Annotated in this window: 82 protein-coding genes and 2 pseudogenes (2 of these 84 only partly in view); 48 read left to right on the forward strand and 36 right to left on the reverse strand. The window is 70.4% G+C overall.

Annotated elements, in window-relative coordinates:
- Window positions 1-636 carry the 5' portion of an NAD(P)-dependent oxidoreductase gene (locus tag C8E96_RS28595; protein ID WP_091383226.1) on the reverse strand. It extends 57 nt beyond the left edge of the window, so only the first 636 of its 693 coding nucleotides appear in the window; it begins with the start codon at window positions 634-636; its stop codon lies beyond the left edge, outside the window.
- An 84-nt stretch (window positions 637-720) separates the two neighbouring features.
- Between C8E96_RS28595 and C8E96_RS28600 the strand changes: the two genes are divergently transcribed.
- On the forward strand, window positions 721-1,371 hold the full coding sequence (locus tag C8E96_RS28600) for a TetR/AcrR family transcriptional regulator (RefSeq protein WP_091383225.1): 651 nt from the start codon (window positions 721-723) through the stop codon (window positions 1,369-1,371).
- A gap of 22 nt (window positions 1,372-1,393) precedes the next feature.
- On the opposite strand, the gene C8E96_RS28605 is transcribed toward C8E96_RS28600, so the two are convergent.
- The gene (locus C8E96_RS28605; protein ID WP_091383224.1) at window positions 1,394-2,356 is read right to left on the reverse strand and encodes a GlxA family transcriptional regulator; all 963 of its coding nucleotides are present in this window, start codon (window positions 2,354-2,356) and stop codon (window positions 1,394-1,396) included.
- Window positions 2,357-2,429: 73 nt separating this feature from the next.
- On the opposite strand from C8E96_RS28605, the gene C8E96_RS28610 reads away from it, so the two are divergent.
- The 4 genes from C8E96_RS28610 to C8E96_RS28625 all read left to right on the forward strand — a co-directional run bounded on the left by C8E96_RS28610 (window position 2,430) and on the right by C8E96_RS28625 (window position 5,953).
- Window positions 2,430-3,230, forward strand: a complete 801-nt coding sequence (locus C8E96_RS28610; protein ID WP_091383317.1) for a dienelactone hydrolase family protein — start codon at window positions 2,430-2,432, stop codon at window positions 3,228-3,230.
- 157 nt (window positions 3,231-3,387) lie between these two features.
- Window positions 3,388-4,989 (forward strand): ABC-F family ATP-binding cassette domain-containing protein, encoded by a 1,602-nt coding sequence (locus C8E96_RS28615; protein WP_091383223.1) that lies wholly within the window; start codon window positions 3,388-3,390, stop codon window positions 4,987-4,989.
- Window positions 4,980-5,498, forward strand: a complete 519-nt coding sequence (locus C8E96_RS28620) for a putative immunity protein (RefSeq protein WP_091383222.1) — start codon at window positions 4,980-4,982, stop codon at window positions 5,496-5,498. The genes C8E96_RS28615 and C8E96_RS28620 overlap by 10 nt, the downstream gene beginning before the upstream one ends.
- Before the next feature lie 20 nt (window positions 5,499-5,518).
- Window positions 5,519-5,953, forward strand: coding sequence for a VOC family protein (locus C8E96_RS28625; RefSeq protein WP_091383221.1), 435 nt, complete (start codon window positions 5,519-5,521; stop codon window positions 5,951-5,953).
- A 32-nt stretch (window positions 5,954-5,985) separates the two neighbouring features.
- Here C8E96_RS28625 and C8E96_RS28630 read toward each other — a convergent pair whose 3' ends face one another.
- The 5 genes from C8E96_RS28630 to infC all read right to left on the reverse strand — a co-directional run bounded on the left by C8E96_RS28630 (window position 5,986) and on the right by infC (window position 8,816).
- Window positions 5,986-6,609, reverse strand: a complete 624-nt coding sequence (locus tag C8E96_RS28630; protein WP_091383220.1) for a maleylpyruvate isomerase family mycothiol-dependent enzyme — start codon at window positions 6,607-6,609, stop codon at window positions 5,986-5,988.
- Window positions 6,610-6,678: 69 nt separating this feature from the next.
- A complete protein-coding gene (locus tag C8E96_RS28635; RefSeq protein ID WP_091383219.1) occupies window positions 6,679-7,476 on the reverse strand; it encodes a TrmH family RNA methyltransferase in 798 nt (265 codons plus the stop codon).
- Window positions 7,477-7,478: 2 nt separating this feature from the next.
- A complete protein-coding gene (gene rplT, locus C8E96_RS28640) occupies window positions 7,479-7,871 on the reverse strand; it encodes a 50S ribosomal protein L20 (RefSeq protein WP_091383218.1) in 393 nt (130 codons plus the stop codon).
- 60 nt (window positions 7,872-7,931) lie between these two features.
- Entirely contained in the window at window positions 7,932-8,126 is a 195-nt protein-coding gene (gene rpmI, locus C8E96_RS28645) for a 50S ribosomal protein L35 (protein WP_091383217.1), read from the reverse strand.
- Window positions 8,127-8,213: 87 nt separating this feature from the next.
- Window positions 8,214-8,816 (reverse strand): translation initiation factor IF-3, encoded by a 603-nt coding sequence (gene infC, locus C8E96_RS28650; protein WP_166658281.1) that lies wholly within the window; start codon window positions 8,814-8,816, stop codon window positions 8,214-8,216.
- Between the two features lie 260 nt (window positions 8,817-9,076).
- Here infC and C8E96_RS28655 point away from each other — a divergent pair, with 260 nt between their 5' ends.
- The 3 genes from C8E96_RS28655 to C8E96_RS28665 are packed head-to-tail and all read left to right on the forward strand — an operon-like array spanning window position 9,077 to window position 12,163.
- Window positions 9,077-9,454 carry a DUF1844 domain-containing protein gene (locus tag C8E96_RS28655; RefSeq protein ID WP_091383215.1) on the forward strand — a complete coding sequence of 126 codons (378 nt, stop codon included), beginning with the start codon at window positions 9,077-9,079 and terminating at the stop codon, window positions 9,452-9,454.
- A 60-nt stretch (window positions 9,455-9,514) separates the two neighbouring features.
- Window positions 9,515-10,852 (forward strand): hypothetical protein, encoded by a 1,338-nt coding sequence (locus tag C8E96_RS28660; RefSeq protein WP_091383214.1) that lies wholly within the window; start codon window positions 9,515-9,517, stop codon window positions 10,850-10,852.
- Window positions 10,853-10,861: 9 nt separating this feature from the next.
- Window positions 10,862-12,163 (forward strand): hypothetical protein, encoded by a 1,302-nt coding sequence (locus C8E96_RS28665; protein ID WP_091383213.1) that lies wholly within the window; start codon window positions 10,862-10,864, stop codon window positions 12,161-12,163.
- On the opposite strand, the gene C8E96_RS28670 is transcribed toward C8E96_RS28665, so the two are convergent.
- Window positions 12,115-12,786 carry a response regulator gene (locus C8E96_RS28670; RefSeq protein ID WP_091383212.1) on the reverse strand — a complete coding sequence of 224 codons (672 nt, stop codon included), beginning with the start codon at window positions 12,784-12,786 and terminating at the stop codon, window positions 12,115-12,117. The two genes, C8E96_RS28665 and C8E96_RS28670, sit on opposite strands and share 49 nt — an antisense overlap.
- Window positions 12,783-14,354 carry a sensor histidine kinase gene (locus C8E96_RS28675; RefSeq protein WP_091383211.1) on the reverse strand — a complete coding sequence of 524 codons (1,572 nt, stop codon included), beginning with the start codon at window positions 14,352-14,354 and terminating at the stop codon, window positions 12,783-12,785. The genes C8E96_RS28670 and C8E96_RS28675 overlap by 4 nt, the downstream gene beginning before the upstream one ends.
- A gap of 92 nt (window positions 14,355-14,446) precedes the next feature.
- On the opposite strand from C8E96_RS28675, the gene C8E96_RS28680 reads away from it, so the two are divergent.
- The 5 genes from C8E96_RS28680 to C8E96_RS28700 all read left to right on the forward strand — a co-directional run bounded on the left by C8E96_RS28680 (window position 14,447) and on the right by C8E96_RS28700 (window position 22,463).
- A complete protein-coding gene (locus C8E96_RS28680; RefSeq protein WP_091383210.1) occupies window positions 14,447-15,805 on the forward strand; it encodes a cation:dicarboxylate symporter family transporter in 1,359 nt (452 codons plus the stop codon).
- A gap of 110 nt (window positions 15,806-15,915) precedes the next feature.
- Window positions 15,916-18,213, forward strand: coding sequence for an ATP-binding protein (locus C8E96_RS28685; RefSeq protein WP_091383209.1), 2,298 nt, complete (start codon window positions 15,916-15,918; stop codon window positions 18,211-18,213).
- Window positions 18,214-18,274: 61 nt separating this feature from the next.
- The gene (locus tag C8E96_RS28690) at window positions 18,275-19,006 is read left to right on the forward strand and encodes a beta-phosphoglucomutase family hydrolase (RefSeq protein ID WP_091383208.1); all 732 of its coding nucleotides are present in this window, start codon (window positions 18,275-18,277) and stop codon (window positions 19,004-19,006) included.
- Entirely contained in the window at window positions 19,003-21,339 is a 2,337-nt protein-coding gene (locus tag C8E96_RS28695) for a glycoside hydrolase family 65 protein (protein WP_091383207.1), read from the forward strand. The genes C8E96_RS28690 and C8E96_RS28695 overlap by 4 nt, the downstream gene beginning before the upstream one ends.
- Window positions 21,336-22,463, forward strand: coding sequence for a carboxylate-amine ligase (locus C8E96_RS28700; RefSeq protein WP_091383206.1), 1,128 nt, complete (start codon window positions 21,336-21,338; stop codon window positions 22,461-22,463). Before C8E96_RS28695 ends, C8E96_RS28700 begins: the two co-directional genes overlap by 4 nt.
- A gap of 403 nt (window positions 22,464-22,866) precedes the next feature.
- Here the strand turns inward: C8E96_RS28700 and C8E96_RS28705 are convergent, their stop codons facing one another.
- Window positions 22,867-23,172, reverse strand: a complete 306-nt coding sequence (locus C8E96_RS28705) for a DUF3040 domain-containing protein (protein WP_091383205.1) — start codon at window positions 23,170-23,172, stop codon at window positions 22,867-22,869.
- A gap of 230 nt (window positions 23,173-23,402) precedes the next feature.
- Between C8E96_RS28705 and C8E96_RS28710 the strand changes: the two genes are divergently transcribed.
- The 4 genes from C8E96_RS28710 to C8E96_RS28725 all read left to right on the forward strand — a co-directional run bounded on the left by C8E96_RS28710 (window position 23,403) and on the right by C8E96_RS28725 (window position 26,201).
- A complete protein-coding gene (locus C8E96_RS28710; protein WP_091383204.1) occupies window positions 23,403-24,260 on the forward strand; it encodes an SDR family oxidoreductase in 858 nt (285 codons plus the stop codon).
- Between the two features lie 91 nt (window positions 24,261-24,351).
- Window positions 24,352-24,999 (forward strand): UdgX family uracil-DNA binding protein, encoded by a 648-nt coding sequence (locus C8E96_RS28715; RefSeq protein WP_091383203.1) that lies wholly within the window; start codon window positions 24,352-24,354, stop codon window positions 24,997-24,999.
- Between the two features lie 465 nt (window positions 25,000-25,464).
- Window positions 25,465-25,845: a hypothetical protein gene (locus C8E96_RS28720; protein WP_091383202.1), complete on the forward strand. Its 381-nt coding sequence runs from the start codon at window positions 25,465-25,467 to the stop codon at window positions 25,843-25,845.
- Between the two features lie 176 nt (window positions 25,846-26,021).
- The gene (locus tag C8E96_RS28725; protein WP_091383201.1) at window positions 26,022-26,201 is read left to right on the forward strand and encodes a hypothetical protein; all 180 of its coding nucleotides are present in this window, start codon (window positions 26,022-26,024) and stop codon (window positions 26,199-26,201) included.
- On the opposite strand, the gene C8E96_RS28730 is transcribed toward C8E96_RS28725, so the two are convergent.
- The 3 genes from C8E96_RS28730 to C8E96_RS28740 form a co-directional block, all read right to left on the reverse strand.
- Entirely contained in the window at window positions 26,198-26,791 is a 594-nt protein-coding gene (locus tag C8E96_RS28730) for a TetR/AcrR family transcriptional regulator (RefSeq protein ID WP_091383200.1), read from the reverse strand. The two genes, C8E96_RS28725 and C8E96_RS28730, sit on opposite strands and share 4 nt — an antisense overlap.
- Window positions 26,788-27,633 (reverse strand): oxygenase MpaB family protein, encoded by an 846-nt coding sequence (locus C8E96_RS28735; protein WP_228770255.1) that lies wholly within the window; start codon window positions 27,631-27,633, stop codon window positions 26,788-26,790. Before C8E96_RS28735 ends, C8E96_RS28730 begins: the two co-directional genes overlap by 4 nt.
- Before the next feature lie 107 nt (window positions 27,634-27,740).
- A complete protein-coding gene (locus tag C8E96_RS28740) occupies window positions 27,741-28,574 on the reverse strand; it encodes a nitroreductase/quinone reductase family protein (protein WP_091383199.1) in 834 nt (277 codons plus the stop codon).
- Between the two features lie 352 nt (window positions 28,575-28,926).
- Between C8E96_RS28740 and C8E96_RS28745 the strand changes: the two genes are divergently transcribed.
- The 7 genes from C8E96_RS28745 to C8E96_RS28775 all read left to right on the forward strand — a co-directional run bounded on the left by C8E96_RS28745 (window position 28,927) and on the right by C8E96_RS28775 (window position 36,940).
- A complete protein-coding gene (locus C8E96_RS28745; protein WP_091383198.1) occupies window positions 28,927-30,081 on the forward strand; it encodes an ROK family transcriptional regulator in 1,155 nt (384 codons plus the stop codon).
- Window positions 30,082-30,107: 26 nt separating this feature from the next.
- Window positions 30,108-31,424, forward strand: a complete 1,317-nt coding sequence (locus tag C8E96_RS28750) for an ABC transporter substrate-binding protein (protein WP_091383197.1) — start codon at window positions 30,108-30,110, stop codon at window positions 31,422-31,424.
- 101 nt (window positions 31,425-31,525) lie between these two features.
- Entirely contained in the window at window positions 31,526-32,428 is a 903-nt protein-coding gene (locus C8E96_RS28755; RefSeq protein ID WP_228770254.1) for a carbohydrate ABC transporter permease, read from the forward strand.
- Window positions 32,425-33,249: a carbohydrate ABC transporter permease gene (locus C8E96_RS28760; RefSeq protein WP_091383195.1), complete on the forward strand. Its 825-nt coding sequence runs from the start codon at window positions 32,425-32,427 to the stop codon at window positions 33,247-33,249. The genes C8E96_RS28755 and C8E96_RS28760 overlap by 4 nt, the downstream gene beginning before the upstream one ends.
- Window positions 33,246-34,496, forward strand: coding sequence for a 6-phospho-beta-glucosidase (locus C8E96_RS28765; protein WP_091383194.1), 1,251 nt, complete (start codon window positions 33,246-33,248; stop codon window positions 34,494-34,496). Before C8E96_RS28760 ends, C8E96_RS28765 begins: the two co-directional genes overlap by 4 nt.
- A complete protein-coding gene (locus C8E96_RS28770) occupies window positions 34,493-35,479 on the forward strand; it encodes an N-acetylglucosamine kinase (RefSeq protein WP_091383193.1) in 987 nt (328 codons plus the stop codon). Before C8E96_RS28765 ends, C8E96_RS28770 begins: the two co-directional genes overlap by 4 nt.
- Window positions 35,480-35,539: 60 nt before the next feature.
- A complete protein-coding gene (locus C8E96_RS28775; protein WP_228770253.1) occupies window positions 35,540-36,940 on the forward strand; it encodes a cellulase family glycosylhydrolase in 1,401 nt (466 codons plus the stop codon).
- A gap of 765 nt (window positions 36,941-37,705) precedes the next feature.
- On the opposite strand, the gene C8E96_RS28780 is transcribed toward C8E96_RS28775, so the two are convergent.
- Window positions 37,706-40,072: a family 20 glycosylhydrolase gene (locus C8E96_RS28780; RefSeq protein ID WP_091378118.1), complete on the reverse strand. Its 2,367-nt coding sequence runs from the start codon at window positions 40,070-40,072 to the stop codon at window positions 37,706-37,708.
- 279 nt (window positions 40,073-40,351) lie between these two features.
- On the opposite strand from C8E96_RS28780, the gene C8E96_RS28785 reads away from it, so the two are divergent.
- Window positions 40,352-43,549, forward strand: coding sequence for a discoidin domain-containing protein (locus C8E96_RS28785; protein ID WP_091378115.1), 3,198 nt, complete (start codon window positions 40,352-40,354; stop codon window positions 43,547-43,549).
- Between the two features lie 390 nt (window positions 43,550-43,939).
- Window positions 43,940-45,169 carry an acyl-CoA dehydrogenase family protein gene (locus tag C8E96_RS28790; RefSeq protein ID WP_228770020.1) on the forward strand — a complete coding sequence of 410 codons (1,230 nt, stop codon included), beginning with the start codon at window positions 43,940-43,942 and terminating at the stop codon, window positions 45,167-45,169.
- Window positions 45,170-45,774: 605 nt separating this feature from the next.
- Here the strand turns inward: C8E96_RS28790 and C8E96_RS28795 are convergent.
- The 6 genes from C8E96_RS28795 to C8E96_RS28820 all read right to left on the reverse strand — a co-directional run bounded on the left by C8E96_RS28795 (window position 45,775) and on the right by C8E96_RS28820 (window position 53,541).
- Window positions 45,775-46,341: a GAF domain-containing protein gene (locus tag C8E96_RS28795; protein WP_091378112.1), complete on the reverse strand. Its 567-nt coding sequence runs from the start codon at window positions 46,339-46,341 to the stop codon at window positions 45,775-45,777.
- A complete protein-coding gene (locus C8E96_RS28800) occupies window positions 46,338-46,955 on the reverse strand; it encodes a GTP-binding protein (protein ID WP_091378109.1) in 618 nt (205 codons plus the stop codon). Before C8E96_RS28800 ends, C8E96_RS28795 begins: the two co-directional genes overlap by 4 nt.
- Window positions 46,933-47,307, reverse strand: a complete 375-nt coding sequence (locus C8E96_RS28805) for a DUF742 domain-containing protein (RefSeq protein WP_091378106.1) — start codon at window positions 47,305-47,307, stop codon at window positions 46,933-46,935. Before C8E96_RS28805 ends, C8E96_RS28800 begins: the two co-directional genes overlap by 23 nt.
- 2 nt (window positions 47,308-47,309) lie before the next feature.
- On the reverse strand, window positions 47,310-47,729 hold the full coding sequence (locus tag C8E96_RS28810) for a roadblock/LC7 domain-containing protein (protein ID WP_091378103.1): 420 nt from the start codon (window positions 47,727-47,729) through the stop codon (window positions 47,310-47,312).
- Window positions 47,714-49,495: a sensor histidine kinase gene (locus tag C8E96_RS28815; protein WP_091378100.1), complete on the reverse strand. Its 1,782-nt coding sequence runs from the start codon at window positions 49,493-49,495 to the stop codon at window positions 47,714-47,716. The genes C8E96_RS28810 and C8E96_RS28815 overlap by 16 nt, the downstream gene beginning before the upstream one ends.
- Window positions 49,496-49,815: 320 nt before the next feature.
- Window positions 49,816-53,541 (reverse strand): NPCBM/NEW2 domain-containing protein, encoded by a 3,726-nt coding sequence (locus tag C8E96_RS28820; protein WP_228770019.1) that lies wholly within the window; start codon window positions 53,539-53,541, stop codon window positions 49,816-49,818.
- Between the two features lie 316 nt (window positions 53,542-53,857).
- On the opposite strand from C8E96_RS28820, the gene C8E96_RS28825 reads away from it, so the two are divergent.
- The 3 genes from C8E96_RS28825 (at window position 53,858) to C8E96_RS28835 (ending at window position 57,007) form a co-directional block, all read left to right on the forward strand.
- Entirely contained in the window at window positions 53,858-55,093 is a 1,236-nt protein-coding gene (locus tag C8E96_RS28825; protein WP_091378097.1) for an extracellular solute-binding protein, read from the forward strand.
- Window positions 55,094-55,182: 89 nt separating this feature from the next.
- Window positions 55,183-56,112 carry a carbohydrate ABC transporter permease gene (locus C8E96_RS28830; RefSeq protein WP_228770018.1) on the forward strand — a complete coding sequence of 310 codons (930 nt, stop codon included), beginning with the start codon at window positions 55,183-55,185 and terminating at the stop codon, window positions 56,110-56,112.
- A 4-nt stretch (window positions 56,113-56,116) separates the two neighbouring features.
- Window positions 56,117-57,007, forward strand: coding sequence for a carbohydrate ABC transporter permease (locus tag C8E96_RS28835; RefSeq protein ID WP_091378093.1), 891 nt, complete (start codon window positions 56,117-56,119; stop codon window positions 57,005-57,007).
- Window positions 57,008-57,698: 691 nt separating this feature from the next.
- Here the strand turns inward: C8E96_RS28835 and C8E96_RS28840 are convergent.
- From C8E96_RS28840 to C8E96_RS28875, 8 genes and pseudogenes are all read right to left on the reverse strand, one after another.
- The gene (locus C8E96_RS28840; RefSeq protein WP_091378090.1) at window positions 57,699-59,216 is read right to left on the reverse strand and encodes a M28 family peptidase; all 1,518 of its coding nucleotides are present in this window, start codon (window positions 59,214-59,216) and stop codon (window positions 57,699-57,701) included.
- 170 nt (window positions 59,217-59,386) lie between these two features.
- Window positions 59,387-60,868, reverse strand: a complete 1,482-nt coding sequence (locus C8E96_RS28845; RefSeq protein ID WP_091378086.1) for a M28 family peptidase — start codon at window positions 60,866-60,868, stop codon at window positions 59,387-59,389.
- 12 nt (window positions 60,869-60,880) lie between these two features.
- On the reverse strand, window positions 60,881-62,182 hold the full coding sequence (locus C8E96_RS28850; protein ID WP_091378082.1) for a M28 family peptidase: 1,302 nt from the start codon (window positions 62,180-62,182) through the stop codon (window positions 60,881-60,883).
- A 662-nt stretch (window positions 62,183-62,844) separates the two neighbouring features.
- Window positions 62,845-63,882: a MupA/Atu3671 family FMN-dependent luciferase-like monooxygenase gene (locus C8E96_RS28855; protein ID WP_091378081.1), complete on the reverse strand. Its 1,038-nt coding sequence runs from the start codon at window positions 63,880-63,882 to the stop codon at window positions 62,845-62,847.
- A 20-nt stretch (window positions 63,883-63,902) separates the two neighbouring features.
- A complete protein-coding gene (locus C8E96_RS28860; protein WP_091378078.1) occupies window positions 63,903-65,519 on the reverse strand; it encodes an MFS transporter in 1,617 nt (538 codons plus the stop codon).
- A complete protein-coding gene (locus C8E96_RS28865; protein ID WP_091378076.1) occupies window positions 65,516-65,734 on the reverse strand; it encodes an MbtH family protein in 219 nt (72 codons plus the stop codon). The genes C8E96_RS28860 and C8E96_RS28865 overlap by 4 nt, the downstream gene beginning before the upstream one ends.
- Window positions 65,735-65,744: 10 nt before the next feature.
- On the reverse strand, window positions 65,745-75,764 hold the full coding sequence (locus C8E96_RS28870; RefSeq protein ID WP_091378073.1) for a non-ribosomal peptide synthetase: 10,020 nt from the start codon (window positions 75,762-75,764) through the stop codon (window positions 65,745-65,747).
- A pseudogene (locus tag C8E96_RS28875) lies at window positions 75,764-83,683 on the reverse strand (amino acid adenylation domain-containing protein); the annotation flags it as partial. The pseudogene C8E96_RS28875 and the gene C8E96_RS28870, both read right to left, overlap by 1 nt.
- 253 nt (window positions 83,684-83,936) lie before the next feature.
- Here C8E96_RS28875 and C8E96_RS28880 point away from each other — a divergent pair.
- Complete coding sequence (locus C8E96_RS28880; protein ID WP_091378065.1) at window positions 83,937-85,418, forward strand: aminotransferase-like domain-containing protein; 1,482 nt, start codon at window positions 83,937-83,939, stop codon at window positions 85,416-85,418.
- Window positions 85,419-85,697: 279 nt separating this feature from the next.
- Here C8E96_RS28880 and C8E96_RS28885 read toward each other — a convergent pair whose 3' ends face one another.
- From C8E96_RS28885 to C8E96_RS28890, 3 genes are all read right to left on the reverse strand, one after another.
- On the reverse strand, window positions 85,698-88,625 hold the full coding sequence (locus C8E96_RS28885) for an ATP-binding protein (protein WP_228770017.1): 2,928 nt from the start codon (window positions 88,623-88,625) through the stop codon (window positions 85,698-85,700).
- A gap of 103 nt (window positions 88,626-88,728) precedes the next feature.
- The gene (locus C8E96_RS33580) at window positions 88,729-88,881 is read right to left on the reverse strand and encodes a hypothetical protein (protein WP_166658145.1); all 153 of its coding nucleotides are present in this window, start codon (window positions 88,879-88,881) and stop codon (window positions 88,729-88,731) included.
- Window positions 88,882-89,045: 164 nt separating this feature from the next.
- Window positions 89,046-92,129, reverse strand: a complete 3,084-nt coding sequence (locus C8E96_RS28890) for a type 2 lanthipeptide synthetase LanM family protein (protein ID WP_091378058.1) — start codon at window positions 92,127-92,129, stop codon at window positions 89,046-89,048.
- Window positions 92,130-92,482: 353 nt separating this feature from the next.
- On the opposite strand from C8E96_RS28890, the gene C8E96_RS28895 reads away from it, so the two are divergent.
- The 14 genes from C8E96_RS28895 to C8E96_RS28960 all read left to right on the forward strand — a co-directional run bounded on the left by C8E96_RS28895 (window position 92,483) and on the right by C8E96_RS28960 (window position 106,898).
- A complete protein-coding gene (locus C8E96_RS28895; protein ID WP_228770016.1) occupies window positions 92,483-93,973 on the forward strand; it encodes an AMP-binding protein in 1,491 nt (496 codons plus the stop codon).
- Window positions 93,973-94,233, forward strand: coding sequence for an acyl carrier protein (locus tag C8E96_RS28900; RefSeq protein ID WP_091378056.1), 261 nt, complete (start codon window positions 93,973-93,975; stop codon window positions 94,231-94,233). Before C8E96_RS28895 ends, C8E96_RS28900 begins: the two co-directional genes overlap by 1 nt.
- A gap of 1 nt (window position 94,234) precedes the next feature.
- The gene (locus C8E96_RS28905) at window positions 94,235-95,263 is read left to right on the forward strand and encodes an anthranilate phosphoribosyltransferase (RefSeq protein ID WP_091378053.1); all 1,029 of its coding nucleotides are present in this window, start codon (window positions 94,235-94,237) and stop codon (window positions 95,261-95,263) included.
- Window positions 95,256-96,092: a tryptophan synthase subunit alpha gene (gene trpA / locus C8E96_RS28910; RefSeq protein ID WP_091378050.1), complete on the forward strand. Its 837-nt coding sequence runs from the start codon at window positions 95,256-95,258 to the stop codon at window positions 96,090-96,092. Before C8E96_RS28905 ends, trpA begins: the two co-directional genes overlap by 8 nt.
- A complete protein-coding gene (locus tag C8E96_RS28915) occupies window positions 96,089-96,463 on the forward strand; it encodes an ectoine synthase (RefSeq protein WP_091378047.1) in 375 nt (124 codons plus the stop codon). The genes trpA and C8E96_RS28915 overlap by 4 nt, the downstream gene beginning before the upstream one ends.
- Before the next feature lie 22 nt (window positions 96,464-96,485).
- On the forward strand, window positions 96,486-97,631 hold the full coding sequence (locus C8E96_RS28920) for an acyl-CoA dehydrogenase family protein (RefSeq protein ID WP_091378043.1): 1,146 nt from the start codon (window positions 96,486-96,488) through the stop codon (window positions 97,629-97,631).
- Entirely contained in the window at window positions 97,628-98,332 is a 705-nt protein-coding gene (locus C8E96_RS28925; RefSeq protein WP_228770015.1) for a transglutaminase-like domain-containing protein, read from the forward strand. The genes C8E96_RS28920 and C8E96_RS28925 overlap by 4 nt, the downstream gene beginning before the upstream one ends.
- A complete protein-coding gene (locus C8E96_RS28930; protein WP_091378041.1) occupies window positions 98,329-99,693 on the forward strand; it encodes a TrpB-like pyridoxal phosphate-dependent enzyme in 1,365 nt (454 codons plus the stop codon). The genes C8E96_RS28925 and C8E96_RS28930 overlap by 4 nt, the downstream gene beginning before the upstream one ends.
- Window positions 99,694-99,696: 3 nt before the next feature.
- Window positions 99,697-100,365 carry a phosphoribosylanthranilate isomerase gene (locus C8E96_RS28935; RefSeq protein WP_091378038.1) on the forward strand — a complete coding sequence of 223 codons (669 nt, stop codon included), beginning with the start codon at window positions 99,697-99,699 and terminating at the stop codon, window positions 100,363-100,365.
- Window positions 100,362-101,057 carry an indole-3-glycerol-phosphate synthase gene (locus C8E96_RS28940; RefSeq protein WP_091378033.1) on the forward strand — a complete coding sequence of 232 codons (696 nt, stop codon included), beginning with the start codon at window positions 100,362-100,364 and terminating at the stop codon, window positions 101,055-101,057. The genes C8E96_RS28935 and C8E96_RS28940 overlap by 4 nt, the downstream gene beginning before the upstream one ends.
- Complete coding sequence (locus C8E96_RS28945) at window positions 101,057-102,430, forward strand: UbiD family decarboxylase (protein WP_091378030.1); 1,374 nt, start codon at window positions 101,057-101,059, stop codon at window positions 102,428-102,430. Before C8E96_RS28940 ends, C8E96_RS28945 begins: the two co-directional genes overlap by 1 nt.
- Window positions 102,427-103,020, forward strand: a complete 594-nt coding sequence (locus tag C8E96_RS28950; RefSeq protein WP_091378028.1) for a UbiX family flavin prenyltransferase — start codon at window positions 102,427-102,429, stop codon at window positions 103,018-103,020. Before C8E96_RS28945 ends, C8E96_RS28950 begins: the two co-directional genes overlap by 4 nt.
- Window positions 103,017-103,520, forward strand: a complete 504-nt coding sequence (locus C8E96_RS28955; protein WP_091378025.1) for a flavin reductase family protein — start codon at window positions 103,017-103,019, stop codon at window positions 103,518-103,520. The genes C8E96_RS28950 and C8E96_RS28955 overlap by 4 nt, the downstream gene beginning before the upstream one ends.
- 153 nt (window positions 103,521-103,673) lie before the next feature.
- Window positions 103,674-106,898 (forward strand): S8 family serine peptidase, encoded by a 3,225-nt coding sequence (locus C8E96_RS28960; protein ID WP_091378021.1) that lies wholly within the window; start codon window positions 103,674-103,676, stop codon window positions 106,896-106,898.
- Window positions 106,899-106,954: 56 nt separating this feature from the next.
- Here the strand turns inward: C8E96_RS28960 and C8E96_RS28965 are convergent, their stop codons facing one another.
- The 3 genes and pseudogenes from C8E96_RS28965 to C8E96_RS28975 form a co-directional block, all read right to left on the reverse strand.
- On the reverse strand, window positions 106,955-109,126 hold the full coding sequence (locus C8E96_RS28965; RefSeq protein WP_133794848.1) for a CHAP domain-containing protein: 2,172 nt from the start codon (window positions 109,124-109,126) through the stop codon (window positions 106,955-106,957).
- A 204-nt stretch (window positions 109,127-109,330) separates the two neighbouring features.
- A pseudogene (locus C8E96_RS34695) lies at window positions 109,331-109,734 on the reverse strand (DUF1990 family protein).
- The gene (locus C8E96_RS28975) at window positions 109,697-110,185 is read right to left on the reverse strand and encodes a DoxX family protein (RefSeq protein WP_091378011.1); all 489 of its coding nucleotides are present in this window, start codon (window positions 110,183-110,185) and stop codon (window positions 109,697-109,699) included. The pseudogene C8E96_RS34695 and the gene C8E96_RS28975 overlap by 38 nt, the downstream one beginning before the upstream one ends.
- A gap of 86 nt (window positions 110,186-110,271) precedes the next feature.
- Here C8E96_RS28975 and C8E96_RS28980 point away from each other — a divergent pair, with 86 nt between their 5' ends.
- Complete coding sequence (locus tag C8E96_RS28980) at window positions 110,272-110,850, forward strand: TetR/AcrR family transcriptional regulator (protein ID WP_091378007.1); 579 nt, start codon at window positions 110,272-110,274, stop codon at window positions 110,848-110,850.
- A 6-nt stretch (window positions 110,851-110,856) separates the two neighbouring features.
- Here C8E96_RS28980 and C8E96_RS28985 read toward each other — a convergent pair whose 3' ends face one another.
- The gene (locus C8E96_RS28985; RefSeq protein ID WP_091378003.1) at window positions 110,857-111,522 is read right to left on the reverse strand and encodes a TetR/AcrR family transcriptional regulator; all 666 of its coding nucleotides are present in this window, start codon (window positions 111,520-111,522) and stop codon (window positions 110,857-110,859) included.
- Window positions 111,523-111,710: 188 nt separating this feature from the next.
- On the opposite strand from C8E96_RS28985, the gene C8E96_RS28990 reads away from it, so the two are divergent.
- Window positions 111,711-112,043, forward strand: a complete 333-nt coding sequence (locus tag C8E96_RS28990; RefSeq protein ID WP_091378001.1) for a hypothetical protein — start codon at window positions 111,711-111,713, stop codon at window positions 112,041-112,043.
- Between the two features lie 79 nt (window positions 112,044-112,122).
- Entirely contained in the window at window positions 112,123-112,830 is a 708-nt protein-coding gene (locus tag C8E96_RS28995) for a hypothetical protein (RefSeq protein WP_091377998.1), read from the forward strand.
- Between the two features lie 75 nt (window positions 112,831-112,905).
- On the opposite strand, the gene C8E96_RS29000 is transcribed toward C8E96_RS28995, so the two are convergent.
- Window positions 112,906-114,630 (reverse strand): carbohydrate-binding module family 20 domain-containing protein, encoded by a 1,725-nt coding sequence (locus tag C8E96_RS29000; RefSeq protein ID WP_228770014.1) that lies wholly within the window; start codon window positions 114,628-114,630, stop codon window positions 112,906-112,908.
- 219 nt (window positions 114,631-114,849) lie between these two features.
- On the opposite strand from C8E96_RS29000, the gene C8E96_RS29005 reads away from it, so the two are divergent.
- Window positions 114,850-115,343, forward strand: the start of a protein-coding gene (locus C8E96_RS29005) for a glycoside hydrolase family 13 protein (RefSeq protein ID WP_091377996.1). It continues 1,126 nt past the right edge of the window; the window shows 494 of its 1,620 coding nt (coding positions 1-494); its start codon is at window positions 114,850-114,852; the stop codon falls past the right edge of the window.

Here is a 115,343-nt window from a genome sequence, read left to right on the forward strand (position 1 = left end):
CGGGGCCTCGTGGACGAGGGCGTCGTTCTCCACCGCCTCGACCATGAACCGGGCGTAGTCCACGCGGCGAGTCCGGTTGCTTGCCAGGATCGGGTCGCCGACGTGTCTGCTCCACACCGGGAGGCCCTGGCTCTCACCGTCCTCCAGGTCACTGCCCCGCACGACCGTCCACCTGGTGTCACTGGCGAAAACCCGCTCGCACGCCTCCACCTGGTCGTCCACGTCGACGAGCCGGATGAGCTTCGCCAGCCTGGTGAACACGGCCGCGTACAGCTTGAACGTCCAGGGGTACACGTCCTTCCCGTCGCGGGTGATGTGCCAGCCGCAGGAGAACACCAGCCGGGCGCCCGGGGCGTGGTCGAGCACCGCCTGCGCCGTGCCGGTGGCGAGGTGGTTCATCCCCCACGGCACCAGGACCGTGAGCACGGCGTCGCATCCGCTCACCGCTCGGGCTATGACGGCGCGGTCGTTCGTCGCGCCGGGGATCACCATGATGCGCCCCTCGAACTCGGCGAGCTTGGGCACGCTCTTCTCCCGGCACACGCCCACGACCTCGTACCCGCGCTCCAGCGCGTGCCGCACCAGGTGGCGGCCGAGCTTCCCGGACGCACCGACGACGCACATCTTCCGACCCATGGCCGCTCCTCGACTCGCCTCGACTTACAGCGTAAGGCTGTACCTTGCAGTGTAAGGTTGTCAAGCCGTCAGACAGGAGCTTTCGTGGCCACCGACCAGCCTCGCCGGGCGCTCAGCAAGGAGTTGGTGCTGCGCACCGCGGTCGCGCTGGCCGACGAGACCGGCACCGGGGTGCCGAGCATGCGCAAGCTCGCCGACCGGCTCGGCGTCGAGGCGATGTCGCTGTACCACCACTTCCGCAAGAAGGACCTGATCCTCGACGGCATGGTCGACCTGGTCTTCGCCGAGATCGACCTGCCCACCGCCGACGTCGACTGGCGGCCCGCCATGCGCGCCCGCGCGTCCTCGATGCGCGACGCGCTGATCCGCCACCCCTGGGCCATCGGCCTCATGGACTCGCGGACGAGCCCCGGCTACGCGACCCTGCGCCACCACGACGCGGTGATCGGCTGCCTGCGGTCCGGGGGTTTCTCGATCACCGGTGCCGTGCACGCGTTCTCGGTGCTGGACAGCTACATCTACGGGTTCACGCTCCAGCAGCTCAGCCTGCCCGCCAAGTCGTCCGCCGAACTCGACGACATGGCGGGCTCGGTCCTGAAAGAGCTGCCCGACAACGAGTTTCCGCATCTCGCCGAGCTGATCGTCAACCGCCCCAAGGAACCCGCGTACACCGAGGAGTTCCACATCGGACTCGACCTGATCCTCGACGGACTGGGGCGCGCGGCCTGGCGGTGATTCGGCTCGGCGCGTTCGAGGGCTATGGGCCGACTACCCGCCGGAAGGCCGCCCGGTAGTCGCTGGGGCGTCGTCCGGTGTGCTTGGCGAAGAGAGCGGCGAAGGTGCCGGAGTCCTGGTAGCCGACCGCGGCGGAGATGGCGGCGACGGTTCGGTCCGTCGTCTCGAGGAGGTGGCGGGCGCGGCGGACGCGCGAGGAACGCAGGTAGTCGAGCGGGCTCTGGCCCGCCTCCTCCGCGAAGCGCCGCAGCAGGGTCCGGGTGCTGATGTTGAAGGCGTCGGCCAGCGCGGTGAGGTCGTAGCGGTCGGCGAGGTTCTGGTCGAGCAGGCGCATGACCCGGTGGGAGAAATCGTTGCCGGGGCGCGGAAGCAGGCGCGCGTCGACGTACGGGGTCTGGGATGACCGGGCGTCGTCGACCAGGGCCACACGCGCGGTCGTGCGGGCGACTTCGGGGCCGCTGTGTTCGCGGATCAGTTCGAGCGCGAAGTCGTACATGGCGCTGAAGGCGGCGGTCGTGGTGACTCCCGTGTCGGTGACGACCAGCCGGTCCGGCCGGACGTCGGGGCAGCGGCGGGCCAGTTCGTCGGCGAAGAGCCAGGAGGTGGTGGCCTGGCGGTGGTCGAGCAGTCCGGCCTCGGCGAGCAGGAAAGCGCCGACACAGATCGAGACGACGGCGTTGCCCGCGGCGGCGTGGGCGCGGATCGCCGCGACCTCGAGCGCGAGGTCGGCGAGCTTCGCGTCGAGGTCGAGGTCGCGCCTGAGCTCGAATCCAGGCACGACAAGGACATCGACCTCGCGCAGCGGCGACACGGCCAACGCCACACCACCCGACGCGGCGACACGGTGGCGAGGGGAGATCACCGACACCTCGTATCCGGCGCGGTCGGGCCCCGCGACGTGCATGGCCATCGTGAGGAGGTCGGGCACGCCGAACACCTCGGAGGCGAAGCAGCCCGGATAGGCCAGGACGCCGACTCGCAGCATGTGGCGAGATTACCCTGATACCTGGCGATCTGGCCTATCCCCTGCCGTGGCCACCCTGGTCCACGCTGTCGGCATGACCGACGACGCGATCTCCGACTTCGCCCGCCGTCCCCTGGAGGTGGACGGCGTGACGAAGACGGTCCACGTCGCGGGTTCCGGGCCCGCCGTGGTGCTGATGCCCGAGATGCCCGGCATCAGCCCGGACGTCCTGCGACTCGCACGGTGGGTGCGGGACGCGGGGTTCACCGTGTACGTGCCCTCGCTCTTCGGGGTCGACGGCGCCTATCCCACGGCGTCATCCGGCGAGAAGATCGCGCGTCGGGCATGCGTGAGTGCCGAGTTCCGTGCCTTCGCCGGCGGCGGTACCAGCCCGGTGACGGTGTGGCTGCGCGGGCTCGCGCGGCTCGCCCATGCCGAGTGCGGCGGCCCGGGTGTCGGCGCGATCGGTCTGTGCTTCACGGGCAACTTCGCTCTCACCATGGCCCTTGAGCCCGCCGTGATCGCGCCCGTGGTCAACCACCCGTCACTGCCGCTGGACAACCCCGCCGGACTCGAACTCGACGACGCGGACGCACTCGCGATCCGAGACCGCGTCACGCGCGACGGCCTGAAAGTCCTCGCCTACCGCTTCGCCGGCGACCGCTGGTGCACCGCCGCGCGTTTCGCGGCCTACCAAGCACTTCTCGGCGACGCCTTCGACGGCCGCGTCATGCCGGACAGCGCCGCCAACACCGACCCGCCCCCGTTCTTCCGTGACGTGGTCGGGACTCCGCACAGCGTCGTGACCGCCCACCTCGTCGACGAGGCCGGGCATCCCACGCTGCGGGCCAGGGACGAGATCCTCGCCTTCCTGGCCGACCGCCTGCGCCCGTAATTCGGATGCGCGGGTAGCGGGGTCGACCTACCCTCGTGATCGTGATGCAGCACCTGTTCTTCCTCTGAGGGGACGACGCCTCCACCGGTGACCGCGAACGCGCGGCACCGGAGTTCGTCCTTTCCGCTCATCACCTCTCGTTGGAGGCAGTTCCCTTATGTCATCCCCTCTTTCGCCTGCGCTGGTGCGCACGGCGCATGTTCGCGTGTCCGGTGTCCACGTCTCCTTCGGCGGGCGTCCCGTGCTCTCGGGGGTCGATCTTGTCGCCGCCGCCGGGGACCGGGTCGCCGTCGTCGGCGAGAACGGCCGCGGCAAGACCACGCTGCTTCGGGTGCTCGCGGGCGACCTGCCCGTCGACCGCGGCGAGGTACATCGGGCGGGCTCGATCGGCGTCGCCGACCAGCAGCTCCCGCTCGGTGGGACCGTCGGCGCCTTGATCGACCTCGAACTGGCCGCCGTGCGCGGCGCCCTGGCCCGCCTGGACGACGCCACCGAAGCACTCACCGAAGGCCGTCCCGGCGCGGACGACGCCTACGCCGCCGCGCTCGCTGAGGCCGAAGCGCTCGACGCGTGGGACGCCGACCGGCGGGTCGAGGTCTCGCTGGCCGCGCTGAACGCCGTCGACGACCGCACCCGCCCGCTCGACACCCTCTCCGTCGGGCAGCGCCACCGGGTGCGGCTGGCCTGCCTGCTCGGCGCCGGGCACGCCGTGCTGCTGCTCGACGAGCCGACCAACCACCTCGACGCGGGTGGGCTCGACCACCTGACCGAGCGGCTGCGTGCCCACCCGGGCGTGGTCGTGCTGGTCAGCCACGACCGGGCGCTGCTCGCCGACGTGGCGACCTCGGTGATCGACCTCGACCCGTCCAGCGACGACCGACCGCGGAGCTATGGCGGTGGCTACGCCGCTTATGTCGAGGGACGCCGAGCCGAGCGGGCGCGCTGGGAGGCGCTGCACGCCGACCAGGTCGCCGAGCGGCAGCGGCTGGCCGACGACCTGTCCGCGGCGCAGAACCGGCTGCGCGACAACTGGCGGCCCGACAAGGGCCACGGCAGGCACACCCGCGCCACGCGGGCGCCTGGGCTGGTCCGGGCCGTGCACCGACGACAGGAGGACCTGTCCGCGCACGTGGTGGCGATCCCGTCGCCGCCCGCGCGGTTCTCCATGCCCGAGCTGCCCGGGGGCGCGACGCTGGTGCGGGCCACCTCGGTGACCGTGTCCGGGCGGCTGGAGCACCCGGTCGACCTGGCACTGGACGCCGGGGACCGGCTGGTGGTCACCGGGCCCAACGGCGCGGGCAAGTCGACACTGCTGGCCGTGCTGGCGGGCGATCTGGAACCGAGCGCGGGCACCGTCACCCGCGCCCGGTCGGCGCGGATCGGACGGCTGGGCCAGGAGTCCGACCTGCCGGGCAGGCGCACTGCGGCGGAGCTGTACGGCGAACGGGTCGGTGAGTCCGGGCCAGGGTTGGGTGAGCTGGGGTTGCTCGCCGGGTACGACCGGCACCGGCCGGTGGCGGAGCTGTCGGTCGGCGCGCGGCGGCGGCTGGACTTGGCGCTGGTGCTGGCGGACCGCCCGCACGTGTTGCTGCTGGACGAGCCCACCAACCACCTGTCGGCGTCGCTGGTCGACGAGCTGACCGCCGCACTCGGGTCGACCCCGGCCGCGGTCGTGATCGCCACCCATGACCGGCAACTGTTGCGGGACACGGAATCCTGGCCACGGCTGCGCGTGAGTACGGTGGGGAGATGGAGATAGCGCTCAGCGACGAGGACCGCCGTCTAGTCACGCACTGGGCCGCCGAGTGCGCGGCGCGGGTGTTGCCGCTGTTCGAGGCGAAAGCCCCGTCCGACACCCGGCCACGCGAGGCGATCGAGGGCGCTCGGGCGTTCGCGGTGGACGGCAGGCGGACCGCCCGCCTGCGCGCTGTCGGCTGGGCGGCTTTCGCGGCGGCACGCGAGGTCGACGATCCGGCGGCCACCGCCGCCGCCCGCTCCGCGAACCTCGCGGCGGCAACCCCGTACACCCACGCGTTGGCGACGCCACACCAGTCGAAACATGTTCTCGGGCCTGCGGTCTACCAGGCCCAGGCCCGAGAACTGGCCGCGGGCAACGACTTGAGCGTCGGCGACGAGGAAATCCGGTGGGCGATCGAACAAGCGTCGCCAACGGTTCGTTCGGTCGTGCGGCGATTTCCGGGTCGCGAGCCGGGTCGCACGCGGCTGGCCACACTCTTCTACGAGTTGGACGCCGGGCTGCGCCGCTGACGGGCCGCTATGGTGGACCGATGGGGTCGGTCAAACAGTTCCAGGTCACCTTCGACTGCGCGGAACCCGAGCGCGTCGCCCGTTTCTGGTGCGAGGTGTTGGGGTACGTCGTGCCGCCGCCACCGGAGGGGTTCGCCAGCTGGGGCGATTACGACCGCTCGCTGCCGCCCGAGCGTCAGGGGGCGACGTTCGCCTGCGGTGATCCCACCGGTGTGGGCGCGCGACTGTTCTTTCAACGCGTTCCCGAAGGCAAGGTCGTCAAGAACCGGGTACACCTCGACGTGCGAGTCGGCACCGGCCTCGTGGGCGAGGAACGCCTCGCCGCACTGGAGTCCGAATGCGCCCGCCTGGTCACACTGGGCGCGGCCCGCGTGCGACTGCTGGCCGCGGACGGCTTCGACGAGTCGTGCATCGTCATGCAGGACATCGAGGGCAACGAGTTCTGCCTCGACTAGTCCGACGTGCACGGCCCGATCCTGGGTGAACGTCAGACAGCCGTCAGAGTCGTCAAACCCGGGCCGTCAAGCTCATCCAACGCCACCCGTCGCCCGGAAATGGCCAGGAGCAAGGACAGTGCGGGGCCGCTGACCGCCGGACCGTCGCCGATCGACAGGTCGGTGTCCGTCGCCGTGAGGCGGATGCCGGACACGAGTTCCTTGGCTCCGCCAAAGGACGCCGGAGTGCGAGCCTGCAGGCGGAGCGACCGGATCACGGCCTCCCGCGCGTAGGTGTGGGTGATGCCCAAGGGGCGGCGGATGTCCTCACCGTGGAGGACTTCCTCGACGAGTCTGGTGTCCAGCGGGGCCGGAGGGGTCGACGTGCGGGACACCACCTGACGCAGGCGGTCCAACGTCTCCCCCGGTGTGGCGCCGCGTTCGCGGGCCACGCCGGAGGCGTTCTGGCGGTGGAAGTCGAAGCGGGCGCGGATGAAGGTGGTCACGAAGCTGGTGCGCGTCGTCTTGGCTGTGTTGATCAGGTGGGCTACGACGTCGTGGACGGTCCAGCCCGCGCAGAGGGACGGGGTGTTCCACTGTTCGTCGTCGAGGCCGGTGAGGTCCTCGATCAGTGCCGTTCGCTCGGCGTGTACCAGCGGCCAGACTTCGTTCTTCACGGACTGCTCCTTCGCTCGACCAAGTGTCTCCGAAGTAAGACTGTCGGCGCGGCGGAAACTCGTCGGTGGTCAGGCGTGGTGGGCTCGGGCGCTCGCGTACAGGCACACCGCGGCGGCGGTGGCGAGGTTCAGGCTCTCGGCGGCGCCGTACAGGGGGACCTTGATCACCGAGTCCATCTGGGACAGCACGTGGTCGTCCAGGCCGTGGGCTTCGCTGCCGAAGACCCAGGCGGTGGGGCCGGCCAGCTCACCGGTGGCCTCGAAGAGGTCGTGGTCGGCGTGGCCGTCCGCCGCGATCAGGCGCAGACCCGCTGAGCGGCAGGCGTCGAACACGGCGGTGGTGTCTCGGGAGCGGATCAGCGGCAGGTGGAAGACACTGCCGGTCGACGCTCGCACGCACTTGCCGTTATGGGGGTCCACGGTGTCGCCCGCGAACACGACCGCGGACGCACCCGCCGCGTCGGCCACCCGGGTGACCGTCCCGGCGTTGCCGGGGTCGGAGACGCCGACCATGACCGCGACCAGCGGACCCGCGAGCGAACCCAACGGCTGGTCGAGGACGTCGCAGACCGCGACGATGCCTTGCGGCGTAATGGTTTCCGACAGGCCGGACGCGGCCTTGTCGTTGACGTACGAGACCGGCGCGGTCACCGAGTCGAGCAGTTCGGCGTTGCGCGCGGCGGCCTCGGGGGTCACGAAAAGCTCGTGGACCCGCCCGAACGCCAACGCCTCACGCACCGCTTGGGCGCCTTCGACCAGGAACCGACCTGCCTTGTCCCGACCCGCGCGGCGGGTCAGGGCGCGAGCGGCAGCGACCCGGGGGGTCCGTTCAGTGAACGGCTCCACCCCGGGTCGCTGCGAGCGCATGCTCAGGAAGCTGCCTCGGCCTCGGCGGCCTTGCCCTGAGTGCCCGCGTTGGCGCGGGCGATCTCGACCAGCGCGGTGAACGCGGTCGGGTCGCTCACGGCCAGCTCGGCCAGGATCTTGCGGTCGACCTCGACACCGCCGACCCGAAGGCCCTCGATGAAGCGGTTGTAGCTCATGCCGTTCTGGCGCGCGGCGGCGTTGATCCGCTGGATCCAGAGCTTGCGGAAGTCACCCTTGCGGGCCCGACGGTCCCGGTAGGCGTAGTTGAGCGAGTGGAGCACCTGCTCCTTGGCCTTGCGGTACAGCCGCGAGCGCTGGCCGCGGTAACCGCTGGCGAGCTCGAGAGTCGTGCGGCGCTTCTTTTGGGCGTTGACCGCCCGCTTGACGCGTGCCACGGTTCCGTCCTGTCGATCTAGTGGGCGGAGTCATCCGCCCGGTGGGCATTCGGGGGTGTCTTAGCGAGCAAGCATCCGGTTGAGGCGCTTCTCGTCGACCTTCGCGACCTCGGCGGTGCCGGAGAGCCTGCGGGTCACCGAGGTGGGCTTCTTCTCCAACTTGTGGCGAAGGCCTGCCTGCTGACGGCGGAGCTTGCCCTTGCCGGTAACGCGGACTCGCTTGGAGGCCCCGGAATGGGTCTTCATCTTCGGCATGTTGGTTCCTCGTCTCGTGCCGTCCCGAGCCTTGGTGGCACTCGGGGCGGCAGCCAATCGGGGTGTTCGTCGACCGGCGGGACCGGTCTAGGGCTCCTCGGTCGAGCTCTCGCTCAGTTCGTCGGAGTCCGCGCCCTCGGTCGCCTTGGGCTTGGGCTTGAGGTTCTTGTGCGGCGCCAGCACCATGATCATGTTTCGGCCGTCCTGCTTGGCGGACGACTCGACGAAGCCCAGCTCCTCCACGTCCTCGGCGAGCCGCTGCAGCAGTCGGAAGCCCAACTCGGGGCGGGACTGCTCACGGCCGCGGAACATGATGGTGACCTTGACCTTGTTCCCGTGCTCGAGGAAGCGAACGACGTTGCGCTTCTTGGTCTCGTAGTCGTGGGAATCGATCTTCGGCCGGAGCTTCTGCTCCTTGATGACGGTGAGCACCTGGTTGCGCCGGGACTCCCGGGCCTTCTGCGCGCTCTCGTACTTGAACTTTCCGAAGTCCATGAGCTTGCATACCGGCGGGCGCGCCTGAGGTGCGACCTCCACGAGATCAAGATCCGCTTCCTGCGCGAGCCGGAGGGCGTCCTCTATGCGGACGATTCCGACCTGCTCGCCGTTGGGTCCGACAAGTCGGACTTCCGGCACGCGGATGCGGTCGTTGATGCGTGTCTCCGTGCTGATGGGGCCTCCTCGGTCCAGTGATATGACAGCGCGCGAGTGAGGTCCCCTGAACTACATCGAGCCCCGATGCCTGATGGCATGCGGGGCCCGCTTCCGACCGATCCTCGACACTGGCGCCGGTTAGGACACCGTCGAGTACACCAACAACACACCGAATGAACGGCGGGTTTTCAGTGACCGGACCCGGCCGCCTCGCGGTGACTCGGGTGGGAGCGGGGGCTCCACTTTGCCGCCCCCGCGCTAACGGGGGCTGGTCGCACGTGGAATGGTAGCAGACTGTGAACGACGGCCTTGACACCCCTGACAACCCCGGCGCCCAGTCCGCTGACCTGGACAACGACCGGGACCTGGCGAGTATTCCCAGCGTGGAGGTGATCAGCCGGGCCGCGGTGATGCTCATGTCCGCCTCGGCGGAGCGTCTCGGGCTGGCGGACGCCGACCCGGAGAGCAGCCCGCACCGCGACCTGGACGAGGCGCGGCGGCTCATCACGGCGCTGGCGGGGCTGGTGACCGCGTCGGTGGAGTACCTCGGGCCGCACGCCGGGCCGATCCGGGATGGTCTGCAGTCGCTGCAGCGCGCGTTCCGGGAGTCGTCGGCGTTTCCCGACGAGCCCGGACAGGGCCCCGGGGAGAAGTTCACCGGGCCGGTTTACTGATCGTCGTCACGAGTCGACAACGGCGGGCCCGAAAACGCGAAACGGCGTCTAGTTTCGCCGGTGACCACAGTCGAAGACCGGCCCCCGACGACCACCGTCCTGGTCTGGACGGCCCTGCTCCTCCTGCCCGCCATCGCGGTGCCGCTGCGGGTGCTGCCGATGACGTCGTACGGCAGGCCCATTCCATGGTTCACCGTGGTCGCGGGCGCGGTGGCGGCCCTGGCGGCCCTCGCGGTGGTGTGGCGGTGGCCGGACAAGGGCTGGCGCTGGACGGTGCTGATCGGCTGCCTCCTCGGACTGTCCAGTGGCGCGCTGTTGTTCGTCACGGCGGCGGACCTCGACGTGATGGGGACCGTCGCCACCGCCTCAGCGATGACGGTGCTCGTGGGCACGCTCGGCACGGCCGGGTGGCTCGCCCAGGCGGGATGGCGCGCACTCGCCGCGGTGGTCGCGGGGCTCGCAGTCCTGACGTCCCAGATCGGGCACGTCACGCGCGCGATCGAGCTCCTTCCGCAGTGGGGCCTGCCCGCGCTGTTCGCCGTGACCGGGGCCGCCTCCTTGGCCGCGGTGATCCTGCTGGGCCTCGGCGCGGACTACCGGAGCGCGGGCACCCGGATGTCGGGGCGTGTCATCCTCACGGCGGCCGTGGCCGCGCTCATCCCCGTGGCGTTCGCCGTGACGTCGTGGCTGCGACCCCAAGGCAAGTCCGAAGGCGGCGAGGCGTTCCTCGATCGCGTCCGGGAAATCGGCCTGGTCGCCGTGGTGATCGTCGCGGTCATCGCCGCACTCGCGGTGTGGGCCGGACCACGGCCCGCGCTCGGTGTGCTGTCGCTCGGCGCCTTGACCGCGGGCTCGTATCAACTCACGGCCTACGCCGCTTTCATCGCCAGCGGCGAGCGCGTGCCCGAGTTGAGGTTCGTCCGAGAGCCTGGTCTCGGGACAACGACCTGGCTGTTGATCCTCGCCGGTCTCGCTGTGGGCGTCGCGTTCGCGTTACCCGGGATCAGGGGCTACCTCGGGGCCGCCGCCGCGCTGGCGGCGGCGCTCTCGCTGTATCTGGCCGACAGCCACGGCGCGACAAGTCCACTGTGGCCCCAGGTCGCGGTGGCGGCCCTGGTCGCCGCGGTCGTCGCGGGTGTCGCCGCCGTGTGCGACGGACCATCGGCGGCGGCTGTCGGGATCACCGGGTTCCTGCTCGGCGGCGCGTTGGCCAGGGTCGACGGGCTCTGGACGCTCAGCTTCAGCGATCCGGTGTACACGAAGGACTTCGTCAACTGGATGCCCGTCGCGCTGATGGGAGCGGCCGCGGTGGGGTTGGCGGTGTTCACCTACCTGGGCTTGCGGGCGCAGCGTCACGACTCGGCAACTACGGCTACGCCGATGCCGGTCGACGCTTAGCTTTCGTCCGTGACCACAGCCGACACCCGGACCTCGACCACGGTGGTACTGGTCGGGACCGCCCTGCTCGTCCTTCCCGCCATCGCCCTGCCGCTCTACACGTCGCGGATCACGATGGGCGACCGACCGATGCCATGGCTGTTCGGGATCGTGGTTCCGGTGGCCGCGCTCGCCGCCATCGCGGCGATCTGGCGGTGGCCGGACAAGGGATGGCGGTGGGTGCTGCTCGCCGACTCCCTGTGCGCACTGGTCGTCGGGATCCTCGCTTCCAGCACGGCTGACCGTGCGGTGGTCATGACCTTGGCGAGCCCGGTCGGCATGACGGCTCTGATCGGTGTCCTCGGCGCTGCCGGGTGGCTGGCCCACTCGGACGCGCGGCCACTCGCCGCGATGGTGGCGGGTCTGGCGGTCGCGACCTACGGGCTCCGGCACGTCGTCGCCTTGGTCGATCTGGGGTCCCAGGCAGCCGACCTGACCCCGCTGTTCGCCGTGGCGGGTCTGGCGATCCTGTGCGCTGCGGCCTTGCTGGCCCTTGGCACCCGGTTCCCCAGCGAGCACGCGCGGCTGCCCCGTCGCCTGGTGATCGCGGCGATGGCGGCCGCGCTGATCCCCGTCGCCTTCACCGCCGTGTCGTGGCTGCTGCCGGTCGAGAACACGGGTTGGTTCCGGGAGATCGGCGTCGTCGCCGTGGTGGCGGTGCTCATCGTCGTCGCGCTCACCGCGTGGGCCGACCCGCGGCAGGCTCTCGCGGCGCTCTCGCTCGGCGCCCTGGTGGTGGGTGTCGCGACAATCGCCACTTACATCCTGTTCCTCGAGATCGCCGGCTTCCAGGGCGAACCGAGCGGGGGCCTGGATTTCGCGGACTGGCTGTTGATCCTGACCGGGCTCGCCGTGGGCACCGCGCTCGCGCTGCTCCCGATCAGGGGCTACCTCGGGGCGGTCGCCGCACTGGTCGGCGCGGTGGCGCTGTACCTCGCCGACGCCGAACCCCCCGGAGTCGCACTGTGGCACCAGTTCGCGGTGGCGGCCGTGATCGCCGCGGTGGTCGCGGGCGCCGCCGCGGTCTGCGACGGGCCATCGGCGGTGGCCGTCGGCGTCATCGGGGTCACCCTCGGCGCGGCCTTGGACGCGGTCGACTGGATCTGGACCGACGCGCCCACCAATCCGGTGTACAGCGTCGGTCCCGTCGACTGGGTGCCGGTCGTGCTGATGGCCGCCGCCGCGATCGGGTTGGCGGCGCACACCTTCCTGGGCGCGCGGGCTCAGCGGCTCCAGACGTACCAGACCTCGGGTCTGCCGACGGTGCCGTAGCGGGGTTTGCGGGCGACCTGGCCGTTGTCGGCGAGGTATTCGAGGTAGCGGCGGGCGGTGACCCGGGAGACGCCGACCTCGTCGGCCGCCGCCGTCGCGGGCAGGCCCTCCGGGGCGGCGCGCACGGCGGTGATCACCAGGTCCAGGGTCGGGCCGCTCATTCCCTTGGGCAGCACCAGGTTGTCCGACCCGCGCAGGGCGCCGAACGCTTCGTCCACATCGGACTGGCCGGCCGCCTCACCATGGCGGACGTGGGCACGAAACCTCGCGTAACCCTCAAGTTTCTCGCGCAGGCCGGCGAAGGTGAAAGGCTTGAGCAGGTACTGCACGACGCCCGCGGACACCGCCGCGCGCACGACGTTGAGGTCTCGGGCCGACGTCACGGTGATCACGTCGGCGGAGTGCCCGTTGGCGCGCAGGGCGCGGACGACTTCGAGGCCGTGGGCGTCGGGCAGGTAAAGGTCGAGCAGCACGAGGTCGACCGGGGTGGCGTCGAGGAACCGCAGGGCGTCGCGTCCGGAGTGGACGACGCCCGCGACGGTGAACCCGGGCACCCGCCCCACGTAGAGCCGGTGCGCCTCCGCGGCGACGGTGTTGTCCTCGACCACGAGCACGGTGATCACGCCCGCTCTCCTCTCGGCAGGCGCACAGTGAACACCGCGCCCACCTCACGTCCCACCTCGACCGAGCCCCCGGCCCGCCGAACCGCTTGACCGACCAGGGCCAGACCGAGCCCCCGCGAGTCGCCCGGCTTGGTCGACCAGCCGCGCTGGAACACCCGCTCGTGGGCGTCCTCCGGGAGACCGGCACCGCTGTCGGCGACCCGCAGGACCAGTTCGTCCGCGTCGCTGTGGGCGCTGATCCGCACCCAGCGCCCCTCGCTGTCCGCGGCGGCGTCGACGGCGTTGTCGACCAGGTTGCCCAGGATGGTCACCAGGTCTCGCGCGGGCACCCCGCCCTGGTCGGCGATCTCGGTGTCCTCGGCGACGATCAGCTCGACCCCGCGCTCGCTCGCGTCCGCCGCCTTGCCCAGCAGCAGGGCGGCGAGAACCGGTTCGGCGACCGCGCCGACGACCTGGTCGGTGAGCCGCTGGGCGATGGCCAACTCCCCCGTGGCGAACTCGACGGCCTCCGCCGGTCGGCCGAGTTCGACCAGCGAGACGACCGTGTGCAGCCGGTTCGCGGCCTCGTGTGCCTGCGCCCGGAGGGCTTCGGCGAAGCCGCGGACGGTGTCGAGTTCGCCGGTCAGGGCCTGCAGGTCGGTGCGGTCGCGCAGGGTCACGACCGTGCCCAGCGCACGCCCGTCGTGGTGGACGGTGGAGGAGTTGACGACCAGCATGCGGGTGTCGGTCAGGTGCAGTTCGTCGTGCATCTCGGTGTCCGAGAGCAGCCGCTCGACCAGGGCGTCCGGCAGGCCGAGCTCGTCGACCCGCTTGCCGTCGGCGTCGGCGGGCAGGTCGAGCAGGGCGCGGACACCGTCGTTGCAGAGCGTGACCCGGTGGTCGTCGTCGACCAGCACCAGCCCTTCGCGGACGGCGTGCAGGATCGACTCGTGGTAGCCGATCATCCGGCGCAGCTCGGCCGGGGCCAGCCCCCCGGTCTGGCGCCGCAGCCGCCTGCTGACGAGGTAGGTGGCGAGCGCGCCGAGGAGCAGGATCGCCGCGGCGATGACGACCAGCCACAGCACCCGGTCGGCGACTTCCGCGCTGATCGCCGAGACGCTGATCCCCGCGCTGACCAGCGCGATCACCCGGCCGTCGGCCATGCTGGTCACCGGGACGACCGCGCGCACCGACGGGCCGAGGGTGCCGGTGTAGGTCTCGGTGAACGCCCGGCCCGCGAGCGCCTCGGCGGTGTTGCCGAGGAAGCGGCCGCCGATCATCGCCGGGTTCGGGTGGGTGTAGCGGACGCCGTCGGTGCTCATGATCGTGATGAAGTCGACCCCGGTGTCGGCCCGCACGCGCTCGGCGTAGGGCTGCAGCACCGCGGTCGGGTCCGGGCCCGCCACCGCCGTGGCCACGGTCGGCCCGCCTGCGATCGCCTTGGCCAGCGCCGTCACCTCCGCGGCACTGGACTCCTCGGCCCGGTCGGCGACATCCGCCCAGGCCAGGGCCGCGCTCGCGGCCACCAGCAGACCCACGATCACCACCTGGACGACCAAGAGCTGCCGGGCCAAGCTCCACTGCTTCATGTCGACAGTGTGAACGCTATGAACTCAATCGTGACCGGGGCCACAGCAAAGGAGACGGTGTTCGGCAACCAGCCCACAGAGAGGCCCCCACCGTGTCGACACGCACCGAACCCCGTCGCAGGGACCGAACCCATTACCTCTACCTGGCCGTCATCGCGGCCGTCATCCTCGGCATCACCGTGGGTTTCGCGGCCCCGGACCTCGCGAAGTCGCTCAAGCCGTTGGGGACGGCGTTCGTCAACCTGATCAAGATGATGATCAGCCCGATCATCTTCTGCACGATCGTCCTTGGCGTGGGCTCGGTGGCGCGGGCGAGCAAGATCGGCAAGGTCGGCGGTCTGGCGCTGGGGTACTTCATGGTCATGTCGACCGTCGCCCTGGGCATCGGCCTGGTGGTGGGCAACATCCTGCACCCCGGTGACGGTCTGCAGCTGACCGAGGCGGTCGCCGCCAAGGGCGAGGCGCAGGTCAAGTCGGCCGAGGGAACGACCGAGTTCCTGCTCGGGATCATCCCGAAGACGCTGGTGTCGGCGTTCACCGAGGGCTCGGTGCTGCAGACGCTGTTCGTCGCGCTGCTCGTCGGCTTCGGGCTGCTGGCTCTCGGTTCGCGCGGCGAGCCGGTGCTGCGCGGGATCGGGCACATCCAGACGCTGGTGTTCCGGGTGCTGGGCATGATCATGTGGGCGGCGCCGATCGGCGCGTTCGGCGCGATCGCGGCCGTGGTCGGCGAGACCGGGCTGGCCGCGCTGAAGAGCCTCGCGGTGATCATGCTGGGCTTCTACGCCACCTGCCTGCTGTTCGTCGTGGTGGTGCTGGGCGTGCTGTTGTGGCTGGTCGCGCGGGTCAACCTGTTCTCGCTGCTGCGCTACCTGGGCCGCGAGTTCCTGCTGATCCTGTCGACGTCGTCGTCGGAGGTGGCGCTGCCGCGGCTGATCGCGAAGATGGAGCACCTGGGCGTGAGCAAGCCGGTCGTCGGCATCACGGTGCCCACGGGGTACTCGTTCAACCTCGACGGCACCGCGATCTACCTGACGATGGCCACCCTGTTCGTCGCCAACGCCATGGGCAACCCGCTCTCGGCGGGCGAGCAGATCTCGCTGCTGCTGTTCATGATCATCGCGTCCAAGGGCGCGGCCGGCGTGACCGGCGCGGGCCTGGCGACCCTGGCGGGCGGCCTGCAGTCGCACCGGCCGGAACTGGTCGACGGCGTCGGCCTGATCGTCGGGATCGACCGGTTCATGTCCGAGGCGCGGGCGCTGACGAACTTCGCGGGCAACGCCGTCGCGACCGTTCTGGTCGGCACCTGGACCAAGGAATTCGACCGCGGTCAGGCCGCGCGGGTGTTCGCCGGGCAGGCACCGTTCGACGAAGCGTCACTGGTCGATGACCAGGAGGAATCGGTTCCCGAGCCGCGGCACGAACTGCTCGAACAAACCGCCGCACGGCCGTAGCCTTGCCGGTAGTTGTTCGTTGAACGACCGAACCGCCCGCCGACCGATGCCCCCGGCGCGGGCGGTTCGGTATGTAAAGCGCATCTTCAATACATCGTTAAGATCGCTTGATGCACGAGGGTCCAGAGCCACTCCCGGTCGACCGGACGAGCTACGTCGGTCGCGACGAGGAGTCGGCCGTCGCGAGGAAGCTGCTCGCCGCAGGCCCGATCGTCACCCTGGTCGGACCCGGCGGGGTGGGAAAGACCAGGTTGGCGGCGCGGGTCGCGACCGAGGCGCGCTTCAACGACGGTGTCGCGTTCGGCGAGCTCGCCGACGTGGCCGACCCGCAGCTGCTGGCGGGCACGGTCGCCGACCGGCTGGGGCTGCGCGACCAGACCGCGCGGCCCGCTGTGGACGCCGTCGTCGAGCACCTGCGGGACCGGCGAACTCTGCTCGTGCTGGACAACTGCGAACACCTGGTCACCGCGTGCGGGGAGTTCGTCGCCGCGCTGGTCTCCGCGTGCCCGCGGCTGGCGGTGCTGGCCACGAGCAGGCAGTCGCTCGGCATCAACGGCGAACGCCTCCTCTCGGTGCTGCCGCTGGCGGCGCCGAATGCCGACGAGGTGGTCAGCGCGGCGGACGCGGAGCGGTTCGACTCGCTGCGGCTCTTCGCCGACCGGGCGGCCGCGGTCGTGCCCGGGTTCACCGTCACCGACGACAACTGCCAGGACATCGCCCGGGTGTGCCGGGCACTCGAAGGGCTGCCGCTGGCCATCGAGCTGGCCGCGGTGCGGCTGCGGTCGCTGTCGCTGACCCAGATCGCGGAGCGGCTGAGCAGGCCGATGTCGCTGCTGACCGTCGGCAGGCGCACCGGCCCACCGCGGCAGCAGACGCTGCGGGCGATGATCGACTGGAGCCACCAGCTGTGCTCGGAGCCGGAGCGGCTCGTGTGGGCGCGCGCGTCGGTGTTCTCGGGGACCTTCGGACTCGAGGCCGCCGAGCAGGTGTGCGGCGGCGCCGGTGTCGAGCCCGGGCTGGTGCTCGACCTGGTCGACGCCTTGCTGGACAAGTCGATCCTGGTCCGGGAGGAACAGGACGGCCTGGCCCGCTACCGGATGCTGGAGACCCTGCGCGAATACGGGCACGACCGGCTGGCGGCCTCCGGTGACGCGCCCCGGGTCCGCCGCCTGCACCGCGACTGGTACGCCGAGCTGGCCGCGCGGCTGGAGAGTGGGTGGGTCGGCAAGGACCAGATCGCGTGGGTCGCGCAGCTGCGCAATGAGCACGCGAACCTTCGGGCCGCGCTCGACTTCTGCGTGACGGAGCCGGGCGAGGCGACCGTCGGGCTGGCGATGGCGACCAGGATCGGGCCGTACTGGGGCATCCGCAGCCTCTACAGCGAGGCCCGGATGTGGATCGACCGCACGCTCGCGCTGACGCCCGCCGACGCCCCCGAGCGGGTCGGCGCGCTGCGGCTGCACGGGATGTTCGCGCTGCTGCAAGGTGATCGCGACGCAGCGGAACGGCTGCTGGCCGACGCGGAGCGGCTGTGCGCGGACCGCACCGAGGGCGCGTACATCGCCGTCGTACGCGGGATGGCGGCGCTGTTCACCTTCGATGGTGTGCCCGCGCGGGACCTGCTCGACGACGCGCGGGCGGTGTTCCGCGAGTCGGGGGTGCTCAACGGCGAACTGTTCGCCGCCTACCTGGGCGCGTTGGCCACGGCCCTGTGCGGTGACCCGGACAAGGGGCGGATCCGGCTGCGGGAGACCATCGCGACGTGTGAGCGGATGGGCGAGGTCTCGTACCACTCGCTGGCGCTGTGGGCGTTGAGCTCGATCGAGATCCTGTACGGCGATCCGGCCGCCGCCAACCGGGCGGCGCTGCCCGCGTTGCGGCTCACCCGGCTCATCGACAACCGGATCGTCGAGGCGTTCCTGATGGCCAACCTCGTCCTGATCGCCGCCGACAAGGGCGAACACCGGCGCTGTGCCTTGCTTTTGGGGGCCGCCGACTCGATGTGGACGGCGCTGGGGACCGACCCCGAGGAGGTGAGCTGGCTCAGCCGCCGCCGCCGCGACGCCATCGCCGCCACCCGCGAGGCGCTCGGCGAACCCGGCTTCGACACCGCCCGGGCGGCGGGCCGCGCGATGTCGCGGTGCGAGGCGGTCCGGGTCGCGTTGAACGACACTGTCCCCGCGATCGCCACGGTCACCGGTGATTTCGGGCCGCTGACCCGACGGGAGGCCGAGATCGCCGGCCTCATCGCACAGGGGCTGACCAACAAGGACATCGCCGCGCGGCTGTTCATCGCGCCGCGCACGGCGGAGACGCACGTGGCGCACATCTTGGCCAAGCTCGGGTTCAACACACGCGCGCAGATCGCGGGGTGGGTGGTCCGGCTGCCGGAGCAGGCACAGCGGTAGCGGCGGGATTCGGTGATCGCGCGTCATGCCGACTGGGCGGCGCGCCGGTAGCGTCGGACCGGTGATCGGATTGCCCGACGACGTGACAGCCTGCCTCTTCGACCTCGACGGCGTGCTGACCAGCACGGCGGCGCTGCATGAGATCGCCTGGAAGCAGACCTTCGACGAGTTCCTGGCCGCCCACGCCGGGCCGGATGAGCCTGAGTTCAGCGAACGCGACTACACCGCCTATGTGGACGGCAGGCCGCGCGCCGACGGGGTGCGCACCTTCCTCGCCTCGCGCGGCATCACCTTGCCCGAGGGCCTGCCCAACGACGATCCGGAGGATCCGACCGTCAACGGTGTCGGCAACCGCAAGAACGGCCTGGTGCTGAAGATCATCGAAGAGCGGGGAGTCCAGCCATTCCCCGGCTCGGTGGCGTATCTGGAGGCCGCGCACCAGGCCGGGCTCGCCATCGGCGTGGTCACCTCGTCGGCGAACGGGGCGCGGGTGCTCGACGCGGCCGGGCTGACCCGGTTCGTCCAGGCGCGGATCGACGGCCTGACGATCGGCGAGCGCAAGCTGCGCGGCAAACCGGCGCCGGACTCGTTCCTGGCGGGCGCCGCCGACCTCGGCGCGACCCCGGCGACGACGGCGGTGTTCGAGGACGCGCTGGCCGGGGTCAAGGCGGGCCACGACGGCGGATTCCGGTTCGTCGTCGGGGTGAACCGCGCCGACCAGGCCGAGGAACTGCGGGCCAACGGCGCCGACATCGTCGTACTCGACCTCGCCGAACTCCTGGACGAGTCATGAACGGCTATGAGGTCTCGCCATGGGAACTGCGGTGGCGCGGCCTCGCGATCGACCAGCTGCACCGGACCGAGTCCACGTTCGCGCTGGCCAACGGGCACATCGGGATGCGCGGCGCGCTGGAGGAAGGCGAGCCGGTCGGGTTGCCGGGCACCTACCTCAACGGGTTCTACGAGTCGCACGCGCTGCCGTACGCGGAGATCGGCTACGGCTACCCGGAGGACGGCCAGACGATCGTCAACGTCACCGACGGCAAGATCATCCGCCTGCTGGTCGAGGACGAGCCGCTGGACCTGCGCTACGGCCGCACCCTCGCGCACCAGCGGTGGATCGACTTCCGCTCGGGCATCCTGAGCCGGGACACCGTGTGGGAGTCGCCGACCGGCCGCCGGGTTCGCATCCGGTCGCGGCGCATGGTGTCGTTCACCCAGCGCGCGGTCGCCGCGATCCACTACGAGATCGAGCCCGCCGACGACCTGCAGCTCGTCGTGCAGTCCGACCTGCTGGCCAACGAGCCGATCGAGTCGCGCGGCAAGGATCCTCGGGTCGCCGCCGCGCTGCGCTCGCCGCTGGTCGCCGACTTCGCCGCCGCCGAGGGCTACAACGCGGTGCTGGTGCACCACACCCGCGAGTCCGGCCTGCGGGTGGCGGCCGGGATGGACCACGAGATCGACACCTCCGACGGCATGCAGACCGACATCCGGGCCGAGGGCGACCTCGCCCGGCTGACCGCGGCGGTCGACGTCCCCGCGGGCGGGAAGCTCCGACTGGTCAAGTACCTGGGCTACGGCTGGTCGGCGAAGCGGTCGGTCCCGGCGCTGCGCGCGCAGGTCGAGGCGGCGCTGGCGGGCGCGCGGCAGACCGGCTGGGAGGGGCTGCTGCGTGAGCAGCGCGCGTTCCTCGACGACTTCTGGACCGCCGCCGACATCGAGATCGACGGCGACGAGCGGCTGCAGCAGGCGGTCCGGTTCGCCCTGTTCCACATCCTGCAGGCGGGGGCCCGCGGGGAAAGCCGGGCCATCGCGGGCAAGGGGCTCACCGGTCCCGGCTACGACGGGCACGCCTTCTGGGACACCGAGACGTTCGTGCTGCCGGTCCTCACGTACACGATGCCCGACGCGGCCCGCGACGCCCTGCGGTGGCGGCACAGCACCCTGCCGCAGGCGCGTGAGCGGGCGAAAGTCCTCGGCAAGCGCGGCGCGGCGTTCCCCTGGCGGTCCATCACCGGCGCGGAGTGCTCGGCGTACTGGCCCGCCGGGACGGCCGCGTTCCACGTGAGCGCCGCGGTCGCCGACGCCGCGGCCCGCTACACCGCCGCGTGCGCCGACGACACCTTCGACCGGGAGTACGGCACGGAACTGCTGGTGGAGACCGCGCGGCTGTGGGTCTCGCTCGGGCACCACGACCAGCATGGCGGGTTCCGCATCGACGGCGTCACCGGGCCGGACGAGTACACCGCGGTCGTCGACAACAACGTCTACACAAACCTGATGGCGCAACGGAACCTGACCGAGGCGGGCACCGCGTGCGGGCGCAACCCGGAGGTCGCCGACCGGCTGGGCGTCTCCCCCGACGAGGTCGAGGCGTGGCGGCGCGCGGCCGAGGAGATGGTCATCCCGTTCGACGACCTGCTCGGGGTGCACCCGCAGTCGGAGGGCTTCACCCAGCACGAGGAGTGGGATTTCGCGGCCACGCCGAAGGACAAGTATCCGCTGCTGCTGCACTATCCGTACTTCGACCTCTACCGCAAGCAGGTCGTCAAGCAGGCCGACTTGGTCCTCGCGATGCACCTGCGCGGCGACGCGTTCACGCCCGAGCAGAAGGCGGCCAACTTCGCCTATTACGAGGCGCGGACGGTGCGGGACTCGTCACTGTCGGCGGGCACGCAGGCGGTGCTGGCGGCCGAGGTGGGGCATTTGGGCCTCGCCTACGACTACATCGTCGAGGCGGCGATGACCGACCTCGCGGACCTGCACGACAACGTCCGCAACGGCCTGCACATGGCTTCCCTCGCGGGCGCCTGGGCCGGTGTCGTCGCGGGGTTGGGCGGTTTCCGGGACCACGGCGGGGTTCCCACGTTCGCGCCGCGGCTGCCCAAGGAACTCGACCGGGTCTCGTTCCGCATGTGCGTGCACCGCAGCCGCATCCAGGTGGAGATCAACCGCGACGCCGCCCGCTACCGCCACATCTCCGGCGGCGCTCTGTCGACGTCGCACCACGGCGAGCCGATCGTCATCGAAGCAGGCCCCGGACTGAGCCTGCCCATCCCCGACTGTCCCCCACAGCCCCGGCCGAAGCAGCCCGCGGGCCGCGAACCCGGAAGCAGGCGCGCATGAACACCGACGACGGACGCACAATGGGCGTGGAAGAGGAGTTCTTCCTCGTCGACCCCACCGGCCGCCTGGTCACCCGAGCCGAGCAGGCACTCGCCCGGGCCGACGACGAGGTCGACGTCAAACCCGAACTGATGCGCTGCCAGGTCGAGTCGGCCACCGGAATCTGCCGCACCGCCCAAGAACTGCGAGACGAGCTGACCGCCCTGCGCACCACCCTCCACGAGGGCGCCACGGCCACCGGCGCCCGCCTGGTCGCGTCGGGCACGGTCCCCCACCGCCAGCACGGCGCCCCGATGGTCGGCCCCGGCTCGCGGTACCAGCGGATGGCGGAGATGGTGGGCCCCATCGTGTTCGGCGGGATGACCTGCGGCTGCCACGTCCATATCGGCGTCTCCGACCGAGCTGACGCGGTGCGGGTGTGCAACCACCTCAGACCGTGGTCGCCCGTGTTGTTGGCGTTATCGGCGAACTCCCCGTTCCACGACGGCACGGACAGCGGCTACGCCAGCACCCGGCACCTGCAGTGGTCCCGCTGGCCGTGCGCGGGCCCGACGCCGTACCTGGAATCACCGGAGCACTACGAGGAACTGGTCACCGCCCTGCTGTCCTCGGGCGCCGCACTCGACCGCAAGATGGTGTACTGGGATGTCCGCCCCTCGGAACTGCAGCCCACCGTCGAAGTCCGCGTCGCGGATGTGCAGACCACAGTGGACGAAGCCGTGCTGCTGGGAATCCTGGTCCGCGCCTTGGTCGCCAGGGCCCTGGACAACCTGAGCACGCCCGCCCCCAGAATCCCCACGGCCGTCATCCGCGCAGGCATGTGGCGAGCGGCGAAGGATGGTTTGGAGGGCAAGGTCCCCGACCCCACAACGGGTGAAACCCGCCCCACCCGGGACATCCTGGCCGACCTCTTCCACGACCTAGGCCCGGACGCGGCGGAGGTCAAGTCCACAATGGACTACCTACGCGAAACCGGCGGCGGCGCTCACCGGCAGCGCAGGGCATTCGGCCAACGCCAACGATTGGACGATGTGCTGAACGCGGTCACGTGGACCGGCAAGGAAGGCAAGGAAGGCAAGGAAGGCAAGGAAGGCAAGGAAGGCAAGGAAGGCAAGGAACCGTAACTCTCACCCCCACCCCCAACCAACCACCCGCCCCCACACACTCGCCACCCCACCAACGACCCCCCACCCCCCACCTACGCTCGCTACCCCACCACCCGTCCCCACCTAAGAAACTCGACTCCCCACCACTGGCCGCCGCCGCCCAGGCCATCGCCGTTCGCCACCCGCCAACCCACCCGTCCCCACCTAAGCTCGGGCTCGGGGTGGTCTTGGCGATTCGGCTTTATCTGGGGTTGAAATGGGCCTAAGCTGCCCCGCGATCGGGCAGGATTCCTTTCCTGCCCCGGTGACCGATCGGCCCATTTCAAGGGGTCCCCAGATCAAGCCGAATCGCCAAGATCACCCCGAGCCCGCCACAGCTCTCTCCCCCGCGATGCCGCAGGCGAGCCCGCCCCTAACGCCCTCACCACCGAGGCCGCCACCGAGCATCCCGAGACCACAGATGCGACCGCCGAACACACCCCCGATACCTCACCACCGCACAAACCAACCCGATAAACGCCACCAACATCACCACCAAGTTCCCCGCGAGCGTCGCCACCAGCAGCACCAGCGCCGTCCCGATCCCCAACGCCACCACCGGCGCCCGGCGATCGTCACGAGGCGGCACGGGATCCCAGTCACGCAGGCCGTCGGCGAAGTCGGGGTCCGCCGCCCGGGTCAGCGATTCGATCTCGTCGAGTCGCCTGCGGTCGCCCATGCTGAGCATTTCTGCCTCCTCAGCCTGCCCCGTGCCGTGGTCGCGCGCCGACGCCGCCGGCGAGGTCCCTGTCCACGGGGGCGATGACAACTGTTCCCCAGGGCGAAGGGGCCTCCCGCGTGATCAGGACCCGCCTGGTGCCGTTCACCGTGCGACCTCCGTTCCCAGGTGCGTTCCGAGTACCCACCCGCAGGCCGGTTAACCAGTTTGCGCGCGCGAGGCGACGGGTAGCCGCAGCCATGACCAGCACCGGCGAACAACCACCTCAGCGGCAGCGGCCGCCCGGCCACACTGAATCGATGCGACCTCGGCCGCGGGACACGATGGCCGACTACGAGGGCCGGGGGTTGCTGGCGGGGAAGTCCGCGCTCATCACCGGTGGCGACTCCGGCATCGGGCGGGCGGTCGCGATCGCCTTCGCCAAGGAGGGCGCCGACGTCGCCATCGCGTACCTCAGCGAACACGACGACGCCGAGGACACCGCCCAGTTCGTCCGCGACGCGGGCGGCAAGTGCGTGCTGCTGCCGGGCGACCTGGGTTCCCGCGCGCACTGCGTCGAGGTCGTCGACTCGACCGTGCACCACCTGGGCGGTCTCGACATCCTGGTGAACAACATCGCGACGCAGGCGGAGGTCGAGCGCCCGGAGGACATCACCGACGACCAGTGGCTGCGCACCTTCGAGGTCAACATCCACAGCTACTTCCGGGTGACCAACGCGGCCCTGCCGCACCTGGGGGACGGCTCGGCGATCATCAACACCGCGTCGGTCAACGGGTTGCGCGGCAACAAGAAGCTCATCGACTACTCGGCCACGAAGGGCGCGGTCATCGCGTGGACGTACGCGATGGCGCAGACCTTGGTGGATCGCGGAATCCGCGTCAACTGCGTGGCTCCTGGCCCGGTGTGGACGCCCCTGATCCCGTCCACCATGTCCGAGGAGCACGTCGCGAAGTTCGGCGAGCACACCCCGATGGGCCGCGCCGCCCACCCGGACGAACTGGCGCCGTCCTACGTCTTCTTCGCCGCCGAACGCCTGTCCTCGTACTACAGCGGCGAAGTCCTCGCCGCCCTCGGCGGAGAAACCCTGCCCGGCTAAGGAAAGGAATGGGAAATGACCGACCACGCCTGGCGGCACCGCCTGATGTCACTGGGTCACGACCCCCTCAAACCCGTCTGAGCGCCGGGAGATGACCGTGAAAGCCCAAGGCGCGGCCGAGTTCGTCCCCGACGACGCCGACCTTGAGACCCTCCGCTCGGCTGTCCAGGGCTGCCGGGGCTGCGACCTGCACCGCCACGCCACCCAGGCCGTCTTCGGTGAGGGCCCGAAGCGCGCCGCCGTCCTGCTCGTCGGTGAGCAGCCGGGCGACAAGGAGGACCTCCGGGGCGCCCCGTTCGTCGGCCCCGCGGGCAAGCTGCTCGACCGCGCGCTGGCGGAGGCCGGTTTCGACCGGGCGACGGTCTACCTGACCAACGCGGTCAAGCACTTCAAGTTCGAGGAGCGCGGCAAACAGCGGATCCACAAGAAGCCCGGCCGCACCGAGGTCGTGGCCTGCCTGCCGTGGCTGCTCGCGGAGGTCGACCGGGTGCGGCCGCGGCTCATCGTCTGCCTCGGCGCCACGGCGGCACAGGCGGTGTTGGGCACGGCGTTCCGCCTGACCAAGCAGAGGGGAGAGCTGGTCGACCCGGGTCCGGGGGACTTCGCCGGTCAGCGCGTGGTGGCCACGATCCACCCCTCGGCGGTCCTGCGGTCCCGCGACCGGGACGCCGACTACGCAGGCCTGGTCGACGACCTCCGGGCCGCGGCGAGCCTCGCGGGGCAGGTCAGCGCGCACTGACCTGCCCGGCTCGGCCGTCCACCCGCCATCGAGGCTGAGGCGACTCGCGACCACGCCCGCCTCCGGGCCCACGGGCCGTGACGACGCCAGCGCTCCGCTGCGTGCACCCACATCACGCGTTCGGCACGCCCGCATTCCACCCATCGGGTCAATTCATTCACTCATCGGTGCGAGCCGGCAGCGACTGTTCACCGGAGACGGTGGCCCGACTTGAGGCAGTTCTCGGCCTGACCGGGGCCTTTCAGCGTCCGAAATGGACGCACGTAATTTCGTGCGACTCTTTCGGGAAGAACGTCACCGCGTGGGTAATCGTGCCGGTGTTACTTGCCCGATCGAATGATCGGGGCACACAGGTCGGGTGACAAGTGCGTGTGGCGGCGGCGCGGCGCGGCGTGGAGTGGGCAAGGTGGCCGTGGTGGCAGCCCCGCCACCCGTGAATCGTTCCCGACAGAAATCAGGTTTCCCTTGTTCAAGAGGACATTCGCCGCCGCGGTCGTCACCGGCGCGGCGCTGATCACCGGATTCGCAACCGCCGGGACCGCCACGGCGGACCCCCAGCATCTCGCCACCGAGCCGGGCCACGGCCACTCCATGACCATCCTGGGCAACCTCTGTGTCGCCCCGTGGCAGTGGAACGGCCCGATCGAGGCCCTGACCGCAGGCCACACCGCCGGTTACGTCGCCTGCAACGGCAACACCGTGGGCACCGACGGCGGCGGCCACCACCTGAGCATCCTCGACAACGCCTGTGTCGCGCCGTGGCAGTGGAACGGCCCGATCGAGGCCCTGACCGTCGGCCACACCGCCGACTACGTCGCCTGCAACGACAACGTGGTCAACGGCTGAGTTTCGCCATAACCACGAGGGGCGTGATCTCACCGATCACGCCCCTTTGCCGTGAGTGGGCTCAGGGTCGGCCTCAGGGTCGAGTCCTACCGGGGGTGGACGTCGGCCGACGACGCCAGGACGACGCGGGCGCACGGCACGGGGGCACACAGTGGTGGTGGGGAGAGGAGACACTCATGACCACCACCACGATGCGGCTCCAGCCGGTCACCTTCGGCACCGCTGTCAGGTTCGCGGGGAACTTGCTCTACGCACTGGTCGCCGCGGTGTTGTTCGGCCGGTCCGACTTCGGCGAGGCCAAGCCTCGATCGCGACCGGCACCGACGAACGGCCGTTCGACTATGGACAGGGCCTAAGCCAGCCGCACCAGAGCCGTGATGTGGTCGCGGGCGAAAGCGCGGGCCTTCTCGACGTCATCCACCGGAATCACCCCGTCCGGGGTGAGCACTAGGGAGAGCGCGAGCCGGGCGAGAATCTCGGCGACCGGCTCCGGCTCGTAAGCCCCCAGCTTGCCCTCGGCCTGCAGCCGCCGGGTGACGCCCGCCAGGTAGTCGCGGCCCAGGGCCAGGAACGGGCCTGCCTCGGTGGTCAGCAGCGGGAGCGTGAACTCCGGTTCGGTGACCAGCAGCCGGGTCAGCAGCTTGTTGCGCCGCACACCTTGGGTGAAGGCGACGAACCCCTCCACGACCTGCTCCTCCGCCGACGCCCCCGGATCGATCCGCGCGTCGACCTCGTCGATGAACCGGCGGGCCTCGCGGATGGCCACGGCCCGGATGATGTCGCTCTTCTGCGCGAACCTTCGATAGAGCGTCGCCGGGCTCAGCTTCGAGCGCTTGGCCACTTCGCCCATGCTGGTGCGGCGGATGCCAAACTCCAGGAACGCCGATAAGGCGCCGTCGAGGATCTCGGGTTGGTCGAGGTCGAGGTTGCGGTCGCTGAGGATCACAGGAGTCCCGCCGTTCGCTTGGCTTCGTAGGCGATCTTGTAGAGGCGCAGCCGGGCGGGCGCCCGGTTACCGGCCAGGCCGATCAGCTTTCCCAGGCGGCGAAAGCGTTTCTCGTCGCCGGTGGTCCACTTCAGACCGGTGATCTCACGCATCCTCGGTGGCAGCAGACCCGCCGTGGCGAGGCGCAGGACCTCACGGTTGAGGGGCTTGGCCAGTGTCCAGGCGACGCCGGGGACGAACCACACCGGCGGCTTGGGGACATCCCGCAGCCGCAGCGAGGCCAGTACGTCGCGCACCGAGTCGTTGTCTTCCAAGCGGTTCTCGACCACCTCGGCGAAGTAGTCGTGGAAGGCGCAGAGGGTGTCGGGCATGTGGCGGTCACGCAGGCCGAGGATTCGGCCCAGTTGCCGCCACTCCGCGTACATGCGGTCCTGGTCCGCCTCACTGATCTGTTCGCCGAGCATGTCCTTGTACCGCAGCATTGTCTCGAAGAGCGTGGCGTGCACCCACCAGTACGCCTCGGGGTTCAACGCGTGGTACCGCTCGCCGTGCCGGTCGACACCCTTGATCGTCTTGTGCAACTCGCGCAGGCGGGCGGCTTCGTCGAGGGCCCGGTCGCCGGCGAAGATGAGGGAGAACAACGACTGCAGCGTGTCGTCGAGCCGTTTCCACGGCTCCTCGCGGAAGTTCGAGTGCTCCTTCACCCCCGCCCCGACGACCGGGTGGGCGACCTGCAACAGCAACGCCGCCCCGCCGGCGAGAATGGCGCGCCGGTCCCCACCGACGCGCCATGCCACCGAGTCCGGCCCGAGCGGGCGCGGCGGTGTCTCCGGGTCCGTCACCCAGTCATCCTGTGAAGTGTCGCGGGACCGATCCATCGGGTTCATCCGCACCTCCATGAGAGAGTGACACCCAAACTCTCTCACGCTGTCTGCCGGGCGACCACTCGTCAGGCGACGCCGTCGATGACCGGGATCAGCTGCTCCTCCTCGTAGTCGAGGTGGCGTTCGAGCTCCCCGGTGAGCCGCTCGACCTCGGCGAGCACGACCTGGGTGTCCGCCCCCTCCGTGGAGATGACCTGCTGGAGGTCGGCGAGGAGCGCGGCGATCTTCACGTGTTCGGCCCGCAGCCGGTCCAGGGTCTCGACGAGTTCGGGGTGGCCCGCCTCCAGTGCCGAGAACATCCCCTGGTCCTCATGGCTGTGGTGGATGCTCAGCCCGTGGCACATCGTCAGACAGTTGACCCGCAGCTGCGCGCCCAGCCGCGGGCCGGACTTGGCGATCTCGGCGCGGATCAGCGCGAGTTCCCGGCGGAACCCGCCGTGGACGCGCTTGAGGGCCTCGCCGAACGTAGCGCCGTTGGGCGGCCCGCCGGAGACCTGCTCCAACGCCACCACGGGAATGACTCGGTCCGTCTTGGCTTGGTAGTCGGCCCACTCGGGGTCGTCCTCGGCGGCGCGGGCGTAGGCGTCGTCGCGTTCGGCGCCGGTCAGGACGGTCGCACGGGCCTCGTAGGTGAAGACACCGTCCTCGACCTGGACCAGCGGGTCGGCCACCAGGTTGGTGTACCAGTGCGGGTGCTTCGAAGAACCACTGGCGGAGGCGATGACGAGCACGCGGTCACCGCCGTCGGGCAAGTAGCTGACCGGCGTCGTGTGCCGGGCGCCGGTGCGGGCGCCGGTGGTGGTGAGCAGGAGCAGGCGGGAGCCTTCGAACTCGCCGCCGACCTGGCCTGAGTTGGCGCGGAACTCGTCGATGACTCGCTGGTTGAACGGGTTGGGCATAGGTGTGTTGTCTCCATGGCTGTTGGATTTGGGGCGCGCGGAAGCGCGGTCACTCAGCATCAGGTGTCGCGCGGAAACGCGCGGAGACAACAACTGGCGGGCCTCTGGCCCGCCCGGCGGTCAAGCGTTCGCCGGACCGCTTACTCGCTCGTGGCCCATGGCCGACCCGGCAGTCACGGCGACGATCTTACTGACGAATCGGACCCAGGCAAACCAATAACGGGAAATTCTGGTCTAGACCAAGAGGGTCAGACCCCTTGACGACACCCGGCCCGCGGTTCTAGGTTTCGCCATTAGTTAGACAGTCTGCCTAACTAATTGTTCGCTTACCGCCGAAGAACCGGGACCTGACGTGGACCAACTGGCCGGCTCGTCACGCCTGCTCCGCGAGATCAACGAGACCGCGGCGCTCGGGCTCTTGCTGGAGCACGGGCCGCTGACCCGGGGGCATCTGCGGGAGTTGACCGGCCTGGCCAAGCCCACGACGTCGGAGGTGATGCGCAGGCTGCAGGAGGCGGGGCTGGCCAAGGTCGTCGGGCAGACCACCGGCGGCCCTGGCCGCAACGCCGATGTCTACGCGGTCAACCCGGACGCGGCCTACGCCGCCGCGGTCACCCTCAGCACGCCGACGAACACCCTGGTCACGGCGGTCTGCGACCTCACCGGCGAGGTCCGGGTGCGCGAGGAAAGCACGGTCGACTTCGAGCTCACGGACCCGGTCGAGGCCGTGGCGGGCGCGATCCGCGCGGCCTGCAAGCAGGCCCGGATCCCGCTGCGCAAGCTCGACCACGTCCAGCTCGGCGTGCCCGGCTCGTACGACGAGCGCGCGGACGTGATCCGCTACGTCGACGTGCCGGGGTGGTCGCGCCCGGGGCTCATCGGCGAGATCCGGGCACGGCTGCGGACCGAGGTCAGCGTCGACAACGACGTCAACCTCGCCGCGGTCGCCGAACGCAGCCGGGGCATCGCCGCCGGGTCCGACGGGTTCGCCCTGCTGTGGCTCGGCGACGGGCTCGGCCTGGCCATCGACCTGGGCGGCAAGCTGCTGCGCGGCGCCCGGGGCGGGGCGGGCGAGATCGGGTACATCCCGGTCGGGATGCCGGGCCAGCTCCAAGGCGTGCAGGACTTCCAGGACCTGGTCGGGGGTCCGGCGATCCGTGAACTGGCGCTGCGCCACGGAATCACCGCCGACACCGGCCACGACGCCGTGGCCGCCGCGTGCGCCCGCCCCGACGACTCCCCCTTCCTCGACGAACTGGCGATCCGGGTCGCGGTCGGGCTCGCCGCGGTCGTCGCGGTGCTCGACCCGCCGCTGGTCGTGCTCAGCGGCGAGGTCGGGCAGGCGGGCGGTGTCGCTCTGCAGGACGCCGTGAGCACCGCCCTGCGCGCCGTCTCCGTGCTCGACACCACCGTGGCCGCCACCAGCCTCACCGACGACGTCGTCCTGTTGGGCGCGCTCGACGCCACTCTCTCCGCGGTCCGCGCCGCGCTTCTCGGCCGAAGGTAGACCCCCACCCCATCTCGGGAGATCGCATGAAAACCCGCTCCCTGTTAGCCGCCGCCACCGCGTTGCTGATCACGACCGCCTGCACACCGGGAGGGTCCACGGACACCGCTGTGGCCCCGGCGGGGCAGGACGTCTCGGGCACCGTGGAGTTCTGGCACTTCTTCACCGGCCGCGAGGCCAAGTCGATCGAGGACGCCGTCGCCGCGTTCAAGGCCACGCACCCCAAGATCGAGGTGAAGATCACCGCGGGCCAGGACGACACCAAGATGCTGCAGGCGATCTCGGCGGGCAAGGGCCCCGACGTCGGGCTGTCCTACTCCACCGACATCGTCGGCAAGTTCTGCGCCAGCGCGGCCTGGCGCGACCTGAAACCCTACGTCGAGCGGGACAAGGTGGACCTGGGCCAGTTCCCGGACACGGTCCGCAGCTACACCGAATACCGCGGGAAGCGGTGCGCCATGCCGTTCCTCGCCGACGTGTATGGCTTGTACTTCAACAAGAAGCTCCTCGCCGACGCGGGCTACACCACTCCCCCGAAGACGATGGCCGAGCTGGCCGACATGGCGAAGAAGCTGACCAAGCGGGCGCCGGACGGCACCATCGAGGTCGCCGGTTTCGTTCCCCTGCTGAACTTCTACGAGAACGTCCCGTCGCACATGGCGCCGGTGTGGAACGCGCAGTGGCTCACCGCCGAGGAGAAGTCGGCCATCGGCGGCGACGCCCAGTGGCAGGAAATGCTGAAGTGGCACAAGGACTTGGTCGACTGGTTCGGCCACGACAACCTGACGAAGTTCACCTCGGGCCTGGGTGACGAGTGGAGCGCGGACAACGCGTTCCAGCAGGGCAAGGTCGCGATCGCCGTCGACGGCGAGTACCGGGTGGCGTTCCTGCGGGAGCAGGCCCCCAACGTCGAGTTCGGCACCGCTCCGCTGCCGGTTCCCGATGGGCAGCAGGAACGTTATGGCGCGGGCTACGTGACCGGCAACATCGCGGGCATCTCGGCCAACGCCAAGAACCCGGAAGCCGCCTGGGAACTCGTCCGGTACCTCACCACGAACACGGACTCGATCGTCTCGCTGTCGAACGCGATCAAGAACGTGCCCAGCACCCGCGACGCCCTCAAATCGGACAAGCTTGAGGCGGACCCGCACTTCAAGACGTTCCTGGACATCTTCGCCCACCCCAAGACGGCGACCACGCCGCCGAACGCGTCCGGGCCGAAGTACGTGGAACTGACCCAGGAGTTCGTCAACGCCTACCTCGGCGGCAGCCATCCCGACCTCAAGCAGGGTCTCGCCGACCTGGACACGCGGATCAACCAGGCGTTGGAACTCGGGCGCTGATGGCGGCGACCATCACGGGAGTCACGCGGCCCGCGGTTCCCAGCCGGGGGGTGCCCCACCGTCGTCGAGCTGACCGGCGGCGGTGGCGGCACCGGCTGACCGTGCTCAGCTTCCTGGCGCCCGCGCTCATCGGGATCTCGGTCTTCCTCATCTATCCGCTGCTGTCGGCCATCTACTTCTCGTTCACCCGGTTCGACCTGCTCACCGCCCCGGTATGGGTGGGGCTGCGCAACTACGAGCACCTGTTCGGCAGCGACCAGACGGCGTGGAAAGCGGCGGCGAACACGCTGTGGCTGGTGGTCTTCCTGGTGCCGGCGCGGATGCTGGCGGCGCTGGGGACGGCGATGCTGCTGACCACGGTCAAGCGCGGCGGGTCGGTGTTCCGGATCATCTTCTACCTGCCCGCCCTCGCTCCCCCGGTGGCCGCGACGATCGCGTTCGTCTTCCTGTTCAACCCGGCCACCGGGCCGGTGAACGAGCTGCTGGCGGTGTTCGGTGTGGACGGTCCACTGTGGTTCGACTCGCCGGAGTGGGCCAAGCCGTCTTTGGTGCTGCTGGGCACCTGGGCGGTCGGCGACCTGATGGTGATCTTCCTGGCCGGGCTGCTCGACGTGCCGAAACCGCTGTACGAGGCGGCGTCGATCGACGGGGCGAGCAGCTGGCAGAAGTTCCGGTTCATCACCCTGCCGTCGATCTCCCCGGTGCTGATGTTCGCGGGCATCACCGGCGTGATCCAGACCCTGCAGTTCTTCACCCAGGCCGCGGTCGCGGCGAGCGTGGCCAGCGGCCAGGCCACCACGGGCGGCGGCATCTCGTCGACGTTCGGCTACCCCGACCAGGCGCTGCTGACCTACCCGATGCACCTCTACGTCTCGGGCTTTCGCTTCTACGACATGGGTTACGCGAACGCGCTCGCCGTGATGCTGTTCCTGGTCGCCTTCGCGGTGACCCTGGTGCTGCTGCGCCGGTTCCGCGTGTTCGTTACCGGAGGTGAGCGCGGATGAGGCAGTCCTGGCTGGTGGGCGTGGCCCGGCACAGCATCGCGATCGCCGTGGCGGTGATGTTCCTGGCGCCGTTCGGTTTCGTGCTGCTGACCGCGTTCATGACCAGCGAGCAGGCGCTGACCAGCGACTGGTGGCCGTCGTCGTGGCACCCGGAGAACTTCGTCACGATCTTCACCCAGGTCCCGATGCTGCGGTATCTGGGGAACACGCTGATGTACAGCGTGCTGGCGACGCTGTTCATGCTGCTGTCGAGCGTGCCCGCCGCCTACGCACTGGCGAAGCTGCGGTGGCGGGGGAGCAACGCGACGTTCGTCGTGGTGATCTGCATGATGATGCTGCCGCCGCAGGTGGTCACGGTCCCGCTGTACCTGATGTGGGCCGACGTCGGCCTGACCGGCACCCTGTGGCCGCTGATCCTGCCGATGCTGGCAGGCGACGCGTTCAGCATCTTCCTGCTGCGCCAGTTCCTGCTGACCATCCCGGCCGACTACCTCGACGCGGCCCGCATCGACGGCTGCGGCGAGTGGCAGGTGCTGCTGCGGGTCGTGCTGCCGATGGCCCGGCCGGGCATCGCGGCCACCGCGATCTTCCAGTTCTTCTTCACCTGGAACGACTACTACGGGCCGCTGCTCTACACCAGCGAGAGCCAGGAGCACTGGACGCTCTCGCTGGCGCTGTCGCAGTTCAAACATCTGCACCACGTCGAATGGAACCTCGTCATGGCGGCCACGATCCTGGTGATGGCACCGGTGATCATCGTTTTCTTCTTCGCCCAGAAGGCATTCGTGCAGGGCGTCACACTCACGGGGGTGAAGGGATGAAGGTGGCGGTCGTCGGCGGCGGGTCGACGTACACGCCCGAGCTGGTCGACGGGTTCGCCCGCTCCGGCCCGTTCGACGAACTGGTGCTGATCGACCCGGCGGCCGACCGGCTCGCCGTGATCGGCCCGTTCGCCCGGCGCATCCTGGCCCGGCACGGCCATCCCGGTCGTCTCACGTGGACCGACGATCTCGACGCCGGGCTCGCCGACGCGGACATGGTGATCATCCAGCTGCGGGTGGGCGGGCAGGCGGCGCGGATCAGCGACGAGACGTTCCCGCTGGACTGCGGCTGCGTCGGCCAGGAGACCACGGGGGCCGGTGGGCTGGCGAAGGCGCTGCGGACGGTGCCGGTGGTGCTCGACATCGCGCGCCGCGCCCGCGAACTGGCGGCCCCCGGCGCGTGGGTCGTGGCGTTCACCAACCCGGTCGGCATCGTCACCCGGGCGCTGCTCGACGACGGGCACCGCGCTGTCGGGCTGTGCAACGTCGCGATCGGCTTGCAGCGCCATGTCGCGGGGCTCCTGGACGTGCCGCCCGCCGAGGTCGTGCTCGACCATGTCGGCCTCAACCACCTGAGCTGGGAGCGCGCCGTCACCGTCGGCGGGACCGACCGGCTGCCGGACCTGCTCGCCGAGCACGTGGGCGCGCTGGCCGAGCAGGTCCGGCTTCCGTCACGGGTCCTGGAGCTGACGGGCACGATCCCGTCGTACTACCTGCGCTACTTCTACTGCCACGACGAGGTTGTCGTCGAACAACGCGCCACTTCGTCGCGGGGGCAGCGGGTCGCCGATATCGAGCGGGAACTGCTGGCCATGTACGCCGATCCGCTGCTGGACACCAAACCGGCGCTGCTGGGCGAGCGGGGCGGCGCGTACTACTCGGAGGCCGCGGTCGGGCTGATCGCCTCGCTCGCGGGCGACGACCAGGCGGTGCACGCGGTCAACGTGCGCAACAACGGGACGCTGCCGAACCTGGCCGACGACGCGGTCGTCGAGGTGTCCTGTCGGGTGGGGGCGCAGGGCGCGACGCCGCTGCCGACCGCGCCGCTCGGCCCGGACATCTCGGGTCTGGTCAGCCACGTGTCGGGCTATGAGGAACTCGCCGTTCAGGCCGCGGTCCACGGCGGACGGGACCGGGTGTTCCGGGCGCTGCTGGCGCATCCGCTGGTGGGTCAAGTCGACCTCGCGGAGAAGCTGACCGACCGTTTGCTGGCCGAGAACGCCGCGCACCTGGCCTGGGCCAGATGAGCGTGTTCCTGGCCGTCGACGGCGGCAACTCCAAGACCGAGGTGCTGGTGGGTGACACCAGCGGCCACGTCGTGGGCTTCGCCCGGGGCGGTGGGACCAACCACCAGACCTCGGGCGGACTGTCCGCGGTGATGGGCAAGCTCACCCAGTTGGTGCGCGGGGTCGGAGACGGGCGACGCCCCGACCTGGCCGTGGTGTGCCTGGCGGGCGCGGACCTGCCGGTCGAGGTCGCCGCCCTCACCGCCGCCGTCGAGACGGCGGACTGGGCCGACAAGTCCATTGTGGACAACGACATGGCGGCGCTGCTGCGGGCGGGCACCGAGGCCGCCGACGCCGTGGCCGTGGTGTGCGGGGCGGGAATCAACTGCCTCGGCCGCGCGGCGGACGGCCGGATGGTCCGGTTTCCCGCGTTGGGACACGTCTCCGGCGACTGGGGCGGTGGCCAGCACCTGGGCGCGCTCGCGCTGTGGCACGCCGCCCGGGCCGAGGACGGCCGCGGCCCGGCGACCGCCCTGGTCGCCGCCGTGGCCGGGCATTTCGACCGGACCACGGCCGCCGAGGTGTCCGCCGCCGTGCACCTCGGCGAGATCTCCCCCCGGCGGCTGGGTGAACTGAGCCCGGTGCTGTTCCGGGTCTCCGCGGCGGGCGACGAAGTGGCGCGCTCGGTGGTGACCAGGCAGGCCGACGAGATCGTCGCCCTGGCCACGGCCGCGCTGCGCAGGCTCGATCTGCTCGCGGCGCCGACCACCGTCGTACTCGGCGGCGGGGTGCTGCGGGCCCTCGATCCGCTGCTGTTCCAGCTGGTCAGCACCGGTCTGCACACCGAGGCACCACGCGCGCAGATCGCGCTGGTCACCGATCCGCCGGTGGTGGGCGCCGCCCTGCTGGCGATGGACACGCTCGGGGCGGACAAAGCCGCCCAGGAGGCGATGCGCGCGCAAGTGCGGCGCCTGATCGCCGCACCTCAACCGGGAGAGATCTGACTAGAGAGAGGAATCAACGTGCGACCCTGCGCCAAACCACGTTCGCGAACGACCCGTGCCTTGCTCGCCCTGGGGGCCGCCACCGCCACGGTGGCGATCGTCCTGCCGACCCAACCGGTGTCCGCCGCTCCGACGGTGCACCAAGCCGAAGCCTCGACCGTGTCCCAGGGGGTGGTCGAGTCCAACCACGCGGGCTTCACCGGGACCGGATTCGTCAACTACCACAACGTGACCGGCAGCTACGCCGAGTTCACCGTCACCGCCGCGGCGGCGGGCCCGACCACGTTGACCTTCCGCTTCGCCAACGGCACCACGGCCAACCGGCCGATGGACATCCGGGTCAACGGCGCACTCGCCGCCGACGACCTCGCCTTCTCCCCCACGGGCGCCTGGTCGACCTGGAAGACCGCGTCGACCACCGCGACCCTGGCGGCGGGCACCAACCGCATCCGGGCGACAGCGGTCGCCGCCACCGGCGGACCCAACCTCGACAGCCTCACCGTCGGCGGCCCGACCGCGGGCGCGACACCGGCCGCGATCAACGGCCAGCTGAAGGTCTGCGGGACGAAACTGTGCAACCAGTACGGCAAACCGATCCAGCTGCGCGGCGCGAGCACGCACGGCCTGCAGTGGTACAGCAACTGCGTCAGCGGCGCCTCGCTCGACGCGTTGGCCACGGACTGGAACGGCGACGTCCTGCGGATCTCGATGTACATCCAGGAAGGCGGGTATGAGACGAACCCGCGCCACTACACCGATCTGGTCCACTCGATCATCGAGCAGGCCACGGCCCGCGGGATGTACGCGATCGTGGACTGGCACATGCTCAGCCCGGGCGATCCGTACCACAACCTGAGCCGTGCCAAGACTTTCTTCACCGAGATCGCCCAGCGGCACAACAACAAGACCAACCTGCTCTACGAGATCGCCAACGAGCCCAGCGGCGTGAGCTGGTCGCGGATCAAGTCCTACGCCCAGGAGCTGATCCCGGTGATCCGCGCCCACGACCCGGAGACCCCGATCCTGGTGGGCACCCGCGCGTGGTCGTCGCTCGGCGTTTCCGAGGGCGGCAGCGAGACCGAGGTCATCAACAACCCGGTGTCGGCGGCCAACATCATGTACGTCTTCCACTTCTACGCCGCTTCCCACACCGACGAGTACCTCAACACGCTGTCCCGGGCGGCCGACCGGATCCCGATGTTCGTCACCGAGTTCGGCACCCAGGACTACAGCGGCGACGGCGCGAACAACTTCACCATGTCGCAGCGGTACCTGGACCTGATGGCGGCGAAGAAGATCAGCTGGGTCAACTGGAACTTCTCCGACGACCAGCGTTCGGGTGCGGTCTTCCAGCCGGGCACCTGCCCTGGCGGACCGTACGCGGGAACCTCACGGCTCAAGCCCGCGGGCGTGTGGATCCGTGAGCGGATGCGGACGGCGGACAACTTCCCGACGAGCTGACCTGACCGAATTGACTGAACGGCCTGTCCCGGTCAAGTGCCGGGGCAGGCCGTTCAGTCGAAGCATCGAACAAGCCCCCCCCCGACCTCAGCCCCACGGCACCCGCCCAACCGCATCCCCACAGCCTTACCTCGGACGAGGAAACCCAAGGGGTCTTTGGCTTTTAATCCCTGCTCTTCCCCCTGCCCCCTCGTCCTGGCCATCTTTAACTCTCGATCATCGGTGTCAAGGGTCGCGCAGCGATCGCGCAGCGACGGCGCTTGCGCCGCCCTTGACGCCGATGATCGAGAGTTAAACAATTGTGGCCGAGGGAGACGGATTTCCCTTGGGAGCCAACAAGAACTCGGGGATCAACGTGGTGGGCCCCTCTGGCTCGATTGTTTAATTCTCGATCATCGCTGTCAAGGGCGGCCGTAGACGGCCGTCGCTGCGCGATCGCTGCGCGACCCTTGACAGCGATGATCGAGAATTAAAAGCGGCCAGGACGAGGGGCAAGGGGGAAGTGCAGGGGCGAAGAGCCGTCCCTGAAGGTGACCAGAGTCGGAGGTCAAGAGATTAAGGGCAGTCGCTTGAGGTGACCCGAGTCGGAGGCTCAGGGATCAAGGGCAGGCGCTAGGTGCCCCGATCGTCCACATGGGTGGGAGACGACGTACGACGGCGAGACTTGTCGGGTCGGGGCGGAGTTTCTCCTCTGGTCGAAATCGGACCCCGAAGACAGTGGTGCGGTGGCTCCGACGCAGGTCGAAGCCACCGCACCTGTCTCACTCAGACCTTTGTGAAGGTCCAGCGCTGCAAGGTTGCGCCGGTGTTGGGCTGCTGGGTGAGTTTCGCGCCGTCGGTGGCTGTCGCCGCGGTGATCGCCAGGCCGCTCGCCTGGGACACCAGCGCATAGCCGCCCGCCGCCGCCGCGACCAGTGACCAGCGCTGGTTCGCTCCGCCCGTGCAGGTCCACTGGATGATCGCCGCGCCCGCGGTGGCCGAGCCGCCGTTGACATCCACGCACAGGCCGGAGTGGACGTTCTTGAGCGTGTAGGTGCCGTCGCCGTTCGCCGTGGTGACGAACCGCTGGTTGTTGCCGGTGTGCGGCGCCCACACGATCAGCTGGGTGCCGGTCGCGGTGGCCGAGCCGGGCACGTCGATCGCCTTGCCGGAGGTGGTGAGCTGGTAGGTGGCGCCGGAGTCGACCGGGCTAGGCGAGTACACCTCGAACTCGTGGAGCGAGTACCCGTAGGTGGTGGCCCGCTGCGTGCCCTGCATCCGGACGTAGCGGCCGGAGCCGGACAGGCCGGTGAGGTCGTCGACCCCGCCGTCACCGGCCGTCGTGGTGTGGATGGCGGTCCAGGTCGTGCCGTCGTTCGACGTCTCGACGCGGTATCCCCTGCCGTAGGCCGCTTCCCAGGTCAGCTTGACCCGGCTGATCGGCTTCGTCGATCCCAGGTCGACGGTGATCCGCTCGCCGTCGGTGTACCCGCTCGACCAGCGCGTCGCGTAGTCACCGTCGACGGCCTGGCTGCCGGGGAAGCTCGGGGTCTCGGTGCTGGAGACCGTCACCGGCTTGCCGAAGGCGAGGTTTCCGGGCTGCGCGGTCGACGGCCACGCCGGGTTGCGGCCGATCGCGGCGATCACCGAGGTGAACGACGACCAGGTGGCCACCAGCTTGGGCGAGCCCCATGTCTGCTGCGCGATCATGCGCAGCCCGTCCCTGATGTCGGCGGCGATCCGCGCCTCGGTCGCCACCTCCGGGTAGTCGCACCAGATGTGCAGCTTCGAGCCCAGGTTCTTCGACCGCGACGCGGCGTCGATGGTCTGGCTGCCCTGGAACAGGTCCGGGTTCCAGGTGTCATATCCCCACTGGCTGCTCGGGCCGCCCGGGCCGGTGGAGTAAAGCACGTAGTAGGTGGGGGTCCAGCTCTCGTTGGAGATCAGGTGGCCGTTGTCGAGGTGCTTCTGCGGGGAAAGGCCGTAGTTGTACCAGAACTCGACGATGATGTTCGGGTTCACCGTGATGGCGCTGCCGCCGAACAGCCCGTCGTTCCAGGCGCGGGTGGTCTTGCCGGAGGCGCGCACGATGCCGTTGGCCCAGTTGACGAAACCGAGGTAGGCGTCCTTGGCGTTCGCGGTGGCGCCGTACTTGGCGCGGGCGTAGGTCTGCAGCTGCGGGTAGGCGTTGTAGTCGGTGACGTACTCGTCGGCGCCGATGTGGAAGTACGGCCCGGGGAACAGCGGCAGGTACTCGTCGTAGATGTCCTTGATGAGGGTGTAGGCCGCGTCCTTGCTCAGGTCGATGAAGCCGTGGTTGACCGCGCCGGTGTTGCTGACGAGCTTGAGCTCCGGGTGCGCGGCCAGGATCGGGTCCATGTGGCCGGGCGCGTCGAGCTCAGGCACCACCGTGATCTTGTACTTCGCGGCCAGCGCGATGAGGTCGGTGACTTCCTGCTTGGTCAGGTGCTGGGCGGAGACGTACTCCGGGTGCTTGGTCGACTCGATCCGGAAGCCCTTGTTGTCCGACAGGTGCAGGTGGAAGTAGTTGAGCTTGAGGTAGGCCAGCTCCTTGACGTGGTCGCGCAGCCACTGCGGGGTGAAGTACTTGCGGCCGTTGTCGACCATCAGGCCACGCTCGGGCTTGAGCGCCCAGTCCCGGGCGGTGCCCTGCGGGATCGCCGTGCCCTGCTTGAGCAGTTGCAGGATGGTGCGGGTGCCGTAAAAGGCGCCCCGGTCGTCCCGTGCGGAGACGGTGATCCGGTCGGTGATGGACAGCGCGTAGCCCTCGGCGCCGAGCGCGGTGTCCGTCGAGCCAAGGGATAGCAGGATGTCACCCGCCCGAAGGTCGGCGGCGGTGCCCGCGACCTGGGTGATGTTGTTGCCGGTCAAGGACTTCAGATCTTCGACGAAGGTCTGGCTGGTCGATGCCAGGGCGGGGGTGTCCCGGACGATCCGGGACGCGCTCGAGAAGGAATAGGAGCCGGTGCCGCCGGTCCATTCCCGCAGCGCGGGGATCGTCCGCGGTTTCTCGTTGGCCATGGACGACACCGCCGCCAGGGCCGGTGGGCCGCCGACCACGATGCCGCCGACCGCGGTGACGAGTAAGAGAGCGGCGAGCACGACGCGCGCCAACAATCGCTGGGAGGCCATCGGTGTCCTTCGGGAGCGCAGGAATGGGAACCGGGCAGGGGGTGGTCCAGACCAAAAGAGTGAAGCGGGTCTGCACAAAGACTGTCAATAGTTGTTCATTCATCTGCACTAACGAACATGAATCAACAACGCGAACAGGTAGGCCGCCAAACGGGCATTGACAGCAGGTGGCGCAAGAGAGACAGTTCTGCGTAATCCTGCACAAAACTACCCTGCTTCAATCTAAAACAAGCACGCTCGCTGGAGACTCCCCCTGCCCTCCACCCGAGAGGTCCAGTCATGAGAGCCCGACTTCCACGTCGACTCGCCTTACTCACCGCCGCCGTCCTCGGCGCCGCCATACTGCCCCTGGTCAGCACCGGAACCGCCGCAGCGGCCACGCTGGGCAACATCACCGCGTTCACCCCGAACGGGTCCACCTATGAGATCTCGGCGGGAACACCCAAGGTGCGGGTGAGCTTCGCCCAGCCCGGTGTGTTCCGGCTGTGGCTCGCGCCCACCGGCACGTTCAGCGACCCGGTCGGCGGCAAGATCGCCATCAAGACCGACTTCGGCGCGGTCAACACGACCTGGTCCGACGCGGGCACCTACTACCGGATGAACACCAGCGCGGTGACCCTGCGGGCCTACAAGTCCCCGCTGCGCTTCGAGCTCTACCGGGCCGACAACACCACCCCGGTCTGGAAGGAGTCGACCGGCCTGACCTGGCAGACCGGCTCCGCCACGCAGAACCTGGTCCGCGGCGCCGACGAACAGTTCTACGGCACCGGGTTCCGCCTCGGCGCGTGGGCGCTGCGTGATCTCTCGGTTCCCGTGGCGGTCGACAACACCTGGCGGGAGGGCAAGAACGCCTCCCCCGCGCCGTTCTACCTGTCGACCAACGGCTACGGCGTCGTGCGCAACACCTGGGCGCCCGGCCAGTACGACTTCATGTCGACCGTCGGGCTGCGCCACAACGAGACCCGGTTCGACGCGTTCTACTTCGTCGGCGACGGCCCGAAGGACGTGCTGAACCGGTACACCGACGTCACCGGCAAACCGTTCCTGGCCCCGATCTGGGGCTTCGAGATGGGCAACGCCGACTGCTGGAACGCCTCCAACCCCGACTACCAGGGCGACCACAACCGGATCGACCACCAGACCACGCCAGACGTGGTCAAGTACGCCGACCAGGCCATCGCGGCGGACATGCCCTCGGGCTGGTTCCTCCCGAACGACGGCTACGGCTGCGGCTACAAGGACCTGACGAACGTCGTCTCGCAGTTGCAGTCCCGGGGCATGAAGACCGGGCTGTGGACCTCGACCGGGCTGTCCAACATCGGCAACGAGGTCGGCGTCTCCGGCAGTCGCGCGGTGAAGACCGACGTCGCCTGGATCGGCCCCGGCTATCAGATGGCCTTCGACGGAGTGCAGCAGGCCGTCAACGGCATCGAGAACAACAGCGACGCCCGCCGCTTCGTGTGGACGGTCGACGGCTGGGCGGGCACCCAGCGCAACGCGGTCGTCTGGAGCGGCGACACCCACGGCACCTGGGCCGACATGCGCTGGCACGTCCCCGCCATCGCGGGCGCCGGGCTCTCCGCGCTGAACTACGCCGCGGGCGACGTCGACGGCATCTTTGACGGCAGCGCCAAGACCTACGCGCGCGACCTGCAGTGGAAGGCGTTCACCCCGGCCCTGATGACCATGTCCGGCTGGGGCCCGACGAACCCGTCGACCGGGTTCAGCGACAAGCAACCGTGGCGCTGGGCCGAGCCGACGCTGTCGATCAACCGCAAGTACCTCAAGCTCAAGATGCGGCTGACCCCGTACCTGTACTCGATGAGCCGGGTCGCGACCGAGACCGGCACCCCGTCGACCCGGGCAATGGTCCTGGAGTACCCGAACGACCCGGTCGCCCGGGGCAACGAGACCAGCCAGCAGTTCATGTCGGGTGACGCGTTCCTGGTCGCCCCGGTCACCAGCGACACGACCGTGCGCGACGGGATCTACCTGCCCGCCGGGACCTGGACCGACTACTGGACCGGCAAGACCTACGCCGGGCCGGGCTGGCTCAACGGGTACAACGCGCCGCTGGACACGCTGCCGCTGTTCGTCAAGGGCGGCGGGATCGTCCCGATGTGGCCGCAGATGAACCGCAGCGGCGAGAAGCCCGCCACCCCGATCACCTACGACGTCTACCCCCGCGGCACCTCCACGTTCTCGCTGTACGAGGACGACGGGCTCACCCGGTCCTACCAGACCGGCGCGTTCGCCAAGCAGAAGGTCGACGTCACCGCCCCCACCTCGGGCGCGGGCGACGTGCGGATCCAGGTCGGCGCCAGCGTCGGCTCGTACACCGGCAAGCTCGCGAACCGCGGCTACGACTTCGCGGTCCACGTGGCATCCGCCCCGACCGCGGTGACGCTCGGCACGACCACGCTTGTCAAGCACACCACCAAGTCCGCCTACGACAGCGCCACGACCGGCTGGTTCTTCGACCCGGCCGACCGGGCGGGCGTGCTGCACGTCAAGACCGGCACGCAGAGCACCTCGACCGCGTTCACCGTCACCGCGACCGGCACGACCCTGCCCGCCGCGAACGCCATCCCGACCGGCAGCCAGCCCATCCCCAAGGCGGGCCAGACGGTGCTCTCGGTGGACAGCCAGGAGACCGGCCAGCCCGGCAGCAACGCGATCGACGGCAACACCGGCACCCTGTGGCACACCGCGTGGTCGAACGTCGACCCGGACCCGGCGCCGCCGCACGAGATCAAGGTGGACCTCGGGGCGAGCTACCAGGTCGACGGACTCCGTTACCTGCCAAGGCAAGACGGCGGCGTCAACGGAACCATCGGGCAGTACGAGGTCTACGTCAGCGACAACAGCACCACATGGGGAACACCGGTCTCGACCGGGACCTTCAGCGGTGGAACGACAGAGAAGGCCCTGTCCTTCACGGCGAAGACCGGAAGGTATGTGCGACTGCGCGCACTGTCCGAAGTGAACGGTGGACCGTGGACGTCGGTCGCGGAGATCACCACGCTCGGCAAGCCCGCGGCGGTGTCGGCGCCGATTCCCAAGGCGGGACAGAGCATTGTCTCCGCCAGCAGCCAGCAGACGGGGGAACCGGCGAGCAACGCGATCGACGGGAACACCGCGACCATCTGGCACACCAAGTGGTCCGGTGGCGCCGACCCGCTCCCCCACGAGGTGCAGATCAACCTCGGGGCGAGCTACCAGATCGACGGACTCCGTTACCTGCCAAGGCAAGACGGCGGCGTCAACGGAACCATCGGGCAGTACGAGGTCTACGTCAGCGACAGCACCACCAGCTGGGGCACACCCGTCGCGACCGGAACCTTCAGCGGCGGAACAACAGAGAAGACGTTGTCCTTCACCGCGAAGACCGGACGGTACCTGCGACTGCGCGCACTGTCCGAAGTGAACGGTGGACCGTGGACCTCCGCGGCCGAGATCACCGCGGTCGGACGGTGACGCCGACTACATAGCGCAACCTGGTGGGGCGGGCGGAATTCGACTCCGCCCGCCCCCACCGGCCCACGACGTTCCGCCCCCGTCAGGTGAGGTCCGACGGGGGCGGAAACTTGTCACCCGAATGACAACAACCGTCCAAACAGCGAATAGACCGAACAGTCGCAATGCTCTCGGCAGTGATGGAAAGCACTGCGGGGAAACGACGTCCGACCACGGTTCCTAACAGGAGTGATCACTGCAAGTGATCGAACTCGTCAGTAACAAAGGATCTTGGACTCCAGGAATCACCAATCAGGTGGTACCGCGCACGCTGTGTCGATGGCAGGGTTACTCACCGGCACTCCAAGCCGGAGTCGCGTCGGTCGGTGACGAGATATTTAGGGGACCGCAGTGAACCTCGCCGCCCAGTCGACCAGCTACTTCACGACAGCCCGCCACGAACAGTTGCGCGAGCAGGTCCGTGAGTTCGCGGAGAGCAAGGTCGCACCCCGGGTAGCCGAGATGGAAGAGTCCCGAGCGGTCCATTTCGAATTGTCGCGGCTGATCGCACAGCAGGGTTGGATCGGTGTCACGGTGAACCCCCGCTACGGTGGCATGGGGCTCGGCCACCTGGCGAAGACGATCATCATCGAGGAGTTGTCACGGGTCAGCGGCGCGATGGGCGCCATGGTGCAGGCCTCGCAGCTCGGCGTCGCGAAGATCGTGCACTTCGGCAACGAGTACCAGAAGTGGCGCTGGCTGCCCGCCGTCAGCGACGGCCGGTGCCTGCCGACGATCGCGGTCACGGAACCCGAGTCCGGTGGGCACGTCGCCGGAATGTCGGCTACCGCCAAACGAGTGAACGGCGACTACGTCCTCAACGGGCGGAAGGTGTTCGTCGGAAACAGCCACGTCGGTGACCTGCACGGCGTCGTGGTGCGCACCGGGCCCGGCTCGAAAGGGATGTCGGCGTTCCTGGTCGAGTCCACCACCCCCGGGTTCTCCCTCGGCCCGCACCGGCCAGCGATGGGACTGCACGGCTTCAGCTTCGGCGAACTGATCTTCGACGACTGCCGGGTCCCGGCGGAGAACCTGCTCGGCGCCGAGGGGGACGGTCTCTCCGTCGCGTATTCCTCGAGTGTCCTCTATGGCCGGCCGAACCTGACGGCCGTCTCTCTGGGCATCCACCAGGCACTGGTCGAACGGACCGTCCACTTCACCAAAGAGCACCAGCGCTATGGCGAATCCTTGAGTGAACTCCCGACTGTCAAACAGAAACTCGGGCAGCTGCAGTCCCAGCTGATGATGTGCCGACTCGCCGCGTACCACGCCGCGCACCTGCTCGACCAGGGCATCCCGTGCGACGCGGACCTGATCAACGCCAAGCTGCTCAACGTCGAGTCCTCTCTGGACGCGGCGCGGGTGGCGATGGAGGTGCACGCGGCGTACGGGCTCGACCCGGACCGTCACATCGAGCGCTTCTTCCGCGATGCCAACCATATTTATGCTCCGGCGGGCACTTCGGATGTGCAGCGGTTGCGGTTGGCTGAGGTGGCGCTCGGGACTTACCGCGATCAGTGGTCGGAGCGGTTTGCGGCCGAACTGCGGTCTAGTAGCACTTTTCTGCGCAACGCGGGGTAGGTGCTCACCGGCGTTTGGGTGTGTTGGTGCCTGTTTGGCTGGTTCGCCGGCGGGCTTGTGGGGCTGGTGCCTGTTTGGGTGGTTCGCCAGCAGGCTTGTGCGGCTGGTGCCTGTTTGGGTGGTTCGCCTTGATTCGGGGACCCCGGAGAAGGACCTGCGCGGGTAAAGCGGGCAGGGTGAAGAAACTGCCCCGCGCCACGCGAGTTTAGGTCCTTCTCACCCCGAATCAAGGCGAACCACCCAAACAGGCCGTTCTGTTGGGCCCCTTGCGATTCGGGGTGGTCGGGAGAGTTCCCTTGCCATCGCGGGTGGTCGGGACGATTCCCCTCACCCTCGCGGTGGTCGGGAGGCTTCCCCTTGCCATCGCGGGTGGTCGGGAGGCTTCCCCTTGCCATCGCGAGTGGTCGGGAAGGATCCCCTTGCCATCGCGAGTGGTCGGGAAGGATCCCCTTGCCATCGCGGGCGGCCGGGAGGGATCCCCCTTGCGATCGCGTGTGGTCGGCGGCACGCAGGTCGCCTAGGCAGGCCGTTCTGTTCTACCCCTTGCGTTCGCGGGGTCGTGACGGCGACCGGGCATCGCCGTCACTCCCGCTGGTGGACCGGCGTCAGCGCTCGCGCTGGTGGATCAGGTCTACGACCTTGGCGGCCATCGACTTGATGAGTTCCAGGCCCGGGCGGCCCCAGCGGCTCTCCTCGGTGGCCACGACGCAGATCGTGCCCAGTGCGGTGCCGGTGCGGTCGATCAGCGGGGCGCCCATGTAGGCGCGGACGCCGATCGAGTTGATCACCGGGTTCACCGCGAAGCGCGGGTACGAGCACACGTCGTCGAGGACCAAAGCCTTGCGGCGCACCACAACGTGGGGGCAGTAGCCGTGGTCGCGGGCCATCGTGCGGCTCGGGGTGGCGTTCGAGGACGACTGGGCCGCCTTCAGCGCGTCCGCCTGGACACTGGACGGCACGTGCAGTCCGGCGAAGTACTGCTCGTTCTCGCCGATGAAGTTGACCATCGCGTAGGGGGCGTCGGCCGCCTCGGCGAGTTCGGTCGCGAAAGCATCGAACTCCGGGTCGGGGGTGCCGCCGAGCCCGAGTTCCTGCAGCCGCACCAGCCGCCTGCCGACCTCCGGGTCGTTGGGCGCGGTGAGCAGCCGGGAGTCGATCATGTCGTAGTTCATGGGTGGCTCCGGATCCTAGGGACTGGGGCAGTCGTCCCGGCGACGGAGAACGTCGCGAGGACGGATTCGAGCAGGGCGATCAGCACCTCGCTCGCCGAGCGGGTGCTGCGGGCATCGCACCGGACGAGCGGCACCTGCGGCTTGAGCGCGAGCGCCTCCCGCACCTGTGCGTCGTCGTACCAGTAGCCGCCCTCGAACTCGTTGAGCGCGACGATGAACTTGATGTCACGCCGTTCGAAGAACTCGACGGCACTGAAGCAGTCCTGCAGCCTGCGGGTGTCGGCGAGGACGACCGCGCCGAGCGCGCCGCGGGAAAGCTCGTCCCACATGAACCAGAAACGATCTTGCCCGGGCGTGCCGAACAGGTACAGCACCAAGTTCTTGTCGGTCAAGGAGATCCGGCCGAAGTCCATGGCGACCGTGGTGGTCGTCTTGCTCTCGACACCGGCCACGCTGTCCGTGCCGACGCTCGCCGCGGTCAGCGTCTCCTCGGTGGTCAGCGGCTCGATCTCGCTCACCGCGCCGACGAACGTGGTCTTCCCGACCCCGAAACCGCCCGCGATGAGGATCTTGACCTGGATCGGGAACTGCTCAAACGATCCGGCGGAGGCCATCGATCACCGCCCGCAGGACGTCGGGGTCATTGGAATAGGACGTGCTTGGCGGGAATCTGGCGATGACAGCCCCCAGTTCGATCAGGTCGGACAACAGGACCTTCGCCACGGTGACCGGGCGACGCAGGTGCGCGGCGATCTCGGCGACGGACGTCGGCACCTGGCACAGCTTCAATGCCTGGGCGTGTTCGACGCCCAGGCGGTCGGGCGCGACCATCCCGCCGCCCGTGGCCCGGACCAGCGACATCAGGTCCAATGGTGTGCTGGGCTGGGTGCGTCCGTCGGTGACGGCGTAGGGACGGACGCCGAACAGGTCCGCGTCGGTGTCGGGATCCTCGCCCGTACCGGCCATCGTCACCGGGACCCGTTGCTCGGGGGCGCCGCGACCTGGTATCGGGCAGGGGTCTCCAGGACGGCGGGCACCTGGGTGCACAGCCGCTGCATCTCATAGCTCAGGATGCCCGCGTCGACCTCCTGGTCGGCGATCACGGCCAGCACACTGCCCGCGCCCGCGGCGGTGACGAACAGGATGATCTCGTTGAGCTCGGTGATCACCTGGCGCACGCCCTCGGCGCCGCCGCTGCTGAACGTCGTGCCCACCTGGTTGGCCAGGGAGCGCATGCTGCTGGCCAGGGCCGCCAGCCGGTCGGCGCCGTCGATGTCGAGTCCGTACCAGTACTTCGGGATCCCGTCGACCGACAACAGCAGCGCGCTGCGGGTGTTGGGAACTGCCTCGACCAGGCGGCGAAGGAGCCAGTTCAGGTCGTCGGCCATGCGGCGGATTCTCCTCTGGTAGGTGCTTGGGTCGGCTCATGTGGTGACGCTTCACGGATCTGCTCGGTGAGCCAGTGGTCGCGGCCCTCCTGGACAGCGGCCATCAAGCGCGTGTTGTGTCCGGTGATGGACGGCGCGGGCGCGGGCGGTTCCAACAGTTCCTCCCGCAGGTGGGTGCCGCGACGCTGCGGCAGCGGCGGCGGCTGGTTGCCCGCCTGCTCCTGGGCGGCCTGCTCCTCGGCGTCGTCGTGCACACCGGAGCGCAACTCGTTGTAGGAGCGGCCGGGGGCCCGCACCGGAAGTTCCGGCAGGGCGGATTCCCTGGACCAGTGCTGCTCGTCGGCCTGCCCGTGGTCGGCGGGCGCCGCCTCGGGCTCGGCGGGCGCCTGGCGCCTGCTCGTCGGCTGGGTCAGGTGCACGGAGCTGAGCGCGGGTGCGCTGAGCGGCGGCGCGGTGAGCCCGGGGGCCGACACCTGCGGACTGGGCTGCGAGGTCGGCCGGGGGCTCGGCTCCAGGGTGGGACGCGGCGGCTCGGGCGCGGCCGGGATCGCCTGCTGCTCGACCCGGCGCTCCCGCTGCACCGGCGAGGGCTGGACGCGGCGGCGGGTCTCCGCCACGGGCTGCGCCTCGCTGAGCAGGTGCGGCGGGATGACGACGGCCGCGGCGATGCCGCCGAAGATGTTCGACTGCAGCCGCACCCGGATGCCGTGGCGCCGTGCGAGTTCACGCACGACCGCGAGGCCGATGCGGCCGTCCTGCAGCAGCTCGCTGACGTCGATGCGGGTCGAGCCGTCGAGCAGGTGGTTGATCCGCTCCAGGTCCTCGTAGCTCATGCCGAGCCCGCGGTCCTGGACCTCGATGGCCAGGCCCGCCGTGACCTTGTGCGCGCGGACCTCGACCTTCGGCCCGTCCGGGGAGGTGAACCTGGTCGCGTTCTCGAGGAGCTCGGCGAGCAGGTGGATGATCTCGGCGACCGCGTGGCCGTGGATCTCGACATCCTCGACCGGCACGATCGCGATCTGCCGGTAGTGCTCGGCCTCGGACACCGCGGCGAGCAGCACCGCGTACACGCTGACCGGCCGGTTCGACCGGCGCTGCGGCGGCTCGCCGCCGAGCACCGCGAGGTTCTCACCCTGCCTGCGGGCGAGGGTGAAGAGGTGGTCGATCTCGTAGAGCCCGTCGAGCAGCACGGGGTCCTCGTTGTCCTGCTCCAGCTGGTCGATGCGCTGGATGGACCGGTTGATCAGCGACTGCAGTCGCCGCGCCAGCTTGACGAACACCTCGCGGCGCTGGCCGGGGTCGTCGGTGAGCGTCGCGGGAAGCTCGTCCGGGTGCGCCCAGAGCGGCGCGGGCTGCGGCTTGCGCGCGGCTTCGTACGCCTGCTCGGCGGGCGTCGGTGCGGGCGCGGGCGTCGGCGGTGGAACCGGCGACGGCGACGGCGGACGCTGGGGGTAGGCCGCGGCGGCCGCCCGGTACGTGAGTTCCGGGAGCCGGATCTTGCGGGTGGCCGACCCCGCGCACAGCAGCGCGATCATGACGGCGATCACACTGCCCGCCACGACACTCACCGAGGCGACAAAAGCCGACCCGGGATTCATGGTGATCGACAGGATCCCGGCGCCACCGCCGAGGACCACTACCGCCAGCAGGGACAGCCCGATCTGTAAAAGCCTGGCTTGGAGATGCTCGCTCGCCCGCGAGTAGTCGGTGTCGAGCCGGGTGCCGCGGGTGGGGTGAGGCGTCTCCGGCGATGGCGATTCAGACATCTGGTCCTTCCTGTACGAGGCGACCGACAGCGACCGACGACCATGATCAAGTCTATGTAGCGTGGCCAGACCAAATGGCTGGGGGCTCTGCGACGCGGGCGATGCTACCGCAGCAGTGGCGGCGAACAGGAGACTGCGCGTGACAGTTCGATGACCAGCGGATCATCGGATTTCTATATATAGGCGATAGTTTTGTCGCGCAACCTTGATCGACTGCCCTACCCGTGGGTAGCACCCGAACGGCCCAAGAAACGGGAAACGGGACGGGCGACCAGTACGCCTGGTCACCCGCCCCGCCGTTCTCGGCTGTCGATTACCCGCTAGGGATTACACGACAGCTTCGCGTCCGCCCAGTCCCCGTGGTCGCTGGCGATGCCGTCGCCGCCATCGGCGACCACCAGTTCCAGTGACCGCGCCCCGGTGACCGGGACCTGCACCGAAACCGTGGCCGACGTGGGCCGCAGCACCGGGGAGGCGTACTTCTCCACCCCGTCCACCAACACCTTGAAGACCACAGTGGACGGACTGGTGTCACCCATCTCGTCGTCCACACCGACCTGCGCGCTGAACGAGGAGCAGACGCCGCCAAGGTTCACTCGAACGTTGGAAGGCGCGTGCGCGCCGAGTCCCTTGGCGTACACCGTGCCGTTGAGGGTGATCGGCTTGCCGTCGCCCGCGGCGCTCTCGTTGTTGCTGCGGTCGCGCTCCACCGGTCCCCAACCGTTCGTCGAACTCAGCCATTCGAGATCGCTGACGAACGCCTCGCCCTTGGGCGCGGGCGGCAGCGGCCGGTCGTGCACCGCCGCGGCGAAGACACCGAACGTGGCGCTCGCGGGGAGCTTGAACGCGCGGATCGTCTTGCCCTTGGCCAACTCCACCGTGTTGTAGAAGACCCGGTAGTCGACATCGGTGTTGGCCAGGCCGGTGGGGGTGTACCGGCCCTTCACCGACACCGCCAGCTTCGCCCCGCCGGTGGTCGGGTCCTGGAACGACCAGTTCGGGAAGGCCAGCGTGTGCGTCGATTCCGTGCCGTCGGTGTACATGGCGGTCACCGTGCCGCGCGCGCTGGTGCTCGCGCCCGACCCGAGGAGCGCCAGGTGCGTGCCGGTCCCGGAGACCAGGATCGGCTGCTCCTGACCCTTCACCAGGTTGGGTGTGCCCGGGGCCGCGGCGGGCCAGGTGAACTGGGCTCCCTGCGCGGTCACCGTCGCACCCGGGGTGTAGCCCTTGGCGGCGAGGAGCTCGGCCGGGAAGCTGTTGCCGTCCGGGTCGAACTTGCCCGCCTTGTAGGTGGCCGCGTCGGTGATGCCGACGGTGTTGTACGCCGCCGCCACCGAGCCGAACGGAACCTGGGCGCGGCCCACGGCGCTGCTGGTGTGTTTGACACCCGCGGCGACATAGGTCGTGTCCAGCTTGATCGTGTGCGTGCCGACCGCGGCGGCGGGCGGCGTCACGGCGAACACAGTCCGAACACTCTTGCCCGGGAACACCACCGAATGGGTGGAGTTCCCCTTGGCGGTGGCGGTCCAGCCCTCGGGCAGGCCGAGCGCGAGGCGGACGTCCTGCACCGGGATCTCGGTGCCGTTGCGGAACTCGGCGGCCACCTCGGTCGGCGTGCCCGCGGCGGCCCACAGGTCCGGAGTGGACAGTGTGGCGGTGCCGAAGGAGTCGCTCACCCGGCCGCCGCCCACGGAGGTGGTGCCGTACAGGTTGACCGTCGACGAGGCCCCGGTGGACACCGGCGCCGTCTTCACGTGCACGACGCCGCGGCGGTCGTTCTGGTCGTAGAACCAGCCGGTCTGGGCCGCGTCGTACTCGGCCCTGGTCCGCAGCTGGGCCAGCGGCGCCCCACCGTCCGGCTGGACCGCGGCGGGCTTGGAGCCGGTGTGCACGGTCAGCTCGTAGGGCCGGGCGGCGGGCTTGCCCGCGTAGTCGCCGACGCTCTCGCCGATGCGCACCGCGACCGTGCCGTAGCCGTTCTTCGGCGCGGTCACGTCGAACTTCTGCGTGGCCGACTTGCCCGCGCGGCTCGCCCGGGTCACCCGGTCGTCCTCGTACATCGAGAACGACGAGTCGCCCTGCGGATAGACGTCGACAGTCACCCGGTCGCCCGGCTTCTGCTGCGCGTGGCCGGTGATGCCATCGCGCCACATCGGGACCACCGCGCCCGCCTTGACGAACAGCGGCAGCCGGTCGAGCGGGGCGTGGTAGCCGTCGATCGTCTTCGGCCCCTGGTGGGCCTGGCCGGACCAGTAGTCGATCCAGGTGCCCTCCGGCAGGTAGATGCCGTTCTTGACCTCGCCCTCGTCCCACATCGGGGCGACGAGGAACTCCTTGCCCGCCAGGAACTCGTACTTGGTGGTGTCGTCCCAGGTCTTCGGGTCGTTCGGGTACTCCAGGATCAGCGACCGGTTGATCGGCGCGCCGGTGCGGTGCGCCTCGGCCGCGTAGCTGTAGAAGAACGGCAGCAGCCGCTCGCGCAGCTGGAGGTACTGGCGGTTGATCGCGGTGTACGGCTCGCCGTAGGCCCACGGCTGCTTGAACTTCGGCGTCGACCAGCCGCTCATCGACATGAGGGCCGGGTTGAACGCCTTCCACTGCAGGTCGCGGACGTAGCTGGTGGCGCTGCCGCCGAAGATGCCGTCGACGTCACCGGCGGCGTAGGCGATGCCGGAGTTGCCCGAGCCGTGGATGGCCGGGATCTGCCACTTGATGTTGTTCAAGGTGCCGGCGTGGTCGCCGGTCCACTGGACCGCGCAGCGCTGCGCGCCCGCCCAGCCCTCGACCATCCAGCTGTACCCGCGGGCGTCGCTGTGCTGCTCGATGCCCGAGTGCGCGGTGTCGCACGCCGACAGCGCGTGCCGGTAGCCCGGTCCGACCCAGGCGACGTCGAGCTTGCGCACCCGCACGCCCGCCTGGCCGACCTCCTCGGGCTGCTTGTCCAGCGACGACTCGGTCCACAGGCCCATCTCGATGCCGCGCTTGCGCAGCTCGTCGCCCGCCGCCGTCAGCGCGTTGATGTCGCGGGTGCCGATGTACTTCTCCACCCCGCCGGGGTTGGGGTTCTGGAGGTAGGCGTCGCGGTCGGCGCTGTAGCCGCAGCCGTAGTCGTCGTTGACGAGCATCCAGCCACCGGGCATATCGTTGTCGACGAACTTCTGCGCGATCTTCGCCGCGTCCGTCGTGATCTCCTTGTCCGGGTGGTACTTGCCGTCGTTGCGCGGGTCGGGGTCGACGCCGGGGCGGTAGTGGCCGCGGTTGTAGCAGTCGGAGTCGCCGTACTCCAGGCCGTAGATCGGCGGCAGGAACGGCCTGCCGGTGAGCTCGGTGTAGCGGTCCAGCGACGTCTTCATGTCGCCGACGAAGTAGTAGGCGTCGAAGCGCTGCTCCTGGTGGGTGGTGGCCACCGGCTCGTTGAAGGCGTAGCTGCCCGGCGCGAAGGTGTTGCGCAGGACGCCGTAGCCCGCGGTGCTCATGTAGTACGGGGAGGCGTTCGGGTTGCCGCCGTCCTCCCAGTTGAAGTCGCGGGAGATCTTGATGGTCTTGTCGCGGTGGGAGAAGCGGCCGTTCTGCATGCCGCCGCCGACGAACTGCTCTGTGGGGCCGCGGCCAAGCGACTGGGTGGCGCTGGTGGCGGTCCAGGCGAGCGGGGCCCGCTCGGACCACACCTGGGTGCCGTCGGCCCGGTGCAGGGCGAAGCGCAGCGCGTCCTTGTAGGCGCGCACCTCGGCGGCCTTGGTGCGCAGGGAGTAGTAGGCGCCCTGGTCGGACCAGGTGGTGGCGGGGGGCGCGTAGTCCTTCTTCACCACGATGTCGGACTTCGGCGCGGCCGGGTCGGTCGGCGGGGTGTTCGCCGGGTCGCTGAACTCGCCGTCCGGCGCCAGCCAGATCCGGAAGACGTCGTCACGCAGGAACATCACGCGCACCTTGGCCTCACCCGCGTCCAGGGTGAACGTGGCCTTGTCGGCCGCGAACCCGGTGACCGCGCCGAGTTGCCCTGGTTCGGCGGCGGTGGCCATGGGCGCGATGAGCAGGGTTGCCGCCACCGCCCCGGTGGCAGCAAGAATCCCCAGATTTCGACATATCTGAACACTTCTGCGCATAAGGCCCTCACTTCGAGCATCTTCGAGCATCTTTCGCACATGTCTAGCGCATGACAGGCGTGGTGTCACTGCTTCGTGTTGCATTAATGCAACGCGCGTCAAAGCTGGCCTGAGACCGTTGACGAACCGGAGGGCAGGGGGGAACATGTTCGCAATCTGCTTACAAGTGATTAGAAGTGCTCATTCTCAATCGTAAGATTGCATCGCTCGGTTCGTTCGGCAGTGCCGGCGGACCGGTCCAGCAGGAAGGCAGGAGAAGTTGAGGCGTGTCATCAAGGCTGCAGCGATCGCCACCGCGGCGACGCTCGGCTTGGTCGCGTGCGGCGGCGGTTCCGACAGCGGCGCCGGTGGGAACACCGAGCTCGAGCTGATGGTCCCGTCCTACGGCGACAAGACCAAGCCCTACTGGGAAGACCTGGTCAAGGCGTTCGAGGCCAAGAACCCCACCATCAAGGTCAAGCTCGAGGTGCAGAGCTGGGACGACATCTACAAGGTCCTCGACACGAAGATCCAGGGCCAGAAGGCGCCGGACATCCTCGAACTCGACTCCGCGGGTCCGGCCTACGGCAAGGAAGGCCTGCTGTTCAAGGCCGACGAGATCGTCTCCCCCGGCACGCTGGCCGACGTCGTGCCCGCGTTCGTCGAGAGCGCGGCGATCGACGGCACCGCGTACGGCGTGCCGACGGTGGCCTCGACCCGTGCGCTGTTCTACAACAAGGAACTGTTCACCAAGGCAGGCATCGCGGCTCCGCCCAAGACCTGGGACGAGCTGCTCGACTCCGCCAAGAAGATCTCCGCCCTCGGTGGCGGGGTCAGCGGCTACGGCATGCCGCTGGGCAACGAGGAAGCCCAGGGCGAGACCTCCATCTGGGCCTACGGCGCGGGCGCTTCGTGGGGTGACGGCTCGAAGATCACCGTCAACACCCCGGAGGCGACCGAGGCGCTCACCTTCATGAAGAAGATGATCGACGAGAAGGCCACCCAGGCCGACCCGGGCGCGACCAACCGCACGCCACTGATCAACGTCTTCATCCAGGGCAAGATCGGCATGATCACCGGCCTGCCGCCGGTCGTCGGCCAGATCAAGGAGAAGAACCCTTCTCTGCAGTGGGCGATCGCGCCGAGCCCGACCAAGGACGGCAAGCCCGCCACCCTGGGTGTCGCCGACTACTTCGTCGGGTTCAAGAAGGACGGGAAGAAGCAGGAAGCGATCCGCAAGTTCCTGGACTTCTTCTACGAGAAGGACAACTACGTCAAGTTCAACGACAACGAGGGCTTCATCCCGGCCACCAAGTCCGGTGGTGAGGCCGCCGCGGCGAAGCCGGAGCTCAAGGAGTTCATCGCCGCCCTTCCCGGCGCGAAGTTCTACCCGTCGACGAACCCGGCGTGGAGCACCGCTTCCGGAGCGTTCAAGCAGCTGGTCGGCCAGATCCAGACCAAGCCCGCCGCTGACGTGCTGAAGGAGATTCAGGCCAAGGTGGACGCGGGCGGCTGACCCCTGCGAGCCGTCCGCCCGTCCGTGGGTGGCGACCGGGGCATCGGTCGCCACCCACGGTTCTGAGAGAACCGAGGGAGTTTGTGCCAGTGATCGACCCGACTGTGGCGACCGCCCCGCCGACCAAGGCCCGACGCCGCAAGGTCACCAGGGAGTCGACCCTGCAGGCCCTGCCGTGGCTGGCGCCCGCGCTGCTGCTAATCGGCGGCGTCGTGGTGTACCCGGCGGGCTACATGTTCTACACCTCGTTCCGCGACATCTCCCGGTTCGGCACCGACCTGGGCTGGGCGGGCTGGGACAACTACGGCAAGGTCTTCGCGCTCGGGCACCTGCCGAGGGTCTTCCTCAACACCGGGGTGTGGGTCGTCGGCGTGGTGCTCGTCAGCGTGCTGGTCTCGCTGGTGCTGGCGCAGTTCCTGAACAAGACCTTCCCGGGCCGCACGGTCGTGCGGCTGGCGGTCATCGTGCCGTGGGCGGCGTCGGTGGTGATGACCTCGACGATCTTCGTCTACGGCCTTGACCCGTTCTACGGGGTGATCAACCAGTTCCTGGTCGACACCGGCGTGATGGCGCAGCCCTACGGCTTCCTGAAGAACCCGGTCTCGGGCTTCCTGTCGTCGGCGGCGGTGGCGGTGTTCGTGTCCGTCCCGTTCACCACCTTCGTCATCCTCGCCGGCCTGCAGACCGTGCCGGGTGACGTGCTGGAGGCGGCGCAGATCGACGGCGCGACCAAACCGCAAACCTATTGGCGGGTCGTGTTCCCGATGTTGCGGCCCGCGCTCGCGGTGGCCGCGCTGATCAACGTCATCAACGTGTTCAACTCGCTGCCCATCCTGCGCACGATGACCGGCGCGATCCCCGGATACGACGCCGACACGACCACCACCCTGACCTTCAAGATCATCCAGGGCGACCGCCAGATCGACACGGCGAGCGCGCTGAGCGTCATCAACTTCCTGGTGGTCCTCATCGTGATCGCCTTCTACCTGCGCATCGTGCGCCCGATGCGGGAGGTCTGAGTCCATGAGCACCCTCACCGAGACTCCCCCGGCACTGGGCTCAGGGAACCGCACACCCCGACCGGCCCTGCGGGCCCGGCGGCGCTGGGACCTCACCGCGATCGGCGGGGTCATCGCGCTGATCTTCCTGGCGCCCTACCTGATCATGCTGTCCGGCGCCTTCAAGTCGCGTCCGGAGATCCTCAAGGTCCCCCCGACGTACCTGCCCGCCGAATGGCACCCCGAGAACTTCCTGACCATGTGGGGCACACCGGAGACACCGCTGCCCTCGAACCTGTGGTCGACCGTCGTGATCTCGATCGGCGGCACCCTGCTGGCCCTGGTGGCGGCGGTACCGGCGGCGTACTTCACCGCACGGCACAACTTCCGGCTGAAGATGCCGTTCCTGCTGCTGGTGCTGATCACCCAGATGTTGCAGCCCACGGTGCTGGCCTCAGGCCTGTTCCGTGAGTTCGTGACATTGGAACTCAACGACACGTACCTGTCGATGATCCTGGTCAACGCGGCGTTCAACCTGTCCTTCGCCGTGTGGATCATGCACAGCTTCTTCTCGGCGGTCCCGAAGGAGATCGAGGAAGCGGCCTGGCTGGACGGCTGCTCCCGCTTCGACTCCATGCGAAGGATCATGCTGCCCCTGGTCTGGCCGGGCATCGTGACGACGGTCGTGTTCACTTTCATCGCTTGCTGGAATGAATTCGCGGCGAGCTTGATTCTTTTGCCGACTGACACGAACCAGCCGTTGACGGTGGCGCTGACGAAGTTCGTCGGACAGTACGACTCGGCTTGGCAGTATGTGTTCGCTGTGTCGATTATCGGTATCTTGCCGGTGGTGGTCCTGTTCGCCCTTATCGAGAAGCGACTGGTGGCGGGGCTGACTGCGGGTGGGGTGAAGTAGGGATCAAGGCCGTCGCTGGACACAATTACCTCCGGGGACGGCTCTTCGCCCTGAACCTCCGGACGTGGTCGCCTTCGGGGACGGCCCTTCGCCCTTAAGCTCCGGACGTGGTCACCTTCGGGGACGGCTCTTGGTCCTTAAGCTCCGGACGTGGTCACCTTCGGGGACGGCTCTTCGCCCCTGCACTTCCCCCTTGCCCCTCGTCCTGGCCGCTTTTAATTCTCGATCATCGGTGTCAAGGGTCGGCTTGCCGATCGCGCAGCGACGGCCGTTTACGGCCGCCCTTGACAGCGATGATCGAGAATTAAACAATCGCGCCAGAGGGGCCCACCCACTTCTCTTTGGTACCAACAAGAAAGTCCCCCTCGACCATAGTTGTTTAACTCTCGATCATCGGCGTCAAGGGCGGCCGTAAACGGCCGTCGCTGCGCGATCGGCAAGCCGACCCTTGACACCGATGATCGAGAGTTAAAGATGGCCAGGACGAGGGGGCAGGGGGTAGAGCAGGGATTAAAAGCATGCTCACTGCCCACCCGCCCAGTGCACCCCGCTATCCCCTCGGGTTTCCTCGTCCGGGGTGGGGCTGTGGGTGGTGCATTTGGTTGGGCTGGTTATGAACCTTCGTGGGTCTACGCGAGGTGCGATGGTGCGTCCCCTGGGGTGTGGAACGCACCATCGGCACTCGTCAAAATCACATGGCGGGGGCGATCTCCTGGGTGGCCGACTTCGCCATTCGTTGTGCCGCCGCTCGCTGGGCGCGTGGGGGTACGCCGTTGACGTCCTCGGTGCTGGTCGCGTAGTTGCCGATCGCGTAGGCGATGGCGTCTGCGTTGCGGTCGAGGAAGGCCGGGTTCACGTTGCCCAGGTTGTCCTTTGAGGTCTGGTGGTTGGGGTCGAACGCTGCGCCGGCTTGGCCGCCCCACTTCGCGGCCTGGGTGGCCGACTTGTAGGTGAAAGAGCCGCCGTAGATGCCGCCGGTGGGGATGCCGACCGCGACGAAGCCCGGGTGGTCGGTGTTGGCGTCGTAGTTCGTGCCCTCGGTGGGGATGCCGCGCGCTGAGTAGAAGTCCAGGAAGGTCTTCTCGATCTGGGCACAGCCGTAGGGGCGCGGGCCGGGCGCGACCCGGTCGGAGTCGTCGCCGTCGTAGACGAAGTGGCCTGCGTTGAGGGAGCCGAGCATGTCGAAGTGCAGGTACATGGAGATGTCCAGCTTGGCCTCGAAGTCGAGCGAGTCCAAGTACGCCCGGGAGCCGCTCTGCGTCCATTCCGCGCCCCAGAAGGCGAAGCGGACCGCGTTGGACGTCCTGGGGGAGCCGCCGAGCTTCAGTGCGACCTCGAGCAGAGCCGCCGCGCCGGTGGCGTTGTCGTTGATGCCGGGGACGTCGTCCTCGCTGTCGAGCTGGGCGCCCGCCAGCACCACGTTGTCGGCCCGGCCGGTGCGGGTCTGGGCGATCAGGTTGTGGCTGACCGTGGGCACGATGTGGGTGCGGATGTCCACCGTGGTGGTCGTGCCCGCAAGCGCGACGAGTGCCGCGCCGTCGGCCATGGTCACCAGGCCGGTCGGGATGCGCGACGCCGTGGGGCCGCCTGCCAGGATGCCGCGGGGCGGGCCTTCGAGCTGGTTGTAGATGACCGCGGCCAACGCACCCGCGTCGGCGGCGAGTGCCTGCTTCTGGGTGAAGGTGCAGCCGCCGCGCTTGATCAGTGCGATGCCGCCGGTGAGGTCGAGCCCGGCGTAGTCGGCGGCGTCGCAGCCGGGGTTGGCGTCGACGGGCACGTGCACCAGCCTGCCGGTCACCCCGCCCGCCGGGGTGCTGATGGTGTGGATGATCGGGAACGGCTCGATGGAGGTTCCGCCCGCCACAACGGAAGCGGCGTCGGTGACGCGGCGGTCGAAGGTGAACTCCGGGGTCTCGACGACGAAACCGGCTTCGCGCAGCTTGTCCGCGACGTAGTCGAGGCTGTCGCGGTATCCCCCGGTGTAGGCCGCCCGGGTGCCGCCCGCCCGATCGGCGAAGCGCTGGAACGCGATGAGGTGCCGGTTGACCCGGTCCAGGGAAACCTTGCGCACCAGGGTGTCGGCGAGGGTCTCCCCGGACTGCTCGGGGGCGGCGCCCGCGACCGGGCCGGTACCGCCCAGCATCGCGACGGTCACCGCCAGGATCGCCAGGGCGGACCGCCCAGTGCTGCGCAACGGGTTGAGGCGCACGTCATCTCCTCTCGAAGGTCATTCGCTGAGTCCAATCAGGACGTTCCGTGCCACTCTCGCCCTTCATGGCCCGACTAGCCCGGTCCAATGACCCGCGAAGTGGATCGTTCTGCTGGTGCGAAACGAGAAATGGGCCGCCCCGCGAACGGGACGGCCCACTGGAGAGCAGGTCAGATCGAGTCCGCCGCGACCGCCATGGCCGACGCGCGGGACACCGACCGCAGCCCGGCCCGCTCGGAGCGGGGCGGAACGCCGTTGACGCCCTCGGTGCTGACCGCGTAGGAGGCCGTCACCCAGGCCATCGCGTCGGCGTTGCGGTCGAGCGCGACCCGGTCGACGTTGCCGAGGTTGTCGCAGGCCTCGTGGTAGCAGGCGTCGAACCACACCCCGGCCGTCCCGCCCCACTTCTGCGCCTGCGCGGCCGACTTGGCGCCGATCGTGCCGGTGTAGAGGCCGCCCGACGGGATGCCGACCGAGAGAAACGCGAGCTGGTCGGAGCGGTGGTTGAGCGGGGTGGTCTCGACCGGCACGCCCCGCGTGGTCAGATAGTCCACAAAGGACGCCTTGATGTGGCCGGAACCGTACGGGCCGGTGTCGCCGTCGTAGATGAAGTAGCCCGCGTTGGGCGAGCCGATCGCGTCGAAATTGAGGTACAGCGCGATGTCGAGCTGCTCCTCGAAACTCAGGTGCGACACGTAGTAGGGCGAGCCGATGATGCCGAACTCCCATGCGCCGAAGAAGACGAACCGCACCGCGTTGCTCACCTTGGGCGAGCCGCCGAGCTGCAGGGCGGTCTCCAGCAGGGCCGCCGAGCCGGTGGCGTTGCTGTTGATGCCCGCGCCTTCGACCACACTGTCCAGGTGCCCGCCCGCGACCACGACGTTGTCCGCGCGGCCGGTCTTGGTCTGCGCGATCACCGTGCGGGAGGTGCGCTGCTCGTTGAGCACCTTCAGTTCCAGATTGACCGTCTGACCCGCCTTCGCGCGCAGCGCCACACCGTCCACCTGGGACACTCCGCCGCTGGGGATCACCGCCTGGTCGGGCGAGGTGAGGTTGCCGCGCAGCCAGCCGTCGATGTTGTTGGCGAAGATCACGCCGATGGCGCCCGCCTTGGCCGCGTTCTGCTGCTTGACCGCGAACGGGCAGCCACCGCGCCGGATCAGCGCGATCGTGCCCGCGTAGTTCGCGCCGGCGAAATCGGACGCGGCGCAACCGGGGGTCGCGCTCTCCGGGAGGACCGCGAGCGGGCCGGTGATGCCACCCTTGGGGGTGTCCGGGGTGTAGAGGGCCATGTGCATCTTGACCGGCGTCCCGCCGACGGTCAGGCGCTCGACGAGGGCCTCGGAGTACGGGATCGGGAACTGCTGGGTGGTGACGTCGTATCCGGCGGCGGTGAGCTTGCCGACGACGTAGTCGACGGAGGCCTCGTGGCCCGGGGTGCCAGGGGCGCGCCTGCCGCCGGTCTGGTCGGAGATGCGCTGGAAGGCGATGAGGTGGCGGTTCATCGCGTCCAGCGTCACCTTGCTCGTCAGACGCTTGGCCAGGGCCGGGCCGTCGGGCTCGGCGGCTTGCGCGCCCGCGGGTAAGACGGTCATGCCGAGGCAGGCGGCGATCGCCAGCGCCGCCCCTCTGAGGACTCTGCTGCGGGACATCCGGGCTCGCTTTCAGGGGTTGTGGGTCAGGGGCAGGGCGTCGGTGTCGGCGGCGTACCGGGCGATGACCCAGCCGACGGCGGCGGCGTTGTGGGCGAGCATCACCTGGTCCACATTGGACAGCTGGTCGGCCGCCTGGTGGTAGTTCGGGTCGTAGGCGAGACCGGCCGTGCCGCCCCACTTGCGGGCCTGCTCGGGGGTCTTGATCGCGGTGGCGCCGGTGTAGAGCCCGCCGGTGGGGATACCCGCCTCGACGAACACGGCGTGGTCGAACCCGCCGAACAGCGACAGCGGCTCGGTCTCCACGCCGCGCCCGGCGAGGAAGTCGACGAAGGACTGCTCGATGTGGGAGGAGCCCGCCGGGCCGGGGCCGCCGTCGAAGACGAAGTAGCCGCCGTTGGGTGAGCTGAGCATGTCGAAGTTTAGGTACAGGGCCAGGTCGCGCACCTGCGCCTCGGTGAGGTCGCGGACGTAGTGGTTGGAGCCGATCTGGCCGAGTTCCTCCGCACCCCACCAGGCGAACCGCACGGCGTTGCGCACCTCGGGTGTGCCGCCCAGCTCCAGAGCCGCCGTCAGCAGCGCCGCGCACCCCGCGCCCGCGTCGTTGATGCCGGGGCCGTCGACCACGCTGTCGAGGTGCGCGCCCGCCATGACGACCCGGTCGGTGCGGCCGGTCCTGGTCTGGGCGATCACGTTGCGGGAGACACGGGGCTCGGAGAAGCGCCTCAGCTCCAGGGTGACCTGGTGGCCCGCCTTGTGGCGCAGGGCGCTTCCGTCGGCTTTGCCGATGCCGCCGGTGGGGATGCGGGCGTTGTCCGGGGAGACAAGGTTGCCGAGGAGCCACTCGTCGTTGGTGTTGTGGATGACCGTGCCGATGGCACCCGCTTTCGCGGCGTTGGCCTGCTTGACCCAGTGCGGTCCGCCGCCGCGCGGGATCAGGACGATGGTGCCGGTGTAGTCGGCGCCGTCGAAGTCGGACTCGGCGCACCCGTTGGCTTCCAGGACGACGAGCGGCCCGGTGATGCCGCCGGGTGGGGTGTCAGGTGAGTGGCGCATGACCGTGATGGGGACGCTGTCGGCGCCGACTTGGAGGCGTTCGGCGACGGTTTCCTCATAGATGATGGGGAACTCTTGGAGCAACACGTCGAAACCGGCGGCAATGAGGCGTTCGGCCACGTAGTCGACGGACTCCTCGTGGCCGGGGGTGCCCGACGCGCGGCGGCCGCCGTTGCGGTCGGCGATGCGTTGGAAGGCTTGGAGATGGTGCAGGACCGCGTCGGCGGTGACGCTGTCGGCTAGATCCTGGGGGACCATCTGGTTCTCCTCTTGCGGGTTGGGCGGCGCTGTCACTGTGGCCTGGATGGGGGGCGGTCCACCCGAGCCATTCGGGGGTGAAGTGGACTGTTCGGTGTTGTCCACAGGCCGGCCCCCCACAGATCGCTCCGCTCACCCCTTCGTGCAGTGCTATCCCGATAAACTGGACAAGGGCAGCCTCTGGGGGTTTGCGTGGCTTTGTTGTGGGGGCCTGTTTGGGTGGTTCGCCTTGATTTGGGGACCCCGGAAATGGGCCTGCGCGGGTAAAGCGGGCAGGATAGGGAAACTGCCCCGCGCCGCGAAATTTTAGGCCCATTTCACCCCAAATCAAGGCGAACCACCCAAACAGGCAGGTGGGACTGGCCCGTTGCGAAGTGTGGTGGGCAGGTTGCTAACACAGCCGTTGGGTTCGGCCCGTTACGAATTGCGGTGGTGGGCGGGTTACTCAAACAGGCAGGTGGGACTGGCCCGTTGCGAAGTGTGGTGGTGGGCAAGCGGCTCACACAGCCGTTGGGTTCGGCCCGTTACGAATTGCGGTGGTAGGCGGGTTACTCAAACAGGCAGGTGGGACTGGCCCATTACGAAATGTGGCTGCGGGCAGGTCAGTCAAACGGGTCGGCCCTTGCGAATGCGGATGGCGGGAGCGACCTGCGGGTGGGCGGTCACTTCTTCCAGGTGTTCTTGAGCCTGTCCAGGTACTTCAGGCCGCCCAGCACGGTGTCGGTGTTGCCGACGAAGTCGATCAGGCAGGCGACCTCGTCCACCCCCGCCTCATGCAGCTGGTCGAGCATCGCGGTGCCGTCTTCGACCGTGCCGAAGAGGCCGCCGGTGTCGAAGTAGCGGTCGAAGGACCGTTCCACCAGGAAGTCGATGTCCTCCGGGGACAGGGAATCCGGGTCGACGCCCGGAAGGATGTCACCGGATGCGCGGATGATCAGGCCGATGGAGCTGCGCAGGTAAGCGCTGAACGGTTCGCGGACAACCTCTCGGACCTCGTCGCGGTCCGCGCCCAGGAAGGTGTGCAGCATCAGGGCCACGTGGCCTGGGGTGCCCTCGGGGAGGGATTCGCGGTAGGTAGCGATCTTTGCTTTCAGATCCTTGAGGTCTTGGCCCAGCAGGTGGGTCAGGACGCCGACGCCGAGGGAGCCCGCGGCCTTGAAGGTTTCCGGGCTGCCTGAGCTGGTAAGCCAGACCGGCAGTTCCGGGCTCACCGGGGGCGGGTAGACCTTGACCTCGACGGACTTGCCCTCGCCATCCAGCAACGTGGTCTTGTTGCCCCGCCACAAGTCCCGGACAGAGTTGATGGTTTCCACCACCACGTCGCGGCGGTTGGCGTAGTTCTCCGGCCGGATGGCGAAGTCGACGGCGTGCCAGCCGGAGGCGAAGGAGACCCCCACCCGGCCTCCCGACAGGTTGTCGACGACGGACCACTCCTCCGCGATGCGGACCGGTGGGTGCAGAGGGGCGACGACGCTACCGGCGCGGATGCCGATGTTCTTGGTCACCGCCGCCACCGCCGCCCCGGTCACCGCCGGGTTCGGGTAGCCGCCGCCGAAGGGGTGGAAGTGCCGCTCCGGCGTCCACACAGCGGCGAAGCCGTGGTCGTCGGCGAAGCGGGCGCCGTCGAGCAGCAGGCGGTAGCGCTCGCCCTGCTCGCTCGCGTCGGAGTCGTCGGCGAAGTAGAAGAGGCTGAAGTCCATCGCTGGGTCCTTCCGGGCGGTCACCTGACCGCCGATGGCTGTGCGGGAAGTGGTTCGGGCGCGCTCGCGGCCCGTCGGACGAAAGTCATCAGCACGATCGACAGCACCAGCAGGCCCGCGGGCAGCAGGAACGTGGCCCGCACGGCGCTCGCCATGCCGGTTTCGAAAGCCGACTGGGCCGCCGCGCGCAGGGCGTCGACCGAGGTCTCGGGCAGGCCCGGTGGGACGTCGATCGCCAGGTCGCCGCGGCCCACGCGCAGGCCGCCGTCGGCCGCGCGGTGCATCGCGTCGAGGAACGGGTCGCGCAGGGGTGGTGCGAGGACATCCGCCTGACCCGCGGCCGAGTCGCGCAGGGACGAGGCCAGTTGGGACTGGGCCAAAGCGCCGACCGCGGCGGCGCCGATGGTGGCGCCGAACTGGCGGATGGTGTTGAGCGTGCCGGACGCCGCGCCCGCGACCGCCGGGTCGATGTCGTGCATGGCGATGACCAGCGGCGGCGCGAACGTGACCCCCATGGCCACGCCGACGAGGACGAGGCCGGGCAGCAGGTTCCACCAGTCGGTGTGCGCCTGGGCGGCCACGACGATGGACAGCAGGCCCGCGGCGAACAGGACGAGCCCGACGAGCAGGACCGGCTTGCCACCCACCTTGTCGGTCAGCCTCCCCGAGACCGGCGCCACGGCGATCGACACGGCCGGCGCGATCGCCATGATCAGCCCGGCGGCAACCGCGGACAGGCTCAACGCGGACTGCAGGTAGATCGAAAGCAGCAGCAGCATCGCGCCGACACCGCCGACCAGGGTGATCGTGACCGCCGCCATCAGGCTGAAGTTGCGGTTGCGCAGGATCACCAGCGGCAGCAGCGGTTCCCGGTCCTGCCTGCCCCGCTCGACGTGCACGAACGCGGCCAGCGCGACCAGCCCCAGGCCGATGACCATCGGAATGGTGACGGGACCCCACACCGGGCCCCAGTCGTGGGTCTTGCCCTCGATGAGCCCGTAGGTGATCAGGAACAGCGCCGCGGTCGCCAGGGCCGAGCCGAGCAGGTCGAGCCTGCGCTTGCGCACCTCCCCCAGCGACGGGATCACCACGGCCGCCAGAATCACGGCGAACAGGCAGATCGGCACGTTCACCAGGAAGATCCAGCGCCACCCCCAGGCGCTGACGATCAGCCCGCCGAGGCTGGGTCCGATCGCCACCGCCGCCCCCGCCGTGGCGCCCCAGACGCCCAGCGCGGCGCCGCGCTTCTCAGGCGGGAACACCTTGCTGATCATCGACAGCGACTGCGGCGACACCAGCGCCCCGCCGATGGCCTGGACGAACCGGGCCGCGATCAGCTGCGTCGGCGACTGGGCCAGTCCACACGCGACGGACGCGGCGGTGAACACGGTCAGCCCGACGATGAACAGCCGCTTCGGGCCGTACAGGTCGCCCAGCCTGCCCGCGGTGATCACCAGCACGGCCAGGACCAGGGTGTAGATGTTGATGACCCACAGCAGCTGGTCGAACGTGGCGCCGATGTCGTCGCTGATCGCCGGGACCGCGGTGTTGACCGAGGTGCTGCCGACAGCCATCACGAACATCCCGAGCAGCAAGGTGCCCAGAACCACCCACGGGTCGTATTCGCGCTTGGTCATCGAGGGTCCCGCGCCATGGCCTCGACCAGGCTGCGGGGGCGCATGTCGGTCCAGTTGGCCTCGATGTGGTCCAGGCACGCCTGCCGGGGTGCCGGGCCGTGCGCGACGGTCCAGCCCGCGGGCACGGCGGCGAACTCCGGCCACAGCGAGTACTGGCCCTCGTCGTTGACCAGCGCGTAGTAGGTGCCTTCGTTGTTCTCGAAGGGGTTTGTCATGTCGTCCTCCTCAGGTCAGCCGTGTGGAGAGCACGGCGGCGATGTGGGCTATCGGGTCCGGGCGGGTCATCGAGCCGTGCTCGCAGTCGACCGGGTGCACGTCGATCCGGCCGGTGAAATGCGGCGACCAGGCTGATGGGCCGGGCATGTCCGCGGGCTTGTCGCGGGTGGCCTCGAAGAACAGCGCGTCGCCGTCGAACGGCGTCGGACGGTGGGTTCGGCGCAGCCCGGCGTTGTGGGCGAACACCCGAGTCATGGCTTCCAGGGCGTCATCGCCGAGGGTGGCCAACGGGCTTCCCGCGGCGCGAAGGGCGGCCATCGCCTGAGTCAGGTCGAGCGGCGAAGTGCCCGGGTCGACGCCGAGTGAGGACAGGAGACCTGCCAAGGCGTCGCCGCCCGGTTCGTCCCCGGTCGACGGGTAGGCATCGAGCAGGGCCAGCGTCGGGACCTTCTCCCCCGCCGCGTCCAGCGCGCACGCCATGGCGTGCGCGACATTGCCGCCGAAAGACCAGCCGAGCAGGTGGTACGGCCCGGACGGCTGGACCTCGCGGAGCTTGGCGAGGTAGACCGCCGCCAACTCGTCGACGCTCGCCGCCGAAGCTCCGGTGAGGCCGGGGTCTTGCAGGGCGTACACGGGCTGGTCGTGGCCGAGGCCGCGGAGCAGACCGGCGTAGACCCAGCCCACCCCCGCCGCCGGGTGCACGCAGAACAGCGGTGGCCGGTCCCCCTTGGCCCGCAGGGGAAGCAGGACGTCGAGCGCGCCGTCGCCCTCGGTGGCCCGGCCGAGCCTGCCCGCCAGGGCCGCGGGGGTCGGCGCCTCGAACACGGCCCGGATGTTCAGCTCGACACCGAGATCGGCGCCGATCCGCTTGATCAGCCCGATCGCGAGCAGCGAATGCCCGCCGAGGTCGAAGAAGTCGTCGTCCGCGCCGACCGCGGGCACGCCCAGGGTCTCGGCGAACAGAGCGCACATGAGGGCTTCGCCGGAGGTGTGCGGAGCCCGGGCCGACGTCGGGTCCACCTCGGGCGCGGGCAGGGCGCGGCGGTCGAGCTTCCCATGCGGTGTCAGGGGAAGCTCGGCGAGTCCGACGACCGCACCGGGCCGCATGTACGGCGGCAGGGTGCGGGCGAGGTGGCTGTCGAGACCCGCGAGGTCCCCGACCACGTAGGCGACCAGACGACGGTCCCCTGGCTGGTCCTCGCGCACGATCACCGCCGCGCGGGCGACACCGGGGTGCGCGCCGATCGCGGCCTCGACCTCGCCGAGCGCGACGCGGTGGCCGCGGACCTTGACCTGGTCGTCGGTGCGGCCGCGGAACACCAGGTTCCCGTCGGGGCGCCGGTGCACGAGATCCCCGGTGCGGTACATGCGGGTGCCGGGCGGGCCGAAGGGGTTGGGCAGGAAGCGTTCCGCGGTCGCGCCGGGCCGGTTGAGGTAGCCGCGGGCCAGGCCTGGCCCGGCGATGTACAGCTCGCCGGGGACGTTGGCGGGCACCGGGGCGAGCCGGGCGTCGAGCACGTAGGCGCGCACGTAGTCGTGCGGGACGCCGATCGGCACCGCGCCATCCGGCAGGTCCGCGCCCGCGTCGAGGCGGTACTCGGTGCAGTTGACGCAGGTCTCGGTCGGGCCGTACACGTTGAGCACGACCGCTTCCGGGTTGCGCCGCCGCCACGGCGCGAGGTGCTCACCGAGCAGCGCCTCACCGCCGAGCATGAGCTCACCGGTCGGTGAGACCTCGTCGGGCAGCACGTCGAGCAGGGCCAGGTGGCTCGGGGTGGCCTTGAGGAACGTCGGCCGCGGGCCGGTCTCGGCGCCGTCGAGGTCGGCCAGGTGCACCCGGCCGCCGGTCACCAGCGGGACGTATAGCGCGGTGACGGTGAGGTCGAACGAGATCGGCGAGTGCAGCAGCACCCGGTCCTGGGCGGCGGGATACACCCGGCGCGCGCGGTCGAGGTAGACGGCGAGCGCGTGATGGCCGACGACGACACCCTTGGGCCGCCCAGTGGACCCGGACGTGTAGATCACGTACGCCGCCGTGTCGTGGCGCACCCGGTCCACCGGAGTCGCCCGCGCGTCAGCGAAGCGTTCGAGGTCGTCCGCGGTGAGCACGAGCGTGGGCGCGGCGTCCTCGAGGATGGCGGCGACGCGCTCGGCCGGGTGGTCGGGCTCGATCGGCAGGTACGCCGCGCCCGCCTTGAGCACCCCGAGCAGCACGGACACCAGTTGCGGGGTCCGGGGCAGGCACACGGCGACCACGTCTTCCGGGCCGATACCCGCCTCGCCCAGCCCATTCGCCACCCGGTCGGCGGCTCGGTCGAGGTCCGAATAGGACAGTTCCATGCCCGCGCCGGAGACCGCGACGGCGTCCGGGGTCCGGCGCACCTGATCGGCGAACAGGCTGACGACGGACGGCACGTCCACCGCGGCCGGACCGGCGGGCGTGAGCAACGCGCGTTCGGTGTCCGACAGCAGGTCGATGGCGCCGACCGGCTGGTCCGGGTCGCGCACGACCTCGGCGAGCAGCCGCAGCAGCCGGTCCCGCAGGGACTCGGCGGTGGAGCGGTCGAACAGGTCCTCGCAGTAGCCGAGCACGCCCGCGAGCCCGCCGCCGCTCTCCGCGAGCGCCAGGGTCAGGTCGTACTTGGCGAGCGCGCCGCCGACCGGCTGTTCGCTCACCGCCAGCCCGGGTAGGCCAGGGGTGGCGTCCGGGGTGTTCTGCAGGACCAGCAGCACCTGGAACAGCGGGTGGTGGGCCAGGGACCGGGTCGGGTTGAGCGCCTCGACCAGCCGCTCGAACGGCACGTCCTGGTGGTCGTAGGCGGCGAGGTCGGTCTCGCGGACCCGCCGTAGCAACTCGGCGAACGTCGGGTCGCCGGAGACGTCCGCGCGCAGCACCAGGGTGTTGACGAAGAAGCCGATCACGTCGTCGAGGGCGTCGTCGGTGCGGCCCGCGACCGGGGTGCCGATCGGGATGTCCTCGCCCGCCCCGAGCCTGCTCAGAACGGCGGCGAAGGCGGCCCGCAGCACCATGAACACGCTGGCCCCGTGCCGGGTGGCGAGGTCCACCACGCGTTGGTGCGTCGCGGCGTCGAGTTCGATCGGGACCTGTCCGCCGCGGGTGCCCGCGACGGCGGGCCGGGGCCGGTCGGTGGGCAGCGTCGGCTGGTCGGGCAGCCCGGCCAGCGCCGTGCGCCAGTACCCGAGCTGCGCGGCCGCCAGGCTCGCCGGGTCGGTCTCGTCGCCGAGCAGTTCCCGCTGCCACAGTGCGTAGTCGGCGTACTGCACCGGCAGCGGGGTCCACTGTGGAGCGTCACCCGCGGACCGGGCGGCGTAGGCGGTCGCGAGGTCGCGGGTCAGCGGTCCCATCGACCAGCCGTCGGTGGCGACGTGGTGCAGGACCAGCGCCAACACGTGGTCGTCCGGGCCGAGCGCGAACACCGTCGCGCGCAGCGGAAGGTCCACAGCCAGGTCGAACCCGGGGGCCATGGCCCGCGCGATCGCGTCGTCGAGACCGGCTTCGTCGACCTTGACGACCGGGAGGCCGACGGCGGCGGGCGGAAGCACCCGCTGCCACGGCGTGCCGGACTCGTCGGGCAGGACGGTGCGCAGCGACTCGTGCCGGGCCACGACGTCGGCCATGGCGGCCCGCAGTGCGGGCAGGTCGAGTTCGCCGCGCAGCCGCAGCGCGAACGGCACGTGGTGGCGGCCCGCGGAGTCGTCGAACTGGTTGAGGAACCACAGTCGCCGCTGGGCGAAGGACAGCGGCACCCGGTCGGGCCGGGAGACCGGCCGCACTCGGGGCCGGGTGCCCGCGCCCGCGGTGAGCGCTCCCGCGAGTCCGGCCGGGGTGGGCGTCTCGAACAGCGCGCGGATGCTCAGGTCGACGCCCAGCACCGAGCGGATCCGGCTGACCAGGCGGGTGGCGAGCAGCGAGTGCCCACCGAGGGCGAAGAAGTTGTCGTCGATGCCGACAGCGGGCGCGGCGAGCAGCTCGGCGAAGATCCCGCACAGGATCTCCTCGTGCGCGGTGCGCGGGCCACGGCGGACCTCGTGCCTGACCCGCGGGGCGGGCAGGGCGCGGCGGTCCACTTTCCCGTTGGTGTTGAGGGGAAGCGTGTCCAGTTCCATGACCACGTCGGGCACCATGTAGTCCGGCAGCGTCCGCGCCAGGTGCGTCCGCAGATCCGCGGGGGCGGCGGGCGCCACATAGGCGACGAGCCGCTCGCCGTCGGCCAAGACCGCGGCTTGGGTGATCGCGGTGTGCGCCGTGAGAGCGGCCTCGATCTCGCCGAGTTCGATCCGGAACCCGCGGACCTTGACCTGGTCGTCGGCGCGGCCCAGGTAGACGAGCCTGCCGTCGGCGGTCCACCGCACCAGGTCGCCAGTGCGGTACATCCGCGTCCCGGCGGGGCCGAACGGGTTCGCGACGAACCGCTGCGCGGTCAGCCCCGGCTGGTTGAGATATCCCCGGCCGACACCGCTGCCCGCGAGGTACAGCTCCCCCGCCACACCGGGTGGAACCCGCATGCCCCGGCCGTCGAGGACGTAGGCCGTTGTGTTGTCGACCGGCGTGCCGATCACCGGCTCGACCGAGTCGGCCATCGGCGACCACACCGTGTCGACGGTGCACTCGGTCGGGCCGTAGACGTTGATCCCGGTCACGCCGGGCGTCGCGCGCAGCGTGCTCCACAGGTCCGGGTCGCACGCCTCCCCGCCGACCACGATCACGGCGGGGACGTGTTCGGCGTCGAGCATCCCCTCGGCCACCAGCACCGACAGGTGCGACGGGGTGAGCTCGAGGAAGTCGATCCGCTCCTGCGCCACGTACCGCGCGAGCGCTTGCGCGTCGGCTCGCGTCTCGTCGGTGACCAGGTGCAGTTCATGCCCGCGGACCATCAGACACAGCGGATCCAGGGACGCGTCGAAGGTGAACCGGGCGACGTGCGCGACGCGGGCGGGAGCCGCGAAGCTCGGCTCGACGAGATGCCTGCGGTGGTGCTCGGCCAGGTTGGCCAGGCCGCGGTGTTCGATGACGACGCCCTTGGGCAGGCCGGTCGACCCGGAGGTGTAGAGGACGTACGCGGGGTGGTGCGGGAGCACGGCCGGGCGGTCCGATGTGGACAGATCGGAGTCCGAGCGGGCGGCTATCGCGGCGGCGGTGGCTGGGTCGTCGAGCCGCAGGACCGGGACGCGACCCGCCACGGTGTCGGCGGTGCGCTCGAGAATGATCGCGGTGACGACGTCGCCGGCGGCGAGCATTCGGGCGATCCGCTCAGCCGGGTGCGCGGGGTCCAGCGGCAGGTACGCCGCGCCGGACTTGAGCACCGCGAGCAACGCGATCACCAGGTCGGCGGTGCGCGGCAGCGCGAGCGCCACCAGCCGTTCCGGGCCCGCGCCGCGGGCGAGCAGCTCGCGGGCCAGCCGGTTGGCCCTGGCGTTGACCTCGGCGAAGGTGAGCCGCCCGTCCTGGGCGACGACGGCGACCGCGTCGGGGGTGCGCGCCGCCTGCTGTTCGAACAGCTCGCCGAACGTCGCGGCGGGCACCTCGTGGGCGGTGTCGTTCCAGCGGTCGAGGTCCGCGCGGTCCTGGTCGTCGAGCAGGTCGACGGCGCTCAGCGGTGCCCGCGGGTCCTCGGCGACCGCGGCCAGCAACCGCACCAGCCGGGTGGCGAGCCGCTCGACGGTGGCCCGGTCGAACAGGTCGGTGGCGTATTCGACGCTGCCGTCGATGCCGCCGTCCGGGTGCTCGGCGAAGCCGAAGGACAGGTCGAACTTGGCGTAGGAGCTGTCCGGGTCCTCGATCTCCGCGCGCAGGCCCGGCAGGTCGAGTTCGGCGTCGGCGGTGTTGCGCAGGGCCAGCATGACCTGGAACAGCGGGTGGTGGGCGAGCGAGCGCCGCGGGTTGAGCGTCTCCACCAGCCGCTCGAACGGCACGTCCTGGTGGGCGTAGGCGCCGAGGTTCGTCTCCCGGACCCGGGCCAACAGGTCGGTGAAGGCCGGGTCGCCGGAGGTGTCGGTGCGCAGCACGAGGGTGTTGACGAAGAACCCGACCAGGTCGTCGAGCGCCTCGTCGGTGCGGCCGGCGACCGGGCTGCCGAGCGGGATGTCGGTGCCCGCGCCGAGCCGGGTCAGCAGGGCGGCGAGCGCGGCTTGCAGCACCATGAACAGGCTCGCCCCGGACTCCCTCGCCAGCGCGGTGAGTCGCAGGTGGAGATCTGGGTCGACACGCAGCGCCACCCGGTCTCCGCGGCTGCCCGCCACGGGCGGGTGCGGCCGGTCCGTCGGCAGGGCGAGCCGGTCGGGCAGCCCGTCGAGGGCGGTGCGCCAGAACGCGGTCTGCGCCGCCATCACGCTGTCCGGGTCGGCTTCGTCGCCGAGGAAGCTGTGCTGCCACAGGGCGTAGTCCGTGTAGCCGACCGACAGCGGAGTCCACTGTGGACTCCGCGCCGAGCGGCGGGCGGTGTAGGCCGTCGCGAGATCCCGGGTCAGTGGCGCGATGGAGGCGCCGTCGGTGGCGATGTGGTGCATGACCAGGTGCAGGACATGGTCCGCCGGTCCGAGTCGGTAGAGCGTCGCGCGCACGGGCAGGTCTGTGGCCAGGTCGAAACGGCGGTCGAGGTCGGCGGCCATCGCCGCGGCCAGGTCGGTCTCCTCGATCGCGCGCACCTCGAACTCGGGGCGTGCGGGGTTGACCACCTGGTGCGGCTCGTCGGCGCCGGGGAATGTGGTGCGGAGCGTCTCGTGGCGGTCGACGACATCGGTGACCGCGGCACGCAGCGCGTCGGGGTCGAGGTCGCCGCGCAACCGGATGGCCAGCGGCACCGAGTAGAGGCCGGGCGCGTCCTCGAACTGGTTGAGGAACCACAGGCGCTGCTGGGCGTAGGACAGCGGGATCCGCTCTGGCCTTTCCGCAGCGCGCAGCGCGGGCCGGACGCGAGTCCCGGCGGCCAGCCGGGCGTCGAGCCGGGCCACGGTGGGCGCCTCGAACAGGGTGCGGATGGGCAGTTCCAGGCCCGCGACCGCGCGGACCCGGCTCGCCAGCCGGGTGGCGAGCAGCGAATGCCCGCCCAGTTCGAAGAAGTTGGCGTCGATGTCGACGCTCGGCAGCCCGAGGACCTCGGCGAACAGCCCGCACAGGATCTCCTCGCGCGGGGTGCGCGGCGCCCGCCCCGCGGCCTGGGTCAGCGCGGGCGCGGGCAGGGCGCGCTGGTCGAGCTTTCCGTTGGGGGTGAGGGGAAGCGCGTCGATCGGGACGACCGCGGCGGGCACCATGTGGTCGGGCAGCAGCGCGGCGACATGGGCGCGGACGTCGGCGGCGTCGAGCACGCCCACCGCGTAGGCGACGATCCGCTTGTCGCCGGGCCGGTCCTCCCGGACCACCACCGCGCAGTGGTCGACGTCGGGGTGAGCGGTGACGGCGGCCTCGATCTCGCCAAGCTCGATGCGGAAGCCGCGCACCTTCACCTGGTGGTCGGCCCGGCCCGCGAACACCAGGCCGCCGTCCGCCGACCACCGGACGAGGTCTCCGGTGCGGTACATCCGCGATCCCGCGGGCCCGAACGGGTCGGCGACGAACCGTTCGGCGGTCAGCCCCCGGCGGTCGTGGTAGCCACGGGCCAGTCCGGTGCCGGAGATGTAGAGCTCCCCCGCGACGCCGACCGGCACCGGCCGCAGGCGCGCGTCGAGGACGTAGACCCGGGCGTTCCAGATCGGCCCGCCGATGCCGGGGGCCTCGGTCCCGTCGACCGGCTCGGTCATCGTCGTGACGACGGTCGCCTCGGTCGGGCCGTAGACGTGGACGAGTCTGCGGCCGGGTGCCCACCGGGCGGCCAGGTCGGCCGAGAGCGCCTCGCCGCCGACGATCAGGCCGCGCAGCGTCGGCTGGTCGCGCTCGGGCATCGAGGCGAGCATGGAGGCGACGAGGTCGGTGTGGGTGACCGCGTTGTCCGCGATCAGGGCGGCGAGTTCCTCCCCCGCCGCTTGGACGTCGGGACCGGGGATGACCAGCGCGGCGCCGGCGAGGAACGTGGCGGCGAGGTCCACCATGGACACGTCGAAGCTGATCGACACCACCAGCAGGAACCGGCTCGCGGCGTCGATGGCGAGCCGGTCGACGTGGATGCCCGCCACGGCGGCGATCCCGCGGTGGGTGACGACCACACCCTTGGGCTTGCCGGTGGAGCCGGAGGTGTAGATGACGTAGGCGGCGTTCGCGGCGCGCAGCGGGCGGACCCGATCGGCGTCGGTCGGGTCGGTCTCCGGGTGGCCTGCCTCGCCGTCGAGCACTATGGTCCGCGCCCCCGGCAGGTCGGTGTCGGCGGTGGTCAGCACCAGCGCGGGGCGGGCGTCGTCGAGCATCAGCGCGATCCGCTCGGCCGGGTAGGCGCGGTCGACGGGCAGGTAGGCCGCACCGGCCTTCACCACGGCGAGCAGGGCGACGATCATCTCGACCGACCGCGGCAGTGCCATGGCGACGACGTCGTCGGGGCCGACACCGAGCCCGATCAGCTTGTGTGCCAGCCGGTTCGCCCGTCGATTCAGCTCCACATAGGACAGCTCGGCGCCCTGGAAGACCAGTGCGGTGGCGTCGGGCGTGCGCTTCGCCTGGCGCTCGAACAGCGCGGGCAGGGTCAGGTCGGGCACCTCGCGGGCGGTGTCGTTGCGCTCGACGAGCAGGTGACGGAGTTCCCCGGCGTCGAGGACGTCGAGATCGGTGATGGGGCAATCCGGGTCGGCGGCGGCCGCGGCGAGCAGGCGCAGCAGCCGGGCGCCGAACCCCGCGGCGGTCTCCTCGTCGAACAGGGCCGTGCGGTACTCGACGGTGAGGCGCGCGCCGCCCGTCCGGCGCTCGTCGAGCCGGACGGTGAGGTCGAAGCGCGCGGTCGAGGAGCGCACCGGGTGTTCCCTGACAGTGAGACCCGGCAGAGCGAGTCCGGGCTCGTCGTCGGCCTGCACGACCAGCATCACCTGGAACAGCGGGTGGTGTTGCAGGCTGCGGGCCGGGTTGACCGCCTCCACGACCCGCTCGAAGGACACGTCGGCCTGGCTGAACGCGGCGAGGTCGGTGTCGCGCACGCGGCGCAGCAGCCGGCGGAAGCTGGGGTCGCCGGAGGTGTCGGCGCGCAGCACCAACGTGTTGACGAAGAAGCCGACGAGGTCGGCCAGGGCTTCGTCGGTGCGACCGGCGATCGGGCTGCCGAGCGGGATGTCGGTGCCCGCGCCGAGTCGGGTCAGCAGCGCGCTCAGGCCCGCTTGGGCGACCATGAACAGGCTGGCCCCCTGCTCGCGGCCGAGCGCGGTCAGCGCGGCGTGCAGGTCGGCGTCGAGGTCGAAACCGACGCTGTCGCACCGGGTTCCCGCGTCGGCCGACCGAGGCCGGTCGGTCGGCAGCTCCAGCCGCTCGGGCAGACCTGCCAGTTCAGCGCGCCAGAACTCGAGCTGTTGGGCGATCAGGCTCTCCGGGTCGGACTCGTCGCCGAGGACTTCCTGCTGCCACAGCGCGTAATCCGCGTACTGCACCGGCAGCGGGCTCCACACGGGCGCGGTGCCCAGGCAGCGCGCCGCGTACGCCGAGGACAGGTCGCGGGCGAAGGGGGCCATCGACCAGGCGTCACCGGCGATGTGGTGCATCAGCAGGAGCAGCACGTGCTCGGTGGCGCTGAGCGCGAACAGGACCGTGCGCAGCGGCGGCTCGCCCGTCAGGTCGAACGGGTGCTCGGCGGCCCGCGCCACCGCGGCGGTGAGACCGTCCTCGTCGGTGTCGACGACCTCGAACACCGGCTCGGCCGCGTCGGCGACCACCTGGTGCGGTTCGCCGTCGCGCTCGGGGAACGTGGTGCGCAGCGACTCGTGCCGCTCGACGACATCGCCGAGAGCCGCCCGTAGCGCCGCCACGTCCAGCGGGCCGGACAGCCGGAACGCGGTGGGGCTGTTGTAGGCCGGGTTCGGCCCTTCCATCCGGTCGAGGAACCACAGCCTGCGCTGCGCCGAGGAGAGTGGAATCGCGTCGTCCATGTCCATCTCTTCCATCACACGGTCCTTCGCGGTCGGGCCACCAGGGCGGGCCGCGCGCGCTTGGCGGAGGCGACCTCGACGGCGAGGCGGACCACCGTCGGCGCCTCGAACAGACTGCGGATGCTCAGCTCCACACCCAGCGCCGCACGGACCCGGCTGACCACCTTGGTCGCCAGCAGCGAATGCCCGCCCAGGTCGAAGAAGTTGTCGTCGATGCCGACCTTGGCCACGCCGAGCACCTGCGAGAACACCTCGCACAGCGCGGTTTCGTGCTCGGTGCGCGGTTCCCGCGAGTCGGGGGCCGCGGCCAGATCCGGCGCGGGAAGCGCCGCCCGGTCGAGCTTTCCGTTGGGGGTCAGGGGAAACGCGTCGAGTCCCACCACGGCTGCGGGCACCATGTGGTCGGGCAGGACACCGGTCAGGTGCGCGCGCAGGGCGGCGCCATCGATGCCCGCCGGGCGCACGTAGGCGACCAGGCGCTTGAGGCCCGGCTGGTCCTCCCGCACCACCACGGCCGTCTCGGCGACGTCGGGGAACACCGCGACGGCGGCCTCGATCTCGCCGAGTTCGACGCGGAAACCGCGGAGCTTCACCTGCTGGTCGGCCCGGCCGACGAACTCGAGGTCGCCGCCCCGCCGCCTGCGCACCAGGTCGCCGGTGCGGTACATCCGCGACCCGGGCGGACCGTACGGGTCCGGGACGAACCGCTCGGCGGTGAGCGCGGGCCGGTCCAGGTAGCCGCGAGCCAGGCCGCCGCCTGCGATGTACAGCTCGCCCGGAACACCGGGCAGGACGGGTCGCAGGGCCGAGTCGAGCACGTGCACCCGGACGTTGTGGATCGGCTTGCCGATCGGCGGGGTCTCGCGGCCGTGCAGCGGGTCGCTCATCGTGGCCACGACGGTGGTCTCGGTGGGGCCGTAGACCTGCATCATCGTGCGGTCGGGCGACCAGCGCGCCACCAGTTCGGCCGTGCAGGCCTCGCCACCGACCACGAATCCGCGCAGGGTCGGCAAGTCGGTGCCCGCGGGGATGGAGGCCAGCATCGGCGCGACCAGGTCGGTGTGGGTGACGCCGTGCTCGTCGATGAGCGCGGCCAGGTCGGGGCCGACGAGTTGACGGCCTGGCTCCGGCACCACGAGGAGCGCGCCGGACAGCAGGGTCATCGCGATGTCCGCCATGGACACGTCGAAGCTGATCGATACGACCAGCAGGAACCGGCTGCCCGGCCGCAGGCCCATCCGCTCGATGTGCGCGGCGGCCACCGACGCGATGCCCCGGTGCGACAGGACGACACCCTTGGGGCGGCCGGTCGAACCCGAGGTGTAGATGACGTACGCCGGGTGCGCGACCCGCAGCGGCGCGGTCCGGTCGGCGTCGGTGAGGTCGGAGTCGGGGTGGGCGGCGATCGTGGCGGCGGTGGCCGGGTCGTCGAGCACCAGGCTCGTCGGGAACGCGGCGGCGGTGTCCGCGACGGCCAGGACCAGGGCGGGCTTGGCGTCGGCGAGCATGTAGGCGATCCGGTCGGCCGGGTACGCCGGGTCGATCGGCAGATAGGCGGCGCCCGCCTTGAGCACGGCCAGCCACGCCACGACCATCTCCGCGGAGCGCGGAAGGCCCAGTGCCACCAGGGATTCCGGGCCGACACCGAGCAAGACGAGGTGGTGGGCGAGCCGGTTGGCGCGGGCGTTGAGTTCGCCGTAGGACAGCTCCTCGGTTCCGCAGACGACCGCCGGGGCGCCCGGGTCGGCCGCGACCCGCGCCTGGACCAGGTCGGGCAGCGGCCGGGTGTCGACCGGGGTGTCGGTGGCGTTGAGCTCGCGCACGACCCGGTCCTGCTGTGCGGCCGACAGGACGGTGAGACCGCTGATCGGTTGGTCGGGGTCGGCGGCGGCCGAGTCGAGCAGCCGGACCAGCGCCTCGGCGAACTCGGCGACGGTCACCGCGTCGAACAGATCGGTGCTGTACTCGATGGCGCCGTCGATCCCGGCCGGCGTGCCGTCGTCGGCGCGGCGCTCGCCGAGGTCGAAGACGAGGTCGAACTTGGCGACCCCGGCCGGGGCGATCTCGACCGACGTGGTCAGGTCCGGCAGGTCCAGTTCGTGCGCCAGCGCGTTCTGGAACACGAGCATCACCTGGAACAGCGGGTGCCGGGCCAGCGAGCGGGCCGGGTTCAGCTCGTCGACGAGCCGCTCGAACGGCAGGTCGGGGTGCGCGTACGCGCCGAGGTCGGTCTCCCGGGTGCGGCGCAGCAGCTCGCGGAATGTCGGGTCGCCGCTGGTGTCGTTGCGCAGCACCAGGGTGTTGACGAAGAACCCGACGAGATCGTCGAGCGCCGCGTCGGCCCGGCCCGCGACCGGGGTGCCGATGGGGATGTCGGCGCCCGCGCCGAGCCTGTTCAGCAGCGCGGCCAAACCGGCCTGCACCACCATGAACACCGTGGCACCGTGGGCGCGGCCCAGGTCGGCGAGCCGCCGGTGCAGGTCCGCGCCGAAGCTGATCGGGACGGTGTCGCCGCGGTAGGTGGCGACGGTCGGCCGGGGGCGGTCGGTCGGCAGTTCGAGCTGGTCGGGCAGCCCGGCCAGGGTGGAGGCCCAGTAGGCGAGCTGCGGTTCGAGGGTGCCGCCCGCGGTGAGGAGCCGGTGCTGCCACAGGGTGTAGTCGGCGTACTGGACGGGCAGTTCGGTCCACTGTGGAGCATCGCCCGCGTGCCGGGCGGCATAGGCGTGGGCCAGGTCGCGGGTCAGCGGGGTCAGGGACCAGCCGTCGCCCGCGATGTGGTGCAGGACAAGGCACAGCGTGTGCTCGTCGCCCGCGGAGAACAGGTGCGCGCGCAGCGGGGTCTCGACGGTGAGGTCGAAGCCGAGGGTGGCCGCGCGATGCACGGCGCCATCGAGGTCGGCGACCTGCTCGAGGTGCAATTCGGTGAACGGCTCCAGGATGTGCTGGTGTGGTTCGCCGTCGACCTCCGGCAGGACGGTGCGCAGGATCTCGTGCCGTGTCACGACATCACCGATGGCGGCCCGCAGCGCGGCCACGTCGAGCGCGCCGGACAGGCGCAGGGTCAGCGGGATGTTGTAGGTGGCACTGGGTCCTTCAAGTCGGTTGAGGAACCAGAGGCGCTGCTGGGCGAACGACAGCGGGATTCGGCTCGGGCGCTCGCCGCGTTCCAGGGCCTCGCGCGCCACGCCCGCGCTGTCGATCGCCTCGACGAGACCGGCGACCGTCGGGGTGTCGAACACCGTCTTGATCCGCAACTCCACCCCGAACACCGCCCGCACCCGGCCTGCCAGGCGGATCGCGGCGAGCGAGTGGCCGCCGAGGTCGAAGAAGTCGTCGTCGATGCCGACGCCGGGCAGACCCAGGATCTCGGCGAACAGCTCGCAGAGCACTTCCTGCCGCGGCGAGGTGGGCTTGCGCGTGCCGATGGCGTGGTAGGCGCGGCGGTCCGGCACGGGCAGGGCGGCGCGGTCCAGTTTTCCGTTGGGGGTCAGGGGAAGCGCGCCGAGGGCGACCACGGCCGCGGGAACCATGTACTCCGGCAGGCGGCTCTCCGCGTGCGCCCGCAGGACCATCGGGTCGAGCGACTCCGGCACCGCGTAGGCGACAAGCCGCTTGTCCCCAGGGGCGTCCTCGCGGACGACCACGGCGACCCGCTCCACGCCCGGCGCGGCGGCGAGTGCGGCCTCGATCTCGCCGAGTTCGATGCGAAAGCCGCGCAGCTTGACCTGGTGGTCGACCCGGCCGAGGAAGTCGAGCCTGCCGTCGTCGCCCCACCGCACCAGGTCGCCGGTGCGGTACATGCGGGAACCCGTGGGCCCGAACGGGTCCGCGACGAACCGCTCGGCGCTCAGCGCGGCCCGGCCCAGGTAGCCGCGGGCCAGCCCGGCGCCGCCGATGTACAGCTCACCGGGAACACCGGCGGGCACCGGTCGCAGCGCGGCGTCGACCACGTAGACGCTGGTGTTCGCGATGGGCAGGCCGATCGTGGGCGCGCCCGGCCGGTCGTCGAGGTCGGCCGCCGTCGACCACACGGTGGTCTCGGTGGGGCCATAGAGGTTGGTGACAGAGGCGCCGAGCGCGCGCATGGAGTCGGCGAGCCCGGGCGGGAGGGCCTCGCCGCCGACGAGCATCCGCAGGCCTCTGGCCTGGTCCGGCGCCTCGGCGATCAGGCCCTGCCACAGCGACGGGGTGGCCTGCATGACGGTGGCGCCCGACCGCTGCAGGAGGGCGGCCAACGCGGCCGGGTCGAGGACGGAATCCTTGTCCGCCACGACGACCGCTGCCCCGGACAGCAGCGGCAGGTACAGCTCCAGGCCCGCGATGTCGAAGGCGACCGTGGTGACGGCGAGGAGGCGGTCCTTGGGGCCCAGGGGGCAGCGGGTCGCCATGGACAGCAGGAAGTTCACCAGCGCGCCCCGGGTGACGACGACGCCCTTGGGCCTGCCCGTCGAGCCGGAGGTGAAGATCGTGTACGCCGCCGCGAGTGGTCCGGGTCGGATGCCGGGGTCGTCGTCGGGATAGGCGTCGATCAGCGCGGCGGTGCGCGGGTCGTCGAGGACCGTCGCGCCTTCGGCGAAGTCCGCGCCCGCCAGGACCAGGGCCGGGTCGGCGTCCTCGATCATCCAGCGCACCCGGTCGGCCGGGTAGTCCGGGTCGATCGGGACGTAGGCGGCGCCGGACTTCAGCACGGCTAGGAGCGCGACGACGAGGTCCGCCGAGCGCGGCAGGGCGACGGCGACGAAGCGGTCCGGACCCGCGCCGCGGTCGACCAGGTACCGGGCCAGCCGGTTCGCCCGGGAGTCCAGTTCGGCATGGGTCAGGGTGTCGACGCCCGCGACAACGGCGACCGCATCCGGGGCGCGCGCGGCGCCGCGGCCGATGAGGTCGACCAGGTCGTCGGACATGGGGGCGGCGGTGTCGTTGGCGGACAGCAGCTTCCGTCGCTCGTCCGGGTCGATCAGGTCGACCGTGCCGAGCGCGGCGTCGAGGTCGGCGGCTTCGAGCCAGCGGGCGACCTGTCCGGCGATCCGCCGCGCCAGGGCATCGGTGACGACGTCCGGGCGGTAGCGCAGCCGCAGGGTGAGCCGGGGGCCGGGGGCGGCGTAGAGGCCGAGCGGGTAGTGGCTTGGGTAGGTCGTGCTCAGCTCGCCCACCTGCGGGCCGCCTTCGGGGGCGGCGACGGTCGCGGGGAAGTTCTCGAAGACGGTCAGGGTGTCGAACAGGTCACCGGTGGCGCGCTGGATGTCGGTGAGCCCGACGTGGTGGTGCTCGGCCATCGCCGAGAGCTGGGATTGGAGGTCGCCGAGGTGCTCGCGCACCGACTGGGCCGGGTCGAGCCGCACCCGCACGGGGACGGTGTTGATCAGGAAGCCGATCGCCGATTCCACGCCCGCGACGGCGGCGGGGCGGGTGGAGACCGTGGTGCCGAACACGACGTCGGCGCGGCCGGTGAGCCTGCCGAGGACCGCCGCCCACGCTGCCTGCACCGCGGTGCTCAGGGTGATCCCGTTGGCACGCAACGCCTCGCGTAATCGGGTGGTGGCTTCCTCCGGCAGTTCGACCACGCACAGCTCGGTCTCGGTGTGCTCCTTGTCCGCGGCGGCGACCAGGGTCGGCTCGTCGATGCCGTCGAGCAGGTCGAGCCAGGCGCGCTCCCCCGCTTCGGCGTCCTGCCCGGCCAGCCAGCCCAGGTAGTCGGCGTAGCGGACCGGCGGTGCCGTGGGCTCGGCGGCGTAGTGGCTCAGCAGGTCGCTGATGAGCAGGGGCATCGACCAGCCGTCGAGCACGATGTGGTGGTGGGTCAGCAGGACGCGGTGGTGCTCGGCGCCCAGCCGCACCAGGGTGAACCGCAGCAGCGGTGGGGCGGCGAGGTCGAAGCGGTGCGCCCGCTCGGCCTCGGCGACGCGGTCGAAGTCGGCCACGCCAAGCTCCTGCCAGGGCAGGTCCACCCGTTCAGCGATGAGCTGCGCGGGCCGTTCGAGTCCGGTGTGGACGAACCCCGCACGCAGGTTCGGGTGGCGGTCGACCACGGCTTGCGCAGCGGCGCGGAGTCGGCTGCTGTCCAGGGGTCCGTGCAGGTCGAAGGCGAACTGCATGGCGTAGGCGTCCGGCGCGGACTCGTCGAAGGCGGCGTGGAAGAGCAGGCCCTCCTGCAGCGGCGTCAGCGGCCAGGTCTCCACCGCCCAGGGGTAGCTGGTCTTCAGCAGCGCGGCGTCCGCCGCGGAAGGGCCGGGCAGGGTCGATGGGGTTTCGGCGTCCGCTTCGGTTGCCACCGTCGCCAAGGCCGCGGCGGTGCGGTGTTCGAACACCTGCTTGGGGGTGAGGAGCAAGCCCGCGCGCCGCGCCCGGCCCGCCAGCAGCATGGACAGCACGCTGTCGCCGCCCATGGCGAAGAAGTCGTCGTCAAGGTCCACTTCGGACTCTTCGAGCACCTCGGCGAGCAACGCCCGCAGCAGCTCCTCGCGCGGGGTCCCTGTCCGGCCGGTCCCGGCTGACGCACGGGCGGGCGCGGGCAGCGCCAGCCGGTCGAGCTTTCCGCTGGGGGTCAAGGGGAACTCGGCCATGACCACGAAGTCGGCGGGCACCATGTGCTCGGGGAGCGCCTTGGCGGCCCACGCCGTCAGCTCGGCCGGGTCGCACTGGGTCAGGACGTGCGCGACGAGCCTGGGCGCGCCGGGGTGATCGGTCCGCACGGACACGGCCGCCTGGGTGACCCCGGGGTGGGCGTTGAGGACGGCTTCGATCTCGCCGAGTTCGACGCGGAAGCCGCGGAGCTTGACCTGGCCGTCGGAGCGGCCGACGAAGTCGAGCGCGCCGTCCTCGCGCCACCGGGCGAGGTCACCGGTGCGGTAGAGGCGGGAACCGGGTGCGCCGAAGGGGTTGGCGACGAACCGCTCGGCGGTCAGGGCGGGCCTGCCGAGGTAGCCGTGGGCAAGTTGGTGGCCCGCCAGGTACAGCTCCCCCACCTCGCGTGTGGGGCGCAGGTCCGCGTCGAGCACGTAGGTCTGGGTGTTCCACACCGGGCGGCCGATCGGCACCGACGACTCGGGCTTGCGCGGGTCGCATTCCCAGTAGGTGACGTCGACAGCGGCCTCGGTGGGGCCGTACAGGTTGTGCAGGCCCGCGTCGAGCAGCGTGGCGAATCGCGCGGCAAGATCCCCGGGCAGCGCCTCGCCGCTGCAGATCACCCGGCGCAGACCCGTGCAGGCATCGGGAACGGTGGGCTCCTGAAGGAACGCACGGAGCATCGACGGTACGAAGTGGACAGTCGTGATCCGCTCGTCGCGGATGAGCGCGGCCAGGTAGGCCGGGTCGCGGTGGCCGTCCGGCCTGGCCACGACCAGCGCGGCGCCGGTGATCAGCGGCCAGAAGAACTCCCACACCGAGACGTCGAAGCTCGACGGCGTCTTCTGCAGGACCCGGTCGTCGGCGCCGAGGCGGTACTCGGCCTGCATCCAGAGCAGCCGGTTGACGATGCCGCGGTGCGGCACCATGACGCCCTTCGGCCTGCCGGTGGAACCGGAGGTGTAGATCACGTAGGCGGTGTCGGCGGGAACCCACCCGGCGGACTCGGTGGCGACCAGGCCCTCGGGGCGCAACACCAGTATCGGTGCGGCGTCGGCGAGCATGAACGCCACCCGGTCGGCCGGGTAGTCCGGGTCGACCGGAAGGTAGGCCGCGCCGGCGCGGAGCACCGCGAGCAGGCTCACGACCAAGTCGATCGACCGGGGCATGGCGATGGCGACGACGCGGCCGGGCCCGGCGCCGCGGTCGCGGAGGGTGTCGGCCAGCCGGTCCACCCGCTCGGCGAGGTCGGCGTAGGTCAGCGTGACGCCCTCGAAGCTGAGCGCGGGCGCCCCCGGCGTCCGCGTGGCCTGCTCGGCGAACAGCCCCGCGATGGTCGGCTCCGCCTCGATGGACCTCTCCGCGCCGGCTCCGAACTCGATCATCGCACCTCTCCCAAGCGCTGGTGGCCCCCGCGCCGGTCCACTTCACCGATGTGGCCGGTTCGCCTCCGCAGCCTGCCGGGCGCCACCGCGCCTCACCCGTGCCAATGTCCGGCGATGTGGACCGTTCTGGAGCGGCGAAGTTCCGATACCGTCCCCCAAGCGGGCCGTAACACCCGTGATCGGCGCGGACCGCAGCGAGGGCGGGCCACACCGGTCCAATTCAGGCCAGTGGAGCGAAATGGACCGTCTCACCGACGCGGGCGCACTTGTCGAGCTACTCGGTGACTGGACGACCGCGCACGGGCCGCTGTACCGAAAGCTGGCGGGCGCGGTCGCGAAGTGCATCGATGCGGGCGACCTGCGGGCGGGCCAGCGCCTGCCTTCGGAGCGGGACCTGGCCAAGCTGCTCACCGTCAGCCGGGCCACCGTGGTGGCCGCCTACGACGAACTGCGCGGCGGTGGACTGGTCGACAGCCTGCGCGGCAGCGGCACCCGGGTGGCCACCCGGGCCCGGCCGAAGTCCTCCGGGTCCGACGGCCGGGTCCCCGGCGGCCGGGCCACCTCGATCTTCCAGCGGCTCGTCGACGGGCCGGGCGAGATCATCTCGCTGGCCATGGCGGTCGAGCCCGCGGCACCGGAACTGACCGAAGCCATCCGCGACCTGGCGGGCACCGACCTCGACGACCTGATGGCCGACGTCGGCTACCACCCCCGCGGCTACCCACCTCTGCGTGAGGCGGTGGCCGACCACTACGCGGAACTGTGGCTGCCCACGACCCCGGACCAGGTGCTGGTGACCACGGGCGCGCAGCAGGTGATCGGCCTGGTGGCGCAGATGTACCTGCGGCCGGGGTGCACGGTGATCGTCGAGTCACCGAGCTGGCCGGGCTGCCTCGACGTCTTCCGCGCGGCGGGTGCGCGATTGGTGGGCGTCCCGCTCGATGAGGAAGGCATCCGACCCGACCACCTCGCGAAGGCATTCGCCGACGAGAAGCCGGTGCTGGCCTACGTGATGCCGACCTTCCACAACCCCACCGGCGCTTTGATGTCCACCGGCAGACGGCAGCGGGTGGCGGAACTGGCCGCGAAGTTCGACGTACCGGTGTTGGAGGACAACGCCTACACCGGTTTCGTCAGCCGCGACGGCGTGGCGGCGTTGTCCCCCATCGGCGCTTTCGCCCGGGGGAACGCGGAAATCCTCACGGTGGGTTCGATGGCGAAGGCGGTGTGGGGCGGCCTGCGGATCGGATGGGTCCGTGGGCCCAGCGCCATCATCGAGCGGCTGGCCCGGTACAAGGTGCGGGCGGACCTCGGAAGCCCGGTTCTGGACCAGGCACTAACGGCCCGGCTGCTGCCGAAACTGTCGGACATCGCGGCGGCACGTGGGGACATCTTGCGGCAGCGGCTCGATCACCTGCAGAACCTGCTCACCGACCGGCTCCCCAGTTGGCGGTGGCGAACGCCGGATGGGGGCTCGGCGTTGTGGATCGAGCTACCGGACACCTCGGCACAGATCTTCGCCCAGGTGGCGTTACGGCATGGGGTGGAGCTGGTGCCTGGATCGGCGACCGACCCGAGTGGGGGCCATGACAATTACGTGCGGCTGCCGTTCACACTGCCCAGCGATGTGCTGACTGAACTGGTGCATCGACTTGCGCTGGCCTGGAACGATTTGCGCCGGCATGGTCCGGTGGGCGAAGTGCCGGGGCCGATCATCTAGCTGCCGGTTTCGGCTGCCGGGCGTCTGTAACTGCACGGCCGGCTTGAACTGTGCGGCCGACCTAGCGCGGAGGGCGCCTATGGGACCCGTTGCCCCTGCACTTCCCCCTTGCCCCTCGTCCTGGCCGCCTTTAACTCTCGATCATCGGTGTCAAGGGTCAGCTTGCTGATCGCGAAGCGACGGCGCTCGCGCCGCCCTTGACGCCGATGATCGAGAGTTAAACAATCAAGCCAGAGGGGCCCACCCCCGGATTCCCCCGCGCAGAGCACTCCTGCGCTATCACCGCGAGGCGGCACCCGGAGTGTCAGCCGCGAAAGCCCCCTCAGCAAACTTGCTCAAAGCGATCCGATTCGGCAACCCCGTCTTGGTGATCAAGCTGGAAACATGCTTCTCCACCGTCCGCTGCGACAAATGCAGCTGATCAGCGATTTCCCTGTTCCCCAACCGTTTCACCAGCAAGCGCAAAACCTCGTACTCCCGCACCGTCACCCCAGAAGACCGCAAAGCCACCGGTATCTCATCAATCCCACCCCGCCGTTGCGCGATCTTCGCCCCCGACCGGCGCATCAGAGAACGGCAAGCACCGGCAACGGCCGGGACTTCGGCGGTGTGGAAGTACTCCTCAGCGGCACGCAGCCACTCGACGGGTTCGCCCCAGCCGCCCGCCAACGCGGCCTCCCCCACCAAACGGAGACCCAAGTGGCGGGCCATCGCATACGGCTCGCCGATAGCCAGTGCCTCGGCGACGGTGGCCGTTGCTTCAGCGTGACCCGCTTGCCCTTCCAGGACCGCTCGGGCGAACACGGCGAACTGGCGGTCCCACCGAAGCCTGCTCGCCGGGGCGGCCACCACCCGGTCGTAGCGGGTCCAGTCCACTTCGCCGGACAGGGCGCCCAGCAGCAGGTCCAACCCGTACCGGCCGGTGAGCTGGAACATGTTGGGGTTGCTCTCCTCAGCCGCGAGTGAGCTGGCCAGTTCCGTGCGGGCCAAGTCCGGGTTTTCCTCCAGCAGGGCGCAGAAGGCGCGGGCCAGGCCGTGCACCCGGGACGCGTGCTGGGCCTGGTCGCCGCCCCGGTGGTGGAACTCGGCGAGGGCGGTGTCCAGGTCTCGGCGTCGGCCGCGGTGGCCCGCGAGGACCGCGCGGTACAGCAGCATGTACTGGGTGGTCTCCAACAGCTTCAACCGGGTCGTCGCCGCGACCACCTGCTCGATCAGCGTCCCGGCCGCGTCGAAGTCGCCGCGGAGGATGAGTTGTAGGGCGATGTTGACTTCGGCCTGGTAGCGGGCGGTCACCGCGCCGAACCGGGACGCCTGCTCCCGGGCCTGTTCGAGCCGGTCGATGCTGCCGTCGCGCAGGGCGCCGTCGTGGCCGAGGCGGACCAAGGCGTGGGTTTCCCAGATCGGCAGGTTGTGCTGCACGGCAAGGGATCTGCTGCGCTCCAGCAGGGCGGTGGCCTCCTCGGGGTCGCGTGGGCGGGTCAACGCCCCGAGCAGCTGCAACGCCTGGCAGGCCACCGCGGGCAGCGGCACGGCCTCGGCGACCACCGCGGCCCGCCGAGCCATCTCCTCGGCCTTGCGCATCTGCCCCGGCCCCGGCACGTCCATCTCCAGGTGCGCGGCGACGACGTCGATGGGGGCGGTGTCCTCGGCGGCGGCGTCCGGGCCGATCAGCGCCCGGGCGGCGGCCACCTGGTTGAGTCCGTCGGCCACCCGGCCCGCGTGCACAGCGACCCACGCGATGCGCGTGTGCAGCCGCGCCCTGCGCTGCGCCGACAGCCCGGCGCCCACCTGGTCGAGGATGCCGACGACGGCGAGCGCCCGGTCGATCAACCCGGCCTCGGCGAGCGCGTAGAGCTGGGTCTCCAGGGCCGCGGCCCGCGCCGCCGGGTCGTGGGCGAGCAGATCCCATGCCTTGTCCAGCAACGTGACCGCCGACTGGGCCGCACCCTGGGCGAGCGCCCGAGCGCCCGACTCCGCGAACAGCAGGCCCGCGCGGACCGGGTCGCCCGCGTCGACCCGCAGGGCGGCGCACAGCTGGCACCACTCCCCCGGCAGCCCCGGGTACACCCGCTCCACCCCGTCGGCGACCTCATGGGCGAGCCGCGCCCGCTCGCCGGGGCTGAGCAGGGTCAGCAGCGCCTCGACGATGAGCTGGTGCCGGAAGACGTACCAGTCGGGCGTGTGCCCGTCCGGGGCCACCAACTGGGTCGCGAGATCACCGTGCAGATGGCTGAGCAGGTCCCGGTAGTCGAGCCCGGTGACCGCCTGCACCACCGCGGGCGGGAACCGCCTGCCCAGGACCGCCGCGACCGACAGGACGTCGCGGGTGCGCGGGCCGAGCAAGTCGACCCGGGTGGCCATGCTGCGCACGAACGTGGCCGGCAGAGTCGTGTGCAGCTCGTCGGTGACCTGCCACCCGTCGCCGCCCTGGACGAGCAGCCCGCCGTCGATGACTCCGCCGAGCAGTTCCTCGATGCGGAACGGGTTTCCCGCGCTGCCCGCCCACAGCAGGTCCACCGCGGGCTCGGGCACCTCCTCGGCGCGCACACCGAGATTGGAGCCGACGAGCCTGCGCATGTCGGCCCGGTCGAGCCGGTCCAGCTCGATCAGCACGCCCGTGCCGCGCTGCCCGGCCGACCGGGCCAGGTCCAGCGCCGGGCACTGGTCGGCGCGGATCGTGCCCAGCAGCATGGTGGGCTGCCGGTCGAGGTTGTCGATCAGGTACTCGACGACCGCCAGCGTCTCCGCGTCGGCGTCCTGCAGGTCGTCGAGGATCATCAGGCAGCCGCGCTCGTGCCCGGCGAGCCCGGTCAGCCGCAGCACCGCCTCGGCCAGGATCACCAGCGACGCGGACTCGGCCTCGGCGGGCGGGTCGCCCCAGTCCGGGATGAGCCGGGCCAGGATCGGCCGGTACGGACCGAGCGCGGCGACGTCGATCGGGTCGCCGGTGCGCAGCAGCGAAAGCAGCGCCTCGGTCAGCGAGCGGTAGGGAACCATCGGGCCGATGGCGCTGCCGCGGCCGCGCAGCAGCCGCATGTCCGCGGCGAAGCCGAGATCCGCGGCGGCCGCGGCGAGCCGCGACTTGCCGATTCCGCTTTCGCCGACCAGGAACATCGCGCCGCCGCGCCCCCCGCGCGCGGACTTCAGCGCGGACTCGATCGCATCGAGTTCATCGTCTCGCCCGACGATGACTGAAGTCCGATTCACGGGCCGCACAGTACCTATGTCAGTCAAAGGTGGTCTATCGATACGCGGATGGTGGCCCGGGTCTGCGCCCGGTCCGCCATCCGCGTCGGCATTCAGCCCACGACTACTTGGGCTTCTCCGGGCAGCACGTCGTGCTGGTGGGCCACGACGCGAGGTTCGCCGGATCGTCGAAGATGCCGCTGAACCCCACCGCCGTCGCGGCTCCCGCGGTCACCACGAGCCCCGCGAGGGCCGCGGCACGCAGTCCGAAGGACACCGTGGGACGCAGTCTCCGCAGGCCACGGCCAGGCTCGGGTAACGCTTGGCCGTCACCTCCGGCCACGTGATCCTCTGCGGTGAACTCTTGCGACACCACGGATTCAGCTTGTCTGTCGGACACGGGTTTCCTCCCACTGACGGTTTTCCTGACGAGCCGGCCGATCAGGCCGGCCCACATCCTGGTTGGAGCATCAGCACCGACGGCACCCGGTCCACGTGTGCCAGCCGGAGCAGTCCATAGCCGATGCCCGCGGCCCCGGTGAGCAGGCCAGGGGTGAACACACCCCCGGGCGTGCCGCACACCGGCCCGTAGCGGTCGAGCGCGTCGAGCACCAGCCCGGCCCGGCGGCGCATCGCCCGCGCCGCACCTGGTCGGTCGGCGGCGGCCAGCACGGTGAGGGTGTCGACGACGCCCAGCTCTCCGTGACACAAGCTCAGATCGCGCAGCACGGGCCTGCGCGTTACAGGCCGCGGCCTGTCCTCGACCGGCTCGGCGAGCAGGCACCGGGCCACGCATCGGCCCGCTTCCCCCGAATGCCAGCCAGGTTCGGCCGACTGCGGGGCACCGGTGATCGCCTCGCGCGCGGCGCGGGTGGCCCGGCCGTCGGCGTTCGCCCGGCCATAGGTGCCCAGCGCCCAGGCGATTCCGGCGGCGCCGTCGGCGAAGCCGTGGTGTGGGCCCAGATCCCCGTATTCGACGTATTCGGCCAGTTCCTCGGCGCACGACGCGGCGAGCCTGCCCGCCGCGGCACAGCCCGATTCGGTGTGCACGGCGGTCATCGCGGCCAGGCAGCCCGCGCTGCCGGTGGCCCAGTCGGCCGAGCCCGGTGCCCGCGTCGCGGCCGTGGCCAGGTCGACCGCGTGCTCGGCCCACGAGCCGAGCTCGGTGTCGGCGAGGAGGGTGGCCAGGCGGGTCAGGGTGTAGGCGATGCCACCGAAGCCGTGCAGGCCGCCGCAGCCGATCACCGGCACCAGGTCCGGGCGCGCGGCCACGGTGTCGTAGAACGCGGGGATCGCGCCGACGGCACGCGAGGCGACGTCGGCGTAGCGGGAGATCCCGGTCAGGTCGGCGAGTTGGGCGAGGAACAGGGCGACACCGAGGTACCCGTTGGCCATGCTGGCGCCCATGGGCAGCACCAGCCACTGCCGGTCGTCGACCAGTTCCAGGCCCAGCCAGTTGACCCGGTCGCGGTCGCCCATGCTCCGGGCGATGATCTGGTCGCCCAGGGCGCACGCCTCGGCGACGAGCCGCTGCGGGTCGGCCGCGGTGCCCGCCAGCGCCAGCGGCACGACGTCGGCGCCGGGGGCGGCGGGCCTGCGGGTGGCCAGGGTGGCGGAGATGATCCACGCCTGGTCACGGCGGTCGGCTTCGCTGCCCGCCCCGACCTTCTCCAGCGCGCGGCTCAGCCCGGTCCGCTCGATCACCCCGGACACCCGGTGTCCCTCGGAGGTCCAGAGGTCCGCGGAGCCCGGTTTGCCGGTGAAGATCGGGATGTCGCCCGCCCACAGGTCGGCCACCTCGTGCCGGGACAGCCCGCGCCGACCGGGATCACCGGCCGCCTCGGACCACAGCAGGTCCAGCACCCGGTCGCGGTCGAGCGCGTCGCGCAGCAGGTCCGGGTGGGTCGACTCCTCAATCAGGGTCACGTAGCCGCGGGTGGGTCGGGCGATGACGCGCACCTCGACGTCCGCGCAGCTTTCGACCAGGGCCGCGAAGTCCTTGTGGTGGCGCATGACCGCCTCGTAGGCGACGCCGAATCCGTCGAGCAGGGCCGTTTCGTGGTCTTCGGGCGCGAGGTCGCGGCCCGCGAGGCGCGGCCGGTTGTCGGCGCCGCGGAACGGCACGGACCGGGCGATGGGGCGCATCCGGTCGGTGCCGGGGAACTCCCAGTCCATCGCCATGTCCGGCGCGACGGCCCCGCGGTCGCCGCCCATGCCCGAGACGTCGATCGCGCCGTTCTCGCCGACGACGATCACCGGCAGCAGCGACGTGCGGTACACCGAGTCCGACAGCGCGGCGGCGGCCGGGTCCGTCACCGGGATCGGGGTGGCCAGCCTGGGGTGGAACAGGGTCTCCATGTCGACCAGCACCGGCTGGTCACCGCTCGCGATCAGGTTCTCGAAGTGGATGTCGGCCGCGTGCACCAGGTGCAGCAGCGCCAGCAGGGCGCCTTGCCTGCGGTAGAACCGGTCCGCGGCGGCCAGGTCAGGCAGCGGCCCGGTCTCGATGAACTCCAGCCAGCCGTATCCGGGCCGCTCGACGACGTCCACCGTGCGCAGCGCCAGGTCCGGGACGGCGTGGTTGAGCAGGCCGACCAGTTCGCCGAACCGCACGTGCGAGCGCACGTCCCGCGGGCGGTAGACCACCCGGCGGCCGTCGGCGAAGGTGAGGATCGCGACGGACCGGCCGCGCCGGTGCAAGTCTCCGCGCCGGGCCTCCACGCCCACCAGGCGCCCCGGCGACCGGCCGTCGAACAGGCTGGCGACCACCGCGGCCCGGTCGGCGGCCAACCGGGTGAGCAGTTCGGTGTGCGCCTCCACGGCGAAGTCGGCCGCCTGGCCCAACAACCGCGCCAATACAGGGTATTCGGCGAGGAACGCGGCCAGGTTCGCCGGACGGGTCAGGCGCCGCACGTAGTCGGTGAACCGCTGCGCGCCATCCGCGCCGGTCAGCAGGCCCGCGGCGGCGGCGTCGCCCAGGTTCGCCACCAGGGTCGCGGTGGCGGTCTCGACGAGGTCGCGGCTGAGCCGGTCCGCGAAGCCGCGCGCGACCGCGTCGAGGTCGATCTCGGCGAGTCCCCGCACCGACTCGGCCAGTCGGGTGACGGCGTCGGACACCAACGGCCGCAACGGCACCGCGAAAGCGTCCCGCCAGTCCGCCTCGGCCGACAGCTCCCCCACGGGTGCCGAAGCCAGCGCGCGTTCGACGGTCTCGGCCCAAGTCGGCTTGTCCACTCGCGAGGCCAGGCTCACCGGTGGCTCGCAGAGCAGTGCGGCCAGGGCTTTCTCGTGCAGACCGGTCTCGGCCAGGCGCCGCTCGAAGGCCTCGGCGGACCCGTGGACGGCCCGCCACCGGTCCAGCCGCCCGGCTGCCGCGGGCGCGTCGAGCACGCCCGCGTCCACCTCGGTGCCACGCCGTTCGTGCAGCGCGATCCCGGGTGCCCACCAGGCCGGGTCGGGGAATTCGCCGCCGTTGGGCTGTCCGGTCACGCGGTGGACCGTGCCACGGGGCGTACGCGACGTCATGGGTGGAAACTACGCACTTTCGCGATTGACGCGCGCACAGGCGTCGGAACCGTCGGCGGGGCCACGTAAGCGGGGCCGCCGGGCGCAACCCGGCTGCGGCCGAACGGATCACGGCGTAGGCCGATCGCCGATCCACGCGGCCGGGGCCACCTGGGAATTTGGGTACGCACCACCCATGCCACTCGCCGACCGCCGCGCCTACGTTGGGCCTTGCGGGTGATCTTGACCCGGCTCTTTCGCAGCCTTCTCGCAGCATTTCTCGCACCGTCGGCACCAGACGCGGTCCACTCCGATCGACGAGGCCAACCTTGCAAACCTGGTTACCCAGGCCGATTCCGGCCACCGAGGCGCCCGTGCGGCCGACCGACCGGTCGGCGCCGCGGTCGCTGGTCCACCGCTTCCAGGCGCGCGCCGCCCGGCGGCCCGGCGCCACCGCGCTCGTGTGGCGGCACACCGAGGTCGACTACGGCGGCCTGCACAGGCTGGCTCGTGCCGCCTACGCCCGGCTCGACGCGCTCGGCCTGCCGCCGGGCGCGCCGGTCGGTGTGCTCGCGGCGAAGTCGCCCGACGCCATCGCGCTGGTCTTGGCGCTGCTGGCGCAGCGCCGCCCGTTCCTGCTGCCCTCGCCCACCCTGGCGGAGCCGACGCTGCGGGCGCTGTTCGCCCAGGCCGGCTGCGTCGCGGTGCTCTCGACCGAGCAGGGTCGGCCGCTGGTCGACCACGTGATCGCCACCGACGGCGACGGCCCGGAGCTGCCCACCGCGAGCGACCCCGACGAGGTGGGCTTCATGCTCACCACCTCCGGCTCCACCGGCCTGCCCAAGGTGGTCCCGCTGAGCACCGGGGCCACCGCGCGGTTCGCCGACTGGGCGGCCGCGGAGTTCGACATCGGTCCACATCGGACAGTGCTCAGCTACGCGCCGCTGAACTTCGACCTGAGCCTGCTCGACCTCTGGACGACGCTGGCCGCCGGCGGCCGGGTCGTGCTGGCCGAGGCCGACCACTCGACCCGGGGCGCCTATCTGCTCGACCTGCTGGTCGCGCACGAGGTGAACGTGGTGCAGGCGGTGCCGATGTTCTTCCAGCTGCTCGCCGACCACACCCGCACACCGGTGTCCACTGTGGACCACGTGATCGTCACCGGGGATGTGCTGCCCGAGCGCTGTCTGGCGGCCCTGCCCGACCTGTTCCCGAACGCGCGCCTGCACAACCTCTACGGCTGCACCGAGACCAACGACAGCTTCCTGCACGAGATCGACCCCGGCGCGGGGGTGCCGGTGCCGCTGGGCAAGCCGATCAGCGGCGTCGACGCGGTGCTGGTGGACAGCGATGGCGCGGTGATCGACGGGCCGGGCGTGGGTGAACTCCATGTTCGCACGCCGTTCCAGACCGCGGGCTATCTCGATCCCGCGCTCGACGCCGACCGCTTCGGGCCCGGCCCGGGCGGGCGGGCCGGGCGGTACTTCCGCTCCGGCGACCTGGTGCGCAGACACCCCGACGGGCAGCTGACGCTGGAGGGCCGCACCGACTTCCAGGTGAAGGTCCGCGGGGTGCGGATCAACCCGCAGGAGGTGGAGCGCGTGCTCCTGGCGCACCCCGACGTCGCCGAGGCGGCTGTCCTCGCCCTGCCCGACCCGGTCGCGGGCACCGCGCTGCACGCGTTCGTCGGCAGACGGGACCGCTCGCTCAACAGCCTCGCCGTGCGCAAGCACTGCGCCGACCGGCTGCCCCGGCAGGCCATCCCGTCGGCGGTCCATCTGCTCGACACGCCCCTGCCCAGGACCGCGACCGGCAAACCGGACCGCGCTCGGATCACCCGCGACCACGTAGAGAAGGGCACCTGATGAGCAACCTGCAGGAGATCAAGCAATTCGTGCTGGACGAGTTCCTCCCGGACGTGCCCGCCGACGAGCTCGGCGTCACCGAGGACCTGCTCGCGGGCGGCGTGATCGACAGCCTCGGCCTGCTCAAGGTGATCGCCTGGCTGGAGGACCGGTTCGCGGTCCCGATCGACGACGTCGAACTGGCCCCCGACAGCTTCCGCACCATCGAGGCCATCGACGAGTTCATCCGCTGCGCGCTCGCACCGGCCGGGGCGAGCTGACATGTCCGACCTCCTGGTCGAGCTGACCCGACGCGAGCACCCGGTCGACATGGCGACCTGGCGCTCGTTCCTGGACCGCCTGCGCGCACGCAGGCTGACCCGGGGTGAGGCGGCGGCCGTGCTGACGTCGTTGACGACGGCGATGCCCGACGACCTCAGCCTGACCGCGCTGTTCGACGCCCTCGCCGAGCGCCGGACCGCCGACGACGAGTTCCCCGGCGCGGTCAACATCGTCGGCACCGGCGGCGGGCCGCGCACGTTCAACGTCTCCACCGCCGCCGCGATCGTCGCCGCGGCCATGGGTGTGCGCGTGCTCAAGACCGGCTCGCGGGCCTACACCAGCCGGGTCGGCTCGTTCGACCTGCTCGACCGGCTCGGCATCGGCCTGGCCGACTCCGCCGAGCAGGCCGCCGACGCGCTCGACCGGTTCGGCGTGGCGTTCGCGGGCTACTTCGTCTACCCGCCCGAGATCGCCATGCTGGCCAGGGAGGTGCTCCCGCTCGACGTGCGGGTGGTCGGGCGGTTCATCAACACCGTGGGGCCGTTCCTCGCCCAGGTGTCGGTGCCCGCCCAGTTCACCGGAGTCTCCCGGCGGGCTGATCTAACCGCCCTGCGGGCCCTCGCCGTGCGCACCCCGCGGCGGCGGACGTGGCTGTGCGCCAACGAGATCGGCGCCGACGAGGCACTGAGCTTCGCCGACAACGTGATCCACCGCTGCGACCGCGGCGACGTCACCGAGATCGGCCCGGCCACCCTGCCGCTGCACGCCGGGGACCTGCGCGACCTCGCGCCGCCCGCGGACCTCGGCGCGGTCGCCGACCACTTCCGCGGCGTGCTCGCCGGGGACGCGCCGCCCGCCGCGGTGCAGACGGTGTGCCTCAACGCGGCCACCCTCGCCGTCCTCTCCGGCGCCCACGCGACCTGGAACACCGCGTTCGACGCCGCCGAGACCGCGGTCCGCGACGGCGCCGCGACCGACCTGCTCGCCCGGCTGAGCGCGGGCGACCGGACGGCGGTGGCCCATGGCTGACTTCTTCGTCCGGCGCGGCGCGGGCCCAGGGCTGGCGCTGTTCCTCAACGCTGGGGATCCCCCGCTCGACCAACTGCCCGACGTCCTGCGGATGCTCGACGAGTCCGGTGTGGACTGCCTGGAGCTGGCGGTCCCGTTCCCCGACTCGTTCACCGACGGGCCGGTGATCCGGGCCTCGGCCGGGCGGGCACTGGCCCGCGGCGCCGACCTCGACGCCGTGCTCACCGCGGTGCGCGGCACCCGGCCCCGGCTGCGGCGGCTGCGCATCGCGCTGCTCGCCGACTGGAGCCATACGGTGCGCCCCGTCGGCCTGCCGCGCTTCCTCGGCCAGGTGCGGGACGCGGGCGCCGACGGCGTGCTGCTGCACGGCATGCCCGCCGTCCTCAAAGGACGGTACCTCGACGCGGCGACGGCGGCCGCGATGCCGGTGGTCACCACCTGCTACGCCAGTTCGCTGCCGGAGGTGCAGGACGACGCGGCCAAGCTGGCCGGGGCGTACCTCTACCTCGTCGCGCACTACGGCCGCTCCGGAACCGCGGCACCACAAGGGTTCGCACACCTGAACGAGGTCGTGCGCAGGCTGCGTCCGCTCGCGAACGCGCCTATCGCCATCGGGTTCGGCGTCAAGACGCGGGCCGACATCGAAGCCGTCGGCGCCACCGGGGCGGACGCCGCGATCGTCGGCAGCGCGGCCGTCTCGGCGGTCGAACGGGCCGACGCGCACGGACTCGACGTGGTCACCGAACTCGCCGACCTGGTCGCGACTCTGCGCGCACCAGGGGAACCACAGCCCGCGACGGCTGCCATCACGAAAGGAACAGGGCAATGATCGTCCGAAGAATCTCCGACGTGACCACGGTGGAATGGGGCAACGGCTTGAGCCGCCGGTTCCTGCTCGAATCCGATGGCATGGGCTACACCATCACCGACACCCTCGTCCGGGCGGGAACCAAGTCCCGGCTGGAGTACCGGCGCCACCTGGAGGCCTGCTACTGCATCGAGGGCAGCGGCGAGGTCATCGACGCCGACGGCGTCTCGCACGCCATCGAGCCCGGCACGATCTACGCGCTCGACCGCCACGACGCGCACTTCCTCGTCGCCGCACCGGAAACGGACCTGCGGCTGGTGTGCGTGTTCAGCCCGGCGCTGCGCGGCGACGAAGTGCACAATCTCGACTCCGCCGAGTTCTCCCACTACTGATCCGAACAGGCGGCCGAGAACAGTGATCCAGTGGACTCAGGAACAGCGTGACCTGCGCGCCGGGCTCGCGCCGTGGTGTGAGGCGCTCTCGGCCGACCACGTCGAGCGCGACGCCGACGCGGAGTTCCCGTGGGACAAGTGGAAGCTCATCCAGGAGTGCGGAATCCTGCGCCTGCCGTTCGACCCCGAGTGGGGCGGACTGGGGCTGGACCTGCTCACCACGATGTATCTGCTGGAAGGGCTCGGCGCGGGCTGCCGCGACGGCGGGCTGAACTTCTCGGTGTCGACCCACATGGTCAGCGCGGGGGTTCCGCTACAGCGCTTCGGCACCGCCGAGCAGAAGCGGGCGCACCTCACCCGGATCTGCTCCGGCGCGGCGATCGGGGCGCACGCGATCTCCGAGCCGGACAGCGGGTCCGACGCGCTGGCCATGCGCACCTCGGCGGTCCGCGACGGTGACGACTTCGTGCTCAACGGCAGCAAGACCTTCGTGAGCAACGGGCCGATCGCCGGGATGTTCATCGTCTACGCGCGGACACACCCCTTGGGCGGCCCGCTGGGCACGACCGCGTTCCTGGTCGAGCGCGACACACCCGGCTTCACCGTCGGCAAGCCGATCTCGAAGATGGGCCTGCGCACCTCACCGCTGTGCGAGCTGTTCTTCGACGACTGCCGGGTGCCCGCGGCGAACGTCATCGGCAAGCCCGGCGGCGGGTTCCTGGTCCTCAACCACGTCATGAAGTGGGAGGTCCTCTGCTCGTTCGCCATCAACCTCGGCGAGATGGTCCACCGGCTCGAACGCTGCGTGCGGTACGCGAGTGAGCGAGTCCAGTTCGGCCAGCCGATCGGGGCGTACCAAGCCGTGTCGCACCAGATCGTCGAGATGAAGATGGGCGTGGAGACGACCAGGAAGTGGCTCTACGACACCGCTACCCGGCTCACCCGCGGGGAGAACGTCACCGTCGACATGGCCATCACCAAGCTCGTCGCCAGCGAGAGCAACGTCGCCTCGGCGATGGCCGCGGTGCGATTGTTCGGCGGCAACGGCTACATGTCCGAGTACGGCCTGGAGAAGGACCTGCGCAACGCCGTCGCCGGGACCATCTACTCGGGCACCTCGGAGATCCAGCGCAACCGCATCGCGTCGATGATCGGGGTGACCAAGTGATCGGCGCCGGGACATCCGCTGAACTGGCGGCCACCGAGTTCCTCGACCATGAGTCCGTCGAGGTTCGCGAGTTCACCGAGAAGGCGATCGGCAAGTGCGCCGACGACCCGCGCGAGCGGGCCGCCGCGCTGTACCTGGCGGTGCGCGACGGCGTCCGCTACGAGGTGTACGGCGCCGACCTGTCCCGCACCGGCCTGCGCGCCAGCTCGGTGCTGGCCGCGGGATCGGGGATGTGCCTGCACAAGTCGGTGCTCTACGCCGCCGCGCTGCGGGCGGCGGGCGTGCCCAGCAGGCTCGTGCTCACCGACGTGCGCAACCACCTGGCGTCCGACCGGCTGCGCGCACTCGTCGGCGGCGACGTGTTCCGGTTCCACTGCCTGACCAAGGTGGGCCTCGACGGCGGCTGGGTGACCGCGACGCCGGTGTTCAACAAGACGCTGTGCCGGCTGTACGGGATCACGCCGCTGGACTTCGACGGGACCGCCGACAGCATGCACCACCCGTACGACCTGCGCGGCAAGCGCCACATGGAGTTCCTGCACACCCACGGCGACTTCGCCGACCTGCCCTACCGACTCGTGATCGACGGCCTGCGCGCGGCGCACCCCGCGCTGTTCGCCACCCCCGACCGGTTCGCCGACGGCTCCCTCGTCGTCGACGCCACCCCAGCCACCCCAGCCCCCCAGGAGCGTTCCCGATGACCGACCGCATCAAGTACCTGCTCGGCGAAGACGAGATCCCCCGCACCTGGTACAACCTCGCCGCGGACCTGCCGAACCCCGAACCGCTGCTGCACCCCGGAACCGGCGCCCCCATCGTCGTCGACGACCTGACGCCGTTCATCCCGGAAGTCCTGGCCCGCCAGGAACTCAGCCGGGAACGCGAGATCGAGATCCCGGAGCCGGTCCGGCAGATCTACGCGCAGTGGCGGCCGTCGCCGATGTTCCGCGCCCGCAGGCTGGAGCGCGCCCTCGACACCCCCGCCCACATCTACTACAAGTACGAGGGCGGCAGCCCCGCGGGCAGCCACAAGCCGAACACCGCCATCGCGCAGGCCTACTACAACAAGGAAGCGGGCATCAACCGGCTCGCCACCGAGACCGGCGCGGGCCAGTGGGGTTCGTCGCTGTCGCTGGCGGGCGCGATGTTCGACATCGACGTCCAGGTGTTCATGGTGAAGGTCAGCTACCACCAGAAGCCCTACCGCAGGCTGCTGATGGAGACCTACGGCGCGCGCTGCGTGGCCAGCCCGAGCGTGGAGACCGAGGCGGGCCGGGCGATCCTCGCCGAGGACCCGGACTGCTCGGGCAGCCTCGGCATCGCCACGTCGGAGGCGATGGAGATCGCGCTGAACGACCCGGCCACCAACTACGCGGGCGGCAGCGTGCTCAACCACGTGCTGCTGCACCAGAGCGTCATCGGGCAGGAGGCGATCGCCCAGATGACGCTGGCCGACGACTACCCGGACATCGTGATCGGCTGCGCGGGCGGCGGCAGCAACCTGGGCGGGCTCGCGTTCCCGTTCATCGGCGCGAAACTGCGCGGCGGCAAGGACGTCCGGGTGATCGCCGCGGAGCCCGCCGCGTGCCCGACCCTGACCCGCGGCAAGCTCGCCTACGACTTCGGCGACACCGCCGGGATCTCGCCGCTGCTGAAGATGCACACGCTGGGCCGCACGTTCATCCCGCCGTCGTTCCACGCGGGTGGCCTGCGCTACCACGGCATGGCACCCCTGGTGAGCGACGCGCTGATGAACAACCTGATCGAGGCGGAGGCCGTCAAGCAGACCGCCTGCTTCGCCGCGGGCATCCAGTTCGCCCGGGCGGAGGGCATCGTCCCGGCGCCGGAGTCGACCCACGCCATCGAGGTCGCCATCCGGGAAGCCCTGCGCTGCCGCGAGGAGGGCACGGCGAAGACGATCCTGTTCGGCCTGTCCGGCCACGGCCACTTCGACCTGTCCGCCTACGAGGCCCACCTCACCGGCGCCCTGCGCGACGAGGACTGCGACGAGGTGGAGATGGCGCGGGCGCTGGCCGATCTGCCCGGATTCCCGGGCGCCTGACCGATGCGACTGAAGATCTGCGGTGCCACCCGGACCGCCGACATCGCACTGCTCGCCGACGGCGGCGCCGACCTCGTCGGCCTGTGGTGCGGCGTGCCGGGCGGCCACGCGGACCTTCCCGCCGACCGGCTCGGTTCGCTCGCCGGGGCGGTATCGGCGTCGGGCATGACGCCGGTGCTGGTGACGTTCCTGAGCAGCTCCGCGGCGGTCGTCGACCTGGCGGCCGCCGCGGGGGTGGAGTGGGTGCAGCTACACGGCTACCAGCAGCCGGGAACCGCCCGAGCCCTCAAGGCCGCCGGGCTCACGGTGGTCAAAGTCCTCCATGTGCGCGACGGCCGGTGCTTGGAAACGCCGCTGATCGGCGCGTACGAACGGGCTGGTGTCGACCTGTTCCTCTTGGACGCGGTCGGCACGGATGGCGCGCTGGGCAGCACCGGGCAGTCGCTCGATCCGGCGGTGGTCTTGGAGGTGGCTGAGGCGGTGACGCGGCCGTTTCTGCTGGCGGGCGGGCTGCGGGCGGACAGTGCCGGGGAATTCCGGGCGGTGAGCGGGCATCCGCGGTTCGCGGGGATCGACGTGGACAGCGGATCACGCGGCACCGACGGGAGGTTCGACCGGGACCGGATCGCGCTGCTCCGTCGCGAGTGGACAGACCGGGCGGTGGCCGGATGAGCGCGTTCATCAACGCCCTCACCACGGGGGCGTTCCCGGTCATCGCCGAGCTCAAGCCCCGCAGCGCCGCGGGCGAAGAACTCGTCGGCACCCGTGCCCCCGCCGACATCGCCCGCGCCTACCTCGACGCGGGCGCGGCCTGCCTCTCGGTGGTGACCGGCCGGTGGTTCGGCGGCGACCCCGCCATGCTCGCCGAGATCACCCGGCTCAGTCCGGTTCCGGTGCTGCGCAAGGACTTCCTCACCCGGGACAAGCAGCTGGTGGCCTCGCTGGAGCTGGGCGCCTCGGCGGTGCTGCTGACCGCGACCCTGCTGCCCGCCGCGGTCCTGGCCACCCTGGTCGGCCGCGCGCTGGCGCTCGGGCTCACCCCGTTCGTCGAGGTGGTGGACGAAGCCGAGATCGAGCGGGTGCCGAACGCGGCCGACTGCGTGATCGCGGTGAACAACAAGGACATCCGCGACCGCGAGCGCGGCCCGGCCGATCTCGGTCGCAGCACCCGCCTGCTCTCCCCCGCCCTCGCCCGCGGCACCCGCTGCCCGGTCAGCGCGAGCGGGATCGAGACCCCCGAGCAGGCCGCCCGGCTGATCGACGCCGGGTACGCCGGTGTCCTGGTCGGCACCGGACTGCTGCGGGCGCACAGCCCCGCCCACTGGTTCGCGGACCTCGCCGCCGCGCGAAAGGAGCGCTTGTAATGGCACTGCGGAGCCTTTCCCTGCGCCACGCGGTCGACTGGGTGCGCACGCACGCCCCGGGTGACTGGAGCGAGCCCCCGTGCGAGTTCAGCCGCGAGGACATCGCCGCGCACTACGCCGACACGTTCGCCGGTGTGCCCGCCAACTCCGTCTCGCGCGAGGAGAAGCTGGTCCGCTACCGGGTGCGGGACTCGCCGATCCCGGTCCTGCTGGGCCTCTACGGCAGCGCGGAACGCGTCCGGCGGCTGCTTCCCGGCCTGCCCCCGGCGTTCACCGCGGCGACCGCGCGCGCCGTGGTGAACGCCGCGCAGCCACCGACGAGGACCGCGGAGCCGCCGTGCAGGCAGGTCCGGGGCTTGACCCTGCACGACCTTCCCGCGCTGCGGGCCACCCCACGCGACGCGGGCCCGTACCTGACGATGGGCCTCGTCTACGCCGAGGGCCACGACACCATCGCGTTGTCCGTGCACCGGATGCTCGTGCTGGACAGCACCAGACTTGCGATGTGGATGATCCCCGGACGCGCGCTGCGCGCCCTGCACGAACAGGCAGGCGGGCGACTTCCCGTGTCGGTGAACCTCGGCGCGCCGCCCGCCGCCATGGTCGCCTCGGCACTCAGTTCCGCGCTGCTCCCCACCGGCAAGCTCGATATCGCGGGCGCGTTGGCGGGCGCCCCCATCGCCCTCGCCGACGCGGTCAGCCAGCCGACGTCGGTGCTGGCCGAGTCCGAGATCGTCATCGAGGGCTACCTCGACACCACGACCGCCGACGAGGCGCTCAGCGGCCCGCCCGCCGGGTCGCTGCCGGAGTTCCTCGGCTACGACGGCGACGCCCGCACCGGCCTGCCCGTGCTGACCGTGACGGCGGTGACCACCCGCCGCGACCCGACCTTCCAGGCGGTGATCGGCCCCGGCCGGGAGCAGTCGGTGATCCTCGGACTCGCCGGAGCCCTGTCAGTGGCGCTGTCGGCCGACACGGACCTGATCAGCGACCTGCACTACGGCCCGTCCGGCGGCGGGATGCTGCTGCTCGTCGTCGCGGTGCGCAAACGGTCCACAGAGGACGACGGCAGGCTGGGCGCGCTCGCCCGGCGGATCTTCGAAGGGCACGGGTTCTTGAAGCTGATCGTGTTCACCGACGACGACGTCGACATCCGCTCCACCGAGGACGTCTTCTGGGCCATCACCACCCGGGCCAACCTCGGCTCGGACTGCGCGACGTTCACCGGCTTCCGGCCGCTGGGGATGGACCCGTCGCAGCGCCCCGAGTGGGGCCGCGGCGGCGCGGGCGACCGCACCTGGGTCGACGCGACGGCGCCGTTCGCGCGGCGCGGCGACGTGGTCCGCAGCTTCGGCCCGGTGGGTGCCCGATGAGGCTCGTCGTGGCGATCACCGGGGCGACCGGGACGGCCATCGGGGTGCGGCTGCTGCGGGGGCTGCGCGACCTCGGCGTCACCACGCACCTGGTGCTCAGCAAGTGGGGCCGGGCGACCCTGGAGATGGAGACCGACCTCGCCGCCGCCGACGTGTACGCGCTGGCCGACCATGTGCACGGCCCAGGCGACCAGTCCGCCCCCATCTCCAGCGGCTCGTTCCGCACCGACGGCATGATCATCGCCCCGTGCAGCATGAAGACCCTCGCGGCGATCCGCAGCGGCTACGGCGAAGGTCTCATCCCCCGGGCCGCGGACGTCACGCTCAAGGAGCGGCGCAAGCTGGTGCTCGTGCCCCGTGAGCTGCCGCTCTCGGAGATCCACTTGGAGAACATGCTGGCCCTGAGCCGGATGGGCGCGGTGATCACCCCACCGACCCCGGCGTTCTACACCCGCCCGGAGACCATCGACGACATCGTCACCCACATCTGCGCGCGGGTGCTCGACCAGTTCGACCTGGACCTGCCCGAGGCCGTCCGCTGGCAGGGACCACCCGCGCGCTTGAATGGCACCCGCTTGGAGCCACGATGACCGCGTCCGAACACCTCCTCGTCGAACCCGGCACGCTGCGGCAGGTGATGGGCCGGGTCCCGACCGGGGTCATGGTCGTCACGACCGCCACCGCCACGGGCCAGGCCGCGCGCACCGCCAACAGCTTCGGCTCGGTCTCCCTGGACCCGCCCCTGGTCTCGGTCTGCTTCGGCGCGACCTCGCCCTTCGTCACCGCCCTGCGCGAGTCCGGCCGGTGGGGCGTGTCCGTCCTGGCCGCCGACCAGCAGGACCTGTCCCGCCACTTCGCCCACGGCCCCCGCACCCTCGACGGCATCGCCCACCACCTCGGCCCCCACACCGACGCGGCCCTGCTCGACGACGCCGTCGCCACCATGGAATGCCACTCGCTCACCATGCAGCCGGCGGGCGACCACGTCCTGGTCCTCGCCGAAGTCGTGTCCCTGGCGGTCCACCGCGACACGCCCCCGCTGATCTTCTACCGCGGCGGCTACCACCAGGTCGGCCCGACCACCGACTGACCTGGTGGTGTCGACCTCGATCAAACTCGGGCTCAGATCCGCCGAACGGGTGAAACACCGGCGAGCAAACGGGCGATGAGAATGCTGCGAGCGGCTTCCGACGAGCCGCCGGTCCCCGTTCGCCCAGCGAACGACGCACCCCTTGGGGCCACAATGGACTCAGCTCGCCGCCGTCGACCCGCGTTCCGGGCGGCCGCCACCTCCCTGCTCACCGCCGCCGTCGTCGCCGCGCTAACGCCTGGACTGGCGGGTGCCGCGCCGGGTGGGGCCGGTGAGCCGCCAGGTTCCGGGCTGGGGCGCCACGACCGCCAGTTGCTGGCCGAGGCGCAGGTCAACGGCAAGTCCGCGGTGACCATGCTGATCGCCACGAGCCTCGGCGCGAGTGGTGACGTCAGCCGTCGGGTCACCGCCCTGGGCGGTCGGGTCGACTACCACGACCAGGTCCTGGGCTACCTGCGCGCCTCCGTCCCGATCGGCCGGGCCGAGCAGGCCGCCAAGGTCAGCGGGGTACAGGCCGCCGACCTCGACGAGACCATCGCGCTCGACGACCCGCGGCCGGAGGGGCAGACCAACCCGACGCCGTTCCCGCCGCCGGACTCGAGCACGCCGCGAGCCAACCCGTACATGCCGGTCGCCGACATGGGCGCGGACGCCTTCACCGCCGCGCACGCCACCTGGGACGGCCGCGGGGTCACCGTCGGTGTGCTCGACACCGGCATCACCCTCGACCACCCCGCGCTGGCCACCACCACGACCGGCGCGCCGAAGATCGTCGACTGGGTGACCTACACGCACCCGCTGACCGACGACGACCCGACGTGGGTCACGACGTCACCGGTCACCGGCCCGGCGTTCACCGCGGGCGGCGTCGCCTACACCGCCCCGGCGGGCGCGTTCCGCTTCGGCGTGTTCAACGAGCGGCACCCCGACCTGGGCGGCGAGGTCGGCAACGACGTCAACCGCGACGGCAACCCGGCGGGCTCCAGCGGCCTGTTCGGCGTCCTGTGGGACGGCGCGTCCGGTGTCCGGGTCGACGTCGACCAGGACCGCGACTTCACCGACGAGCCGGTCATGACCGACTACCGGGTCAACCGCGACGTGCGCTACTTCGGCACCGACAACCCGGCGACCGCGGTGGCCGAGCGCATGCCGTTCGTCGTGCAGCCCGACGGCGCGACCAAGACCGTCAACATCGGCATAGTCTCCGGCGCCCACGGCAGCCACGTGGCGGGCATCATCGCCGCCAACGGCATGTTCGGCGGCGCGATGAGCGGCGCCGCACCCGGCGCGCAGCTGGTGTCGGTGCGGGTCTGCCTGTTCGTCGCCGGCTGCACCGCGCACGCCCTGATCGAAGGCATGATCTACGCCGCGAAGCAGGCGAACGTCGACGTCATCAACATGTCGATCGGCGGCCTGCCCTCGCTCAACGACGCGAACAACACCCGTGCCGTGCTTTATGACCGGCTCATCGAGCAGGAGAACGTCCAGATGTTCATCTCCGCGGGCAACAGCGGCCCCGGTGAGAACACGGTCGGCGACCCCTCGGTGGCGACCAAGGTCATGAGCGTCGGCACGACCATCACCGACGCGACATGGGCGGCCAACTACGGCTCGACCGCGCCCGCGCCGGGCACCGACAACCAGCACACGTTCAGCTCGCGCGGACCGCGGGAGGACGGCGGGTTCAAGCCGAACATCACCGCGCCGGGCGCGGCCGTCTCCACCACACCGGTGTGGCAGGACGGCGAGGCGCTCACGGGCCTGCACGTGCTCCCGCCCGGTTACTCGATGTTCAACGGCACCTCCATGGCCTCACCGCAGGCGGCGGGCGCGGGCGCGCTGCTGGTGAGCGCGGCCAAGCAGACCGGTGTACAGCACCAGCCCGCGCAGCTGCGCAAGGCGCTGAACTCCACGGCCCGGTTCTTCCCTGCATACGGCGCCTACGAGCAGGGCAACGGTCTGGTCCAGGTGCCCGCCGCCTGGTCGATGCTGGCCGCCAACCTCAGGACCGTCGACATCAGCTCGGCCGTCCCGGTGGACACCGCGCTGGAGCAGTTCCTTGCCCGGCCGGGCATCGGCGTCGGCATCCACGACCGGGAGAACGTCAACCTCGGTCAGCCCTACACCCGCACGTACACGTTCAACCGGACCTCCGGCGCGGGCGGGTCGACCACCTACAACCTGTCCCTGGTCGGCAACGACGGCACCTTCTCCCTGGGCGCCACGTCGATCTCCCTGCCGAAGAACCAGCCGCGGACGCTGACCGTGTCGATCAACCCGACCAGCCTCGGCGCGCACTCGGCGATCCTCAACCTGGACGACCCGAGCAGCCCGGGGATCGAATACCAGACGCTGAACACGGTCGTGGTCGCGCGCGACTTCACCGCGCCGGGCTACTCGCACACCATCACCGGCTCGGTGGCACGCAACCAGGCGCTGAGCTACTTCTTCGAGGTGGCGCCCGGAACGCCGGCGTTCAAGGTCGACTTCACCGGCCCGAGCGCGACCCCGGGCACCGGTCAGGCGCGGTTCCTGCGGTTCCACCCGTTCGGCGTGCCGATCGACAGCAACTCCAGCCTGTCGTGCTACTCGCCGACCGTGGTCCCGGGCGGCAGCTGCGTCGGTGACCCGACCAGCCGCACGGTCACCAACCCGACGCCCGGCGTCTGGGAGGTCACCGTCGAGGCGCGGCGGACCTCCGATCTGGAGTTCACCCCGTTCACCCTGACCGCGTCCATCCTCGGCGCGTCGGTCAGCCCGAACCCGGACGTCATCGCGTCGGCCACGGTCGGCGTGCCGGTCAACCGGTCCTACACGATCACCAACCTGTTCGGCGCCTTCGTCGGCCGCGCGACCGGCAGCACGCTGGGCAGCGCGTTCATCGACCGGCCGACGATCGCCAACCTCGCCCAGCAGCAACGGGCAGTGGTGGTCACGGCGGGCACGACCTCGCTGCGAGCCACCATCGGCAACACGTCCGACCCGGCGGCGGACCTCGACCTGTTCGTGTTCAACTGCACGACCGGGACCTGTGTCCTGGCCGGTCAGGCCGCGGACGGCGACTCCGAGGAGTCGGTGACCATCGCCAACCCGGCGGCGGGAAACTGGGTCGTGCTCGTCGACGGCTTCGCGGTGCCCGCGGGCACCACGCAGTACGACTACGTTGACGTGTTCGTCAACCCGGCCTTCGGCTCGGTCTCGGTCACCGACGCGAACGCACTGCGCCCGGCGGGCGCGGTGTGGGTGGTGCCGGGAACGGTGACGGCCAACGCGGTCCCGGCCGCGGGCAGGCAGTTGCTCGGGCAGGTCCAGGTCCGCACGGACAGCACCGTGCTGATCGGCTTCGGGAACGTGATCGTCCAGAACGTCGCAAGCTGAGTTCACGGCCCCGTCCTCCCGGCTCGAAGCCGGGAGGACGGGGCCGTGTCCACCGGTCAGCCGCAGCCGTTGGTGTCGCACTTCTGGTGTGTGTGCAGGTTGTCACCGAGCTTCGCGGCGAACTTGACCCACGCGGTGTACGCGCCCGCCTTGTTCAGGAAGTCCGGCAGGTCCGGGTCGGTGACCCAGCCCTTGACCTCCAACCGCAGCCAGCCGTTGGAGTCGGTGTAGAACCGGAACGCGACCGTCGAACCCTCGCCGTCGAAGTGGCCCGGCAGGGTGTCGAAGTGGTACCCGCTGGGATCGCCGTAGTACTTCAACGGCGCGTCCTTGCAGACCGCCAGGACGCAGGCACGCAACGGGATCGTCTGTCCCTCCGCCGGGAACGCGTTGGGCGCGCCGCCGATCGGGAAGCTGTCGTTGAAGTCGCGGTGCAGCTCCTTGGACGCGGTCGCCCAGGTCGCCTTCACCGGCAGCCGGATGGCGGCGTCGGCGTAGGTGACGGGGTAGTCGAACGTGTACAGGTGGCGCTTCGCGGGCGGTGCCGTGGTGGGCAGCGCGTCGTTGATCGGCGCCACGATGGCGAAGATGTTGCTGTAGGTGTGCTGCGGCTGCGGGTGTTCCGGGTCGAACGGGCCGACGCGGGTGACCTTGTTGCCGTAGTTGCCCTCGATCGTGGTGATCTTGCCGTCGGCGTGCACGGTCTCGACGACGCCGATGTGCTGGCTGGAGGAGGCGCCGCTGCCGTAGAGCACGACGTCGCCGCGCTTGACGTGGTTGAAGCTGCGCAGCTGGCCGCGGTTCTTGCCCCAGTAGTAGAAGTCGCCGCTGTAGGGGTAGTAGGTGTTGATCCCGGCCATCCGCCAGGTCCAACTGGCGAACATCGAGCACCACGGGTCGCCGCACTTCACGCCGAAGAGGCCGAAGGGGTTGCAGTTGTCGCCCCACTCGGCGAGCCCGACCTTGGACTGGGCGGCGCTGACGATCTTGTTGCGCACCTCGGCCGCGGCGACCGAGCCGACCGCGGGCGGTGACTCCGCGCCGCTGGACGTGCCGCCGACCGGACCTTCGTTGTCGCAGCGCTGCAGGATGATGTCCGACGCGCCGGTCTGGATGTAGTAGTCAGGGACCCAGAGACCGTCGGTGGTGCGGTCCCAGACGTAGGACCCGCCGTAGTTCAGCTCGCCGTAGGCCTGGCAGACGATCGTGACGTAGCTGCCGCCCGGGTACTTGTCCACGACCTTGCTCGCCGACAGGCTCTTCGCCTGGTAGCCGTTGAGCGTCGTCTTCGCCAGGAAGCCCGCGCCGTTGGAGGCGCCGTCGGACGGACCGGCGGTGTCGCAGCGTTTCAGGATGATGCCGGAGGAACCGGTCTTGACGTAGTAGTCCGGCACCCAGAGACCGTCGCTGGTCTTGTCCCAGATGCGCGAGCCGCCGTAGTTCTGCTCACCGTAGGCCTGGCAGACGACCGTGATGTAGCTGCCGCCGGGGTACTTGTCGACGACCTTGGTCGCCGACAGGCTCTTGCCGTGGTAGCCGTTGAGCGTCGTCTTGGTGAGGAACTTGCCCTCGCCGCCGGTGGTCACGTTGCCGTTGATGCCGATGTTCGTGCAGCGCGGGACACCGGGCACGAAGCCGCTGGTGCCCGTGCTGACGTAGGCGTCGGGGATCCAGTAGCCGTGCTCGGTGAAGTCCCAGATGGTGCTGCCGCCGACCGACGGACCGCTGTCCTGGCACTGCAGCCAGATCTTGTCGCCCGCCAGGTAGGCGTCGGTCTTCACCCGGTAGCTGTCGCTCATCGCGGCCCGGCCGTCGATGGCGACCTTGGCCAGGAACGGGCCGGAGTCGCCGAAGAAGTTGCCGCCGCTGATGCCGATGTCGCGGCAGCGCGGGATGCCGGGCAGGTAGCCGTTGACGCCGGTGGTCAGGTAGGTGTCGGGCACCCAGTAGTTCTGGACCGTGTAACCCCAGACAGCGTTGCCGTTGACCGGCTGGCCGACGTCCTGGCAGCGCAGGTACACGTTCTGCCCGGCGAGGTAGGCGTCGGTCTTGACCCGGTCGTCGACGTTCATGCTGCCGCGGCCGTCGATGGCCACCTTCGCCGGGTATGGCCCGAAGCTGTCGGCCGACGCGGGACCCGCGCCGCCGAGCAGACCCGCCACACAGCAGACGACCGTCGCGAGGGCGAGGGTCACCCGCCGCGCGCGCGGTCGGAATGATCGCTGCACGTTTCTCTGTTCTCCTGTCAAGTAACGTCCCTCGGGCGGGCTTTCCGCGGCGGAGATCTTCGCGGCGGTTCAGCGCGCCGGGACTGAGCGGCGCGACTCTAGGAACGGCGGACGGCCGCGGTCAAATCGCCGTGAGCTGTGCCACGCTCCCCGCGCTGGACGATCATCGCCGCTGATCAAGGCCCATATCCGACTGGTTTCGCGCTACTTGTCGAACGCCCGCAGGTAGCGCGCCGTCATCGCGTTCTGGACCAAGCCGCCGAGGGGACCCGCGAGCTTGGCGAGGAGCGAGGCCGGGCGGGAGAAGGCGGTGACGGTGAAGGTGATGGCCCCGTCCTCGCGCCGGTCGAGGACGAACGCCTCCTCGCCGCACTCCGCGTGGCCGCTTCGGACGCCGTCACCCGCAGACCTGCCGATCGCTGAACCCGCCACGCCAGCAGGTCGCTTGCCGCGGTGTCGAAGCTTGTCCCCGCGGGCAAGTCCGCCGTGCGACGGAACGTCTTGTAGCCGACGGGGAGATCGCCCCGACTCTGCCCGACCTCTGGGTATGTCCACGGTCGAGCGCGCAACTCAGCGGCGCGCCGCGGACTCAGCAACCGGACGGTCATGACTGGCGATCATGGCTTGGCCGCGCAGGCAATGCAGGACAACCGACACAGTCGCGGCCAGGAAGACCACCTGCATGAGGGTGCGCGGCACCAGCTGGTCGTCCCACGGCACGTTCTCGCCGAGCGCTTTGTGCACGTTCGCCGGGAACATCGCGAGCAGCAGCGCAGTGAGACCGGCCGCGGCCCACGGCGCGGTCGGGCGCCACAGCAAGCCGACCACGGCGGCGAGTTCGAGGACGCCGGTGATCGTCACCAGCAGTCCGGGCGCGGGCAGCGCGGGCGGGACCATGCTGATCAACTCTTCGCGCATCCCGATGAAATGCGCGCCGCCGGTGAGGGTGAACATCGCCGCCAGCCCACCGCGCACGGCGACGACCCAATGCCAGGAACGCAGCCTTCCCACGCCGAGGAGCACCAGCGTGACGACGACCAGGGCGACGAGCGGAACCATCTGGGACACCTTCCGAACGAGGAACTTGACAGTGGCTAGATTGCCCCGCGAATGCCATCTTGTCAATGACTAGATACGCTCGTGCCATGTCCTCCCGCGCGTACCACCACGGCGACCTCCGCCGAGCCGTCCTGGACGCCGCGGCAGCGGCGATCACCGAGCACGGCCCGGCCGGAATCAGCCTGCGCGACCTGGCGCGCCGAGCCGGTGTCTCGCACGCCGCCCCCGGCCACCACTTCGGCGACAAGGCGGGCGTGCTCACCGCACTGGCCGCCGAGGGCTACGACCTCCTGGCCGAGGCCTTGCGCGAGGCGCAGCAATCCACCGGGCAGTTCGTCGAATTGGGCGTCGCCTACGTGCGGTTCGCCGTCGGACACCGAGCCCATTTCGAGGTGATGTTCCGCCCGGACCTCTACCACGCCGACGACTCGACCGTGGTGGCCGCACGTGGCCGGTCGGGCGACCTGCTCGTCGGCGGGGTCGGCTCCGTCACCGACCCGACCGGCCCGGACGCCGAGGTCGCCAAGGTGGCGGCCTGGTCGATCGTGCACGGGTTCGCCACCCTCTGGCTCACCGGAGCGCTGCCCGCGGGATTCGGCGACGACCCGGAATCCGCGGCACGGGCCGTCGCGGGAATGCTCTTCTCGCAAGACCCCAAGGAGTAGGGCCGGTCAGGACACCGCTTTGTCCCGTTCCTCCGCCGCGCGGCGGTGGCCGACGAACGGGACGAGGACGCTGTAGAGCAGGTCCGGGAGAAGCTCGGGCAGCCGCTCGGCCTCACCGCGGTACACCCGGTTGTAGATGACCTGGATGACCGCTCCCACAATGGTTTCCGCCGTCAGCTGCGGCCCGATCGGGGTCTCCGGCAGGCCCTGCGACGCCCGCGCGATCCGGTCGGTCAGCGCGCCGAGCACCTGCCTGCGCCGCTCCAGCGCCTCCGGGCCCGCGGCCAGGACCTCGATGATGACCATCGCCGCCACGGCCGGATCGGCGGCCAGCACCCGCAGGCAGCACTCCAGACCGGCGCGGGCGCCTTCGACGTAGTCGTCGTGCGCCGCGTAGGCGCCGATGACCTCCGTGCTGATGTGCCGGACGGCGCTGTCGAACGCGGCGAGGAAGGCGTCTTCCTTGCCCGAGTAGTGCTGATAGAAGGTCTTGCGCGAGATCCCCGCCCCGGTGATGATCGTTTCCACCGTGGTGTTGGCGTATCCGTTGGCGCTGACCGCCTCGGCGACGGCGGCGAGGATGCGCGTGCGCTGGTTGGTCGCCACGTAGTCGTCCGACAGCCCATGCCTGCCCGGGGGCAGCTGGTGCGGCTTGCGTGACTTGTTGACCACGTTCCTCGTTAACCTGTCAGTCTTTGCTGCGAGGGTTTACAGGCTAATCGACCGACAACGTGGTGCGCGGGCCGATGCGAGAACTTACACATAACGAGGGAAATTCCGATCCCGCGGCAACCTTTTCCCGTGCCGCGGAGGTCTTACATGGTCGCTGCCTGCGATTGGGCGACCACCCAGGCGGCTGCGTGGACCGTTTCCGCGCCGTCATCGACTCGCTCGTCACGTGGATCGAGGAGCATCCCGAGCAGGCCCGGCTGTATTGGTGCGACGCGGTCGCGAGCGTCGACCCCGGTTTGCGCCTGCAGGCGCTGCGCGCACGGCAGCGGCTCACGGCGATCGCTCTCGCCCATCTCCCCACCGCGGCCCTGACTGCGCCACACGAGGTCAACCTCGAGTACGTCTTCGGCCTCATCCGCCAGATCATCGACGAGGAGTTGCGGAATACCGCGGTCGACCTCCGCCGCCTGGCCGATCGGCTCACCCGATTAGCCCCGCTCCTCATCGCCGGTGATCACTAAAAAGGAGCTTTGACTTCTAGAAACACTCATGTTTCTATTTGTTTCCCGGGGATTTCCCGGGAAACGAGAGGAGACATCTGTGAAGAGGTCTGCCACCTTCGGCATCGCGGGACTCGTCTTAGTCGCGAGCTTCGCCCTGATCGCCCCGACCGCCACGGCGGCGGGGACCACCATCCACCGGGACACGGCGACGGGCGCGGCCTACTCCGGCAACGTCCAGGGCTCGCTGATCTCGGCGACGGTGAAGTTCGAGAGCTCCGCGGGCAACGCCACCTGCAACCGGTCGTCGCTGACCGGGTCGGTGAACTCCGACGGCTCCGCCGCGAACGCCTCGAACGCCTCGTTCAGCGACACCAGCTCGACCAGCGGTTCCTGCCCGAACAACCAGGGCGGGCGCACCACCATCACCCCCACCAACCTGCCGTGGGCCGGGGGGAACGTCACCTACGCGCCGCAGGCGGGCGGCCGTGACGGCACCATCACGCTGAACAACGTCTCAGCCAAGGTCGACTCGTCGAACTCCCTCGGCCTGAGGATCAGCTGCAACTTCGTCGGTTCCGGCGCCAACAACAGCGTCACCGGCTCTGTCCACAACCCGGACAACGCGAACCGCCCGGTGTCCTCGGTCGCACAGGCCCAGGCATCGTTCGCCGCGGTCGGCCTCAGGCTGACCAGCGGCTCCACCAGCTGCCCCAGCACGGCCACCCTCACCGGCACCTACAAGCTGCTCGGGGAGAAGCAGGCCGGGTCGGGCGCCTACGACCAGACGCTCCACATCACCGGCTAGTCCCGCCGCGAACAAAGCGGGGGTGTCGGCTGCGTCAGCGGCAGCCGACACCCCCGCCCGCGAGTCTACAAACCGTCAGCGGCGGAACCAGCCGCCGTCGATCGGTGTGGTGCCACTGGCGGGAGTGGTGACGACGCGGTTGGCGCCCGTCTCCCAGATGACCGGTTTGCCGTCTTCCCGGATGATGAACTTGTACTCGATCCGGGTGTTGGCGGGCAGTGAACTCGATCCCCGCCAGCGCGGGTAGCTGCTCGAGTCCGTGGTCAGCGGCACCGCGTTCGCCGGGTTCCAGCTGCCGAGCGCGGGCACACCGCCGACGATGTAGACGTTCTGCCCCCACGTCGTGTGGGCCTGGACCGTGTAGCTGCCGGTGACCGCGGCGGGCGTGGAACCGTTGGCGTGGAAGGCGACCGCGCCCTTGGCCGGAACGGTGAGTGTGGCCCGCCCGCCGCTGACCGTCACCCGGGACGCGCAGTTGGTGATCACGTCGCAGTAGGAGCCGTCCGGCAGACCGGTGGTGTACTGCCAGGTGTGCGCGCCGCCGCTGTTGTTGATCGCGACGAAACCCGCGCTCCCCCGCCCGAATCCGATGACGTTCGCGGCCGGGGACTGCCAGTTCGCGACGTCCGCCGAACCCACCTTGTTGTGCCAGTCGACCATGCCGACAACGGCCGGGTCCCGGTTGAGGCAGTGCCAGCCCGACGCGCAGTTCGTGTCGGTGACGAAGCCGTTGGAACTCGGCGGGGACTGGTCGTTGGTGCTGTACTCGAAACCCGAGTAGACCGTCGGCGTGGTGTGCTTCCAGGCGAGCTGGAAGACGTTGGCCAGCTTGGTGATCGCTCCATCCTTATAGGACAGATGGCGGCGCTCGCGTTCGGTGTCGTGGTTGGTGACGAAGGAGACCGAGTTGGCCGCGGGCAGGATGCCCCAGCTCGGGCCGAAGGACGACAGAGTCGCGATGTCTCCCTGGAAGGCGCTCTTCAGCTTGTCGGCGTAGGTGAAATCCAGGACCCGGCCGGAGCTGAAGTAGTCGCTCGGCGCGGGCGGCTGACCAGGGAACACCTCATGGAAGACGAACGGCCGGACCCCGGAAGTCGTGTTGCCGAGCTGGCCGACGATGGCTGAGAGATCGGTGTTCGGGATGTGCTTGGCGGCGTCGACCCGGAATCCGTCCACGCCCAGGGCGAGCTGCGAGTTCAGGTAGCCGGCGATCTTGGCGCGGACCGAGGAGCTGCTGGTCTTGAGGTCGGGCAGGTCGAGCAGCTCGCAGTGCTGGACCTCCCACAGGTCGCTCCAGTTGCTGATGCTTCGCGGGCAGACGTCGACGTTGTAGTCGACCCGGTCGTACATCACCGGGTCGTACTTGTTCGCCAGCGTGGTGCCCGCGTACCCGACGCCGGTCTGCGCGGCGCTGTGGTTGATCACCGCGTCGGTATAGACCTTGATCCCCGCGCCGTGACAGGCGTTGATCATGGCGCTGAACTCGGCCTGGGTGCCGAACCGGCTCGAGAGTGCGTAGCTGTAGGGCTGGTAGACGTCCCACCAGACACCGTCGGGCCGCTTCAGCGACTCCGACGGCGGGGCCACCCACACCGCCCCGTACCCGGCCGGGTCCAGCACGTTCACGCACTCGGCGGCGACCGAGCGCCAGTTCCACGACCACAGGTTGGCGATCACATCGCCGTTCGCGACCCCGGTGTCGGCCGCCGCCGCGGTCGGCGGGCTCACCCCGGTCATCACGACGGTGGAAGACATGACCATGGCCGCGAGCAGGGCGGTTTTGCGGGATTTCGGGCGCACTCTGGTTCTCCTGACTGTCGGCAGGGATCAGGGAGGGAGCGGTTGCGCAAGTCCTTGCAGAGTAAATTCCAGGTATCCGGCAAGTCAACGCCCTGTTCACGCCGTCCTGGCCGCCGCGTGGGCCAGATGACGGAATGATGTTCTGCAAACTCTTTCGGCAAGCCTGCAAGCGCTGCTAGCGTCGGTGGCACACGACCGGCCACGACAGGGAGAGCCGCCATGACCCGGGACGACAGCCAGCGACGGGACGACCGGCACTGGTGGCGTGATGCCGTCATCTACCAGGTGTACGTCCGCAGCTTCGCCGACAGCGACGGCGACGGCATCGGCGACCTGCCCGGCATCCGCGCCCGCCTGCCCTACCTCGCCGACCTCGGCGTCGACGCCGTGTGGATCACGCCGTTCTACACCTCGCCGATGGCCGACGGCGGCTACGACGTGGCCGACTACCGCGACGTCGATCCCCTGTTCGGCACGCTGGACGACGCCGACGGGCTCATCGCCGACGCGCACGCGCTCGGCATCAAGGTGATCGTCGACCTGGTGCCGAACCACACCTCGTCCGACCACGCGTGGTTCCAGGCGGCGCTCGCCGCGGGCCCGGGGTCACCGGAGCGCAACCGCTACATCTTCCGCACCGGCCGCGGCGAGTCGGGCGAGCTGCCGCCCAACGACTGGGAGTCCATCTTCGGCGGCGGCGCCTGGACGCGGCT

The organism is Actinokineospora alba (assembly GCF_004362515.1).
Lineage (GTDB): Bacteria > Actinomycetota > Actinomycetes > Mycobacteriales > Pseudonocardiaceae > Actinokineospora > Actinokineospora alba.

Bases quoted from the DNA above. Each gene is read 5' to 3' on its own strand.
- C8E96_RS28975 (WP_091378011.1), bottom strand. From the start codon at position 110,185: ATGGTTCCGCTCGTCGCCCTGGTCGTCGTCACGCTGGTGCTCCTCGGC.
- C8E96_RS28685 (WP_091383209.1), top strand. From the start codon at position 15,916: ATGCACGAGGGTCCAGAGCCACTCCCGGTCGACCGGACGAGCTACGTC.
- C8E96_RS28710 (WP_091383204.1), top strand. From the start codon at position 23,403: ATGACCAGCACCGGCGAACAACCACCTCAGCGGCAGCGGCCGCCCGGC.
- C8E96_RS28795 (WP_091378112.1), bottom strand. From the start codon at position 46,341: ATGAACTACGACATGATCGACTCCCGGCTGCTCACCGCGCCCAACGAC.
- C8E96_RS28850 (WP_091378082.1), bottom strand. From the start codon at position 62,182: ATGGTCCCCCAGGATCTAGCCGACAGCGTCACCGCCGACGCGGTCCTG.
- C8E96_RS28865 (WP_091378076.1), bottom strand. From the start codon at position 65,734: ATGACAAACCCCTTCGAGAACAACGAAGGCACCTACTACGCGCTGGTC.
- C8E96_RS28615 (WP_091383223.1), top strand. From the start codon at position 3,388: ATGTCATCCCCTCTTTCGCCTGCGCTGGTGCGCACGGCGCATGTTCGC.
- C8E96_RS28835 (WP_091378093.1), top strand. From the start codon at position 56,117: ATGAGCACCCTCACCGAGACTCCCCCGGCACTGGGCTCAGGGAACCGC.
- C8E96_RS28610 (WP_091383317.1), top strand. From the start codon at position 2,430: ATGACCGACGACGCGATCTCCGACTTCGCCCGCCGTCCCCTGGAGGTG.
- C8E96_RS28780 (WP_091378118.1), bottom strand. From the start codon at position 40,072: ATGGCCTCCCAGCGATTGTTGGCGCGCGTCGTGCTCGCCGCTCTCTTA.
- C8E96_RS28945 (WP_091378030.1), top strand. From the start codon at position 101,057: ATGGCACTGCGGAGCCTTTCCCTGCGCCACGCGGTCGACTGGGTGCGC.
- rpmI (WP_091383217.1), bottom strand. From the start codon at position 8,126: ATGCCGAAGATGAAGACCCATTCCGGGGCCTCCAAGCGAGTCCGCGTT.
- C8E96_RS28860 (WP_091378078.1), bottom strand. From the start codon at position 65,519: ATGACCAAGCGCGAATACGACCCGTGGGTGGTTCTGGGCACCTTGCTG.
- C8E96_RS28805 (WP_091378106.1), bottom strand. From the start codon at position 47,307: ATGGCCGGTACGGGCGAGGATCCCGACACCGACGCGGACCTGTTCGGC.
- C8E96_RS28625 (WP_091383221.1), top strand. From the start codon at position 5,519: ATGGGGTCGGTCAAACAGTTCCAGGTCACCTTCGACTGCGCGGAACCC.
- C8E96_RS28715 (WP_091383203.1), top strand. From the start codon at position 24,352: ATGACCGTGAAAGCCCAAGGCGCGGCCGAGTTCGTCCCCGACGACGCC.
- C8E96_RS28770 (WP_091383193.1), top strand. From the start codon at position 34,493: ATGAGCGTGTTCCTGGCCGTCGACGGCGGCAACTCCAAGACCGAGGTG.
- C8E96_RS28705 (WP_091383205.1), bottom strand. From the start codon at position 23,172: ATGCTCAGCATGGGCGACCGCAGGCGACTCGACGAGATCGAATCGCTG.
- C8E96_RS28695 (WP_091383207.1), top strand. From the start codon at position 19,003: ATGAACGGCTATGAGGTCTCGCCATGGGAACTGCGGTGGCGCGGCCTC.
- C8E96_RS28810 (WP_091378103.1), bottom strand. From the start codon at position 47,729: ATGGCCGACGACCTGAACTGGCTCCTTCGCCGCCTGGTCGAGGCAGTT.
- C8E96_RS28855 (WP_091378081.1), bottom strand. From the start codon at position 63,882: ATGGACTTCAGCCTCTTCTACTTCGCCGACGACTCCGACGCGAGCGAG.
- C8E96_RS28960 (WP_091378021.1), top strand. From the start codon at position 103,674: ATGGACTCAGCTCGCCGCCGTCGACCCGCGTTCCGGGCGGCCGCCACC.
- C8E96_RS28905 (WP_091378053.1), top strand. From the start codon at position 94,235: ATGTCCGACCTCCTGGTCGAGCTGACCCGACGCGAGCACCCGGTCGAC.
- C8E96_RS28725 (WP_091383201.1), top strand. From the start codon at position 26,022: ATGACCACCACCACGATGCGGCTCCAGCCGGTCACCTTCGGCACCGCT.
- C8E96_RS28935 (WP_091378038.1), top strand. From the start codon at position 99,697: ATGCGACTGAAGATCTGCGGTGCCACCCGGACCGCCGACATCGCACTG.
- C8E96_RS28785 (WP_091378115.1), top strand. From the start codon at position 40,352: ATGAGAGCCCGACTTCCACGTCGACTCGCCTTACTCACCGCCGCCGTC.
- trpA (WP_091378050.1), top strand. From the start codon at position 95,256: ATGGCTGACTTCTTCGTCCGGCGCGGCGCGGGCCCAGGGCTGGCGCTG.
- C8E96_RS28880 (WP_091378065.1), top strand. From the start codon at position 83,937: ATGGACCGTCTCACCGACGCGGGCGCACTTGTCGAGCTACTCGGTGAC.
- C8E96_RS28815 (WP_091378100.1), bottom strand. From the start codon at position 49,495: ATGTCTGAATCGCCATCGCCGGAGACGCCTCACCCCACCCGCGGCACC.
- C8E96_RS28635 (WP_091383219.1), bottom strand. From the start codon at position 7,476: ATGCGCTCGCAGCGACCCGGGGTGGAGCCGTTCACTGAACGGACCCCC.
- C8E96_RS28870 (WP_091378073.1), bottom strand. From the start codon at position 75,764: ATGGAAGAGATGGACATGGACGACGCGATTCCACTCTCCTCGGCGCAG.
- C8E96_RS28675 (WP_091383211.1), bottom strand. From the start codon at position 14,354: ATGAAGCAGTGGAGCTTGGCCCGGCAGCTCTTGGTCGTCCAGGTGGTG.
- C8E96_RS28950 (WP_091378028.1), top strand. From the start codon at position 102,427: ATGAGGCTCGTCGTGGCGATCACCGGGGCGACCGGGACGGCCATCGGG.
- C8E96_RS28750 (WP_091383197.1), top strand. From the start codon at position 30,108: ATGAAAACCCGCTCCCTGTTAGCCGCCGCCACCGCGTTGCTGATCACG.
- C8E96_RS28845 (WP_091378086.1), bottom strand. From the start codon at position 60,868: ATGTCCCGCAGCAGAGTCCTCAGAGGGGCGGCGCTGGCGATCGCCGCC.
- C8E96_RS28740 (WP_091383199.1), bottom strand. From the start codon at position 28,574: ATGCCCAACCCGTTCAACCAGCGAGTCATCGACGAGTTCCGCGCCAAC.
- C8E96_RS28940 (WP_091378033.1), top strand. From the start codon at position 100,362: ATGAGCGCGTTCATCAACGCCCTCACCACGGGGGCGTTCCCGGTCATC.
- C8E96_RS28620 (WP_091383222.1), top strand. From the start codon at position 4,980: ATGGAGATAGCGCTCAGCGACGAGGACCGCCGTCTAGTCACGCACTGG.
- C8E96_RS28890 (WP_091378058.1), bottom strand. From the start codon at position 92,129: ATGACGTCGCGTACGCCCCGTGGCACGGTCCACCGCGTGACCGGACAG.
- C8E96_RS28605 (WP_091383224.1), bottom strand. From the start codon at position 2,356: ATGCTGCGAGTCGGCGTCCTGGCCTATCCGGGCTGCTTCGCCTCCGAG.
- C8E96_RS28800 (WP_091378109.1), bottom strand. From the start codon at position 46,955: ATGGCCTCCGCCGGATCGTTTGAGCAGTTCCCGATCCAGGTCAAGATC.
- C8E96_RS28980 (WP_091378007.1), top strand. From the start codon at position 110,272: ATGTCCTCCCGCGCGTACCACCACGGCGACCTCCGCCGAGCCGTCCTG.
- C8E96_RS28955 (WP_091378025.1), top strand. From the start codon at position 103,017: ATGACCGCGTCCGAACACCTCCTCGTCGAACCCGGCACGCTGCGGCAG.
- C8E96_RS28700 (WP_091383206.1), top strand. From the start codon at position 21,336: ATGAACACCGACGACGGACGCACAATGGGCGTGGAAGAGGAGTTCTTC.
- C8E96_RS28930 (WP_091378041.1), top strand. From the start codon at position 98,329: ATGACCGACCGCATCAAGTACCTGCTCGGCGAAGACGAGATCCCCCGC.
- C8E96_RS28915 (WP_091378047.1), top strand. From the start codon at position 96,089: ATGATCGTCCGAAGAATCTCCGACGTGACCACGGTGGAATGGGGCAAC.
- C8E96_RS28760 (WP_091383195.1), top strand. From the start codon at position 32,425: ATGAGGCAGTCCTGGCTGGTGGGCGTGGCCCGGCACAGCATCGCGATC.
- C8E96_RS28900 (WP_091378056.1), top strand. From the start codon at position 93,973: ATGAGCAACCTGCAGGAGATCAAGCAATTCGTGCTGGACGAGTTCCTC.
- C8E96_RS28765 (WP_091383194.1), top strand. From the start codon at position 33,246: ATGAAGGTGGCGGTCGTCGGCGGCGGGTCGACGTACACGCCCGAGCTG.